The 115,343-nt window shown below is 71.5% G+C and carries 92 protein-coding genes and 6 pseudogenes (1 of these 98 running past the window's edge); 55 read left to right on the top strand and 43 right to left on the bottom strand.

All coding sequences use genetic code 11. The features are described from left to right. Nucleotides 1-722, bottom strand: a 722-nt coding sequence (locus ABZZ04_RS16235; RefSeq protein ID WP_356932855.1) for an amidohydrolase family protein, incomplete at its 3' end; no start/stop codon positions are given. Nucleotides 723-1,003: 281 nt separating this feature from the next. Between ABZZ04_RS16235 and ABZZ04_RS16240 the strand changes: the two genes are divergently transcribed. Continuing rightward, complete coding sequence (locus ABZZ04_RS16240; RefSeq protein WP_356932856.1) at nucleotides 1,004-1,405, top strand: VOC family protein; 402 nt, start codon at nucleotides 1,004-1,006, stop codon at nucleotides 1,403-1,405. Nucleotides 1,406-1,585: 180 nt separating this feature from the next. Here the strand turns inward: ABZZ04_RS16240 and ABZZ04_RS16245 are convergent, their stop codons facing one another. Continuing rightward, nucleotides 1,586-2,542, bottom strand: a complete 957-nt coding sequence (locus ABZZ04_RS16245; protein WP_356932857.1) for an AraC family transcriptional regulator — start codon at nucleotides 2,540-2,542, stop codon at nucleotides 1,586-1,588. Between the two features lie 181 nt (nucleotides 2,543-2,723). Here ABZZ04_RS16245 and ABZZ04_RS16250 point away from each other — a divergent pair, with 181 nt between their 5' ends. Both ABZZ04_RS16250 and ABZZ04_RS16255 read left to right on the top strand, forming a co-directional pair. Further along, nucleotides 2,724-3,320 carry a UbiX family flavin prenyltransferase gene (locus ABZZ04_RS16250; protein ID WP_356932858.1) on the top strand — a complete coding sequence of 199 codons (597 nt, stop codon included), beginning with the start codon at nucleotides 2,724-2,726 and terminating at the stop codon, nucleotides 3,318-3,320. A gap of 155 nt (nucleotides 3,321-3,475) precedes the next feature. Further along, nucleotides 3,476-4,963 carry a UbiD family decarboxylase gene (locus tag ABZZ04_RS16255; protein ID WP_356932859.1) on the top strand — a complete coding sequence of 496 codons (1,488 nt, stop codon included), beginning with the start codon at nucleotides 3,476-3,478 and terminating at the stop codon, nucleotides 4,961-4,963. 53 nt (nucleotides 4,964-5,016) lie between these two features. Here ABZZ04_RS16255 and ABZZ04_RS16260 read toward each other — a convergent pair whose 3' ends face one another. Next, entirely contained in the window at nucleotides 5,017-5,412 is a 396-nt protein-coding gene (locus ABZZ04_RS16260; RefSeq protein ID WP_356932860.1) for a cupin domain-containing protein, read from the bottom strand. A 52-nt stretch (nucleotides 5,413-5,464) separates the two neighbouring features. On the opposite strand from ABZZ04_RS16260, the gene ABZZ04_RS16265 reads away from it, so the two are divergent. Further along, nucleotides 5,465-6,457: a helix-turn-helix domain-containing protein gene (locus ABZZ04_RS16265; RefSeq protein WP_356932861.1), complete on the top strand. Its 993-nt coding sequence runs from the start codon at nucleotides 5,465-5,467 to the stop codon at nucleotides 6,455-6,457. Nucleotides 6,458-6,658: 201 nt separating this feature from the next. Here the strand turns inward: ABZZ04_RS16265 and ABZZ04_RS16270 are convergent, their stop codons facing one another. The 3 genes from ABZZ04_RS16270 to ABZZ04_RS16280 all read right to left on the bottom strand — a co-directional run bounded on the left by ABZZ04_RS16270 (nucleotide 6,659) and on the right by ABZZ04_RS16280 (nucleotide 8,294). Beyond that, entirely contained in the window at nucleotides 6,659-6,880 is a 222-nt protein-coding gene (locus ABZZ04_RS16270) for a hypothetical protein (protein ID WP_356932862.1), read from the bottom strand. Continuing rightward, complete coding sequence (locus ABZZ04_RS16275; protein WP_356932863.1) at nucleotides 6,877-7,575, bottom strand: PepSY domain-containing protein; 699 nt, start codon at nucleotides 7,573-7,575, stop codon at nucleotides 6,877-6,879. Before ABZZ04_RS16275 ends, ABZZ04_RS16270 begins: the two co-directional genes overlap by 4 nt. 248 nt (nucleotides 7,576-7,823) lie before the next feature. Continuing rightward, nucleotides 7,824-8,294 carry a MarR family transcriptional regulator gene (locus ABZZ04_RS16280; RefSeq protein ID WP_356932864.1) on the bottom strand — a complete coding sequence of 157 codons (471 nt, stop codon included), beginning with the start codon at nucleotides 8,292-8,294 and terminating at the stop codon, nucleotides 7,824-7,826. Nucleotides 8,295-8,500: 206 nt separating this feature from the next. On the opposite strand from ABZZ04_RS16280, the gene ABZZ04_RS16285 reads away from it, so the two are divergent. From ABZZ04_RS16285 to ABZZ04_RS16300, 4 genes are all read left to right on the top strand, one after another. Further along, nucleotides 8,501-10,798, top strand: coding sequence for an excinuclease ABC subunit UvrA (locus tag ABZZ04_RS16285; protein WP_356932865.1), 2,298 nt, complete (start codon nucleotides 8,501-8,503; stop codon nucleotides 10,796-10,798). A 208-nt stretch (nucleotides 10,799-11,006) separates the two neighbouring features. Beyond that, on the top strand, nucleotides 11,007-12,071 hold the full coding sequence (locus ABZZ04_RS16290) for a right-handed parallel beta-helix repeat-containing protein (RefSeq protein ID WP_356932866.1): 1,065 nt from the start codon (nucleotides 11,007-11,009) through the stop codon (nucleotides 12,069-12,071). Nucleotides 12,072-12,264: 193 nt separating this feature from the next. Then, the gene (locus tag ABZZ04_RS16295; protein ID WP_356932867.1) at nucleotides 12,265-12,717 is read left to right on the top strand and encodes a hypothetical protein; all 453 of its coding nucleotides are present in this window, start codon (nucleotides 12,265-12,267) and stop codon (nucleotides 12,715-12,717) included. A 222-nt stretch (nucleotides 12,718-12,939) separates the two neighbouring features. Continuing rightward, nucleotides 12,940-13,422, top strand: a complete 483-nt coding sequence (locus ABZZ04_RS16300) for a DUF6083 domain-containing protein (protein ID WP_356932868.1) — start codon at nucleotides 12,940-12,942, stop codon at nucleotides 13,420-13,422. A gap of 73 nt (nucleotides 13,423-13,495) precedes the next feature. On the opposite strand, the gene ABZZ04_RS16305 is transcribed toward ABZZ04_RS16300, so the two are convergent. Together ABZZ04_RS16305 and ABZZ04_RS16310 are read right to left on the bottom strand one after the other, a co-directional pair. Continuing rightward, entirely contained in the window at nucleotides 13,496-14,515 is a 1,020-nt protein-coding gene (locus ABZZ04_RS16305; protein WP_356932869.1) for an alpha/beta hydrolase, read from the bottom strand. A gap of 122 nt (nucleotides 14,516-14,637) precedes the next feature. After that, nucleotides 14,638-15,210 (bottom strand): class I SAM-dependent methyltransferase, encoded by a 573-nt coding sequence (locus tag ABZZ04_RS16310; RefSeq protein ID WP_356932870.1) that lies wholly within the window; start codon nucleotides 15,208-15,210, stop codon nucleotides 14,638-14,640. A gap of 133 nt (nucleotides 15,211-15,343) precedes the next feature. On the opposite strand from ABZZ04_RS16310, the gene ABZZ04_RS16315 reads away from it, so the two are divergent. Then, complete coding sequence (locus ABZZ04_RS16315) at nucleotides 15,344-17,806, top strand: hypothetical protein (RefSeq protein ID WP_356932871.1); 2,463 nt, start codon at nucleotides 15,344-15,346, stop codon at nucleotides 17,804-17,806. 305 nt (nucleotides 17,807-18,111) lie between these two features. Here ABZZ04_RS16315 and ABZZ04_RS16320 read toward each other — a convergent pair whose 3' ends face one another. The 4 genes from ABZZ04_RS16320 to ABZZ04_RS16335 form a co-directional block, all read right to left on the bottom strand. Further along, complete coding sequence (locus tag ABZZ04_RS16320; RefSeq protein ID WP_356932872.1) at nucleotides 18,112-19,341, bottom strand: hypothetical protein; 1,230 nt, start codon at nucleotides 19,339-19,341, stop codon at nucleotides 18,112-18,114. Continuing rightward, on the bottom strand, nucleotides 19,338-20,435 hold the full coding sequence (locus ABZZ04_RS16325; protein WP_356932873.1) for a ThiF family adenylyltransferase: 1,098 nt from the start codon (nucleotides 20,433-20,435) through the stop codon (nucleotides 19,338-19,340). Before ABZZ04_RS16325 ends, ABZZ04_RS16320 begins: the two co-directional genes overlap by 4 nt. A 187-nt stretch (nucleotides 20,436-20,622) precedes the next feature. Continuing rightward, nucleotides 20,623-23,445 (bottom strand): BTAD domain-containing putative transcriptional regulator, encoded by a 2,823-nt coding sequence (locus ABZZ04_RS16330; RefSeq protein ID WP_356932874.1) that lies wholly within the window; start codon nucleotides 23,443-23,445, stop codon nucleotides 20,623-20,625. A 166-nt stretch (nucleotides 23,446-23,611) separates the two neighbouring features. Then, complete coding sequence (locus tag ABZZ04_RS16335; protein ID WP_356932875.1) at nucleotides 23,612-24,400, bottom strand: SDR family oxidoreductase; 789 nt, start codon at nucleotides 24,398-24,400, stop codon at nucleotides 23,612-23,614. Nucleotides 24,401-24,521: 121 nt separating this feature from the next. Here ABZZ04_RS16335 and ABZZ04_RS16340 point away from each other — a divergent pair, with 121 nt between their 5' ends. The 6 genes from ABZZ04_RS16340 (at nucleotide 24,522) to ABZZ04_RS16365 (ending at nucleotide 30,619) form a co-directional block, all read left to right on the top strand. Next, a complete protein-coding gene (locus ABZZ04_RS16340; protein ID WP_356932876.1) occupies nucleotides 24,522-25,103 on the top strand; it encodes a helix-turn-helix domain-containing protein in 582 nt (193 codons plus the stop codon). Nucleotides 25,104-25,633: 530 nt separating this feature from the next. Next, nucleotides 25,634-26,674, top strand: a complete 1,041-nt coding sequence (locus tag ABZZ04_RS16345; RefSeq protein ID WP_356932877.1) for a helix-turn-helix domain-containing protein — start codon at nucleotides 25,634-25,636, stop codon at nucleotides 26,672-26,674. Nucleotides 26,675-26,731: 57 nt separating this feature from the next. Next, nucleotides 26,732-27,421, top strand: coding sequence for a hypothetical protein (locus tag ABZZ04_RS16350; protein ID WP_356932878.1), 690 nt, complete (start codon nucleotides 26,732-26,734; stop codon nucleotides 27,419-27,421). Nucleotides 27,422-27,425: 4 nt separating this feature from the next. Next, nucleotides 27,426-27,821, top strand: a complete 396-nt coding sequence (locus ABZZ04_RS16355) for an SMI1/KNR4 family protein (RefSeq protein ID WP_356932879.1) — start codon at nucleotides 27,426-27,428, stop codon at nucleotides 27,819-27,821. A 206-nt stretch (nucleotides 27,822-28,027) separates the two neighbouring features. Then, a complete protein-coding gene (locus ABZZ04_RS16360) occupies nucleotides 28,028-29,542 on the top strand; it encodes a carotenoid oxygenase family protein (RefSeq protein ID WP_356932880.1) in 1,515 nt (504 codons plus the stop codon). A gap of 237 nt (nucleotides 29,543-29,779) precedes the next feature. Beyond that, nucleotides 29,780-30,619, top strand: a complete 840-nt coding sequence (locus ABZZ04_RS16365) for a serine protease (protein WP_356932881.1) — start codon at nucleotides 29,780-29,782, stop codon at nucleotides 30,617-30,619. Between the two features lie 325 nt (nucleotides 30,620-30,944). On the opposite strand, the gene ABZZ04_RS16370 is transcribed toward ABZZ04_RS16365, so the two are convergent. Further along, complete coding sequence (locus ABZZ04_RS16370) at nucleotides 30,945-31,517, bottom strand: TetR/AcrR family transcriptional regulator (RefSeq protein WP_356932882.1); 573 nt, start codon at nucleotides 31,515-31,517, stop codon at nucleotides 30,945-30,947. A gap of 226 nt (nucleotides 31,518-31,743) precedes the next feature. Here ABZZ04_RS16370 and ABZZ04_RS16375 point away from each other — a divergent pair, with 226 nt between their 5' ends. From ABZZ04_RS16375 to ABZZ04_RS16395, 5 genes and pseudogenes are all read left to right on the top strand, one after another. Then, nucleotides 31,744-32,286, top strand: coding sequence for a hypothetical protein (locus tag ABZZ04_RS16375; RefSeq protein WP_356932883.1), 543 nt, complete (start codon nucleotides 31,744-31,746; stop codon nucleotides 32,284-32,286). Then, nucleotides 32,283-32,858, top strand: coding sequence for a DUF2867 domain-containing protein (locus ABZZ04_RS16380; protein WP_356932884.1), 576 nt, complete (start codon nucleotides 32,283-32,285; stop codon nucleotides 32,856-32,858). Before ABZZ04_RS16375 ends, ABZZ04_RS16380 begins: the two co-directional genes overlap by 4 nt. A 147-nt stretch (nucleotides 32,859-33,005) precedes the next feature. Then, on the top strand, nucleotides 33,006-33,683 hold the full coding sequence (locus ABZZ04_RS16385) for a lysophospholipid acyltransferase family protein (protein WP_356932885.1): 678 nt from the start codon (nucleotides 33,006-33,008) through the stop codon (nucleotides 33,681-33,683). Between the two features lie 55 nt (nucleotides 33,684-33,738). Beyond that, nucleotides 33,739-33,849 (top strand): annotated as a pseudogene (locus ABZZ04_RS16390) (cupin); the annotation flags it as partial. 187 nt (nucleotides 33,850-34,036) lie between these two features. Beyond that, the gene (locus tag ABZZ04_RS16395; RefSeq protein ID WP_356932886.1) at nucleotides 34,037-34,603 is read left to right on the top strand and encodes a GNAT family protein; all 567 of its coding nucleotides are present in this window, start codon (nucleotides 34,037-34,039) and stop codon (nucleotides 34,601-34,603) included. Between the two features lie 18 nt (nucleotides 34,604-34,621). Here ABZZ04_RS16395 and ABZZ04_RS16400 read toward each other — a convergent pair whose 3' ends face one another. The 3 genes from ABZZ04_RS16400 to ABZZ04_RS16410 form a co-directional block, all read right to left on the bottom strand. Further along, nucleotides 34,622-35,278, bottom strand: coding sequence for a response regulator transcription factor (locus tag ABZZ04_RS16400; protein ID WP_356932887.1), 657 nt, complete (start codon nucleotides 35,276-35,278; stop codon nucleotides 34,622-34,624). Next, complete coding sequence (locus ABZZ04_RS16405; RefSeq protein ID WP_356932888.1) at nucleotides 35,257-36,324, bottom strand: hypothetical protein; 1,068 nt, start codon at nucleotides 36,322-36,324, stop codon at nucleotides 35,257-35,259. The genes ABZZ04_RS16400 and ABZZ04_RS16405 overlap by 22 nt, the downstream gene beginning before the upstream one ends. A 94-nt stretch (nucleotides 36,325-36,418) precedes the next feature. Continuing rightward, a complete protein-coding gene (locus tag ABZZ04_RS16410) occupies nucleotides 36,419-37,534 on the bottom strand; it encodes an ATP-binding protein (RefSeq protein WP_356932889.1) in 1,116 nt (371 codons plus the stop codon). 315 nt (nucleotides 37,535-37,849) lie between these two features. Here ABZZ04_RS16410 and ABZZ04_RS16415 point away from each other — a divergent pair, with 315 nt between their 5' ends. Beyond that, nucleotides 37,850-38,743 (top strand): peptidoglycan-binding protein, encoded by an 894-nt coding sequence (locus tag ABZZ04_RS16415; protein WP_356932977.1) that lies wholly within the window; start codon nucleotides 37,850-37,852, stop codon nucleotides 38,741-38,743. Nucleotides 38,744-38,972: 229 nt separating this feature from the next. Here ABZZ04_RS16415 and ABZZ04_RS16420 read toward each other — a convergent pair whose 3' ends face one another. Beyond that, a complete protein-coding gene (locus ABZZ04_RS16420) occupies nucleotides 38,973-40,862 on the bottom strand; it encodes an acyl-CoA dehydrogenase (protein WP_356932890.1) in 1,890 nt (629 codons plus the stop codon). A 445-nt stretch (nucleotides 40,863-41,307) separates the two neighbouring features. Here ABZZ04_RS16420 and ABZZ04_RS16425 point away from each other — a divergent pair, with 445 nt between their 5' ends. Together ABZZ04_RS16425 and ABZZ04_RS16430 are read left to right on the top strand one after the other, a co-directional pair. Further along, nucleotides 41,308-42,075: a D-Ala-D-Ala carboxypeptidase family metallohydrolase gene (locus tag ABZZ04_RS16425; protein WP_356932891.1), complete on the top strand. Its 768-nt coding sequence runs from the start codon at nucleotides 41,308-41,310 to the stop codon at nucleotides 42,073-42,075. Between the two features lie 187 nt (nucleotides 42,076-42,262). After that, nucleotides 42,263-43,369 (top strand): M23 family metallopeptidase, encoded by a 1,107-nt coding sequence (locus tag ABZZ04_RS16430; RefSeq protein ID WP_356932892.1) that lies wholly within the window; start codon nucleotides 42,263-42,265, stop codon nucleotides 43,367-43,369. A gap of 81 nt (nucleotides 43,370-43,450) precedes the next feature. Here ABZZ04_RS16430 and ABZZ04_RS16435 read toward each other — a convergent pair whose 3' ends face one another. From ABZZ04_RS16435 to ABZZ04_RS16450, 4 genes and pseudogenes are all read right to left on the bottom strand, one after another. Next, nucleotides 43,451-43,843, bottom strand: coding sequence for an anti-sigma factor antagonist (locus tag ABZZ04_RS16435; protein ID WP_356932978.1), 393 nt, complete (start codon nucleotides 43,841-43,843; stop codon nucleotides 43,451-43,453). Between the two features lie 105 nt (nucleotides 43,844-43,948). Beyond that, entirely contained in the window at nucleotides 43,949-44,389 is a 441-nt protein-coding gene (locus ABZZ04_RS16440) for a pyridoxamine 5'-phosphate oxidase family protein (RefSeq protein ID WP_356932893.1), read from the bottom strand. Then, on the bottom strand, nucleotides 44,386-46,122 hold the full coding sequence (locus tag ABZZ04_RS16445; RefSeq protein ID WP_356932894.1) for a SulP family inorganic anion transporter: 1,737 nt from the start codon (nucleotides 46,120-46,122) through the stop codon (nucleotides 44,386-44,388). Before ABZZ04_RS16445 ends, ABZZ04_RS16440 begins: the two co-directional genes overlap by 4 nt. Before the next feature lie 128 nt (nucleotides 46,123-46,250). Next, a pseudogene (locus ABZZ04_RS16450) lies at nucleotides 46,251-46,589 on the bottom strand (metalloregulator ArsR/SmtB family transcription factor); the annotation flags it as partial. A gap of 162 nt (nucleotides 46,590-46,751) precedes the next feature. Here ABZZ04_RS16450 and ABZZ04_RS16455 point away from each other — a divergent pair. Next, nucleotides 46,752-47,111, top strand: a complete 360-nt coding sequence (locus ABZZ04_RS16455) for a zinc ribbon domain-containing protein YjdM (protein ID WP_356932895.1) — start codon at nucleotides 46,752-46,754, stop codon at nucleotides 47,109-47,111. Nucleotides 47,112-47,307: 196 nt separating this feature from the next. Here the strand turns inward: ABZZ04_RS16455 and ABZZ04_RS16460 are convergent, their stop codons facing one another. Both ABZZ04_RS16460 and ABZZ04_RS16465 read right to left on the bottom strand, forming a co-directional pair. Continuing rightward, a complete protein-coding gene (locus ABZZ04_RS16460) occupies nucleotides 47,308-48,804 on the bottom strand; it encodes a PAS domain-containing protein (RefSeq protein WP_356932896.1) in 1,497 nt (498 codons plus the stop codon). Between the two features lie 244 nt (nucleotides 48,805-49,048). After that, complete coding sequence (locus ABZZ04_RS16465; RefSeq protein WP_356932897.1) at nucleotides 49,049-49,678, bottom strand: TetR/AcrR family transcriptional regulator; 630 nt, start codon at nucleotides 49,676-49,678, stop codon at nucleotides 49,049-49,051. A gap of 141 nt (nucleotides 49,679-49,819) precedes the next feature. On the opposite strand from ABZZ04_RS16465, the gene ABZZ04_RS16470 reads away from it, so the two are divergent. Then, nucleotides 49,820-51,262: a cytosine permease gene (locus ABZZ04_RS16470; RefSeq protein WP_356932898.1), complete on the top strand. Its 1,443-nt coding sequence runs from the start codon at nucleotides 49,820-49,822 to the stop codon at nucleotides 51,260-51,262. Nucleotides 51,263-51,393: 131 nt separating this feature from the next. Here the strand turns inward: ABZZ04_RS16470 and ABZZ04_RS16475 are convergent, their stop codons facing one another. Both ABZZ04_RS16475 and ABZZ04_RS16480 read right to left on the bottom strand, forming a co-directional pair. Beyond that, on the bottom strand, nucleotides 51,394-52,236 hold the full coding sequence (locus ABZZ04_RS16475; RefSeq protein ID WP_356932899.1) for an alkaline phosphatase family protein: 843 nt from the start codon (nucleotides 52,234-52,236) through the stop codon (nucleotides 51,394-51,396). Between the two features lie 90 nt (nucleotides 52,237-52,326). Further along, nucleotides 52,327-54,444, bottom strand: a complete 2,118-nt coding sequence (locus ABZZ04_RS16480) for an alpha-galactosidase (RefSeq protein ID WP_356932900.1) — start codon at nucleotides 54,442-54,444, stop codon at nucleotides 52,327-52,329. A gap of 178 nt (nucleotides 54,445-54,622) precedes the next feature. Between ABZZ04_RS16480 and ABZZ04_RS16485 the strand changes: the two genes are divergently transcribed. The 8 genes from ABZZ04_RS16485 (at nucleotide 54,623) to ABZZ04_RS16520 (ending at nucleotide 66,722) form a co-directional block, all read left to right on the top strand. Beyond that, nucleotides 54,623-55,813, top strand: a complete 1,191-nt coding sequence (locus ABZZ04_RS16485; RefSeq protein ID WP_356932901.1) for an ROK family transcriptional regulator — start codon at nucleotides 54,623-54,625, stop codon at nucleotides 55,811-55,813. A 142-nt stretch (nucleotides 55,814-55,955) separates the two neighbouring features. Beyond that, the gene (locus ABZZ04_RS16490; RefSeq protein WP_356932902.1) at nucleotides 55,956-57,239 is read left to right on the top strand and encodes a sugar ABC transporter substrate-binding protein; all 1,284 of its coding nucleotides are present in this window, start codon (nucleotides 55,956-55,958) and stop codon (nucleotides 57,237-57,239) included. Continuing rightward, the gene (locus tag ABZZ04_RS16495; RefSeq protein ID WP_356932903.1) at nucleotides 57,236-58,228 is read left to right on the top strand and encodes a sugar ABC transporter permease; all 993 of its coding nucleotides are present in this window, start codon (nucleotides 57,236-57,238) and stop codon (nucleotides 58,226-58,228) included. The genes ABZZ04_RS16490 and ABZZ04_RS16495 overlap by 4 nt, the downstream gene beginning before the upstream one ends. A gap of 7 nt (nucleotides 58,229-58,235) precedes the next feature. Next, entirely contained in the window at nucleotides 58,236-59,084 is an 849-nt protein-coding gene (locus ABZZ04_RS16500) for a carbohydrate ABC transporter permease (protein ID WP_148832834.1), read from the top strand. A 65-nt stretch (nucleotides 59,085-59,149) separates the two neighbouring features. After that, nucleotides 59,150-61,090 carry a cellulase family glycosylhydrolase gene (locus ABZZ04_RS16505; RefSeq protein ID WP_356932904.1) on the top strand — a complete coding sequence of 647 codons (1,941 nt, stop codon included), beginning with the start codon at nucleotides 59,150-59,152 and terminating at the stop codon, nucleotides 61,088-61,090. A gap of 34 nt (nucleotides 61,091-61,124) precedes the next feature. Next, complete coding sequence (locus tag ABZZ04_RS16510; protein ID WP_356932905.1) at nucleotides 61,125-62,870, top strand: beta-galactosidase; 1,746 nt, start codon at nucleotides 61,125-61,127, stop codon at nucleotides 62,868-62,870. Nucleotides 62,871-62,979: 109 nt separating this feature from the next. Beyond that, on the top strand, nucleotides 62,980-66,024 hold the full coding sequence (locus tag ABZZ04_RS16515) for a glycoside hydrolase family 38 C-terminal domain-containing protein (protein WP_356932906.1): 3,045 nt from the start codon (nucleotides 62,980-62,982) through the stop codon (nucleotides 66,022-66,024). A 38-nt stretch (nucleotides 66,025-66,062) separates the two neighbouring features. After that, the gene (locus tag ABZZ04_RS16520; protein ID WP_356932907.1) at nucleotides 66,063-66,722 is read left to right on the top strand and encodes an HAD family phosphatase; all 660 of its coding nucleotides are present in this window, start codon (nucleotides 66,063-66,065) and stop codon (nucleotides 66,720-66,722) included. A 194-nt stretch (nucleotides 66,723-66,916) separates the two neighbouring features. Here ABZZ04_RS16520 and ABZZ04_RS16525 read toward each other — a convergent pair whose 3' ends face one another. From ABZZ04_RS16525 to ABZZ04_RS16535, 3 genes and pseudogenes are all read right to left on the bottom strand, one after another. Next, on the bottom strand, nucleotides 66,917-67,978 hold the full coding sequence (locus ABZZ04_RS16525) for a hypothetical protein (protein ID WP_356932908.1): 1,062 nt from the start codon (nucleotides 67,976-67,978) through the stop codon (nucleotides 66,917-66,919). A 2-nt stretch (nucleotides 67,979-67,980) separates the two neighbouring features. Next, a complete protein-coding gene (locus ABZZ04_RS16530) occupies nucleotides 67,981-68,112 on the bottom strand; it encodes a hypothetical protein (RefSeq protein WP_356932909.1) in 132 nt (43 codons plus the stop codon). 34 nt (nucleotides 68,113-68,146) lie between these two features. Then, nucleotides 68,147-68,419: pseudogene (locus ABZZ04_RS16535) on the bottom strand (transposase); the annotation flags it as partial. Nucleotides 68,420-68,823: 404 nt separating this feature from the next. Between ABZZ04_RS16535 and ABZZ04_RS16540 the strand changes: the two are divergent. Then, complete coding sequence (locus ABZZ04_RS16540; RefSeq protein WP_356932983.1) at nucleotides 68,824-68,985, top strand: hypothetical protein; 162 nt, start codon at nucleotides 68,824-68,826, stop codon at nucleotides 68,983-68,985. 110 nt (nucleotides 68,986-69,095) lie between these two features. Here the strand turns inward: ABZZ04_RS16540 and ABZZ04_RS16545 are convergent. The 5 genes and pseudogenes from ABZZ04_RS16545 to ABZZ04_RS16565 form a co-directional block, all read right to left on the bottom strand. Beyond that, a pseudogene (locus tag ABZZ04_RS16545) lies at nucleotides 69,096-69,518 on the bottom strand (transposase); the annotation flags it as partial. Nucleotides 69,519-69,732: 214 nt separating this feature from the next. Beyond that, entirely contained in the window at nucleotides 69,733-71,790 is a 2,058-nt protein-coding gene (locus ABZZ04_RS16550) for a phosphocholine-specific phospholipase C (protein WP_356932910.1), read from the bottom strand. Nucleotides 71,791-72,050: 260 nt separating this feature from the next. Next, nucleotides 72,051-73,466, bottom strand: coding sequence for an LAETG motif-containing sortase-dependent surface protein (locus ABZZ04_RS16555; RefSeq protein WP_356932911.1), 1,416 nt, complete (start codon nucleotides 73,464-73,466; stop codon nucleotides 72,051-72,053). Between the two features lie 667 nt (nucleotides 73,467-74,133). Continuing rightward, nucleotides 74,134-75,003: pseudogene (locus ABZZ04_RS16560) on the bottom strand (class E sortase); the annotation flags it as partial. 710 nt (nucleotides 75,004-75,713) lie between these two features. After that, a complete protein-coding gene (locus tag ABZZ04_RS16565; protein WP_356932912.1) occupies nucleotides 75,714-77,048 on the bottom strand; it encodes a GH1 family beta-glucosidase in 1,335 nt (444 codons plus the stop codon). Nucleotides 77,049-77,109: 61 nt separating this feature from the next. Between ABZZ04_RS16565 and ABZZ04_RS16570 the strand changes: the two genes are divergently transcribed. Both ABZZ04_RS16570 and ABZZ04_RS16575 read left to right on the top strand, forming a co-directional pair. Continuing rightward, nucleotides 77,110-77,745 carry a TetR/AcrR family transcriptional regulator gene (locus ABZZ04_RS16570; RefSeq protein ID WP_356932913.1) on the top strand — a complete coding sequence of 212 codons (636 nt, stop codon included), beginning with the start codon at nucleotides 77,110-77,112 and terminating at the stop codon, nucleotides 77,743-77,745. Nucleotides 77,746-77,849: 104 nt separating this feature from the next. Beyond that, nucleotides 77,850-78,515 carry a nitroreductase gene (locus ABZZ04_RS16575; protein ID WP_356932914.1) on the top strand — a complete coding sequence of 222 codons (666 nt, stop codon included), beginning with the start codon at nucleotides 77,850-77,852 and terminating at the stop codon, nucleotides 78,513-78,515. 56 nt (nucleotides 78,516-78,571) lie between these two features. Here the strand turns inward: ABZZ04_RS16575 and ABZZ04_RS16580 are convergent, their stop codons facing one another. The 6 genes from ABZZ04_RS16580 to ABZZ04_RS16605 all read right to left on the bottom strand — a co-directional run bounded on the left by ABZZ04_RS16580 (nucleotide 78,572) and on the right by ABZZ04_RS16605 (nucleotide 87,407). Then, entirely contained in the window at nucleotides 78,572-79,834 is a 1,263-nt protein-coding gene (locus ABZZ04_RS16580) for an MFS transporter (RefSeq protein ID WP_356932915.1), read from the bottom strand. Further along, a complete protein-coding gene (locus ABZZ04_RS16585; RefSeq protein ID WP_356932916.1) occupies nucleotides 79,831-81,891 on the bottom strand; it encodes an alpha-galactosidase in 2,061 nt (686 codons plus the stop codon). The genes ABZZ04_RS16580 and ABZZ04_RS16585 overlap by 4 nt, the downstream gene beginning before the upstream one ends. 252 nt (nucleotides 81,892-82,143) lie before the next feature. Continuing rightward, nucleotides 82,144-84,210 carry a discoidin domain-containing protein gene (locus ABZZ04_RS16590; protein ID WP_356932917.1) on the bottom strand — a complete coding sequence of 689 codons (2,067 nt, stop codon included), beginning with the start codon at nucleotides 84,208-84,210 and terminating at the stop codon, nucleotides 82,144-82,146. A 459-nt stretch (nucleotides 84,211-84,669) separates the two neighbouring features. Beyond that, nucleotides 84,670-85,341, bottom strand: a complete 672-nt coding sequence (locus ABZZ04_RS16595) for a hypothetical protein (protein WP_356932918.1) — start codon at nucleotides 85,339-85,341, stop codon at nucleotides 84,670-84,672. Nucleotides 85,342-86,140: 799 nt separating this feature from the next. Beyond that, on the bottom strand, nucleotides 86,141-86,674 hold the full coding sequence (locus tag ABZZ04_RS16600) for a hypothetical protein (protein ID WP_356932979.1): 534 nt from the start codon (nucleotides 86,672-86,674) through the stop codon (nucleotides 86,141-86,143). Between the two features lie 106 nt (nucleotides 86,675-86,780). Beyond that, a complete protein-coding gene (locus tag ABZZ04_RS16605) occupies nucleotides 86,781-87,407 on the bottom strand; it encodes a methyltransferase domain-containing protein (protein ID WP_356932919.1) in 627 nt (208 codons plus the stop codon). Between the two features lie 291 nt (nucleotides 87,408-87,698). Between ABZZ04_RS16605 and ABZZ04_RS16610 the strand changes: the two genes are divergently transcribed. After that, on the top strand, nucleotides 87,699-88,490 hold the full coding sequence (locus ABZZ04_RS16610) for a pentapeptide repeat-containing protein (protein ID WP_356932920.1): 792 nt from the start codon (nucleotides 87,699-87,701) through the stop codon (nucleotides 88,488-88,490). Between the two features lie 302 nt (nucleotides 88,491-88,792). Here the strand turns inward: ABZZ04_RS16610 and ABZZ04_RS16615 are convergent, their stop codons facing one another. Further along, nucleotides 88,793-89,530 carry a VOC family protein gene (locus ABZZ04_RS16615; RefSeq protein ID WP_356932921.1) on the bottom strand — a complete coding sequence of 246 codons (738 nt, stop codon included), beginning with the start codon at nucleotides 89,528-89,530 and terminating at the stop codon, nucleotides 88,793-88,795. Nucleotides 89,531-90,018: 488 nt separating this feature from the next. On the opposite strand from ABZZ04_RS16615, the gene ABZZ04_RS16620 reads away from it, so the two are divergent. From ABZZ04_RS16620 to trpD, 8 genes and pseudogenes are all read left to right on the top strand, one after another. After that, a complete protein-coding gene (locus ABZZ04_RS16620) occupies nucleotides 90,019-90,300 on the top strand; it encodes a hypothetical protein (protein WP_356932984.1) in 282 nt (93 codons plus the stop codon). Further along, nucleotides 90,189-91,745 (top strand): acyl-CoA carboxylase subunit beta, encoded by a 1,557-nt coding sequence (locus ABZZ04_RS16625; RefSeq protein ID WP_356932980.1) that lies wholly within the window; start codon nucleotides 90,189-90,191, stop codon nucleotides 91,743-91,745. Before ABZZ04_RS16620 ends, ABZZ04_RS16625 begins: the two co-directional genes overlap by 112 nt. A gap of 535 nt (nucleotides 91,746-92,280) precedes the next feature. After that, nucleotides 92,281-95,289 (top strand): BTAD domain-containing putative transcriptional regulator, encoded by a 3,009-nt coding sequence (locus ABZZ04_RS16630; protein WP_356932922.1) that lies wholly within the window; start codon nucleotides 92,281-92,283, stop codon nucleotides 95,287-95,289. A 622-nt stretch (nucleotides 95,290-95,911) separates the two neighbouring features. Beyond that, complete coding sequence (gene sbnB / locus ABZZ04_RS16635) at nucleotides 95,912-96,946, top strand: 2,3-diaminopropionate biosynthesis protein SbnB (protein WP_356932923.1); 1,035 nt, start codon at nucleotides 95,912-95,914, stop codon at nucleotides 96,944-96,946. 14 nt (nucleotides 96,947-96,960) lie between these two features. After that, the gene (locus ABZZ04_RS16640) at nucleotides 96,961-98,613 is read left to right on the top strand and encodes an anthranilate synthase component I family protein (protein ID WP_356932924.1); all 1,653 of its coding nucleotides are present in this window, start codon (nucleotides 96,961-96,963) and stop codon (nucleotides 98,611-98,613) included. Beyond that, nucleotides 98,610-99,173, top strand: a pseudogene (locus ABZZ04_RS16645) (aminodeoxychorismate/anthranilate synthase component II); the annotation flags it as partial. The gene ABZZ04_RS16640 and the pseudogene ABZZ04_RS16645, both read left to right, overlap by 4 nt. Nucleotides 99,174-99,708: 535 nt before the next feature. Further along, nucleotides 99,709-100,047, top strand: a complete 339-nt coding sequence (locus ABZZ04_RS16650) for a hypothetical protein (RefSeq protein WP_356932925.1) — start codon at nucleotides 99,709-99,711, stop codon at nucleotides 100,045-100,047. Between the two features lie 47 nt (nucleotides 100,048-100,094). Beyond that, entirely contained in the window at nucleotides 100,095-101,222 is a 1,128-nt protein-coding gene (trpD, locus tag ABZZ04_RS16655; RefSeq protein WP_356932926.1) for an anthranilate phosphoribosyltransferase, read from the top strand. Nucleotides 101,223-101,563: 341 nt separating this feature from the next. Here trpD and ABZZ04_RS16660 read toward each other — a convergent pair whose 3' ends face one another. From ABZZ04_RS16660 to ABZZ04_RS16670, 3 genes are all read right to left on the bottom strand, one after another. Continuing rightward, nucleotides 101,564-103,084 (bottom strand): cation:proton antiporter, encoded by a 1,521-nt coding sequence (locus tag ABZZ04_RS16660; protein WP_356932927.1) that lies wholly within the window; start codon nucleotides 103,082-103,084, stop codon nucleotides 101,564-101,566. After that, nucleotides 103,071-103,607 (bottom strand): flavin reductase family protein, encoded by a 537-nt coding sequence (locus ABZZ04_RS16665; RefSeq protein ID WP_356932928.1) that lies wholly within the window; start codon nucleotides 103,605-103,607, stop codon nucleotides 103,071-103,073. Before ABZZ04_RS16665 ends, ABZZ04_RS16660 begins: the two co-directional genes overlap by 14 nt. 88 nt (nucleotides 103,608-103,695) lie before the next feature. Then, entirely contained in the window at nucleotides 103,696-105,309 is a 1,614-nt protein-coding gene (locus ABZZ04_RS16670; RefSeq protein ID WP_356932929.1) for a tryptophan halogenase family protein, read from the bottom strand. Nucleotides 105,310-105,522: 213 nt separating this feature from the next. Between ABZZ04_RS16670 and sbnA the strand changes: the two genes are divergently transcribed. From sbnA to ABZZ04_RS16720, 10 genes are all read left to right on the top strand, one after another. Continuing rightward, nucleotides 105,523-106,572, top strand: coding sequence for a 2,3-diaminopropionate biosynthesis protein SbnA (gene sbnA / locus ABZZ04_RS16675; RefSeq protein ID WP_356932930.1), 1,050 nt, complete (start codon nucleotides 105,523-105,525; stop codon nucleotides 106,570-106,572). A 319-nt stretch (nucleotides 106,573-106,891) separates the two neighbouring features. Then, entirely contained in the window at nucleotides 106,892-107,155 is a 264-nt protein-coding gene (locus ABZZ04_RS16680; protein WP_356932931.1) for an acyl carrier protein, read from the top strand. Beyond that, complete coding sequence (locus ABZZ04_RS16685; protein WP_356932932.1) at nucleotides 107,152-108,444, top strand: beta-ketoacyl-[acyl-carrier-protein] synthase family protein; 1,293 nt, start codon at nucleotides 107,152-107,154, stop codon at nucleotides 108,442-108,444. Before ABZZ04_RS16680 ends, ABZZ04_RS16685 begins: the two co-directional genes overlap by 4 nt. Before the next feature lie 38 nt (nucleotides 108,445-108,482). Next, the gene (locus tag ABZZ04_RS16690; RefSeq protein ID WP_356932933.1) at nucleotides 108,483-109,580 is read left to right on the top strand and encodes a beta-ketoacyl synthase N-terminal-like domain-containing protein; all 1,098 of its coding nucleotides are present in this window, start codon (nucleotides 108,483-108,485) and stop codon (nucleotides 109,578-109,580) included. A gap of 268 nt (nucleotides 109,581-109,848) precedes the next feature. Next, a complete protein-coding gene (fabG, locus tag ABZZ04_RS16695) occupies nucleotides 109,849-110,592 on the top strand; it encodes a 3-oxoacyl-ACP reductase FabG (RefSeq protein WP_356932934.1) in 744 nt (247 codons plus the stop codon). 68 nt (nucleotides 110,593-110,660) lie between these two features. Next, nucleotides 110,661-111,395 carry a DsbA family protein gene (locus ABZZ04_RS16700; protein WP_356932935.1) on the top strand — a complete coding sequence of 245 codons (735 nt, stop codon included), beginning with the start codon at nucleotides 110,661-110,663 and terminating at the stop codon, nucleotides 111,393-111,395. Then, the gene (locus tag ABZZ04_RS16705) at nucleotides 111,392-112,915 is read left to right on the top strand and encodes a condensation domain-containing protein (protein WP_356932936.1); all 1,524 of its coding nucleotides are present in this window, start codon (nucleotides 111,392-111,394) and stop codon (nucleotides 112,913-112,915) included. The genes ABZZ04_RS16700 and ABZZ04_RS16705 overlap by 4 nt, the downstream gene beginning before the upstream one ends. Further along, nucleotides 112,912-114,090 (top strand): FAD-dependent monooxygenase, encoded by a 1,179-nt coding sequence (locus ABZZ04_RS16710; protein ID WP_356932937.1) that lies wholly within the window; start codon nucleotides 112,912-112,914, stop codon nucleotides 114,088-114,090. The genes ABZZ04_RS16705 and ABZZ04_RS16710 overlap by 4 nt, the downstream gene beginning before the upstream one ends. Nucleotides 114,091-114,352: 262 nt before the next feature. Beyond that, nucleotides 114,353-114,574 carry an MbtH family NRPS accessory protein gene (locus tag ABZZ04_RS16715; RefSeq protein WP_356932938.1) on the top strand — a complete coding sequence of 74 codons (222 nt, stop codon included), beginning with the start codon at nucleotides 114,353-114,355 and terminating at the stop codon, nucleotides 114,572-114,574. A gap of 81 nt (nucleotides 114,575-114,655) precedes the next feature. Then, nucleotides 114,656-115,343 carry the 5' end (the start) of an amino acid adenylation domain-containing protein gene (locus ABZZ04_RS16720; protein WP_356932939.1) on the top strand. Its footprint extends 4,481 nt past the window's final position, so only the first 688 of its 5,169 coding nucleotides appear in the window; it begins with the start codon at nucleotides 114,656-114,658; its stop codon lies beyond the right edge, outside the window.

Raw genomic sequence — 115,343 nt, forward strand, 5'->3', positions numbered from 1 at the left:
ATGTAGGCGTCCGACGGGTCGGGCCTGCCGCCGAACTCGCCGAGCAGCGCGTCCTGCCAGCCGGTGATGCCCAGGGAATGCAACAGCCCCTGGGCGCGCAGGAGTCCGGCGAGCCGGTCCGCGGCGGTGGCTGCCGGGACCAGCCGGGCGACGAGCACGGTGGCGCCCTCCTGGAGCATGCCGCTGGGAGTGCCGTCCGGCTCGCGCTCGATCCGGCCGTCGGCGGGGTCGGGGGTGTCGGCGGTGACCCCGGCCAGTTCGAGGGCCCGGGTGTTCGCCCAGGCGCCGTGGTGGTCCCGGTTCGACAGGAGCACCGGGCGGTCCGGAACGACGGAGTCGAGCAGTTGCCGGGTGGGCAGCCCGCCGTCGAAGCTCTCCATCGACCAGCCACTGCCGGTGATCCACTCGTGGTCCGGGTGGGCATCGGCGTACGAACGGATCCGGGCCAGGTAATCGGCGGTGCCGACGGTGCCGGTCAGATCGCACTCGGCCAGCTCCGAGCCGCCGTAGACGGCGTGGACGTGGGCGTCTTGGAAGCCGGGCACCAGCAGTTTTCCGGCCAGGTCCACGACCTCGGTGCGTGGGCCGATCAGCTCGCGCACCTCGTCGTGACCGACGGCCGCGATCCGCTCGCCGACCACGGCGAGCGAGGACGCCCGGGTGCGGGCCGGGTCCGCGGTGAAGACGGGGCCACGGGTGAAGACCAGATCGGCTGCGGTCATGGAACGCTCCGGGACGGGTGGTGACGGACGGTGGGCGCCATGGAAACCGGGCGGCCGTTCATGTGTCAATGATGTTGACATAAGGCCCCGGCGAGGTCCGGCCGGACGGCACGACGGCCCGGTGTGTCGTGGACCGCGGTGGCCGGAAATCGTCCGAGTTCATGAAGTTCCCTCGACAACACGAGGGGCAGTGTTCGATCATGTGTACGGCATCGCGTGCCGGTCACCGACTGGGTGAGGCATGGAGGTGCAGCGAGATGCCTTGCGGAGGCATTCCAAGCATGTCAGTCGAGTTGAACCACACCATCATCCACGCCCGGGACAACCGGGAGTCCGCCGAGTTCCTGGCCCGAATCCTGGGGCTGGAGGTCGGGGCGGAGTGGGGCCCGTTCGTTCCGGTCGCCACCGACAACGGGGTCACCCTGGACTTCGCCACCATTCCGGCGGAGTCGATCGTCGCGCAGCACTACGCGTTCCTGATCTCGGACGAGGAGTTCGACGCGGCCTTCACGCGGATCGAGGAGGCCGGCATCACGTACTACGCCGATCCGCACATGAAGCGGCCGGGCGAGATCAACCATCACCACAGCGGGCGCGGCCTGTACTTCCTGGATCCGGCCGGTCACGGCATGGAGATCATCACCCGCCCGTACGGCTACGACCCGGAGTCGACGGAGTCGTAGGGCGCGGGAGGACCGACCGCACCGGCCGGGGCCGGGGATCCGCCGCCCCGGCCGACGCGCGGGGCCACGTGCCCCGTATCTCCGTATGTCCCGTGTGCGTACCCCGGTATGTCCAGTGTGCGTACCCCGGTCGGGTGCACCGATCCGCGTGCGTTCCGGTCGTGTGCGGGTCCTCGGTCGTCAGTCGGTTCCGGTCGGCTCCGCGCGTGCCCGTCGTCGGAAGCCGGTGGGGGTCTCGGCCGTGCGGTGCCGGAAGAAGCGGGTGAAGACCGTGGTACCGGGGAAGCCGAGCCGGTCGGCGATCGCGTACGCGGGCAACCGGGTGTGCACGAGCAGCCGTTTGGCCTCCAGGACCAGGCGGTCGTCGATCAGGGCCTTCGCACTGCGTCCGACCGCCGCGTTGCTGGCCCGGGTCAGCGAACGAACGCTGTAACCGAGCATGACGGCGTAGTCCTGGACCTGGTGGCTGTGCGCGAAGTTGCTCTCGACCGCGGCCCGGAAGCGGCGGAAGGTCTCGTCGCCGGCGGCCTGTTTCCGATGCCCGCCCGGGAGGTGGGACAGCCGCAGCACGAGGACCGAGAGCAGATGGCGCACGACCTCGACATGGACTTCCAACGGCAGGTCGCGCGGCCGGTGGTACTGGCCCTCCAGCAGTTCCAGGGTCCGTTCCACCGGCTCCGCCGCACCGGGCGCGGGTGACAGGGGGAGCCGCCAGGCCCTGCGGTCCAGCCGGGCCCCGTCGACGGTGACCTCGTTCAGGAAACTCGCCTGGAACAGGACCACCGTCGCGTTCGTGGCTGCGGGCGCAGGGGACGGGCCCCCGCCGCTGTTCCGGGGGCCGGCCCGGTCCGCCGTCGGCCGGAGCCGGAGGAGCTGACCCGGCCGGACCCACAGCCACGATCCGCTCTCGACGACGCAGTCGGTGGTGTCCACCGAGCAGGGCAGCCGGCCCGAGCGCACGGTCACCAGCAGATGGAACGCCAGGCGCACGGGCACGGGCGCGTCCGGCTCGACACCGAGCCGTCGGATCCGGGCCGTGAGGCCGGGCAGATCGGTGACCTCCACCCCGGGAGGGCCGCCGGGAGTGGCCGGGAACGGAAAATCCGGGAGCTCGTCAAGCTGTCCGTTTCTGCTCATCTCGCGTCCGAGTCTATCCCGCCACCTCTCTCCCATCCTCTTAGCGTGAGCAGGGAAGAAGCGGTGAATCCGCTGCGAATCCGCCATGGGCCCACCCTGCCCGGCAGGGCTGCCCCCGTGGATTCGTACGACTGATATTGCGCATGTCCGTACGGGCCGTGCGGAGGAGAGGGCAGGACGCATGCGACTGATCGTGGGCATGACCGGGGCGACCGGCGCGGTGATCGGGCTCGGGCTGCTGGAGCGCCTTGCCGCGGACCCGCGGATCGAGACGCATCTGGTGCTCAGCCGCTGGGCGCGGGCCACGGTCGAGCTGGAGACGGGCCGGTCGGTCCGTGAACTGTCCGGACTCGCCGACGCCACGTACGGCCCGGACGACCAGGGGGCCGTCATCTCCTCCGGGTCGTTCCGCACCGACGGCATGGTGATCGCGCCGTGCAGCATGAAGACGCTGGCCGGGATCCGCGCCGGTTACGCGGACGGCCTCGTGGGCCGGGCGGCGGACGTCGTGCTCAAGGAGGGCGGGCCGCTGGTCCTGGTGCCCCGGGAGACCCCGCTGAACGAGATCCACCTGGAGAACATGCTGGGGCTCGCGCGGATGGGGGCGCGCATCGTTCCGCCGATGCCGGCCTTCTACAACCACCCCCGCACCATCGACGACCTCGTCGACCACATGGTGGTCCGCATACTCGACCAGCTCGGCGTCCCCGCACCCGACGAGCACCGGTGGAACGGCATGCGTGCCGCGCGCGCCGACCGCGCGCCCCGACCCCACTGACCCGCACCGAGGCATCTCGACTCGCCCCCGGAGGCCTCGCCCCCGTCCCCGTCCCCCGTATCCCCGTCCTCGTTCTCATCCCTGTCCCTGTCCCTGCCCCTGTCCCCGTCCCCGTTCCCGGGGGCTCCGTCCGCATCCTCGGAGAAGGAACAACCATGTCCCAGAACACCCCGGCCCTCGACTTCCGGGCCTTCGTCGAACGGCTCATCGCCGACGGCGACGCGGTGGCGATCGAGCAGCCCGTCGATCCCCACCTCGAAGTCGGCGCGGTGACCCGCCGCGCGTACGAGACGGGAGCGCCCGCGCCCCTGTTCACCGCGCTGACCGGCGGCGCCCCCGGTCACCGGATCCTGGGCGCCCCCGCCGGGCTCGGCGACCCCCGGCAGGGCACCGAGCACAGCAGGCTCGCCGCCCACTTCGGACTCCCGCGCACCGCCACCCCGCGCCGGATCGTGGAACACCTGGTCCGTGCCATGCACGCCGACCCGGTCGCACCCGTCGAGGTCCCCACCGGCCCCTGCAAGCAGAACGTGTACACCGGTGACGCGGTGGACCTGGAACGCTTCCCGGTGCCGCTGCTGCACCAGGAGGACGGCGGACGGTACTTCGGCACCTACGGCTTCCACGTGGTGAGGTCCCCGGACGGCGGGTGGACCAGCTGGTCGGTGGCCCGCACGATGCTGCGCGACCGCAACACCCTGGTCGGCCCCGCCATGCCGCAACAACACATCGGGATGATCCACCGGATGTGGCGCGAGCGGGGCGAGCACACCCCGTGGGCCATGGTCCTCGGCGCGCCGCCGGCCGCTCTCGCCGCCGCCGGGATGCCACTGCCGGAGCGTGTGGACGAGGACGGCTATGTCGGCGCGCTCACCGGCAGCCCGGTCGAAGTGGTCCGCACCGAGACCAACGGGCTGTACGTGCCCGCGAACTCCGAGATCGTGCTGGAGGGCCACCTCAGCAGCGACGGGACGGCCGACGAGGGCCCGATGGGCGAGTACCACGGATACGCGTTCCCGGACGGCAAACAACAGCCCGTCTTCCACGTGGAGGCGGTCACCTGCCGCGACGAACCCATCCTGCCCGTCTGCGCCGCCGGCCTGCCCCCGGAGGAGAACCACACTATTTGGGGCACCATGATCTCCGCCGTCGCACTCGACGTGCTCCGCCGCGCGGGTCTCCCCGTCGATCTGGCCTGGTGCTCGTACGAGGCGGCCACCTGCTGGCTCGTCGTTTCCCTCGACCGCGCCCGCCGCGCCGAACTCGGCCTGAGTGAGCGCGAGTCGGTCGAATCGGTGGCCGACGTGCTGTTCGCCTCGCACGCGGGCTGGCTCGTCCCCAAGGTGATCCTCGTCGACGACGACATCGACATCACCGACATCCGTCAGGTCGTGTGGGCGATGGCGACCCGGAGCCACCCGGACACCGGCCACCACACCTTCCCGCAGGCCCCGGGCATCCCGATGGTCCCCTACCTCACCCCCGGGGAGGCCGCCGCCGCCCGGGGCGGGAAGTCGGTCACCAGCTGCCTCCTGCCGGAAGGGTTCCGCGGCACCACGGCCTCCTTCCGCACCTCCTACCCCGAGCGGATCCAGCAGCGGGTCGTGGAGAACTGGACCCGCTACGGCTACCCGGCCGCCTGAGCCGCGTCCGCACCGTCCCGCTCCACGAGCACCTCCCCGGGAGCTTGCCCGGCTCAGCCGCCGAGGGCGTGCCCGGTCGTCGCGTCCACGTGGTCCGGGATCTCGTCGTGGCGATCGCCCACGGACAGCGTTCCCGTGGGCTCGAACATGAGGATCGCGGCGCCGGACGGGGCGTACGGCCTGTGTTCCGTGCCCCGGGGGACGGTGAAGACCGACCCCCGCGGGAGCAGGACCGTGCGCTCCCCGCCGGGCCCGCGCAGGGAGATGTGCAGTTCCCCGTCCAGTACCAGGAAGAACTCGTCGGTGTCGTCGTGGACGTGCCAGACGTGCTCGCCCCCGACCTTGGCGATGCGGACGTCGTAGTCGTTGACGCGGGTGACGACGCGGGGGCTCCACAGGGCGTCGAAGGAGGCCAGGGCCTCGTCGAGAGAAATGGGTCCGTTGCTCATGGGCCCATCCTGGGCCGTTCCGCACGACCGCCGTGAGTGCTAGGAATCGCATATGGCGAAAGAATCCTTGCACGCGGTACGCCCGCCGGGCACGCACCGGGTCGTCGTGATCGTGGACGAGAACTCGAACCCCTTCGAGCTCGGCTGCGCGACCGAGGTCTTCGGCCTGCGCAGACCGGAGATCGGCCGTGAGCTCTACGACTTCGGGCTCTGCTCCCCCGAACCCCGCACCCTGATGCGGGACGGTTTCTTCACGCTCGCGGGAGTCGCCGGCCTGGAGGCGGCCGATACGGCGGACACCTTGATCGTCCCCAACCGGCCCGACGTCGAGGTGCCCCGTCGGCCCGCCGTGCTCGACGCCGTCCGGCGGGCGCACGCGCGCGGTGCGCGCCTGATCGGCTTCTGCAGCGGCGCCTTCACCCTGGCCGAGGCCGGGGTCCTCGACGGGCGCCGGGCCACCGCGCACTGGCAGTGGGCGGACGCCTTCCGGGCCCGCTTCCCGTTCGTCCGCCTCGAACCGGACGTGTTGTTCGTGGACGACGGCGACATCCTCACCGCTGCGGGGAGCGCGGCCGCGCTCGACCTCGGGCTGCACGTGGTGCGCCGGGACCACGGTGCGGAGATCGCCAACTCCGTGAGCCGCCGGCTGGTCTTCGCGGCGCACCGGGACGGCGGGCAGCGGCAGTTCGTGGAGCGCCCCATGCCCGATCTGCCCGACGAGTCCCTGGCACCCGTCCTGGCCTGGGCCCAGGAACGGCTGGACGCGCCGCTCACGGTCCCCGACCTCGCGGCGCGCGCGGCGGTCAGCCCCGCGACGCTGCACCGCCGTTTCCGGGCACAACTGGGAACGACGCCGCTGGCGTGGCTCACGGGGGAGCGGCTCGCCCTGGCGTGCCGCCTGATCGAAGGAGGCGAGTCCCGTTTCGAGGTGGTCGCACGGCGCAGTGGCCTCGGCACCGCCGCCCACCTGCGCACACTGATGCGCCGCGGCACGGGCATCACCCCGTCGGCGTACCGGCGCCGGTTCGGACCGGAGGCGAACTGAGTCCGAGGTCCGGCCCCGTGACCTCCGCCGAGACCGAGACCGCCGTCGAAGAGGCCACCGCCGAGGAGACCACCGCCGAGAAGGCCACCGTCGAGGGGGCCGGCACCGTTTCCGAGCCGGACTCCCCATCTCCATCCCTGCCCCCACCGTCGCCGGCTTCGTCCGGTCGGCCCGCTCGTCCGGGGAAGCCGCCCGGCAGCGTCAATTCCACGGCTCCTGGTAGGGGTCCTCGCCCAGAACCTTCGCGGCGGCCACGCAGAGGTCTTCGCCGTGGAGCTGGTTGCCGCCCCACCCGGAGCCCCACAGTTCCGACGCGGCCCGGGCCACGGCGCGCCAGGTGAAGTCCTGGTCGACCCGCCACGTGCGGATCCGGGCAGCCATCTCAGGTGTGATCGCCGTCGGGTCCATGGTGTTGTGCGTCATCCCACCGCCCCTGCCGAGAGGCCCTGACCGTTCTGGCCGCGGTCGCTGTCCTCGTCGATTCCGGTGGCGGTCACCTTGCCGGTGGTCGCGTCGACCGTGACCTCGTGGTTCCCGTTCTTGTCCTTGGGGTTCGTGACGTCGATGTGCCAGGCGGGGGTGGTGCCGTGGTCGTTCTCGAGGTCGGCGGAGGTCGCGGTGCCGTCGACCTCGGCCAGGGCCGCGTCGACGGCCTTGGCCAGGTCGGTCCTGGCGGACTTCGCCAGGGCGGCGTCGGCGCTGCGGTCGTCGGGGCTCCGGTCCTTGTCCGTACGGGTGGCGGTGACCTTGCCGTCGGTCGCGTCGACGGTGACCTCGTGCTCGGTGCCGTGGGAGTCCGTCACGTCGATCTTCCAGACCGGTTTGTCCTTGCTGCCGTCCAGGTCGGCCGCGGTGACCGTGCCCGCGACGGACTTCTCGGCGGTCCCGGCGGCCTGCTTGATGTCCACCTCGGCGTTCTTGATCAGCGCGGCGTCGTCGTCGTTGTCGTCGTGGTCGGTGCCGGGCAGCGCGGCGATGACACCTGTCCGGATACCGTGGCCGGCGTCCGAGGGGGAAGCGGCGGCCGTGGCCGCGGCGCCGCCGAGGGCCGCGGTGGCGGCGAGTACGGCGGCAACCATGCGGCGGCTGCCGACCGGAGCGCGCTCGAGGGATTTCATGGGGATGTTCCCTTCGCTCGGGGGACATGTGCTCCTGAGGCCGTCCGCCGCTGTTCCTGCGACCATCCGCCACGGGCGAGCGACGCCGAGGGATTCGACCGGACCGGACGGATCCCCGACAAGAGCCATTTTCCGTCCGCTCGAGCGCCGTCGCACTGTCGCGCCGCCGAGACCCTCGGGGGCGGGTGCTGCCAGGGGGGCGTCCCGTGGTGCCCCTGTGTCCGTGGAAGGGCACGGAAAGGCGGTCCTCAGTGCAGCAGGGTGTCGATCGAGCCGGCGACCTTCCGGCACATCTCCGTGAACATGGCCTGCTCGCCGGGCGAGAGCGCCTCCACGGCGGCCCGGGCGTTCTCCCGCCGGCTGCGCGCGGCACCGGCCAGGAAGGCGTGCCCCTTCGGGGTCAGCGACGTCGTGTGTTCCCGCCTGTCCTCGCCGAGTGCCGCCTGCTGGACCAGCTCCAGGTCCTTCAGGACGCGCAGCGCCTTGGACGCGGTCTGCCGCGACACGCCCAGGGACTCGCTGAGCCGCGAGGGGTTCGTGGCGCCGCGGATGCGGAGCATCTCCAGGATGTCGTACTGCTGCCAGTTGACGCCCTCGGGGTTGGTCGCGGTGCGCCGGGCGACCAGGACGCACTGCAGATGGGACAGCGCGTCCTCCAGCTCGGAGGGCTGGTCGAGGGGCTGGCCGAGCCGTGCGTGGACGGCGTCTGCGTCCGTCATCGATGGGCTCCTTCCGGGGCGGACACGGTGGACCGGGACCGTCATGATGTCCGATGAGGTCCTGTTTGGTTTCCAGACATAAATGATGTGAGTGTAGCCGTCCTTTCCGTGAGGTCGATTCCGTCGGAAGATGGTTTCCTTTAGGAAATCGATTGACGTAGTGTGAGTGGAGGCGGACGCGGCGCGACGGGTGGAGGCTGTGAACCATGACGGGCGGGACGAACGCACGATTCGGCGGCGACATCGTTCTCGGTGGCGTCCGGGAGAACAACCTCAAGAACGTCTCACTGGCCATCCCGAAGGGGAAGCTCACCGTCTTCACCGGTGTGTCCGGCTCGGGGAAGTCCTCGGTCGTCTTCTCGACGATCGCGGTCGAGTCGCGGCGTCAGCTCAACGAGACGTTCCCCTGGTACGTGCGCAACCGGCTCACCCGGTACGAGCGGCCGCGCGCCGAGGTGATGGAGAACCTGTCCACCGCGATCGTGGTCGACCAGAAGCCCATCGGCGGGAATTCGCGCTCGACCGTCGGCACCATGACCGAGGTGCACCCCATCCTGCGGGTGTTGTTCTCGCGGTGCGGAAAGCCCTCCGCGGGTCCGTCGAACCTCTACTCCTTCAACGACCCGCACGGCATGTGCGAGAACTGCGAAGGGCTGGGCCGGGTCACGACGGTGGACCCGGACCGGCTGCTCGACGGGAGCAGAACACTCAACGAGGGCGCCATCGCCTTTCCCCCGTTCGCGGTCGGCACCGCCCAGTGGCAGCTGTACGCGGAATCGGGCCTCTTCGACCCCGACAGGCCACTGGACCGCTTCACCGAGCAGGAGCGTGAACTCCTGCTGTACGGCAGTGGGTTCCGCGTCGACCGGCGCAGTCGGCACGGCGTCCACAGGAACGAGTACGAGGGAGTGGTCACCCGCTTCACCCGCCGCTACCTCAGACGCGACGTGCACGCCCTGAGCGACCGGGAACGGGAGGCCGTGGCCCGGTTCGTCACCGAGGGCCCCTGCCCGGAGTGCGGGGGAGCCCGGCTCAACGCCGCGGCCCGGGGCTCCCGGATCGGCCCGCACAACATCGCCGACTACGCGGCCATGGAGATCGGCGAACTCGTCGAGGTGCTCGCCGCCCTCGACGACCCCGTCGCCGAGCCCGTGGCGGCCGCGGCCCTCGCCGTACTGCGCCGCATCGAGGCGGTGGGCCTCGGCTACCTCGCCCTGGACCGCGAGACGTCCACCGTGTCGGGCGGGGAGGGGAGGCGGCTGAAGATCGTGCGCCACCTCGGCAGCAGCCTCACCGACGTGACGTACATCCTCGACGAACCCAGCGCCGGACTGCACCCCCGCGACGTGCACCGGCTCAACGAACTGCTCCTGGAACTGCGGGACAAGGGCAACACCGTCCTGGTCGTCGAGCACGACCGGCAGGTCATCGCCATCGCCGACCACGTCGTCGACATGGGGCCGGGTGCCGGGGCCCGCGGTGGGGAGGTCGTCTTCGAGGGCACCGCCGAGGAACTGCGCTCCTCGGACTCCCTCACCGGGCGGCGCCTGGGCGCGGTGTCCGGGCTCCACCGGACACCGCGCACCCCCACCGGCGCCTTCACCGTCGCCGGGGCCGCCCTGCACAACCTCCAGGACGTCACCGTCGACATCCCGACCGGTGTCCTCACCGTGGTCACCGGTGTCGCCGGTTCGGGCAAGAGCACCCTGGTCACCGGCGTCCTCGCCGCCCGCCACCCCGACGCGATCGTCGTCGACCAGTCGGCGATCGGCATCTCGCCGCGCTCGACACCGGCCACCCACGTGAACGTCATGGACACCATCCGCAGGCTGTTCGCCCGCGCCAACGGGGTCGACGCGGGAATGTTCAGCTTCAACTCCACCGGCGGCTGCCCCGAGTGCAAGGGCCGCGGCGTCATCGAGAACGACCTCGCCTTCCTGGACCCCGTCACCACGACCTGCGAGGTCTGCCGGGGCCGGCGCTACCGGGACGAGGTCCTCGACCACCGTCTGCACGGCCGCGACATCGTCGAGACCCTGGAGCTCACCGTCGAGGAGGCGCTCGACCACTTCACCGAACGCACCGTGCTGAGCAGGCTGGCGCCGCTCCGCGAGGTCGGGCTTCCCTACCTCACCCTCGGACAGCCGCTGTCCACCCTGTCCGGCGGCGAACGGCAACGCCTCAAGCTCGCCGGCAGGTTGCACGATCCGGGCGGCCTCCACATCTTCGACGAGCCGACGACCGGTCTGCACATGGCCGACGTCGACACCCTGCTCGCCCTCCTCGACCGGCTCGTCGACGGCGGCAACACCGTCGTCGTGATCGAGCACGACCTGGACGTGATCAAGCACGCCGACTGGATCATCGACCTCGGTCCCGGAGCCGGCCGGCACGGTGGACGCGTCGTCTTCGAAGGAACACCGGAACAACTGTCCACCGTCCGGGGCTCGTTCACCGCCGAGTACCTCGGAAAGGACCTCGCGCGGGCCGCCGCCCGGAACTGATCCGCCCGACACCGGCCCGCCCGGCGTGCGGTCGTCCGGCGCAGGGCAGTCCGGCCAGGTGTCCGGGACCGTCCGGGACAGCCCCGGACAGCGCGGAACGCTTGTGGCGCGGACACGGGCCCGGCAGCGTTCCTGTCGTACGGCCGAGGAAGGGGCGGACCTCCCGCCCCGCCGTGCCTCGTACGACCTTGGACCAGGGGGTACATCCATGCGCAAACACCTGAACATCGGCCTGCTGTGCCTGGCGACGACCGGGGTGATGCTGGTTCCCGGCGGGGCCGGGGCACTGGCCGCCCCGGCCGGGGGCGAGGACGTCACCGTCTACGTCGGATCCGGCGGGACCTCGTTCGCCGGGCTCTCGGGGAAGACGCTCCGGCAGGCGGCGTACGGGGCCGGCCGCACGGCACGGAACCCGGTCGGTTCACTGCGCGACGCGCAGGCCGTGCTCGCGGCCGGGCACACCAGGAACGCGACGATCCTGCTCCGCGGCGGCACCTACGACGACGCCGGGGTGGAGTGGGCGCCGGGCATCGCCGACGGCACGGTCACCGTCCGGGCCCAGCCGGGGACGGGCCCCGTCACGTTCGACGGCCGGGCGGCCGGGGCCGGGTACTGGACGAAGGTCGGCCCGAAGTCGCCCAAGCTGAACTTCCAGGGTCCGTACACCGTGCAGCGCTACGGCGACGGCGGGATCAAGGCCACGGGGACCAGGAAGGACGGCCCGGTCAGGGGACTCGTGGTCAACAGGATCACCTTCAAACAGATCGGCAACGCCTGGGTCGAGGGCGGCAAGGGCTTCGCCGGGGTGCACCTGAACTACGTGTCGAAGGCGAAGATCACCAAGAACCGGTTCCTCAATCTCGAGAACAAGAAGGAACCGGGAAACACCCATGGCGTCTATCTCGCCTTCAACCAGACGCAGCGGACCCCGGGGAGCAACGGGAACATCGTGGAGGGGAACACCTTCAAGGTCATCTCCGGTGATCCGGTCCGTGCCAGCGACGGCAGCAGCGGCAACAAGGTCCGGAACAACACCTTCGCGAAGGGCCGCGACCACCGGGGCAGGATCCGGGGCAACGGCAACTACGGGATGTTCACCTACTGGGTGTTCCCGCGGGCCGACACGTGTGGAAAGGGCGGCAACACGTTCTCCGGCAACACCTACACCGTGAACTACTACAACAAGAAGAAGCCGGCCGTCCGCTCGGGCCCCGACGCCCGCAGCCACTGCAAGTCCGTCAAGGCCACGGGACGCAACACCTACAAGCGGTAGGACCGTGGTGGAAGTGCCGGTCGCGGGTGCCCGTCCGGGACCGCGACCGGCACGGCCGCCCCGTGACGGCCCCGGGCGTTTTTGCGGCGAACCGGGCCCGGCCCGCCCGTCGGGGCGGAGGTGCGCGGCCTGCTCGCGAGGGCCGGTGCACGGCTCCTCGTCACCGCGCTGTCGATACAAGGAGGCCATGCCCGTGAAGACGGGGGAAGGCGTGCTGGAGGAGAACGTCGCGGCCCGGATCTCCCGCACGGACGGGACGATCTCCTACCTGCCGCCGGGGGAGATGGAGGCGGAGGACCTGGCCCCCGTCCGGCTGGACACCGGCGGGGCGCAGCCCGTGCTCCCCGACGCCGACTCCCTCGTCGAGGGCGCCGCGAAGGCGCGCCGACTGCACGCCGGGGGGACCGACCTCACCATGGAGATCGACCACGCGACCCGTGCCCAGGACGCGTACCCGATCTTCCGGTTCGGGTACGCCGTCCTGTGCGCCCCCGGCAAGAATCCCGTCAGAACCCCGGACGCCCGCCCCTTCTTCGTCCACGCGGTCGATGACGACGGCCGACGGACAGCCGCACAACTCGGTTACGGCGCTCTCCCGAAGAAGCTGGCCCAGGAGGTCGAGAACGTCCTGGAACAAGGGAACTGACCCCCTCCCCGCCACGCCGTCGCCGCTGCCCGGACACACACGACGGTTGGCCGGGCGCGCGCCGGACAGGGCGCACACCGGTTCGGTACGACGCGGCGGTACCCCTGTGCCGCCGTACGCCTCCCGGGGCGTCCCCCGGCACACGGGTACCGCTGCTCCCTCACCCGGCACGGCCGAATCGCGACCTACCGGCCCAGGGAACCCGTCCGGATCCTGAAGGACATGGGGGACACCGAAAACACATCAGGTCCGGACAACACCGACGACATGTTCCGCGCCCTCCTGGAGGGCGCCATCGCCCCGCGCCCGCCCGACCCGCCCGACTGCCCCTTCTGCGACCTCCGTCAGGACCGCTACCCCACCCTCTACGCGGGTCATTGGATCCTCCTCGAACCCCGCGTCCTCGTCCCCGCCCACACCGTGCCCCCACGACGGCGCTGGATCATCACCATGGACGGGGCCGCCATGAACCTGTGGGACGCGGAACCCCTTCCCGGTACCCGGTGCCGCATCGCGCACCACACGGTCTGCCCCCGCCTCCGGCCCGAGGACCCCTGGCCCTGGACCGCCGAGCTCCGGCAGGAGAACGACCGCAGGACGCAGCGCCTGTTCGATCTTCCCGACGACCGGGGGCCGCGCAACGGCTGGGACCACCGCGACGACTGGGACCTTCCTGACGACTGGGGTCTGCCCGACACGGGCTGACGCCCACGGACCGCAGCCGTAGCCGTAGCCGTGGGCGTAGGCGCGGACGTTCGTGACCGCCCCTCGTGGGGTCTCAGGGACGCAGGACGCGCCGGAGCCAGCGGGTACGGGTGTCGAGGGCGTCCCGGCTGAGGGCCGCCTGCGGAGCGAGGGTGTCGAAACCGTGGAACGCCCCGGGCCATACGTGAAGTTCGGCCCGACCCCCGGCCCGCCAGATCGCATCGGCGTAGGCCACGCCCTCGTCCCTGAAGGTCTCGGCCGAACCGACCTCGACGTAGGCCGGGGGCAGCCCGGACAGATCCGTCGCACGGGCGGGAGCCGCGTGGGGCGGCAGGTCCGCGGTGCCATAGCGGTCGCCCAACAGTGCCTGCCAAGCGGTCGCGTTGGAGGTCCGGTCCCAGGTGTCGACGCCGGCCATCTGATGGCTGGAGAAGGTGTTCCCGCGGTCGTCGAGCATCGGGCACAGGAGCAACTGCCCGGCCGGCACGGGCCCGCCCCGGTCGCGGGCGAGCAGGGCGAGCGCCGCGGCGAGTCCGCCACCGGCGCTCTTCCCCCCGACGACGACGCGGTCCGCGTCGATGCCGAGTTCGTCCGCGTGCGCGACCACCCAAGCGAAACCGGCGTAACAGTCCTCCAGCGGATCGGGGTACCGCACCCGCGGTGCCAGCCGGTACTCGACGGAGACCACGGCCAGCCCCAGCGGGAGAGCCCATTCGCGCAGCAGCCGAGGGAGCACGGACCACGCGTTGCCCATGATCATCCCGCCGCCGTGCATGTAGTACAGCAGGGGCAGCGGCCCGGTGGCCCCGGCGGGCCGCGCGCTCACGAGCGTCACGTCCTGCCCGCCCGGCGCCCCCGGCACCCGCAGTTCGTCCACCTCGAAGCGGCCGTCGGCCCGGAGCTCCCGGACCGTCGGCCGGGGCCGGGCCGCGGCGTCCCGCTCCTGCCGGGCCGCGAGGTTCTCCGGGGTGAACGGTTCCCTTGCCGCGCTCCCCGAACCCGCCAGCGCCGCGCCCAGCTCGGGGTCGAAAGGAGGAACGTTCCGGGCCGCCGGGACGGGGCCGGTCTTCGGTGCTGTGCCGTCGACGCTCATGCCGGGAAAGTACCGGGAACGCACTCGGGAACGCACTGGGGGACACACGCGGGAACGTACTGGGGGACGCACCGGGAAAGTACCTGCCCCTGTCGATCCGGTCACCGGGCGGGGAGCACCGGTCAGGGGTGGCGCGTGGCCACGATCACCGAACTTGTCGGTGTCGTGAGCAACTCGGTGGCCTCCAGGGCCGGATGCGTGAGGTAGAACAGCCGGAGCCCGTCCACTTCGCCCTCGAAGCGGGGCGGCCAGTGGGACGAGGGGGTGAAGTCGTCCAGGACGAGCAGGCCACCGGGGGCGAGGCGCTCGACGACCCCTTGGGCGTCGTCGCGCTTGCCCCCGCCGTCGCAGAAGAAGACGTCGAACGGGGCGTGCTGGTCGAGCAGCCGCCAGTCCCCGGTGAGGACGCTGACGCGCTCGTCGTCCGCGAAGATCCCGGCCGCCCGGCGGGCCAGCTCCTCGTCGCGCTCCACGGTGACCAGGCGCGCTCCGGGGCCGAGACCGCTGTGCAGCCAGGCGGTGCCCACTCCGGAGCCGGTACCGCTCTCCGCGACCACCCCGTGGGGCTTCGAGGCGGCGGCCAGCCCGAGCAGCCTGCCCACTTCGGGGATGCAGCTCTTCTTGAACCCCATCTCGGAGGCGACCCGCTCCGCGGCCGCCACACGGGACGGAACCGCACGTTCTGCCATGACCATGATTCTCCTTGCCGCGTTCTCTCCGTACTGTGATCGCGCGATCACGCGATGACATGATCATGAGGCTACTGATGGACGGCGACGCCCGTACGGGGTTTCGCCCGGCAGGGGACGGAAGGCGGCGGGCGGCGGCATGAGTTCAAAGAGCGCGGGCGCGGAACGGATGGCGCGGTTCGCCGCGGAGGTCGACTGGTCGAAGGTGACCAGCCCCTACCACGCCCAGCGGTACGGGCCCGAGGTGCTGGAGCAGCTGTGGGCGCCGGACCGCGCCACGGCCGAGGACGCCCTGGTGGATCTGCACCACGCGTCCTGCGGCGACGGCAGTTTGGTGCTGGCGGCGGCGGCCGAGGTGCTGCCGTTCCTCGTCGAGGCGGCCCGGGACCAGGCCGTGACGGTGCGCGCGGAGATCATGGAGACGGTCACCGTTGTCGCCCGCGCGGGCAACGCCGCTCCCACCGAGGGGGTCGACCCGATCCTGAAGGGCAGGTGGTGGCGCACTGTCGCCCCCGCGTGGCCGGCTGCCTGGGAGCGGGCGACGGACCCGCTGCTGCCGTTGCTCGACGACGACGATCGCGACGTCCGGGCCGCGGCGGCCACCGTACTCGCGCAGGCCGCCCACCGGGCGGACGAGCTCACCGCCCGCTTCCGGGACCGCTTCGAGAGCGAGCAGGACCCGTGGGTGGCCGAAACGCTCGTCCTGGCCGTCGGGGAACTCGCCCGCCACACCGTGGAGCGACGCGAGGAGGCACTCGCCTGGCTGCGGCAGCGGATGACCGTCGAGGAGGAGGGGGAGGAACCCGACGTCGAGGAGGACGTCGACGCCTGGCTGGAGTGGTTCGAGAAGCCCCGGCACGACGTCCGGCTGCAGGCGGTCGCGGCCCTGCGCCGAGCCCTGCCCGAACACGTCGACCCCTCTTACGCCCGCACCACGGCCGAAACGCTGCTCACCTCCCCGCCCCTGGTCGCGGGGTCCTCCGAGGTGTACCGCTCCTGGCCGGTCGGCGTCATCGTCGACGCCGACCGGCAGCTCGGCGACGACCTGCCGGGCAGGCTCGCCCTCGCTCTCGGACTGCTGCGCCACGACGGCGCCGGACAGCGCGAGGGAGGTCTGCGGGTCGCGGCCTCCCTGATGTCCCGGTGGCGCTCCGCCGTACCCGAACTGCTCCCGGCCGTAGCGGAGTCCACCGACGACCCGAACCCGGGCAACCGCGCCTCCGCGCTGCGGGTCCTCGCCATGTGCGGGGCCGCCGCACGCCCCTGGGCCGACCGCGCCGCGGCGCATCTCACCGAGGACGAAGAACCCCACGAGCCCGCGAGGAGGTACGCGGTCTGGGCACTGAGCCGGATGGGCGACGAACGCTGCGTGGTACCGCTGGCCCGGCTGCTCACCGTCCGCGGCAGCGGGTTCGCCGATTGGCCTCCCGTCCTGTCCGGCCGGAGCTGGGAGAAGGACGACCGCAACTTCTCCGAGGCCCTCGCCCCCTTCACCGCGCACACGGACACCCTCCTCGGTCCGCTGCTGGCCCGTACCAGGACGGCTTCGACGACCGAGCGCGGCGCGTACCACGGGATCATCGGCCGATGGCATCACGACGGCGCGCCCGTCGTCCCGCGACTGCTCGAACTGCTCGAATCGCCCGACCCGGACGAGGCATTGACGGCCGCCCATGCCCTGAGCCGGACGGGCCCCCGCGCCGTCGCCGCCGACCGTCGCACACGGCTGCGGGAACTGCTCGGACCGCCGGAGTTCTGGGCCGACTCGGCCCGTGTCGACCCCTTCCGCTTCCGTTTCCTCACCGGCGACGACGAACCCGTACTGGCCCTGCTGTGCTCCCCCGAGGAGAGCGGATACCCGGAGTTGAGCGCCGGGGCCGACGACGGCGCCCGGATCCGGGCCTGCATCGCGCTGGGCCCGCTCGCCGCCCCGGCGGCGGATCTGCCGCGCGGCCTGTTCCGGGAGGCGCTGCGCGGGAGGCCGGATCGCCGGTCCGACGCGCCGAAGGACGTCGTACGGCGGGCCCGTGCCCTGTGGCGGGTCACCGGCGATGCGGAGGAAGTCCTGCCGGGCCTCCTGGAACTGACCGGGTGCAGTGCGTCGGAGGGCTACCGGACCCCGGGAGGCGTCGAGCCCCTGTGCCTGCTCGCCGAGGTGGCCGCCACCCACCCGCCCGTCGTGGAGCAGGTCGCCCGACGGCTGCGCGCCACCGCCGGGGAACGGCTCGGGCACGGCAACCGCTTCGACGCGATGGAGATCGTCCAGGGGCTGTGGGAACTCACCGGGGACCCGCGGCAGGTCGTCCCGGCCCTGACCGATCTGGTACGGATCTGCCCGCCGCCCGGCAGTGCGCACCCCACCGTCCTCGAACCGCTGGAGCTCCTCGCCGAGGTCGCCGCCGCCGACCCGGCGTCCGTCGCCCCGGTGACTCCCGCGCTGCGGGCCCTTCTCGACGCCGACGAACGTCCCGTCGCACACGACCACTGGCGCGCGGTCCTGGAGGACGACGCGTTGTGCGCGGCGGTCCGGGCGGTACTGGATGCCGCGGCGACGGGGGCGGGGGAGGACGCGGGAGAGGACGCGAGGGAAGGGACCGTGTAGGCGGGCGCCGTCACGGGGCGGTCGCGGTACGTGTCCGGGGCCGGGCGCCGACGCCCTCGGGGGAGGGGGAGGACCCGAAGTCCCTCCCCCTCCCCGGCGGGTGTTCCGAACCCGGTCCGCGATCAGGCGGATCGGGAACGTGCGGCGGTCGGACCGCCGCGGACCGTTCAGACCTGGAGCCCCGTGGCCTTCACGTCCTCGACCTTGCGGACCTTGATCTCCATGCGATTCACCTCCTCGTGACTGGATGACGTCCCCCGCGCCGGCGGTGCGCCGGGCCGGGGCGGACCGGTACCCGCGGGGTCTCAGGTCCTCGTCGTGAGCCGCCGTGCGCGCTCACGGACCGAGAGGACCGCGGGAAGAACGAAGGGGGTCAGACAGACCGCGGTGCACAGCAGCGCCCACCAGAACTGCCCGGTGGCCGGGCCCGCGCCGAGCCGGTCGGCGGCCCAGCGCAGCACCTCCCATGCGAAGGGCGCCAGGAAGAGCCCCGCCCAGACCAGGGTCAGCGCGGCCCCGAAGAACCGCACCCAGCGGAACCAGCGCCCGGCCCGTACATCGGCCGGATGCGCGTCGGCCAGCTCGGCCGCCCCCGCGGCGTCCGGTCGGCCGACGGCGCGCCGGAGCATCAGGGTCGAGACCCGCCACAGGTTGCGACAGCCCAGCGCGTTGACCAGCACCGCGTACAGGTCCGTGCGCAGGAAGACCATGCACTGCCAGAGCATCGCGGTGAGCTTCACGTAGATCCAGGTGGCGAGGACCGCGTCGAGCGGATCGGGCGCCGCCCACGTGCCGGTGTCGATCAGCAGCCGCGCCGCCAGCGGCACGGCGAGCAGCACCGCGTCGAGGGCGAGGCCGGCCAGCAGCGGCCCGTACCGCTTGCGTCTCGGCACGGTCCACAGCTGGGTCAGGTCGGTCTCGAAGACCAGCAGGAACCCCATCCGCCGGTCCATGCCGAACCTGGCCCCCAGACCGAGGGCGCGGGCCGCGAACCAGTGCCCCAGCTCGTGGATCGCCGTGGCGGCCGTGGCGATCGGGACGAGGATCAGGCTGCCGAGGCCGATGTCGTCCACGACGAACGCGTCGGTGGCCGGATCGGGGAAGAGGCCGGGCCGGAACACGAACACGGCGAGCGCGAACACCGCGCACGCGGCGTAGCAGCTCCAGGCCACCCGTCCGAAGAAGGGCCGCGCGACCTCCTGGCGGACGCCGTCCAGCCACCGCCCGCCCTGTACGGGTGCCGAACGGACCGGTGCGCCCTGCTGCCCCTCGTCGAGGAAACCGAGCTCGCGCAGCGTCTCGACGAAGGACGGTACGTCGACGGGCTGCCCGGCGAACTCCTCGGCCTCGGCGGCGGCCTCGGCGATCGTCGCCCCGCGCAGCAGCGCCTCGACGACCACACCGCCGACCTTCGGAACGGCGACGAACTGCCCCGTTCCCGGGTCGCCCACCAGGACCTCGTCCTCCCCCTCGGGCACCAGGCTCAGCGGTCGCAGCCGCACGGTCGTCCGCGAGGACCCGTCCACCCCGGTCATGCCGCGGCCACCCGTACCGGAGCCAGCGCGCACACCGGGCAGTCCGGCACGTCGGGGAACGGCACCCGGCTGCCCGCCAGGCCCTCGCGCAGGTCGAGCCGGATCCGGGCGCCCGCGGCCACCGGCTCCTGGAACCCGGTCAGATAACGCAGGCCCTCCAGCGCGATCAGCGAACCGACCTGCATGGCCACCGGACCGATGAGCGGGTTGGTCGTCCGCATGCCGTGCACGAGGTCCTCCGCGGCCGCCGCACCGGTGCCCTCCTCCGGGCGCTGCGAGAACTCGCACGCCAGGCAGGCGCTCGTCCCCGGATCGACGGACATGTACGAGAGCAGCGTGCGGGTCGCGCCGCCGACGACCAGCGGCACACCGGCCCGGACGGCGGCCTCGTTCACCCACAGGCCGGCGTCGGGATGGCCGTCCAGGCCGCCCACCATCAGGTCGATCCCGTCGGTGAGATCGGCGAGGTCCTCGGGGCCCGCGACCCAGCGGTCGACGGTGCGCACCTCGATGTCCGGGTCGTACGCCCGCACCCAGGCCGCGGCGCGCTCGACCTTCGAGCGGCCGACGTCCTCGTGCCGGTAGAGGAACTGCCGGGCGAAGTTGCGGGTCTCGACGCGGTCGTGGTCCAGCAGCGTCAACCGGCCGACGCCGAGACCCGCCAGGCACTGCACCAGCGAGGAACCGCCGCCGCCCACACCGAGCACCAGGACGTGCGCGTCGCGCACCCGCCGCAGGAAATCGGTGCGGTGCCGGTCGAGGTCCGCGAAGGTGCCGAAGAACGCCAGGTTGGAGAAGTGCCGCTGGTCCACCGCCGGATCACCGGTGAACCTGCCCTCGTCGCGCTCGACCAGCCCCAGCCCCGCCAGCCCCGCCAGACCCCCGTCGAGCTCCTCCCCGGTCACCTCGACGCCCCGGGCGGCGAGCGCGGCACGCAGCCCCGGAACGCTCCGGGGCCCCTCCCGGAGCACGGAGAGAAGCGCCTCGACCTTCCCTTCGGGGTCCTCCAGAGTGATCGACTCACGGGGGTCGAAGACGACGATCAGGTCTTCCCCCACCGTTTGCCAGGAGCACTCCTTGAGCGCGACACGCATCAACCCACTCGCTTTCGGCCTCAGCGGACCCCGGACCTCCCGGGGCATGGCCGCAACTCTGCGGCCCGGGGCTGAACTTCCGCTTTGACGGCGCTTTGGGCCCGTGCCGCGGGGCAGGCCCGTACGGCCGCGTCCGCGTCGTGGCAGCGTTGACACGGCGCACGGCGCCCCGGGCGGTCCCGGTGGCTCAGTCCGTCGCCCGCAGCAGCTCGCGCACGGCGTCCGCGTCCGGGTGTTCGAGTTCGTCGAAGAGGGCGAGGGAGGCCCGCCACGCCTCGCGTGCGCCCGCCGGGTCGCCGACGGTGCTCAGGACCTCGCCGAGGCCGCGCAGCGCGACCGCCTCGCCGTACCCGTTGCCCAGCCGGTGGAACCCCTCCTGGCACCGGCGGTAGCAGTCGAGGGCCTCGGTGTGCTGACCCATGGCACGGCGGATGGAGCCGAGGGTCTCCCAGGTGTACGCCTCACCGAGCGGGCTGCCCTCCGCCCGGTGCAGTTGCAGCGCCTCGTTGCAGCAGGCGAGCGCCTTCTCGTGGTCGCCCAGATGGGTGTGGCACCAGCCGATGTTGTTCAGCGCGCCGCCCCAGCCGGCCCGGTTGCCGGCCGCGCGCTCCAGTTCGAGCACCTGCTCGGCGCAGCGGAGCGTGGCGCGGTAGTCGCCCTGCTGCTCGTACGACCAGCCGAGCGTCCGCAGGGTGTGGGCCTGCGCCGCCAGGTCGTTCAGCTCGCGCTGCAGCTCCAGCGCCCGCGACAACTCGTCCCGGGCCTCCTCGTACCGTCCCAGCCGGATCGCGGCCCGGCCCGACTCGCAGTGGCACAGTGCCGTCCCGGCCCGGTCCTCCCGCCGCCGGGCCGCGGCGATGGCCGTGCGCTGGGTGGCCACCCAGTCGTGCCAACGGCCGCTGAGGTGGAGGAAGTCCCCCATGGCGAGCGGGAGTTGCCAGGCGTGGTCGTCGAATCCGGCCAGGCCGGCCGCGTCCGTGACCGCGAGCAGGACGGCGTGCTCCGCCTCGAACCACGCCATCGCCTCCTCGTACCCCTCCGGGTGGTGGGGCGCGGAGCCGGACACCGGCGGCGACAGCGGCAGTTCGCGGCGGACCGGGGCGAGCCGCCGGCCCGCGGCGTGCGCGGTGTGCAGGAAGTGGTCGAACAGGCGGTGCCGCGCCTCGGTGCGTTCCGCCGCGGACTCCTCGGCCGCCACCAGCCCCGCGGCGTACGCGCGCAGCAGATCGTGGAAGGAGTACCGGCCGGGGCGGTGCTCGTCGATCAGATGGACGTGGGCCAGCTCGGTCAGCGCCGCCGCGGCCTCCTGGACGGACAGCCGGGCCAGCGCCGCCACCGCGGGCGCTGCGGCCTCCCGGCCGGGGTACAGCCCGAGCAGCCGGAACACCCGGGCCGTACCGGCGTCCAGCCGGAGGTACGACCACGAGAAGACCGTCCGGACGCTGCTCACCGCCTCACCGGTGTCCAGCGCGTCCAGCCGCCCCCGGGTGTCGCGCAGCTCCGCCGCGACCGCGCTCAGCGCGAACCCGGGCCGGCCGACGGCACGGGCGGCGGTCACGGCGAGTGCCAGCGGCAGCCGGGCGCACAGGCCGATCAGCTCGGCCACCGCCTCCGGTTCCGCGGCGACCCGGTCCGTGCCGAGCCGGGCGACGAGCAGTTCGTGGGCCTCCTCGCGCGGCAGCACGTCGAGCCGGACCAGCCGGGCGCCGTCGGTGACGGCGAGACCGGCCAGCCGGCCGCGGCCGGTGACGACCACGGCACACCCGGCACCGCCCGGCAGCAGCGGACGCACCTGGGCGGCGTCGGTGGCGTTGTCGAGGACGAACAGCAGGCGGCGGCCGGCGGTCTCGGTGCGCAGCAGCGCCGCCCGCGCCTCCAACGGGTCCGGGATCCGCTCCGGCGGCACCGACAGGGCCTCCAGGAAACCGCGGACCGCCTCGCCGGGCGGCACCGGCCCGGCGGCGGAGTCGAAGCCGCGCAGATTCACGTACAGCTGACCGTCCGGGAAGTCCGGCGCCGCGCGGTGTGCCCAGTGCAGGGCCAGCGCGGTCTTCCCCGCGCCCGCCGTGCCGGTGATCACGCGTACGGTCGGGCCCGTACCGGCGTCCGCGCCACCGGGCGGCCCGTCCAGCATCCGTAGTTCGGCCCGGCGTCCCGCGAACCCGGCGACCCTGGAGGGGAGTTGGCGCGGCGGAACCGGTCCCCGTCCGGAACGGGCGGCCCCCTCCGGCGGCCGGGGGACGGGCCCGGGGGCGGGGGCGGCGAGCCCCGGATCGCCGCGCAGCATGCGCAGTTGCAGCTCGCGAAGCGGGGCGGACGGTGCGACGCTCAGCTCGGCGGCCAGCAGCCGGTGCACCTCCCGGTAGGCGTCGAGGGCCTCCGCCTGCCGCCCCGACCGGTACAGCGCCAGCATCAACTGCTCCCACAGCCCCTCCCGGAGCGGATGCTCGCGCACCGACTGCCGCAGCTCCGGCACCAGCGCGGTGTGCCGCCCGCAGGCCAGATCCGCCTCGACACGGGCCTGGAGGACGTCGAGCCGCTGCTCGTCCAGCCGCGCGGCCTCCGCCTCCACCACCGGCCCGGCCGGTACGTCGGCGAGCGCGGGGCCGCGCCACAGCGCGAGCGCCTCCGCGAGCAGACCCGCCGCGCGTTCCGCCTCGCCGGCCGCCAGCGCGGCACGGCCGGAGGCGCCGAGCCGGGCGAAGACGGCGGCGTCGAGATCGTCCTCGCCGTCGGGCACCATCTGGTAGCCCGGTGGCCGGGTGACGAGCAACCGGCCCTCCCGGTCGCCGAGTTCACGGCGCAGCCGGAGCACGTACTGCTGGATGAGATTGGCGGCCGCCCTGGGTTCGCGCTCGCCCCACAGCTCCGTCCCAAGCCGGTCCGTCGGTACGGGGGTGTCGCGCCGCACCAGCAGGGCGGCGAGCAGCGCGCGCGGCTTGGCGGCGGAGATCCCCCGCCAGTGGGTGCCGTCGAATATTTCGAGGGCACCGAGGATACGGAAACGCATCCGGCCTCCCCCGCCGTCCGTACCGTGTGCGTGTGATCTTGCCACCGGCCGACGCGATCCGCCACGCCGTTGCCGCCGTCATCGCCCCCCCGGCCGGGCAAGGCAGTCGAGACCGCCGGTGCGCTGAGCTTCCGCACCCGGGGCCGGGCCGCGTCCTGACGTCATGTCAGGCGGTCTTGACGGATCCGCCGTCGATCAGCAGGTCCGTGCCGGACATGCTGGCCGCCAGCGGCGAGGCGAGGTAGGCGACGGCCGTGGCGACCTCGGACGGTTCCAGCATGCGGCCGGTGGTCATGCCCATCGCGGCCGGGATCCGGGCCAGCAACTGCTCCTGGGTGACCCCCATGGAGCGGGCCAGCTCCGCGCCATAGCCGTCCGGGCTCTCCCACATCGCGGTACGCACCGGGCCCGGCGAGATGGTGTTGATGCGCACGCCCTGCGGTCCGAACTCCTCCGCCAGCGCCTTGCCGAAGGCGGTCAGCGCGGCCTTTGCGGTGGTGTAGGGGACGGGCCCGGCATGCGGCGTCCGGGCGCCGTTGGAGGAGATGTTGATCAGCGCCCCGCGGCGGCGCAGCAGGCTGGGCAGCGCCGCCCGGCTGGTCCGCACGGCGGCCAGGAAGTTCAGGTCGAGGGACTGCTGCCACTGCTGGTCGGTGAAGGAGAGGAAGCCGCCGGTCTGGCCCTCTCCGCTGTCGCCTCCGCCGACATTGTTGACGAGCAGGTCGAGGTCGCCGAGTTCGGCGATGGCGCGGTCGATCAGCCGGGCGGGGGCGTCGAGGGCAAGCAGGTCCACCGGTACGGCCAGGGCGCCGGTTTCCTCCAGCTCCGGGGTGATGGTGCGGGCGGCGGCCACCACGCGAACGCCTTCGGCGGTGAGCGCTCGGACGGTGGCCAGCCCGATGCCGCGGCTCGCGCCGGTGACCACGGCGGTGGTGTTCGTCAGCTGCAGATCCATGGATGCACTCCTGTCGTGGCAATGAATCAGTTGCGACTTCAGCGATGCCGCAAACCTAATAGATGCAACATCGATGACGCAACTAGTTCATGACTGGCGTCCCCGATGTACTGTCTGGTTCATGGAGACAAAGGGGCGCGCGCTGCGTGCCGATGCGGAGCGGACGGTGCGGACGATCCTGGAGGCGGCCGAACGCGTGCTGGCCGCCGACCCGGCGGCGACCATGGAGCAGATCGCAGCGGCGGCCGGAGTGGCCCGCACCACCGTGCACCGGCGCTTCGCCACTCGCGAGGCATTGGTCGAGGCGCTGGCGGCCTGGGCGGCCGAGCGGTTCCACCAGGCCGTGGAGGCCGCCCGCCCGCTCACCTCTCCGCCGCTGGTCGCCCTGCACCAGGTGACCGCCAACGTCCTTCAGGTGAAGATCGGCTGGAGCTTCGCGATGAGCCGGAGCGCTCCCTCCGACCCCGAGACGGCGCGAGTGCACGCCGATGTCCTGGCCCAGTGCGAGCAGCTCTTCCGCCGCGCGCAGGAGGCCGGCCTGCTGTCTGCGGACGTCGACCTGGAGTGGGCCCGCCGGGTCTACTACGCACTGATCCACGAGGCGGCCGAAGAAGGGCGGGAGATCGCCGATGTCGGCGCCGTCGACCAGCTGGCCGCACGCGTGGTGGACACCCTGCTGCACGGAGTCGGGGCACCGGCGTAGACCTTGCCACGAGGGCCGGTCGGGGGGCATGGGCGACGGCGTGCACCTGCGGGCTGTGGTCGGCGGTCGAGCCGACGGTGCGTCCGGTGCCGGCGATCGAGCGGAACGGAACGAACGCGATGCGTTGTTCACCGCAGACGCCCGGAAACTCCTTCTGCTCGGGTGACGCGTTGATGCCGTACATGTTCCGGATGCGGACATTCCCCACCGGGCGCGCCCAGCCGCCGGGCACGGCGTCGGCCGCTTCCTCAACGACCTGCACACATCTGTGAGTCGGTACGACAACGCACTACGGACAGCCCGCCGAAAACAACCGCTGCCCCGCACGACAGCAGGAACGGGACTGCTGCTGATCCCCTCGGTCTTCACCGGCCGCATTCGGCCGGGACCCGCACGGCCGTGGCGGGCTGCCCGGCCGCCCGGTGGTGCGCGGTCCGGTCCGGTCGCTCCCGGAAGCCCCCGGGAACGCGGAACTGCGTGGTCCGTCGGCTCGTCCCACGTCGCAGGAGCTGCTCGGGAGGGGATTTCTGTTGCTGCGGTTTCACTTCACGTCCGAGGACCTGACCCAGGTGCGCCTGGCCCCTCGGCCCCATCCGCTCTGGGAGACCTACTTCAGCCTCCTGCTGCTGCAGAGCCGCGAGGGGGCCGTGCACTTCGACCCGTGGCGCCGGTCGGTCCGCGCGGCCCTCGCCCGGGCGAACCTGACGGGTGCCGTCCGGACACTGACCGAGCTGTACCCCGTCGACGGCTACACACCGGACTTCCTCGTCGCAGGGGACGAAGCCGTCGAACTGGAGGACGGACTGGACCTGTTGATGTCGACCCCGCGCAGGTCCCTGCGGGAACAGATGGAGCTGGTGGCCCACGTCGGCGGGCGCACTCCCGACTGGTTCCGGCACATCGCCGACGGGGACGCGGTCATGATGAAACGGCTGGGGAACCTGCTGCGCCGCTACCACGACATCGCCGTCGCCCCCTACACCGAACCCGTGCGACGGGCGTTCGCGGTGGAACACGCGCAGCGGGCCGGCACACTCCTGGGCGGGGGCGTGGAGGGGCTGGTCGGCAGCTACCCCGCCCGGCTGATGGAGTGGCGCGACGACGGCACACTGCACGTGCCGTGCTCCCTGGAGGAGCCCTTCGAGTTCGATGTCGGCGGCCGCGCGATGACGCTCCTGCCGTCCTTCTTCAGCATCCACCCGACCGCCGGTGCGGCGGAGGACCGGCCGTTGACGATCAGCTATCCGGTCCACCGCCCGCTGGACTGGCACGTCCCGCCCCGGCAGGACGCCGGGACGCCCGGGACGCACGGCCGCGGAGCCGTGACGCGCCTGATCGGTACGGCGCGGGCCGCCGTGCTCGACGCGCTCGACCGGACCATGAGCACCTCCCAACTGGCCGAGACGCTGCGGCTCTCGCTGCCGACCGCCAGCCGGCACACGACCGCGCTGCGCGAGGCCGGGCTCGTCACCAGCCGGCGCCACGGCCGATCCGTGCTCCACACCCGTACGCCCCTGGGGACCGCCCTGCTGGAGGGCCTTCCCCCCGAGGTCGGTGCGCCACGGGGTTAGGGTGCGGCATGAACCGCCACGACCCCGCATGCCCCCTCGCCCCACAGGTGACCGCCCATGCCTGAACCCCACCCGCTCCTGGCCCACTTCACCGATGCCTCCGACGGCCGGTTCCCGTCGTGCGACGGCGGGGTGACCGTGCTGCCGCCGCTGCCCGGCGGACTGGAATGCTCCGTCGCCTTCACCGGGCACGCGGTCGTCGCCACCGCCCTGCCCGCCGCCGAGGTGCACGCCGGACGACCCGACGGCTTCGGCGCTTCCCTGGCGCCCGACTTCCTCCGCCGCCTCGCAGGACCCGACGGCTGGATCGACACCATCGACGTCACCCTCACCGCACGCGGCACCGGCGGCCCGCCGCGCCTCGCCGAACGGACGGAGGGAACGGACACCCACCCACGTGTCCTCCGCGCCCGCGAACTGCGGAACGACGTCACGGTCCACGGCGACGAACGGGGCATCGTCACCCTGGCCGACGGCCTCGCCGGACGCCGCGAGCTGAGCATCGAGCTCCACGCCCCGGACGACGCCGCCCGGGGACACGGACGCGGCCTCCTCGCCGACGCGCTCTCCCTCGTACCGGACGGCGAACCGGTCTTCGCCGCCGTCGCCCCGGGCAACGCCCGCTCGCTGCGTGCCTTTCTGGCCTGCGGCTTCGTTCCGATCGGCAGTGAAGTGCTCCTGCGACCGGGGCGTCACGGCACCGGGGCGTCCGGGTGCCCGGACGCCGGTCGGGCCTTGACAGAATGAGCCCATGAGTTCGAACGAGGACCGGATCGCGCAGGTCGAGCACCACTTCGGAGTCCGCTTCCCCGAGGACTACCGGCACTTCCTGTCCACGGAGGGAAGCATGAGCCGGTTCGTGCCCCCGGCAAACGACTTCCTGATGATCAATGCCGTCGCGGAGCTCATCGGGATCGACGAAGCCGGCGAGTTCCAGGAACGCTTTCCGGGCAGCCTCGTCATCGGTGGGGACGGAAGCCGCGAAATGCTCACCTACGACTTCCGGCAGGACCCTCCGCCGCTGGTCCTCCTCGACGTCTCCGCCCAGGACTGGTCGTCCGCCGTCCCCCAGGCACCCTCGCTGTCCGACCTGCTCGAACGATTCCCCGAAACCGGCTGGAACTGGGACGACTCCGACCCCGTGTGACGTCATCGGGGGCACCCGCCGCCCGACGTGCCCGCAGGAGGACGGGGTGGTGCCGGCACCACCCCCGCAGAGGGGGGCCAGGCCACCTGACCCGCCGCCGGGCGCGCAGCAGACTCTTCCCGAGCACCGGCACCGGCCCCGGCGCGGGCATCGGTACCGGCCCGGACGCGGAACCGCCGGGCACCGACCACGGACGGGGAAGAGCGATGACCAGTCACACACGCAGGAGGGTTCTCCGGGGCGCGGCACTCGCGGCGGCCGTCGGCGCCGCCGGGGGACACGGCCCGGGCCACTGTGCCACCGGGGCACGGGCCGCCACCCGCGGCACGGCGGGCGGGGGCGCGGGCGGGGAGTCCCTCCCGTTCCTGGAGGGCGCCTTCGCCCCGGTCACCGAGGAACTCACCGAGTTCGGCCTGGAGGTGACCGGCCGGGTACCGCGCGATCTCGACGGCCGCTGTCTGCGCACCGGCCCCAACGCGCTGGGCATCGAGGACCCGCGGGCCCACCACTGGATGCTCGGCGAGGGCATGGTGCACGGGGTGCGGCTGCGCGGCGGACGCGCCGAGTGGTACCGCAACCGGTGGGTGCGCTCCTCGCAGGTGGCACGGAAACTGGGCGAGCCGTACCCGGGCGAGGTCCCGCCGGACGACTTCGCCTGCAACACCCACGTCATCCCGTACAAGGGGCGCATCCTGGCCCTCCAGGAGAGCGGACCGCTGCCGTACGAACTGGACGGCGAGCTGAACACGGTGCGGCCCCACGACTTCCGCTCCACGCTGGAGGGCGCGTTCACCGCGCACACCAAGTACGACGTGGCGGCGGACGAACTGCACGCGGTGACGTACTACCCGACCTGGGACCACGTGCGGCACCTCGTGATCGACCGGACCGGCCGGGTGGCGCGGACCACCGGGATCCCGGTGGCGGGCGCGCCGATGATGCACGACTTCGCCCTCACCGGGAAGCACGTGGTGATCGTCGACCTGCCGATCACCTTCGACATGGCGGCCGCCGGGGCGGGAGCGGCCGTGCCGTACGTCTGGAACCCGGACCACCCGATGCGGGTGGGGGTGATGCCGCGGACCGGCGGTGCCGTCCGCTGGTTCGGGATCGACCCGGTGTACTACTCGCACACGCTCAACGCCTACGACCACGGTGACACCGTCGTCATGGAACTCACCACCATGCCCGCGCCGTTCCACGCCGCGGGCCGGGGCAACGGCGGGCCCTCCGCGACCGGCACACCCGTGCTGGAGCGCTGGAGCATCGACCTGCGGGCGGGCCGGGTCCGCCGCACCTGCCTCGACGACCTGCCGCAGGAGTTCCCCCGCATCGACGATTCCCTGGTGTCGCGGCGGCACCGCTACGCGTACGCGGCCGGAGCGGCGGAGATGTGGCGGGCCTACGGGACCGTCGACGGGGTGCCGCCGGACGGCGGCTTCACCAACTGCCTGGTGAAGCACGACATGGTGTGCGACCGCCGGCAGGTGCACCGTTTCCCGACCGGCGCGGCGGTGGGGGAGCCGGTGTTCGTACCGCGTCGCGGGGCGCGGGACGAGGACGACGGCTACCTCCTGTCCTACGTGCACGACCCCGACCGCGGCGCGAGCGACCTGGTGATCCTGTCCGCGCAGGACTTCACCGGCCGCCCCCTGGCACGCGTCCATCTCCCGGGACGGGTACCGCTCGGCTTCCACGGGAGCTGGGTGCCGGACGCGTGAGGGGTGCGTGAGAGGTGGGTGGGGCGGGGCGGTGAGGGACGCGCGCGGGGGGCGCGTCCCTCACCCGGGACGGCCCCGACGCGCTTCGCGCCGCCCGCCGGAGCATCGGGTCCCGTTTCCCCCGCACAGCAGGTGGGGCTGGCCACAGGGCCGACCGGCCTGCTGCCCGGATGGTCCGTCCGACTCGGCACGACGAGGCTGAACGCACAGGATCCACCGAGCAGAAGGAACCCATCCGTGTTCAGTTCCAAGTCCCCGGGCCGCCGTGCCGTCCGCACCGCCGCCGTCGGCGCCCTCGCCGTCGCGGTCTGCACCACCGTGATGGCCGGCAGCGCCACGGCCATCGTCAACGGGTCGGACTCCAGCGAGCCCTACCCCTTCATGGCGGTCATCCCGGAGTCGGCGCCGTCGCAGGGGCTGATCGACGGGAACTGCGGGGCGTCGTTGATCGACCGGCAGTGGGTGCTGACGGCGGCCCACTGCCTCGCTGTCGAGGGCATCGAACTCGACGGCATCGTGCGCATCGGCTCCGACCACCGCAAGTCCGGCGGCACCGTCCGCAAGATCGACCGGTCCTTCGTCCACCCCGACTACGTCAACGGTGACAACAAGGCCGCCAACAAGAACGACATCGCGCTGATACGCCTGGACCGCCCGGTCGCCCAGAAGCCCATCAGGATCGCCGACGAGCCCGGGCGGCCCGGCACACCCACCCGGCTCCTGGGCTTCGGCACCACCATCGACACCGAGTACGCCTTCCCCGACCGGCTGCAGGAGCTGAACACCCGCAGGGGTGCCGAGTCCGAATGCGCGCCCGGCTACGCGGACCGCACGCGGCTGTGCACGATCACCACCAGGCCGAAGTCCATGGCCTGTTTCGGTGACTCCGGCGGCCCGCAGATCAGGAAGGGCCGGGGCGGCCGCTGGGAGCTGATCGGTGTCACCTCCGGGCCCGGTGCCCCGCAGGTGCCGTGCTCCGAGGGCCCCGGTCTCTACACCAGCGCACCCGCCTACGCGGACTGGATCACCAGGACGATGAAGGCCAACACCCCCGCGTCCGCGCGGCCGGCGCCCTGATCGTCGCCGGTGGCGGCACCGCCGCCGTCATGCACCGCCGCGGGGCCCGCGACGCGGCCTGGCGCGCCGGTGGCGCACTGAGCCGGTGCCGTCCCTGCGCATGATCTGCTGCGGCTCCGGCCCCTCCCGGCCGGCCGGTCCGTGCGCACGGACCGGTTCAGCCACCGCGCCTTCAGCGGCCGGATCGGACGTCACCGCGCATCCGGCCGCCTCGGCCCCCACGCGTCGGACGTTCCGCGTTCCCGGGCGTAGGGCTACTTCTCGCGCAGGCCCTGCACCCGCTCGTTTCATTGGGGCGGCCGCCCCGGCACACCCGGGGCAGACCTTATGAACCGGTGTCTTTCCGGGGGCGGTCGAGCACCAGGTCGGCGGCGTGGGCGAGCACTTGGGCCCGGGTGCGTTCGCCGTGGTCGGCGGCGAGGAAGTGGCCGCCGATCGCCGCGCAGAAGGCGAGCAGGCTGCGGGCCTCGACCTCGTCGGGGTCGGGACAGAAGGTGCCGATCATCTCGCGCAGCAGGGCCATGCGCTGGTTGTCGACGTGTCGCAGGCGCTCGGCGACCGACTCGTCGTGCCGGGCCCAGGCGCGGATCGCCAGGTCGATGGGGAGCAGGCGGTCGTCGGAGAAGGTCAGCATGCCCGCGCGGTGGATCCTGGTCCTCGGGTCGCCGCCCTCGCGCTCGACACGGGCGATCACCTCGTCGGTGCTCTCCCGCTCCCAGGCGTCCAGCATCGCCTCCAGCAGTGCGTCGCGGTCGGCGAAGTGCCCGTAGAAGCCGCCCTTGGTGACACCGAGCCGCTTCGCCAGCACTTCGACGCGCACCGCGTCCGGCCCGGCGGCGGCCAGTACGGCCAGGCCCTCCTCGACCCACCTGTCACGTGGCGTACGCGTCGCGCCCACGATGTGCCTCACCTCACCTCGTCGCCAGGTATACGGCACCGTATATCCAGGCTACCGTTCATATATACGCTACCGTATATGAGAGCGGAGACGTGATGTGTCAGCAGGCTTCGGCGAGCGTGAACACAGGCCCGGCCGCGGAATTCGGGCCGTTCGCCCCGTGCGCGGGCTCCGCCCGGCGGCTCTCGTGAAACCCGACGGCCCGACGGGGCGGGCACACGGGACCGTGGTCGACGCGACCGTCGGGGTGCAGGCCCTTCCCGAGTCCTTCCGCGCCCTCGGTTCGTTGCCGGCCATCGACTACGCCGATCGCTTCACCCTTGCGACGGACGCATCGGCGACACCGGAGCAGTGGGCCAGGGCCATGTTCGGCGACGTCCCCGGATTCGCCCAACAGGTGATCTGGCGGGGCCTGTTGGGGCTTCGGCTCAGCCGCGGTCGCTCGCCGGACACCGTGGCGGGCTGGCGCGTCACCGGACGGGGCGAGGACTGGATCCGGCTGGAGGCCGCATCCTGGTTCCTGTCCGGCAACCTCGTCGTGCGGACGGACGGCGGGATGGTGTCGTTGGGGACCTTCCTGCACTACGACAGGCGCCTGGGCCGCCGGGTGTGGCCCCCGTTGTCCGCCGTCCACCGCCGATTGGTCCCCGGTGTGATCCGCGACGCGGTGACGACGGTCGAGGGGTACACCCGACCCGACGGTGACCGCGGCCGGCCCGGCGGGAGCCGCGCCCGCGCTCCGGAACCCGGGAAGGGGGAAGCCCGGTGAACAGCCGACGAGCCGTTCCCCGCAGCCGCCACGTCGAGCCCGACCCGGCGGACACGGTCGGCACGCTCGGCGGTTGCGACCACATCGACGCCGTGGCCGTCGACGTCCCGCAGGGCACGAGTGCGCGCGACTTCGTCCAGGCGATGCTGGGCACGCCTCCCGCGTCGACGACCCGTCTGCTGAGGCTGCGGGACGCGCTGGTGAAGCCCTTCGGGCTCAAGGGCACCGACCGGAGCGAGGAGACCCGGATCGAGGAGGGCGGCAGGGCGGGGCCGCTCCACCTGTACCGGGTCGGGGAGGACGAGGTCGTCGCGGGCAAGGACGACAAGCACCTCAGCTATCGGTCGACCTTCAAGGTCCGTCCCGGTCCGCACGGTTGGGAGGGCGTCGCCACCACGGTCGTGCGCTACCACAGGTATGCCGGACGGGCCTACTTCGCCGTGATCAAGCCCTTCCACGTCCTCATCCTGTACAGCCTCGCCCGGCACGGCGCGGCGGTGCTGGCCGGTGCGAAAACCACTTCGCGGGAGCCGGAAGCCAAGAGCCGGGAGCCAGGAGCCGGCAGCCGATAGCCGGGGCGGGACGGGTCCTCGGACCGAGGGCCTCACCAAGGATTCGAGCAAGTAGCCCCATATGGAAAATAGGTACGACTACTCACGCTCCGGGCGGCCCCCGCCCCGACGATGAAGATCGACACCGTCGAGACGGGGAGACCGTTCATGCTCAGCCGCATCGCCGACATCCTGGTGCCCGCCGTCGGCCGCCTGTCGGTGACCACCGACCCCGGCGTCGCACTCGCGCCCGGCAGCATCGTCGCCGCGAACCACACGTCCCTGGCCGACCCCGCGGTCGTGGTCGCCGCCCTGCGCCGCCTCGGCGCCGAGCCGGTCATCATGGCGGCCGCGGGGCTGTGGCGCGTACCGGTGCTCGGACGCGCGCTCGCCCGTGAAGGACACATCCCCGTCTTCCGCGGCGACCGGCGCGCCGCGGCGGCGCTGGACACCGCGGCAGAGGCCCTGGAACGGGGGCGTCTGGTCCTCATCTACGCCGAAGGGGGCCTGCCCCGTCGCAAGGACGTCGCGGAAGAGGCGCCCGGCACCTTCCGCAGCGGCCTGGCCCGGCTGGCCGAGCGCACCGGCGCCCCCGTCATACCCGTGGGTCAGGCCGGAGCCCGCCGGATCACCTCGGGCAACCCCGTCAAGCAACTCGCCGGCCTGGCCACGGCGCCCCTGCGCCGACCGGACCTCCATGTGCACGTGGGCACGCCGCTGGAACTCACCGGCACCCGCGCCGCCCGGACGGCGCGGGCCCGTACCGCGGTGACCACCGCGTGGCGAACGGCGGCCGCCCACCTGCGCGAGCCCGCCGCACTCCTGCACACGACACCGGCCGCCTGAGACGGACCCGAATCCCACCCCGCAACGATCGGATTCCCACGCAGGGGAAGCGGGCATCCCGCACCGGGAGGAGAACCCCGCCCCGGACGGGCCCGCGGTCGTCGTGATCGCCCGGACCACCCAGGAACCCATCAAGGCGTCCGTGCCCGAGCCGTACCGGCTCGACGAACCGGGCGTGCAGTCGGGCGCCCGGCGTCCGGCAGCCGATGTCCGGTGCCCGACGCCCGGCAGCCGATGTCCGACGTCCGGTGCCCGACGCCCGGCGCGCCACGCCCGATCGTGTGCCGGGGATATCATCCGGCATTCGTGTGCACGGCGGACAGCGCCTGCAACCGACGGAAGCGGTGGGCGTCGTGGATGACATGTGGACCGGGGAGAAGGTACGCCTGCGGGGTGTCGAGCCGGAGGACTGGGAAGGCTTCCGAGACCTTGCCCGGTACACCGCCGATGTCCGCGGCGCCGACCTGATCGAGCCTCCCCGCTCCGAGGAGGGCTTCCGCGCCTGGACCGCCGAGCGCGCCGGGCGTCCACCGGGCGGGGAAGCGTTCCGGCTGGTCGTCGAGGGGCTGGCCGACCGCGCCTTCGCGGGGTCCGTGACGGTCGGCGAGTTCGACGGCCGGGCGGGAAGATTCAGGACGGGCATCGTGATCACCCGCGAGAACCGTCGCAAGGGTTACGCGTCCGAGGCCACCGAGCTGCTCCTCACCTACATGTTCGCCGAACAACGCTGCAACAAGTGCGAAGTGGAGATCCACGCCTTCAACGACGCTTCCCTCGCCCTTTACCGGGCTCTGGGCTTCGTCGAGGAAGGACGGCTCCGCCAGCACGAGTTCTTCGCAGGCGGCTACCACGACGTGGTGCTGATGGGCATCACCGCCTCCGAGTACTGGACCACCCGCCGTCCCCCCTCGGTGCGGTGACCGCGCCGAGCACCCGCGTCACAGGTCGTCGACCCGGACCAGCCCGTCCTGGATCGCCCGTGCCAGGAGCGCGGCCTTGGTGGGGGCCGCCCTGCCGCTCATCGCGTACTTGACCCGGATGTGTTCGAGGTGGGTGTTGACCGTTCGCGGCGAGATGCCCAGGCGCCGGCCCACGAAGTCCTTGGACTCGGACTGGAACCACTCGATCAGCACCTCGGTCTCGCGCGCCGAGAGCGTCGGCCGGCCGGTGGAGCGGTCACCGGCCAGCGCGCCCGCCAGCGACGGCGGAGTGTACGCACGACCCGAAGCCGCGGCGACGGCGGCTTCGAGGAGGTGCTCGGCCCCCTCGGCCTTCGTCAGATAGCTCAGGGCCCCCAACTCCAGGCAGTGCAGGGCGATTTCGTCGTCCGCCCGCATCGAGTAGACGACGACCTGCCGCCCCGCCTCGGCCAGTCTGCGCAGCTCGCCCATGGCCGGTGTCGGGCCGCCCAGATGCAGGTCGAGGATCACCACGTCGGCGGTGGCACCCTCCCCGGTCCACGCGAACCGGACGTCGTCACCCGACGCCACGACCCGGATCGGAGGGGTGCCGGTGGCCAGCCAGTGGGCGACCCCGGCACGTACGGCGGGGTGGTCGTCGACGATGACCGCGCTCAGCCCTGTCGCTCGTGCCATCTGGCCTCCAGCCGCAGGTACTCACCGTAGACACCGTACTCGACCCCGACCCGGCCGGTGGAGGTGATGACCACGTCGGCACAGGCGTCGGCCACCACCGCGATGCGCACCTCCTCGTCGGTGCGCAGCACGCTCACCCTGGCCCGGCTCCGCGCCGCGGACAACGCCGCGACCACCGGCCCGGCCAGCTCGCGGCGCACCTGCGGGGGTACCGGCACGGCGGCGCCACTGATCGCGAACGACACGTCCACGCCCCGCTGTTCCGCCGCGTCGACGCACGCGGTGACCTCGTGCACCAACGGGTCCGGCACGTCGTCGTTCTCGGCGAACAGCCGCCGCAACTGCGTCGAGGCCAGCGCACACCGCCGCCGGGTCTCCTCGTCGCGCGGATCCAGCTCGCCGTCGGCCAGCCCCGCGAGCAGGGGCAGCGTCGCCCCCAACTGACCGGCGAACACGCTCCGTCGGCCCCGTTCCCACTGCTGCGCCGCCATCATCCGCGCCACCAGTCGGTCCTGTTCCTCGGCGACCGCCGCCGCCTCGCGGCTCTGCCGGTGCAGCACCCGCGTGATCACCACGACCGCCAGCTGGACGTCGACCGCGCCGAACACGGCGGCACCGGCCGCACCCAGCGCGGCGCGGTCCGGCACGCCCGCCGCCAGGAACAGCCCCGTGCTCGTCACCAGATGCGCGGCCAGGACCGTGACCAGTACCCGGGGCCGGTCCAGCAACAGCAGCAACAGGTGCCACCCCACCAGTCCGAACGACCAGTCGGACGCCTGGAAACGCCGCTCCGAACCGATCGCGGCCGCGGCGCAGAACGACGCCGCGAGCACCACCGCCGTTCCGGCCACCACGAGGGCGACGGGCAACGGCCTGCGGCGCAGCACCCATCCGCAGCAGACCGCGGTGACACAGGCCAGGGCGACGAAGGCGGCCACGGCGAGCCAGTGGTGCCGGTACTCCTGCGCGAGCAGGGGGCGCAGGCTCAGGCCGAACTGCAGAACGCCGGTGGCGCAGACCAGGATGATCCGCATCGTCGCGTGCACATGGTCACCTGCCGCGTCTCTCCCGCCCGCCGCGCCCTGCCCACCCACCGCGTGTTTCTCACCCACCGCGTGTTTCCCGTTCACAGTGTGCTTCTCATCCACCGGGCCACACCAACCTCACGGTGGCCCCCGCACCGGGGCACGAGGTGACCGTGGCGCTGCCGCCGACGGCGGCCATGCGCTCGACCACCGAGCTCCGGATCCCGCGACGGGAGCCCGCCACCTCGTCCGGACGGAACCCCACCCCGCGATCGGCCACCACGACGACGACCCCCTCGCCCTCGCCGCGCGCGCTCAGCGAGGCGGTGTCCACCCAGGCATGCCGTTCGACGTTCACCAACGCCTCGCGCACCGCACGCACGAAGGCGAGCGCCACCGAGGCCGGAACCAGCGGGATGCTCTCCGCGCGGACGTCGACGGCCAGTCGGCCGCGGCCGACGACGGCGCGCAGCGAGGCCGCCAGGTCCACGGCCCCGTCCTGGGCGGTCGCTCCCCCCGAGGCGCCGGTGAGCACCGCGAGGTCGTGCCGGGCGTACTCGGCGACCCGTTCCGGGTCCGTCTCCTCGGCCTGCGTCGTCACCAGGAGGAAGGTCGACGCCGCCGTGTCGTGCAGCAGCGCGAGGTACTCGCGTTCCTGCCGGCGCCGCGCCAGTGCGGCCGCCTCCGCGCGCACCAGCGCCGACCGGCGCTCCCGCAACTCGTCCACCCGCCTGCCCGATCGGCGGAGCAGCACGAAACCCAGCCGTGCCAGCAGGCACTCGAACACCAGGCGCGGCAGCAGAGTGCCGACGGCACCGGTCCCCGCCGCGGCCAGGTCGACGGCGAACAGCCCGGCCGTGACGGGCACGGTGACCGTCGGGGACCACTCCCACTGGAGTGTGATCGCCGTTGTGGTCAGCACGTTCAGCGCCCACGGGTTCAGCGGTCCGCCGGTCCACTCCTGGGTCGCGCAGACCGCCACCACCCGCAGTACGGCGAACACCAGCGACAACGCCGCACCCCGCCCCGTGAACCCCGCCCAGCAGTCCACCCCGGCGCCCGCGAGCACCAGCCCGAGCAGGGCGAATCCCAACGGCAGGGACTCGTCGGGCACCGCGAGAAGACCGAAGACACTGATGACGGCCACCGCGACCCCGCGCACGGGAGGGGCCAACTGGTGGGCGGACGACAGGAACCGTGTCTCGACACCGCGGGATGACGGTCCGGTCATCGGATCACCGTCCTCCCGGGTCGAGCCGGTCACCTCGCCCGCCGGGCACGGATCCCGGCGACGCGGGACTATACCGAAGCCGTACGACGACTCCTCACGCCGGATGCACGAAGCGCCGGACACGTGGAACGTCGGGCGCACGAAACGGTGGACACGCGAAACGGCGGACATGTCGCATCCCGTACGTCGGTCGAACGTCCGATGCCGAACGGGCCGCCCGTTGCTATCTTTCGGCGCGCAATGCTCCTCGGCGCGGGAGCCGGGTCGACAGCGGGAGTCGGGTTGATATCAGCAACGGGAATCAGTCGTGCATGGATCGCGGTCGTCACGGTATGCGCGGCCCTGGTGGTCTCGCTCGGCCTCGTGAGTCCGGTCGCCGCCGCTCCGGCCTGGCCCGTCCTCGCCAACGGCACGACCGGGGCCAACGTGGCCACCGCCCAGTACCTGCTGCGCGGTCACGGCTACGACATCTCGGTCGACAGCGACTTCGGCCCGGCGACCGAGAACACGGTGGTCGCCTTCCAGGAGTCCAAGGGATACGCCGCGGACGGTGTCATCGGCGCGGAGACCTGGCCGGGCCTGGTCGTCACGGTCCGCGAGGGCCAGAGCGGCGACGCGGTCGCGGCGGCGCAGACCGCCTTGAACAAGTACGGCTACGGACTGGCCGTGGACGGGCGGTTCGGCCCGGCCACCGCATCCGCGGTCACCTCCTTCCAGAGCGGCAAGGGGCTGTCCGTGGACGGCGTCGTCGGCCCCGAGACCTGGCGGACCCTCGTCGGCCTGGGCGGCGGCGGTGGCGACGGCGGCTGCACGGTGCCGGACGAACCCGACCCCGAGGTGCTCCGGATCGTCTACCGGACCGGCGTCGAACTCGGCGTCAGCGACAGGGTGATGCTCGCCGGGTTCGAGGCGGGCGTGGTCGAGTCGAACATGAACAACCTGGACTGCGGCGACCGGGACTCGCTCGGGGTGTTCCAGCAGCGCCCGTCGCAGGGCTGGGGCACACCGGAACAGATCATGGACGTGTCGTACGCGTCGAACGCGTTCTTCACCCCCGCCATCCGGGTGGCGGCGAACAATCCGGACCTGTCCGCGGGCGAGGTGGCGCAGGCCGTGCAGGTCTCGGCCTACCCGGACCGCTACGACGCCGTGGAAGGCACCGCCCGCGCGCTCATCGAACGTGCCAAGGAACTCTTCGGCCGGTCGTAGGCGGCACGGGGCGGTACCGGAACGGCGGTCGTGGGCGGTAGGGGACGGCCCCGGAACAGCACGAGGACGACACCGGAACGGTACGCGACGGCCCCGGAACGGCACGGGGACGGCACCGGAACGACATGGGAGCTGCGACATGACAGGATTCCGGTACCGATCCCCGGGCGTCACGACCGGGGGCGGCCACGCGGCGCGCCCCCACGGCCCGGGGCCGGGTGGTGAACGGTCAGGCAGGCGTCGCCACGGCGACGGCCGGCCGCGGTACGGACCCGGTGCCGTCCCAGGACGGCACCGACCGCCCGTCGAACCCCTCGGGCCGGGTGATGGGATGGTCGAGGAGGACATCCTCGACGACGGCGAACGCGGCCACGAGCGTCTCGGCGTGCGGCACGAGGGTCTCGACGACGCCCTCGGAAGCGTCCTGCAACTCCCTCACCTGCGCGCCGGTCAGGTGCCCGTCGGCGAGCAGATCGCCACTGTGCGCCGTGACCTGGCGCAACGCGAACAGCCGGTACAACAGCGCCAGTTGCTGTCGAGCCTCGTCGTCGGTGGCTTCCGCCGCCGCGTCCAGGAGGGCCTGGCCCGCCTGGCGCACCGCATGGGCGTCGACCAGCTTCAGGGCCGAGTTGACGGTGTTGTTCCAGCGGTTGAGCGGATCTCCCGGCGGGCTGCTGCGCAGGCGCCTGCGCGCCCGCTGGTGCCAGATGCGTTCGACGTCGCCCAGCAGGTCCTGCAGGAACGCGGTGTCGGCGAGGTCCCGGGTCGCGGGGTCCCGGTCACAGGGCTGCTTCGGGGTGAAGTGCCCCAGGAGCATCTCGCCGGCCGCCTTCACCCAGATCACCAGGTTGTCGCCCTCCGCGGTGATCGTCCCCTCGTTGGCGGCGAGTTGACCGGCGATGCCGTTGGCGAGGAAGAGCCCCTGGGCGCCGCAGCGTTCCCGGCACTCGGTCATGACCCCTCGCGCCTGCCAGGTGATCCAGCCCTTCGCTATCGCCGTGAACCGCTCGCTGTCCTCCCGCTCCGAATCCTGTCCGTGTTCCGCCGCCTCGACCCAGCGCCGGACCGCGGCCCGGTGCAGCAGTGTCGCCGCGTAGGTGGTGGCGACGGATTCGAGGAGCGGGGTGTGATGGCTCCGGTGGGCGAACAGCGGAACACTGCCGCCGGACGTCACCCCGGCCGTCCGCCGGTTGAAGGCGTGCCGGACCGCCACGGCGACCGCGTGCCGGGTGACCCCGAGGCTGTAGCCGCTCATGCACAGCTTGCCGACCGTCACGCGGCCGATGGACTTCAGGAAGCGCCTGCGGGGGCTGCCGATCGAGCTGGCGAAGGCGCCCTCCGGAGTGAGGTGCCCGTACTCCGACTCCAGGAGCGCCTCGCGCGGCAGCCGCACGTGGTCGAACGACGTGATGCAGTGGTCGACCGGCGCCGTGGCCGTCTGCGGCAGTCTGCGTATCTCCACGCCGGGCAGCGCGATCCCGTTCTCGTCGCTGAGCGGGGTCAGGAACAGGAAGACGCCCCGGTCCCTGCCGTCGACGATCAGCCGGGCGGCGACCACGGCGGACTTGGCACCGCCCGTGGAGCTGGTGTTGGGCATGAACTTGCGTGCGTCCGCGTGGGGAGTGTGCAGTACGAACTCACCGGCGGCGTGGTCGTACGTGGCGGTGGTCTCCAGCTGTGAGGCGCTGTTGCCGTGTCCGGCCTCCGTGCACAGGAACGTTCCCGTCCGCCGCAGTTCGGCGAACTCCCGCAGGTCGTGGTCCGGTTGACCGGAGGAGTGGTCGAAGAAGCTTCCGAGGAACAGGTTGTAGTGGATGCTCGCCACTGTCCCCAGCCCCGGATCCACGGGGCCCACCCACTCATGAAGCGCCGTCAGCCGCTGCACGTCACCGGCGAAGTCGACGGGATCGTCGAGGGCGGCATTGACTAACCCCAGCCGCTCGTACGACAGAGCGGAACGCTCCTCGGGCGACAGCCCTTCCCGGAAGCGGAACGGCTCCGTGCCGAACAGTTTGCGCCACGGCTCGTGATGCCGATCCAGTTGTTCGCCGAACAGCGCCCGGGTGAGTGCTGCCGTCGTCGTGATGGCCCGGCCGGAAGGAGGGCAGGAGATGATCATGGTTGGGAACGGTAGTCCATGGGATTGGCCGGTCCGGAGTGATGATCAACACGATTGAGAGTGCTCCGATCACGGTACGTGCTCACTTCTGCGCGCCCGTAACCCTGCTTCGGACGATCTTTTTTGGATCAGGTGTCACCGGCCGGGTGCCACCCCGTGCGGCAGGAAGCGGAGGAGGGAGACCCGTACCGGTCGACCGGTCTTTCGGAATCCGGGAACGGCCCGGACCGGACGGACGGCGAACGGTGAACGACTGTCGGAAAGGCCCCGTCCCGCGGTCGTCGCGGTGGCGGGACCGTGCGTACGGAGCCTGCGCGACCACGGCCCCGGCGCGGCCTGACAGCTTCCGGCCACACCATTTCTTGACTGGACATTGACAGCGATTTGGTCGACTCGCGAGGCTGCGTCCCTGACCATGCCGCCCGTTCGAATAGAGGCCCCCCACATGACATCGCGTTCATCCCTGTTGCTCGCGTCGGCCCTGGCCGGCGTCAGCTTGCTGTTCACCGTTCCCGCGTCCGCGTCCGCGAGCCCCGTGCCCGCCTCGGTCTCCGCCGGTGTCGCAACCGCCAACTCCTGCTTCAGCTGGGGCAGGTCCCTCAGCGAGGGGACGTCCGGCGAGGACGTACGACAGCTCCAGATCCGGGTCGCCGGTTACCCCGGATTCGGCGGAGAACTGGCCATCGACGGCGAGTTCGGCCCGGCCACGAGAGCCGCGGTGCAGCGCTTCCAGGCGGCGTACGGCCTGGAGGCCGACGGCATCGCGGGCCCGCTCACCTTCGGCAAGATCTACGAACTCCAGAAGGGCGACTGCTCCCCGGCCAACTTCGACTGGTCGGAACTCAACCAGTGCGGCACCGACTGGTCGGGCGGCCAGGTCGACGCCGCCACCGTCCAGGCCAACGTCCTGGTCACCATGTGGAAGCTCCAGGCCCTGCGGCACGCGATGGGCGACCGGCCCATCGGCATCAACGACGGCTTCCGGGACCACGCCTGCAACGACGCCGTCGGCGGCGCCTCCGACAGCCTCCACATGTACGGCCTCGCCGCCGACATGAGCGCCGGCTCCCAGGGCTTCTGCGCCCTGGCCTTCGAGGCCCGCGAACACGGCTTCACCCAGATCCTGGGCCCCGGCTACCCGGGCCACGACGACCACGTCCACGTCGCGGGCGGCACCGGCCGGTACTGGTCCGCACCCAGCTGCGGCCTCTGACCCCACACCCCCACACCCCATCCCACGTCACGCGGATACCGAAAACCCCACCGCGCGACGGAAACACAACGGGCGGGCCTGGCCGGGCCGTACGCCGGGAAAGCCACCGCGGCACCCCGGCACCCCGGCCGCATCCCCTCCCGCGCCCGCCACGGCAGGCCCGCCCGCACAGAAAGGGACACCACCCATGCTTTCCAGAACATCCGTGAGGACCGCCCTCGCAGCCCTCGCCGTCACCGGGCTGCTCGTCGCCGCCCCCTCGGCGACGGCGACCACCCGGGATTCGGCCACGACGCCGACCGCGACCCGGGCGAGCACCGCCCAGTCGCCGTCCGCCGGGGTCACCGTGAAGATGCCGTCCGCGGTCGCCGACCGCCTCGGCACCGACCGCCGGGCACTGGTGGACACCATCTCCGCCGACGTCCTCTCCCGGGCCCACGACGCCAAGGGCCTCACCCCGAAGGCCGCCGTCGACAAGCTCGCCGACGAGGGCCGCAAGGTGGTCGTCGACGTCCGCACCGTCTCGCGCGACTGGGCCCGGGGCGTCGCCTACGTCGAGGCGCCGCGCACACAGCACGGCGAGCCGGAGGGCTGGCTCTACATCGCCCACCGCGTGAACGGACAGTGGGTCTCCGGCCTCGAGGGCGACCGCGAATTCGCCGACCACGTGGCGAAGTCCCCCCTGGTCGGCAAGGCGGAACGGCAGACCATGACGGCGTACGCGCAGCGCAAGGCGACGCCGCAGGAGCAGACGTCGCCGTCGGTGGGGGCCCTGGCCAACACCAACGGGCTGCTGCTGCCCTGGATGCCCGACTACTACATGACCCTGACCGGTGGCGCCCACTCCCACACCGGCTCGACCGGTTACTGGAGCAGCCTCGACTTCGCCGGTGGCAACGCCAGCGGCCGGGTCCGTTCGTCCCGGGAGGGAACGGCGACCTCGATGTGCGGCGCCGGCGGCGGCTGGACCAGGGTGATCCACCCGGGCGGCTTCTCGACGGACTACTACCACATGTGGAACACGACCTACTACAACGGGACGTCGATCGCCCGCAGCGCCCTGCTCGGCAACATCGGCACCGACACCTGCGCCGGCGGTTCCGCGACCGGAGCCCACGTGCACTGGAGCCTGCGCACGTACGACGCCAACTACAACGGCCAGTACACCTGGCTGAACGGCCGCACCATCGGCGGCTGGGCCTGGTGGAACGGCTCCAGCCAGTACACCGGCTGCGCCACCCGCCTCGGCGTCACCGCCTGCCCCGGCACGGCGATCTACAACCGCACCAGCTGATCCCGCCCCGCGCCTTCGTACCCGGTCCTCCCCCCACCGGGTGCGAAGGCGCACGGTCACCGCACCGACGGGCCCGTACGGTCAGGCGGGCCAGCCCCCGGTGCGCCACTCCTGGCGCCCCTCGGCCTCGCCGCCCCGCGAGGCGCGGGCGGCGAGTGCGGCGGCCAGGTCGCAGTGCACGGGAACGGCCGGGTCGTCGTCGCCCGGCACGAGCGAGCCGTCCGCCGGGATCGCGGCCAGCTCCATGGGACGCCCGGCGGCGGCGAGCCGGCGAGCGGCCTCGGCGACGGCGAGCCGGCCCTCCGTGGACCAGCCGCGCAACTCGGTCAGGTCGACGACGACCGGCCCGGTGCCACGAGCCAGGACCCAGCCGACGGCGCCGATGAAGCGGTGGGCGGCGTCGGGGCCGAGGTGACCCGCGACGGAGAGGATGCCGAGATCCTGCTCGATGCGGTAACGCCACTCAATGGTCACGGTCGTCAACTGCCTTTCATATGCGGTCGTCCCCGCAGGTACGGATGCGAGCACGGATGCGGATGCGGATGCGGGCGCGGGTGCGGGTCACAGGGGGAGCGACGGTCACGGTTCCCCTCTTTCCGCCCGCACCGCCCGGAAGCCGCTCACCGACTGCGGACTGATCCACAACAGCGTGTCGTGCGGGCCGTGCGCCCAGCCGGGCAGCGTGCGCCGGTAGTGGGCCGCCTCGTCCGGATCGGTGACCGGTTCGGCGGGACCGGTCGCGGTGACGCTCCAGCCGGGACCGGCCGGGACGCGGATCCCGTCCACGTGGTAAGCCACCGTCGCCCGGCCGCGCAACACGGCCTCCTGCACGGGACTCCGCACGATCAGCCGGCCGTGGGCGAAGACGTGAGCGGCCGGGCGGACGACGGGGACGCCCCTGGACACGTGGACGAGCCGGCCGGTGCTGCTGCCCTCCAGCAGGTACAGGGCCTCGGCGCCGGAGACCTCGACCAGGTGGTGCGGGACGGAACCTCCGGTGTTGTCCGTGCGGCCGGTCATCGAGCGGGTTCCTCGTGTGCGGCGGTCCCGGTGGGGTCCGGCTTCCGGGAGGAGCCCGGGGGCAGGACACCCGCGCGCTCCAGATGGCTCCGGGCGCCGGCGATGGCCTCGGGGGTGGTGGCGTACTCGCGGCCCTCGTGACGCAGCAGGGCGAGCGCGCCGACGGAGTCGAGCACCTGGCGCTGGCCCGGCCGTATCCCGGAGGACATGACGGCGATCCCGCGCCGGTTCAGCTTCTCGATCGCGTCCTTGAGGACGAGCGCACCGGTCGCGTCCATCGTCATCACCCGGGACATGCGCAGGATGACGACGCGGACGTCGGCGACCTCGGTCAGTTCGAGCAGGAAGCGGTGGGCGCCCGCGAAGAACAGCGGCCCGTCCATGCGGTAGGCGACGATGTGCTCGGCCAGCAGCGCGTGCTCCTCCGCGCTGTGCTCGCCCTGGTCGAGCGGCACCTGGCCCGTGCGGGACTGCTTGGCGATGGCGCGCAGGGCGAGGGCACCGGCCACGACGAGCCCGATGACGACCGCGTAGACGAGGTCGAGGCAGACCGTCGCCACCGCGGTGAGGATCAGGATCAGGGCGTCGGAGCGGGTGGCCTTCACCATGGCGCGCAGCGAGCCGACCTCGACCATCCGGATCGCGGTCGCGATCAGTACGCCGGCCAGCGCCGCGAGCGGGATCCTCGACACCAGCGGGGCGGCGGCGAACACGATGACCGCGAGGACCACGGCGTGGGTGAGGGAGGCCAGGCGCGAGGAGGCGCCGGTGCGTACGTTGACGGCGGTGCGGGCGATGGCGCCGGTCGCGGGTACGCCGCCGAACAGCGGGGCGGCGATGTTGGCCAGGCCCTGTCCGAACAGCTCCCGGTCCGGATCGTGCTTCTGCCCCACCGTCATGCCGTCGGCGACGGACGCGGACAACAACGACTCCAGCGCGGCCAGCGCCGCCACCGCGACGGCGGGTCCGAGCAGCGAACCGAGCGTCCCGACGTCGAGGAAGGCCAGCGAGGGCGCGGGCAGCCCCGCGGGCAGGTTCCCGATGGGCTCGGCCGCGTCCAGGTGGAAGACCTGTGCCACGACGGTGGCGGCGATCACCGCGACGATCGAGACGGGGACCGTCGGGCGCAGCCGCGCGCCGACGAGCATCACCGCGGCGACCGAGAGGGAGAAGGCGACCGCCGTCCAGTTCGGCGCCTTCACGAACTCCTCCACGGCCCGCCAGGTGACCACGAGGACCTTGTCGCCCTCCGGCTTGGCCACCCCGAACGCGTTCGGGACCTGCTGCAGCCCGATCACGCAGGCGATGCCGAGCGTGAAGCCCTCGACCACCGGCGCGGGCACGTACTGCATGTACTTGCCCGCGCGCAGCACCGCGAGCGCCACCAGCATGAAACCGGCCATGAGGCCGACGGTCAGGACGCCACCGGGGCCGTACTGGGCGACGATCGGCACCAGGACGACGGTCATCGCGCCGGTCGGCCCGGACACCTGCAGGTTCGATCCGCCGAAGACGGCGGCCAGGGCTCCCGCCACGACCGCTGTCGCCAGGCCCGCCTCCGCGCCGAGCCCGGAGGTGACACCGAAGCCGAGCGCGAGTGGCAGCGCGACGATCGCCACCGTCAGACCGGCGAGCAGGTTATGACGCGGATCACGGCCCATCTGTGCCAGATCGGCACGGGTGGGCAGGAGGGAACGTACGGAATTCAGGGCCCGGCCCATCACGGAACTCATGAGGCCGCGACCTCCGCGGCCCGGTTCCCCGCAGCCGGATCCCGCTCGGCCCGGTCCTCCGAGGTCCGCCGGTCCTGCTCGGCCCGGCCCCGCTCGGCCCGGCCCCACTGGGTCCGGTCCTCCGCGGTCCGTCGGCCCTGTTCGGCCTCGCGCAGTTCGGCGAGGAGCTCGTTCTGCCCGGCGAGCATCTCGGTCAGGATCCGCCGGGCGGCCCGCATCAGGTCGGCCACATCGCCCCCGGCCAGGGCGTACACCACGGTGGAACCCTCGCGCCGCGAGGCCACGATCCCGGAGCGGCGCAACACCGCGAGCTGCTGGGACAGTGCGGACGGTTCCACCTCGATCCGGGCCAGCAGGTCCCGTACCGGGGTCGGCCCCTCCTGGAGCAGTTCGAGCACTCGTATGCGTACGGGATGGCCGAGCATCCGGAAGAATTCGGCCTTGGCCTGATACAGCGGAACCGACACGGAATCCTCTCCTGGACCAGCGCCCGCGAGGGCGCGCGCACGACGGGCGGCCGCGTCTTCGTGCGAGCGACACCGGGTGGGGAAGCAGGGGCGCGGCCTTCTTCAGCTTCTAACGACTTGCGAAATTTCGCAATTCAGCTAGTCGATTCATAGACTACGGCCGTGAGCGAAAATCTTCCCCCCTGCCCCGAGTGCACGAGCGTCTACACCTACGAGATGGGTGCCCTCCTGGTCTGCCCCGAGTGCGGGCACGAATGGTCCCCGGCGTCCGCCGGGTCCGCGCCCGCCGACACCGGCGCGCACGTCATCAAGGACGCGGTCGGCAATGTCCTCGCCGACGGCGACACCGTGACCGTCATCAAGGCCCTCAAGGTCAAGGGGCACCCCACCGGCATCAAGGCCGGCACCAAGGTCCGGGGCATCCGCCTCATCGAGGACGGCGTCGCCGGCCACGACATCGACTGCAAGATCGACGGCTTCGGCGCGATGCAGCTCAAGTCCAGCGTGGTCAAGAAGGCCTGATCGCGGGCCGGACGGTTCCGCGGAACGACGAGGCTCCCGGTGGTGGCACGGCGCACGGCAGGAGCCGTGCGCGCTCACCGGGAGCTTCGTGCGTCGCCCGTCCGCCGGCGCACTGCTCGGGCCGGCCGATCCCGGCTCCGGCGGCAGCGCCTTCGGCCCCACCCCGGACCGGGCCCGGGAGGTGGTGGCGAGCCGTTCAGCTGGGGCGGTTCCGGATGTTCGTGAGCAGCACGGAAAGGCGCTTGCGGCCCGCGCCGTCCTCCTCGTCCCGGTGGGCGCCGCGAGGGGTGAGGGCGGGATCCGCGGGAACACCCTGCGGAACCCGCGGAACTCGTGGAATCCGCGGAACCGCCTCGTCGGCCGGGACGGCCCGCAGGAAGGCGTTCCCGGGAGGCGGTCCGGGGAGCGCGGCACGTGACTGCTGCTCCGAGGCCCTCTGCTCGCGCCGGGCGCGCACCGCAGCCCCGATGATCCACGAGCCCGCCACCGGGGAGATCCGGGACGAGACGTCCTCCCGTGCGGGAACGGGCGCGGGCACGGGCGAGGGACGGCGGGCGAGTGCCGCGACGACCGCGCCGGGAACCGCGGCGTTCCGGGCCGGAGCCATGCCGCCAACGCCCTCCGCCGGAGCCATGCCGCCAACGCCCTCCGCCGGAGCCATGCCGCCAACGCTCCCCACCGGGACCTCGGCACCAACGCTCTTCACCGGGGCCGCGGCACCGGTGCCCCCGGCCCGTTCCCGGCGCAGCTGCTCCCGGAGCGCCGCGAACGCGGACTCCAGCCGCTGGTGCCGCTCGTCGAGGGCGTCGTACTTCTCGTTCTGCCGTGCCATCTCGGCGGCGTGCTCGCCGATCAGCTTCTCGACCGGGCCGCGGTCGGTGAACGCCATGATGGTGCCCACGAGCCGATCGCCGTCCCACACCGGGATGGTGGTCACGTCGGCGGACACCCGGCCACCGTCCTTCGTCCACAACACCTGGTCGTGGGCCCGGCACTTGAGCCCGGAGACGAGCGTGGCGGCCAGGGGGGTCTCCACGTACGGGTTCGGCTCACCGTTCGCCCTCGAATGCAGCACCAGCGGATGCAGCTCCCTGCCGTCGAGGTCGCTCGCGCGAAAGCCGAGGATGCGCGCGGCCGCCGGATTGACGAGGACCACCCGTCCCTCGGTGTCGGTGCCGATCAGTCCCTCGGTCGCCGCCCGGAGGATCACCTCGGTCCGTCGCTGGGAACGGACGAGAGCGGCTTCCGCGTCGTGCGCGTCGGTGAGGTCGCGGACCACGAGCAGCAGCATCGACTCGTCGTCGGAGCGGCCCCGCCCGGGACCGTGCGGCTCGGATCCGCCCCCGAGGAACGGCTCGGATCCGTCTCCGAGAACCGTGGTTGTCACCTCGGAGGGGAACTCGCCGCCGTCCAGCCGACGGGCCGTCATCCGGAGCGGGGCGCCGCGTCTCCGCCGGACGGTGCGGTCGTCGGTGTCGCGCGGCGCTCCCGCGGCCGTGCGCGATCCGTGGTCCGGCAGCAGCCCGCGCAGCCCGTGTCCGACGAGCGGGGTTCCGGGCACCCCGAACATGTCGTGGGCGGCGTCGTTCGCGCCGACGACGATTCCGTTCCGGTCGATGAGCACGATGCCGTCGGGAAGGGCGTCGAGCACGGCGGCGAGGGGGGCGCCGCCCTGGAATGACCTGTTGTTCACGACAGATACTCCTCCCCGGGTCCGTGTGCCCGGCACCCGTTGTGGACACGCCTTCGTGCGCCGGTGGACACGGGTGCGGAAAACACAACGGTGACGTGACCGGCAGGCTCTGACAGCAACAACCTAACCCCGTCGCACACCCCGGAAAGGCGGCCCGGACGCCGCCCGGAGCATTCTTACGGCTGCCTTAACCATCGGATCAGGTTGGGCTAACGACGCAGGTGGACCCGTCCTCCCGCCGTCGTCAGCCGTCGCGCAGACTCCCGGCGGGAAGGCCGAGTTCACGCTCGGCCGTCGCGGCCACGAGGGTGTCGAGGACGGGATGGGCGAACGATCCGTCCTCGTTCGCGTACGAATCGAGCCCGTCGACCGCCACCAGGATGACCACGCACGCCCCCAGTGGATCGTCGGTGGTGAAGTCGCCGGTACGGACGCCTTCCTCGATCACCGAGGTCAGCACGTCGCGCATGACCGCCTCCTGCTCGCCGACGACACGCCGGAGGTTCGGGCGGTACCGCGAGAGGTGACGGGCGTTCAGCCAGAGCCTGCCGAGGTCGGCGAAGTCCTCGTCGCCGATGCGGCGCAGGAACCGGCTCATCCGCTGCCCCGGAGGCAACCCGGCCTCGCTGTCCGGCAGGAGCGCTTCGCGCTCGCGGGTGGCCGCGCGGGCGAACGCCTCGCACAGGAGGAGATCGGCCGAGGCGAAGTAATGGCTGATCAGCCCCGGTCGCACGCCGAGTTCCTCGGCCACGAGCTGCATGGTCACCCGCTCCAGCCCCCGTTCCAGGGCGAGGCGGGCGGCGGTCCGGAGGATCTCCGCCCGCCGTTCCGCGGGGGCCTTGCGCGCTCGGGGACTCCGAGGGGTTGACGTCATGGGGATCACGCTATTGGATACGGCACCAACAGGATATTGGTGTCGACACCAATAAGCCTGGTCGCTCCGGCTGCGTGTCGTCGGTCACCGCAGCGTCGAGGATCTCTCGCCCTTTCGCCCTGCTCGAAGGAACCAACACCCATGAAGCGTCCTCCCGCAGTCGTCGTCGTGACTGTCCAGGCTGCTGAACCCGATCGCACCGGTGGCATCGAGACCCGGGGCATCGACTGCGTGCCCGACGACGAACGGCACGGGTCACCGCGTGAGCTCTTCGCGATCTGGGCCGCGCCGAACGTGAGTTACCTCAGTTTCGTGGTCGGGGGCACCCTCGTCCTGCTGGGACTGTCGCTGGCCGAGGCGATCGGCGTCATCGTCGCGGGCAACCTGCTCTGGCTCCTGACCGGTTTCATGGCCGTCAGCGGCCCCGCCGCCGGCACGTCGAGCTCGGTGATCTCCCGGGCCATGTACGGCGTGATCGGCAACAGGGTGATCGTCGCGGTCACGGGATGGCTGCTCTCCGCGCTCTACCTGGCGCTCAACTGGTCGGCGGCCTCCGTGGCCGCCCTCGGCATGGCGGGCCAGCTCGGCCTGCCCGACACACCCGTTCTCGACGCCGTGGTCATCTGCCTGATCGCCGGTCTCACCGTCCTCATCGCGATCTACGGCCACGGCACCATCGTGCGCCTGTACATGACCCTGACGATCCTGCTCACCCTCGTGTTCCTCGCGGTCTCGGCGTGGACGCTCGGCCACGTGGACTGGTCCTACGCGCCCGCGGAGCCGCTGACCGGGTACGAGCACCTCGTCGTGCTGGTCTCGGGCTTCACCATCGTCGCCTCGGCCCCGCTGTCGTACGGCAACAGCCCGGACCTGACGCGCTACCTCCCGAAGAACACCAACGGGCGGGCCATCGCGCTGTGGACGGCGTCCGGGGCCTTCCTGCCGAGCGTCGTGTTCACGACGGTCGGGGCGCTCGCGGCCACGACGCTCGACATGAGCGACCCGCAGGCGGCGCTGGAGAGCATCATGCCCGTCTGGTTCGTACCCACCTTCGTCGCCGCGGTCGTCGTGAACACCATCGCGAACAACGGCATGACGGCCTACAGCGCCGGCCTGTCGATGCAGTCGATCGGAGTGCGCCTCCCGCGGGTGCCCGCCGTGCTCGTCGTCGGCGTGGTGGGTACCGTCATGACGCTGTTCGCGATCCTGGTGTTCGACTTCCTCTCCTCGGTCAGGGCCATGATGGAACTGGTCGTGGTCGTCACCGGACCCGTCGTGGCCGTCTACACCACCGATGTCGCCCTGCGCCGGAACCGCTACGACGGGAAGGCCCTGCACGACCAGAGCCGCACCGGCCCGTTCTGGTACCGCGGAGGGGTCAACTGGGCCGGTGTGCTCGCCGTGTGCCTCGGCGCCGGCGCGGCCGCCGCGTGCGCGAGCTCCAGCTTCTGGGCCGGGCCGGTCTCCGACGCCATGGGCGGCCTCAACCTCGCCGTTCCCGTCGGTGTCCTCGGCTCGGCGGCCCTGTACTGGGCACTGTCCAGGGCCCTGCGCACCCTCCCCGCCGCCACGGCCCGCCGCTGAGGCGACACCGCGCGATCACACCTGTGCGCCGTGCCGAAGCACCCGGACCGGCCCGCCGGACCGGCCCCTCCCGTGTCCACGCCCCCGTCACGCGAAGGGACGTCGGCATGTGCCGAAGCCCTTCGACCGGATCATCCGGTGAAGGCGAACGGGTTGCCGTCCAGCGTCCAGTGGGGGTCGGGTGTGATGCCGAGGGCGGTGTAGACATGGGCGGCGACATCGGCGTGGTGGAGGGCCGACGGGGTCCTGCCCGGGGACAGGCCGGGGCCGCACGCGGCGATCCAGGCCGTGCGCTCCAGTGGGCTGCGTCCGCCGTGACCGCCTTCGTCACGATGGCCGTGGTCCGTCACCACGATGATCGTCCACTGTTCGTGCCGCGGGCGCTGCCGTACGGCGGCGACGAGCCGGCCGAGGCGCCGGTCCGCCGCCTCGATCGAGCGGCGGTACTCCTCCCCGCATCCGAGGAAGTGGGCGGTCTCGTCGACTGCGCCCAGATAGACGAAGCCGGCGTGGAGTTCCTCGTCCAGGCCCAGGATGTGTTCCGCCTCGACACCCACCCGGTCGTCCACCTCCTCCCACGCCTCGGGCGTGTCCGCGCGCGGAGCGACGTGGCCGAGCCGGGTGGGGGCGACGAAGAGCGGGCCGCCCTCCCGGGCGAGGAAGAGCGGCGCCCAGCCACCGACGGCGAAGGTCCGCCGTCCGCAGTCGGCCGCGAGGCGGGTCGTGAAGTCGGGGAAGACGTCGAGGCGGTTGCCGTCCAGGCGATTGGCCCACACCCCGTGCTTGGCGACCCCGACACCGGTGACGATGGTGGTCCAGCACGGACCGGACATCGTCGGGGTGTCGGCGTCCACCTCGACGGGAGCGAGGAAGCCCGCGCGGGCGATCCCGTCGAGGTGGGGGGTGTCGAGCTCGGGGAGCAGATCGAGGCGTACGCCGTCGATGCCGATCACCAGTACGCAGGAGGTGTCCATGGAGGGTCCAGAGGTGTCGTGGGCGGGAGGGGGGAACGCAGGCCCGGCCCGGAGGCCGGGCCGGGGACGCAGAAGCCGTTCGGCGGGCACTCAGGGCCCGACACGGCGCAGGCGTATCAGACTGCTGGCGTGGTCGCCGTCCGGGAGGCGCGGGTCGATGCCCCGGGCGACCAGGACGGCCCCGCTGTACTCCTGCTCCAGGTCCGGGTCCAGATACCGCGCCCCGGGGTCGAGCGCGGGCAGCCGGACCGGGGCGGGGCGGTGACCGAAGCGGGTGGTGGGGCGCCAGACGAGGAGCACGTGCTCGCTGTCGTCGGGGGCCGCGTAGTGGACGGCGGCCATCGGCCCGGGCACGACGACGCGGTGCTGGACACCCCGCTGCACGAGCGGGCGGACCCGCTTGTAGTGGGCGACGAGTTCGGCGGCCTCCGCGAGTTCCTCCTCGGACCAGGACGTCAGGTCTCCGCCGATCCCCAGTGCCCCGGCCATGGCGACGTGGAAGCGGAAACGCAGCGGGGTGCGCCGGCCGGTGGTGGTGTTGGGGCTGTCGGTGACCCACGCGGCCATGGTCTGGGCGGGGAAGAGCTGGGAGAAGCCGTGCTGGATGCCGATCCGGTCGACCGGATCGGTGTTGTCCGAGACCCACGCCTGGTCGGTACGGGCGAGCATGCCGAGGTCGACGCGGCCGCCGCCGCCCGCGCACGCCTCGATGCGCAGTCCGGGATGGTCGGCGCGGAGCCGGTCCATGATCCGGTGGACGGCGCGGGTGTGACCGATCCACAGGCGGTCCGGGTCGGGGTGACCGTCCCAACCGGCCTCGGTGAAGGGCCGGTTGGCATCCCACTTGAGCCAGTCGACGTCGTTTTCACGGACCAGGCGGCCGAGGGTCTCGTGGGCCCATGCCTCGACCTCGGGCCGGGCGAAGTTCAGCACCAGCTGGTTGCGGAGCTCGGTGGCGTCGAGGTGGGGGGAATGGACGACCCAGTCCGGGTGGGCGCGGTACAACTCGCTGTCCCGGTTCACCATTTCCGGTTCCACCCAGAGTCCGAACCCCATGCCGAGGCGGTGCACCTCGTCGGCGAGCGGACGCAGTCCGCGGGGGAACGCCCCGGGCCGGGGCGTCCAGTCGCCGAGCCCGGACCGGTCGTCGCGGCGGGTGCCGAACCAGCCGTCGTCCAGGACGAAGAGCTCCGCGCCGAGCCCGGCGGCCAGGTGTGCGAGGCGGATCTGGCCGGGCTCGTCGACGTCGAAGCCGGTGGCCTCCCACGAGTTGTAGAGGACCGGCCGGTCCCGCTCCGGCTCCGGCAGCACGTGCCGGCGCACATGGGCCTGCCAGGCGCGACTGGCCCCGCCGAACCCGTGCGGAGTGTAGAGGCCCGCGTACACCGGTGTACGAAGGCTCTCGCCGGGTCGCAGGGTCCAGCCGATCCCCTCGTGCCCGAAGCCGCCGGTCCAGGTGGTGCGTCCGACCGGATCACGGTGGACCGTGACGCGCCAGCTCCCGCTCCAGGCGAGCGCGGCGCTCCACACCTCGCCCCGCTCCTCGCCCGCGGTGCCGTCGTCGACGGCCAGCCAGGGGTTCGCGTGGTGACCGGTCAGCCCCCGACGGCTCGTCAACACGGTCTCGGCCACGGGCAGCCGGTCGCGCTGGAGCTGGAACTCGCTGTTCCAGCCGCCCACCAGATGACTGAGCCGGTAGTCGGCCAGCGGGGGAGCGGTCCAGGAGGCGGAGTCGAGCCGGTCGACAGCGATCGGACCGTCCCCGGCCTCCAGGTGGGTCAGTTCCGTCCAGCGCTCGATGACATCGGTGCCGGGCCGGACGCGGTAGCACAGTTCCGCCCGCAGGGGGCGACGGCGGTCCTCCAGGCACAGCCGCAGTTCGCCGCTGTCGACGGTGTGGCCGACGAAGCGCCACTGGACACCGCGGGTGCCGTCGGCGAAGCGGATCTGAAGGCCGGCCGGCCCGAAGCGGGCCCCGGTCTGCGGCGCGAGTTCGTCGGCGGCGGCATCGGCCTCGAAGCTGCTCGCGGCGGGGGAGGCGGCCTCCGGCAGTCCGGCCAGGACGTCGGTGCCGAGTGGTCGGCCCCAGTACACGTGCCGGGGACTGCCGTCGGGGGCGACGCGGAGCGCGTACACGCTGTTCGGTGTGCGCAGGACCGCGAGGCCGAGATCGGGAACGAAGGTGACGGGTGGAAGCGTGGTGAGCACGGACGGATCCCCATGACGTGCGGAGAGGAACAGGGCTGCATCCAAGGAGATGTGGCCGAGGAACGGCCACGTCGCGATCCTTTGCCGGAGACGGGCGAGGAAGCGGCCCGAGCGTAGGGCAGCCCCAACTCCCAAATCAATACTGGAAGAAGTTATTTATTTGCTCTACATTGCCTCCGTGTTTCGACATCACTCCCAGCCTCTGGTCAGTGCCCCCGCCGAGACCGCGGTCCTCGCGCTGCTCCTTGCGGAAGGGCCGCTCAGCAGAGTGGAACTGGCCCGGCGAACGGGGCTCTCATCGACAGCCGTCACCAAGGCGGCCCGACCTCTCATCGACGACGGCTATCTGTACGAACTGCCGCCGGAGCGCACCGCACCCGGTGCGGGCCGGCCGGTCTACCCGCTCTCGGTCGCTCCCGACCGGGAGTACTTCGTCGGACTGAAGATCAGTTCCGACGAGCTCTTCGGCGCCGTCTGCGACCTGCGGGCCGGCATCCGGGCCACGGCGGTCCGGCCCCTCGGCACCTGCGCGCCGGAGGACGTCGCCGTCCTGGTCGCGGAGCTCGTCGACGAACTCCTCGACGTCGAACCCGCGTTCCGGGACCGTACGCGCCACCTCGGTGTCGCGGTGAACGGCGACGTGGACCGCGACAGCGGGCGGCTTCGCCACTCCGGTCTTCTCGGCTGGAAGGACGTGCCGCTGGCCGAACTGCTCGCCGCCGCCACCGGTCTGAGCGTCACCGTCGAGAACGACGTCAGGGCCCTGACCGTCGCGGAGCACTGGTTCGGCGAAGGCATCGGAACCGGCTACTTCGCCCTGGTCACCATCGGATCGGGCATCGGCTCCGCCCTCGTCGTCAACGGGCATCTGCTGCGCGGGGCCCACGGCGTCGCGGGCGAGGTCGGACACATCTGTGTCGACCCGGCCGGACCGCGCTGCCGCTGCGGTGCGCGCGGCTGCGTCGAGGCGATCGGCTCGACCGACGCCGTCCTCGCCGTGGTCCGCCGGGCCGCCGCGAATCCGCACCTCACGTTCCACGAAGTCGTCGAGATGGCCCGCGAGGGCCACCCCGAAGCACGGGACGCCTTCGCCAGGGCCGGACGGGCCATCGGCATCGGCATCGCCGCACTGGTCAACCTCGTGGGCCCGGAACGGGTCGTCGTCAGCGGCGAAGGAGTCGACGCATACGACCTGTTCAGCCGTCACATCCAGGAGGCTTACACCACACACGCCTTCGGAGCGGCGTCCCGGTGCCCGCTGTCGCTGCGCCCGCTGCCCTGGGAGGAGTGGGCCCGCGGGGGAGCCGCCGTGGCCATCCAGGCACTCTTCCCCCAGCCCGCGGCCACCTCCGCAATCGGCGCCGGCTGACCGACGGGGCGGCTCGCCGCCCCCGCGCAGCCGCCGCACACAACTCCCCGACCGCCGCCCTCCTCCGCCTGCAAGCAATGACGAGGGCGTCGGCCAGGGAACACATCTGCCCCGCACACACCCTCGCAGAAGGACACGCGACATGAGCATACGCACATCCGAGCTTAGCCGACGGGGATTCCTCACCGGGTCGCTGCTCGTCGCCGCAGGAACGGTCCTCACGACCGCCTGCAGCACCGACCCCACCAGCGGCTCCTCCTCCGGCGCCGGTACCACCCTCAACGTCTGGTACCACGCCTACGGCGAGGCCGGAACCCAACAGGCGGTGCTCCGCTACGCCAAGGCGTTCACCAGGGCAAACCCCGATATCGCCGTGAAGGTGACCTGGGTCCCCGGCGACTACGCGGGCAAGCTCAACGCCACCCTCCTGACCGACGCGGCCCCCGACGTCTTCGAGACGGGCGACTTCAGCGAGCGGTTCGCCCGCGGCGGCCAGATCGCCGCCCTCGACGACGTCTACGGCAGCGCCAGGAGCGACTTCAACACCAACGCCCTCGACTCGGTCACCGTCGAGGGCAAGCCCTACGGCGTCAAGATGATCGACGACGTCATCATGCTCTACTACCGCAAGAGCGCCCTGTCCAGGGCCGGGATCACCCCGCCCACCACCTTCGACGCACTCGCCGCCGCCGCGAAGGAACTGACCACGAAGAAGAACAAGGGCCTCTTCATGGGCAACGACGGCATCGGCGACTCCCCGAGCAACGCCGTCTGGTCCAACGGCGGCGACCTCGTGACCCCCGACGGCAAGGTGGCGTTCGGATCGGACCGGGCACTGGAGGCGATCACCGCCCTGAAGCGCCTGCACGACGACAAGTCGTTGCTGCTCGGCTTCACCACCGACTGGTGGGACCCCTCCGCCTTCGCCCAGGGCGTCGTGCCGATGCAGTGGTGCGGCCTGTGGGCGATGCCTGCCATCCAGTCCGCGCTCGGCGACGACTTCGGCGTCCTGCCGTGGCCCGCCTTCAAGCCCGGCGGCACCCCCGTCGTGCGGGTCGGCGGCTGGACCGGTTGCGTCAACGCCAAGGGCCGGAACGTGGCCGCGGCGAAGAAGTTCGTCCAGTGGCTGTGGATCCAGCAGTCCGACCTCCAGAAGGACTTCGCCGAGAGCTACGGACTCCACGTCCCGCCCCGCAAGTCCGCCGCGGCGACCGCGAAGAAGCTGTCCACCGGCCCCGCCAAGGAGACCGTGGAACTGGCCGCGAAGTACGGGAAGAGCAACCCGGGCACCTGGGACACGGCGGTCAGCAGCGTGTTCAGCGCGGCCGCGGCGAAGATCGTCAGTGGCCAGGGAGACCCGGCCGCCCTGCTCGCCGGCGCGGTGAAGAAGGCCCAGGGCGAGATCGACAAGCAGCTCGGCCGATGAATCCGGCGACCGACACCCCACCCGCGCCCGGGCACGCCGGGCGCCCCGCCGAAACCCCACGGCGGGGCGCCGCCCGCGTCGGCCGGCCCCGCGTCGGCCGGTCCGGCTGGATCGCGTTCATACTGCTCACCGCGCCGACACTGATCGGACTCGGCGTCTTCAAGTACGTCGCGATCGGCTGGAGCTTCCTGCTCAGCCTCAGCGACGCGCGCGGCACCATCTCCCTCGGCAACTGGGTCGGGCTCGACAACTACCGAACACTCCTGGCCGACCAGGCCTTCCGCGACTCACTGCTCCAGATCCTGCTGTTCACCGCCTTCATCGTGCCCGTCACCTTCGCCGTGTCCTTCGGACTCGCCCTGCTGGTGCACCGCGTCCGGCGCGGCCGGGCCCTGTTCCGCACCACCTTCCTCATACCGGCGGCCGTCTCGTACGTCGCAGCCTCACTGTTGTGGAAGATGTGCCTGTTCAACGGCCTGCCGACCGGCATCGCCAACATGATCGGCGGCTGGTTCGGCGCGGAGCCGGCTGCCTGGCTCCAGTCCACCTCACCACCGCTGTACTGGATCGTCCTCGTCACACTGCGCCTGTGGCTCCAGGTCGGCTTCTACATGGTGCTCTTCCTCGCCGGACTCCAGGCCATCCCCAAGGAGCTCTACGAGGCCGCCGCACTCGACGGCGCCGCGGGCCGGCGACTGCTGACCGGGATCACCCTGCCCATGCTGCGCAACACCGCCGTCGCCGTACTGCTGCTGCTGTTCATCGCCGCCTTCCAGGCCTTCGACGAGTTCTACAACCTGTTCAACAGCGGGCTCTCCGGCACCGGCGCCGCCCCCGTACAGACCCCGCTGGTCCACCTCTACAACACCGCCATGGGGAGCCAGAACTACGGCCTCGGCTCCGCCGGAGCCTTCCTGCTGACCGCCCTCATCGTCGGGGTGACCCTGCTCCAGGGGCGGCTCACCGGATTCGGCAGGAGCGGGGAGTGAGAAACGCATGACCACCACCTTGCCCGGACTGTTCCGAGCCGCGCGCACCCTCGCCCGCGGCCTTCTCGTCGGCCTCCTCACCGCGGCCTTCCTGGCCCCCTTCTACCTGATGCTCCGCAACTCCCTCATGGACTCCCAGGGCCTGACGGCGCCGGAGTGGACATGGTGGCCCTCGACGATGCACTTCGAGAACTTCACCGCCCTGTTCGACGACCCGGCCGTCTCCATGGGCCCGGCCCTCGGGAACTCCCTGCTGATCGCCGCCGTCACCGCACCGGTCTCCACGCTCCTCGCCTCGGCCGCCGGTTACGCCCTCGCGAGGATCCCGGTCCCCGGACGCGGTGTGCTGCTCGCCCTGATCGTGGCCACGCTGATGATCCCCGGCTCGGTCACCTTCGTACCGACGTTCGTCGTCGTCGGCTCCATGGGGGGCGTCAACACGCTGTGGGGCATCATCGTGCCCGGCCTGTTCAACCCGTTCGCGATCCTGCTGTTCCGCAACTTCTACCTGCAGTTCCCGAGCGAGACCGAGGACGCCGGACGGCTCGACGGACTCGGCTGGCTCGGCCTGTACCGCCGGATCGCGCTGCCGAGTTCCGGAGCGATGCTGGCCTCGCTCGGGGCGCTGTCCTTCATCGACAGCTGGAACGCCTTCCTGTGGCCACTGGTCATCGGCCAGGACCCGTCCGCCTGGACCGCGCAGATCGCGCTGTCCACCTTCCTCACCTCCCAGACCATCAACCTCCCCGGTCTGTTCGCCGGCGCCGTCGTCACCATCACACCCCTGGTGGTCATGTTCCTCGTCGCCCAGCGGTACATCGTCGAAGGCATCGCCACCAGCGGCCTCAAGGGCTGACCCACCGCACCGTCCCGCACCACGCACAAGGCAGGCACACGTCACCTTCCCGCAAGGAGCTCTCCGTGACCCCTCGCATCACCCTGCTCCGACGCGCGACCGCGGCCCTCGCCACGTCGTCCGCGCTCCTCCTCTGCACCCTCGTCCCCACCGCCACCGCGGCGGACACGGGGACGGCACCGCCGCCCCCGGCCCTCACCGGTGCGCAGCTCGCCGCCTCGTGGACCGCCCCGCTGTCCACCCGGGACCGGTACGTCGTCGACGCCGACGGCGACCGGTTCAAGCTCAAGTCCGGGAACTGGGCCGGCGCCCAGGGCACCTGGCAGGGCAGCGGCGACGTCGGCGACGTCGCCAACCACCAGGCGAGGCAGATGTCGAACAACATCCCGCTCGGCCTGGACCGGAAGCCGATGTCCCAGATCCTGGCCGACTTCCACGCCCTGGGCCTGAACAGCATCCGGCTGCCGTTCGCCAACGCGCTCATCCACGACACGAGCACCGTCCCGGACCAGGCCGTCGCCGCCAACCCGCAACTCAGGGGCAGGACCCCGCTGCAGGTGCTCGACGCCGTCGTCGCAGCCCTGACCGCGGACGGCTTCGCCGTCATCCTCAACAACCACACCACCAGCTACCGCTTCTGCTGCGGCCTGGACGGCAACGAGCGCTGGAACAGCGGCCAGTCGACCCAGCAGTGGATCGACGACTGGGTGTTCCTGACGAAGCGCTACCGGGCCGACAAACGGGTCGTCGGGGCCGACCTGCGCAACGAGGTCCGCCGTGACACCTGGAACGACGCCAACTGGGGCTGGGGCGACGACCACGACCTCAACAAGGCCCTGGAAGAAGCGGGCAACAAGATCCTGCAGGCCAACCCGGACATGCTCGTCATCATGGAGGGCATCAACTGGCAGGGCATACCGACCGACCTGACCCCCCACGGCCGCCCGACACTCACCCCGGTCGCCACCCTTTCCAACACCCTGATCCGCTCCGACAAACTCGTCTACGCGGCCCACTTCTACGGCTACACCGGCCCGAACCACACCGGTGCCACCGGCACGGGCGAGACGCACGACCCGCGCTACGAGGAACTCACCCCCGCACAGCTCGCCCAGGTCATCGACGACCAGGCCCTGTTCGTCACCCGGTCCGGCCAGCACTTCACCGCACCCGTGTGGATCAGTGAGTTCGGCGCCGGCGGCCGGGGCGACACCGACGCCGCGGAACGCGCCTGGTTCGCCAACTTCACCGACATCCTGGTGAAGAACGACACCGACTTCGCCATCTGGCCCCTGGTCGGCTGGACCGACACGAACGGCACACCGCAGGACAACTGGGCCATGGTCAACTACAGCGCGGACGGCACCCGGCTCGGTGTCATGGACGCTGGCGACTGGCGCGTCACCGACTGGAACAAGCTCGTCAACGCCCCCGGCAGGACCGGCCGGATCGCCCCGGCCCCGCGCTGGAACATGCTCAACCTGGACTACGCCGACTACAACGTCTCCACCACCATGCTGGCGAAGCCGGAATGGTCGCCCGGCAACCGCAAGGGCAACTGCCCCGACACCCAGCGCCTGGTCGGCCTCGGCCGCAGCGACAGCCGCGGCCTGTGCACCGACGCCGGCCAGCCGGCGAAGGGAAGCGGGGACTGGACCGTCGTCACCGACGAACGGTACGTCACCGGGGGAGACTGGGCGAGCGGCTACAACAAGCTCCAGTGCCCCGACCGCACCTTCGCCGTCGGCTACAGCGTGCGGAGCAACGCGATGGCCGCCCTTCTCTGCGCCCCCGCGGCAGCCTCCCTGCCCACCTCCGGCCGCGTGCTCTGGTTCGACCGCGGCGACAACCGGCCCGCCACCGGCGGCTCGAACGCCAGCGACTGGGCACCCGGCCACTACAAGGGCCAGTGCGCCGACGACGAGTACTTCGCCGGCGTCGCCTTCACCTGGAAGTGGAACCACGGCGGAGTTCCCGACGCCCTGCTCTGCCGCCCGCTCGTCTGATCACTTCCCCCATCCACACCTAGGAGCACCTGGCATGCCCCGACTGGAGATCGCCGAGGACGGGTTCCGCCTCGACGACCGGCCGTTCCGCATCATCTCGGGCGGACTGCACTACTTCCGTGTCCACCCGGAACAATGGGCCGACCGGCTCCGGAAGGCACGCCTGCTGGGACTCAACACGGTCGAGACCTACGTCCCCTGGAACCTCCACGCCCCCCGGCCCGGTGAATTCCGGCTGGACGGAGGTCTCGACCTGCCCCGCTTCCTCGACCTCGCCGCCGCGGAGGACCTGCACGTCCTCCTCCGCCCTGGCCCCTACATCTGCGCCGAATGGGAGGGCGGTGGCCTGCCCCCGTGGCTGCTCGCCCAGGACGGCATCGAACTGCGCAGCCGCGACCCGCGCTTCCTGGAAGCGGTCGACGGCTATCTCGCCGCGCTCCTGCCACCACTGAAGCCTTACCTGTCCGGCGCCGACGGCCCGATCATCGCGGTACAACTGGAGAACGAGTACGGGGCCTACGGCAACGACACCGGCTACCTCGCGGACCTCGCCGGCCTGCTGCGCACCCACGGCGTCGACGTCCCGCTCTTCACCTGCGACCAGCCGGCCGACCTCGCCCGCGGCGGCCTGGACGGCGTACTGCGCACCGTGAACTTCGGCAGCCGCGCCGAGGAGGGCCTCGACCGGCTGAGCCGGCTCCAGCCGGCCGGACCACGGATGTGCTCCGAATTCTGGATCGGCTGGTTCGACCGCTGGGGCGGAATCCACACCACCCGCGACGCCGCGGACGCGGCGGCCGACCTGGACCGTCTGCTCGCCACCGGCGCCTCCGTCAACATCTACATGTTCCACGGCGGCACCAACTTCGGCTTCACCAACGGGGCCAACGACAAGGGAACCTACCGCCCCACCGTCACCTCCTACGACTACGACGCACTCCTCGACGAGGCCGGCGACCCGACCCCCAAGTACGAGGCGTTCCGCGAGACCATCGCCCGGTACGCACCCGTCCCGGACGAGCCGATCCCGGCACCCGGACCGAAGCTTGCCCCGACCGTCGTCGAACTCGACACGTCCGCAGCCCTGTTCGACCAGGTCGAGCTGTTCGGGCGGCCGGTCCTCACCGACCGGCCACTGACCATGGAAGAACTCGGGCAGTCCGTCGGCTTCGTGCTGTACGGGACGGAGCTGCCGGCCGCCGGGCCGGCCGTGCTGCGGGTGGACGAGGTCCGCGACCGGGCCCAGGTCTTCGTCGACGGGCAGCCCGTCGGCGTACTGGAACGGGAGAACCACGAGCACGCCCTCGCGTTCGTCGTGCCCAGGAGCGGCGCCCGGCTCGCGATCCTGGTGGAGAACCAGGGCCGGGTCAACTACGGACCCGGCATCCATGACCGCAAGGGCCTGCTCGGCCGGGTCACCGTCAACGACGAGGAACCCGCCGGCTGGAGCAGCAGCCCGCTTCCGCTCGACCGCATCGACGACCTCGCCGTCGCCCCCGCCGGACCCCTTGTCGGCCCGGCCTTCCACCGCGGTTCCTTCGAGCTCGACCGGCCCGCCGACGGCTACCTCGCACTGGACGGCTGGACCAAGGGCCACGCCTGGATCAACGGCTTCCCGCTCGGCCGGTACTGGTCCCGGGGCCCCCAGACCACCCTGTACGTACCCGCGCCGGTCCTGCGCCCCGGCCGCAACGAGATCACCGTCCTCGAACTCCACGCCACCACCACCCGCACCGTCGAACTGCGGGACCGGCCCGGCCTGGGACCCGACCAGGACTGACATCCGCCCAGGACCGACACCCGCCCGGGAAGCCCGGCACTCCCGGGCGGCCGGCACCACCCCGTACCGACACGACCACCCCGTACCGACACCCGCCCCGGAGCGCCCCGTGCACAGCAGACAACGCCTCGTCGAGCAACGCCTGAAGCGGGTGCTCAAGGAACGCATCAGGCCCGCCGTGCACGCCCGGACGGTCTCGCTCCGGGTGGAGACATGGGACGCCCCCGGCGAACCGGTGCCGGTCGCCGCCGGCCTGGCGGCGCCGTACCGGCCGGTACGGGTCGGGCACCGCTGGGGACCGGCCTGGTCGACGAGCTGGTTCAGGATCAGCGGCCGGATTCCCGAGGAGTGGGCCGGACAACGTGTCGAAGCCGTCCTCGACCTCGGCTTCGACGTCACCGGCGCCGGCTTCTCCACCGAGGGACTGGTGTACCGGCCCGACGGCACCGTGCTGAAGGCGCTCAACCCCCGTAACAACTGGATCCCGGTCGCCGACCCGGCCCGGGGCGGCGAGGGGTTCACCCACTGCGTCGAGGCCGCCGCCAACCCGGCCCTCTGCGACAGCCATGAACCGACCCCGCTCGGGAACCTGCCCGCCTGGATCACCGGAGGCGGCCACGCCGGTGACCCCCTGTACCGACTGCTCCGTGCGGACCTCGCCGTTTTCGACACCCAGGTCTGGGAACTCGCCCAGGACCTGGACGTCCTCGGCGAGCTGATGCACGCGCTCCCCGAAGCCGACCCCCGCCGCTGGCAGCTCCTGCGGACGATCGAGCGGGCCCTGGACGCCATCGACCTCCAGGACATCTCCGGCTGCGCGCCCGCCGCCCGCGAGATACTGCGCCCCGCCCTGGCGGTCCCGGCCGCACCCAGCGCCCACCGCGTCTCCGCCGTCGGACACGCCCACATCGACACCGCTTGGCTGTGGCCGCTGCGCGAGACCGTCCGCAAGGTCGCCCGGACACTCTCCAACGTCACCCAACTCATGGACGACCACCCGGACTTCCGCTTCGCCATGTCCCAGGCCCAGCAACTGGCCTGGCTCAAGGACCAGCGCCCCGAGGTCTACGCCCGGGTCCAGGAGAAGGCGAGGACCGGTCAGTTCCTCCCGGTCGGCAGCCTCTGGGTGGAGCCCGACACCAACATCACCGGAGGCGAGGCGTTCGCCCGCCAGTTGATCCACGGCAAGCGCTTCTACCTCGACGAGTTCGGCGTCGAGACCGAGGAGATGTGGCTGCCCGACACCTTCGGCTACAACGCGGCCATGCCGCAGCTGATGAAACTTGCGGGCGTGCGCTGGTTCCTCACCCAGAAGATCTCCTGGAACACCACCAACAAGTTCCCCCACCACACCTTCCGCTGGGAGGGGATCGACGGCACCCGGATCTTCAGCCACTTCCCGCCCGTCGACACCTACAACGCCGAGCTCACCGGAGCCGAACTCGCCCACGCGGTGAGCAACTTCCAGGACAAGGGAGCAGCCAACAGCTCACTCCTGCCCTTCGGGTACGGCGACGGCGGCGGAGGCCCCACCCGCGAGATGCTGGCCCGTGCGGCGCGTCTGGGCGACCTGGACGGCTCGCCCCGGGTGGTCGTCGAGCGGCCCGCGGACTTCTTCGCGCGCGCCGAGGCCGAGTACCCCGACGCCCCCGTGTGGCTCGGCGAGCTCTACCTGGAGTTCCATCGCGGCACGCTCACCAGCCAGCTGCGGACCAAACAGGGCAACCGGCGCAACGAGCACCTGCTGCGCGAGGCCGAACTCTGGTCGGCCACGGCGGCCGTCCGTACGGACTTCCGCTATCCGTACGAGGAGCTCGACCGGCTCTGGAAGACCGTACTGCTGCACCAGTTCCACGACATCCTTCCCGGCTCCTCCATCGCCTGGGTGCACCGCGAGGCCGAGCGGACCTACACCGAGGTCCTTGCCGAACTGCGTGAGATCGTCGCCTCGGCGCAGCGCGCGCTGGCGGGCGACGGCGATCTGACCGTCGTGTTCAACGCCGCCCCGCACACCCGCGGCGACATCCCCGCCCTCGGCGCGGCCGTCCGCACCACGGCCACCGACCCGACCGTCGGGCCGGTGCCGTCCGGTGACGGCTTCGTCCTCGACAACGGCCTCGTACGGATCGGGATCGACGCCCGGGGCCTGGTCGTCTCCGCAGTCGACCTGGCGGACGGCCGTGAGGCCGTCGCTCCCGGCGAGGCGGCCAACCTGCTCCAGCTCCACCAGGACTTCCCCAACGAGTACGACGCCTGGGACATCGACGCGTTCTACCGCAACACGGTGCGTGACCTGGACGACGCCGACTCCGTGACCGCTCTGGCCGAGGGCGTCGAGGTCGTGCGCACCTTCGGCTCGTCACGGGTCCGGCAGCTGTTGTCCCTGCGGGAGGGCGCGCGGCGCCTGGACATCGACACCGACATCGACTGGCACGAGCGGGAGCACCTCCTGAAGGCGGCCTTCCCCCTGGACGTCCGGGCCGACCACTCGACCGCCGAGATCCCCTTCGGCCACGTCCGGCGTCCGACCCACACCAACACCAGTTGGGACGCGGCGAGGTTCGAGATCTGCGCCCACCGCTTCCTCCACGTCGGCGAGCGGGACCGGGGCGCGGCGCTGGTCAACGACTCCACCTACGGACACGACGTCACCCGTGACGTACGGCCGGACGGCGGCACGACCACGACCGTACGCCTCTCCCTGCTGCGCGCCCCCCGCTTCCCCGACCCGGACGCCGACCGGGGAACACACCGCCTGCGCTACGGCCTGGTCCTCGGCGCGGACATCGCCGACGCGGTGCGCGAGGGCTACGCCTTCAACCTGCCGGAGCGCTCGGTCACCGGCAGCGAGCCGGAGGTGCCGCCCCTGGTCGCCACCGGCGACGACGGTGTCGTCATCGAGGCCGTCAAGCTCGCCGACGACCGGTCCGGCGACATCGTCGTGCGCCTCTACGAGGCCCATGGCGTACGGGCCCGCACCACGCTGACGCTCTCCGCCCCGTGGCGTACCGCGACCGTCACGGACCTCCTCGAACGCCCCCTGGCCGGGACGGACCCCATCCGGCCGGGAGCGGAGGAGGACAGGTCGCTCCACCTCGCGCTCCGGCCCTTCGAGATCCGCACCCTGCGGATCGGCCTCCGGGGGGACCGATGACGCACACGACACCGCCACCACCCACCAGGGGGGACCTCGTGCCCGCAGAACTCCAGGCCGTCCTCTTCGACATGGACGGCACACTCGTCGACACCGAGCGCCTCTGGAGACGGGCGGTCGAGGAGGAGTGCCTGGACCTCGGCCTCACCCTCACGGAGGCGGACCTCCCGCACGTCATCGGCCGCGCGACCGAGGACACCGCCGCCCACCTCGCCTCCCGCACGGCCGGCCGGGCCGAGCCGCTCCGGCTGGCCGAGTCCCTGGAACGCCGCTTCACCCACCTCGTACGAGGTGACGTGGTCCCCCTGCCGGGAGCCATGGACCTCCTGGCGGCGCTGGCCGCGACAGGCGTACCCACGGCCCTTGTCTCGGCCTCGCCCCGCCCCGTCGTGGACACCGTCCTCGCCGCCCTGGGACGCCACCGCTTCACCACGACCGTCGCCGCCGGCGAAACCCCCCGCACCAAGCCCTTCCCCGACCCCTACCGGGCGGCCCTGACCACCCTGGGCGCCTCGCCGACCGCCTGCGTGGCCGTCGAGGACAGCCCGACGGGCATCGCCTCCGCGGAGGCCGCCCGGTGCACGGTCCTCGCCGTCCCCTCCCTCGCTCCCGTCCGGCCGGCCCCGCACCGGACCGTGGTCCACAGCCTGCTGGACGTGGACGTCGCCCTGATCCGGCGCCTGGCCGCGAGGCGCTGAGAAGGCGTTCCCCCACGAGGAGAGGGTGCCGATCCGGCCGCCGTTCGCGCGGCGCCGCAGCACGGTGTGCAGCATGTCGTCGGTGATGACCGGCGGCCGACCGTCGTGCTTGCCCTTGCGAGAGGCGGTGTCGAGCCCTTCCAGTGCGGACCCGCGGATGTTCCCCCGCTCGGCACCCTGCGGGAAACGGCAGCTCAGCCGACGCGCGCAGTCCACTCCGGCGGCGTCCACAACCGGGCGTTGGCGCTGCCGACCTGGATCAGCGTTCCGGTATGCCGATCCTGACGTGCCGGGCGGAACCCGTCGATCGCGAACACCTGCTGTCCGCTGGTGATGTCGACGCCCTGCAAACCGGCCTCGTCGGCGATCAGCAGATGCTCTCCGTCGGTGAAAAAGCCGAAATCGCCGACCGGCCAGGGGAACGTCGCGACCGCCTTGATCCATCGGACGCCCGGCGAGCGCAGTTCGACCGAGGTGGGGTCGAGGACGTGGACGGTGCCGCTGCCGGCACCGTCCCGGTCATACACCGCGATCCGCCCGTCGTCGATCCACACCACCGGCCAGTTCCACTCCGAGACCTCGGGATACACCGCATGGCTGGGCCCGCCCTCGGACTCATACGGGTTGTCGTGCAGCCAGGCGGTCAGGCTCCACACCGCCGGCATCCCCCACGGCTGCCACACCCAACCGCCGTCGTAGACACGAGTCCCGTCAGGACTCAGCGACAGCGTGCCGTGGAAGTAATCGAGGTCGTACTCCGCGTCTTCCTCATCTCCATCCGGGCTGTCCCGTGCCGTAAGCACCTCGCCGGACGCGAGATCGGTGACATCCAACCGGTTCCAGTCAGTGCGATGGACGACAACCGGCCGGCCACCGTGTTCGGCGAACGCCAACGCGAACGGGACGGTTCCACAGCAGTAATCCCCGCCGTCCAACTTCAACGCCGGCGAACCGGTGGTGAGATCGACGACGGTGCCGTACCGACCGCGGTCCTGAACCACCGCCGCCCAACGGCCACATCGAGAGACATGAAGCCGCAGTCGAACGCCGCCACCGTATTCGGACGCCGGCCTCTCCTCCCGATACCGGCCCACGTCCTGCACCTCGCCGGTCGTCGGCGTCCACCGCGCCAGCCGTCCGTCCTCGGACAGCACCAGCCACGCCGGCCCCGCGTCACCGAGGGCCGGCAACGCTGCCACATCCACGACCGGCCGCAGCACGTCGGGAACCGCCACGTCCACCGTGATCGTCGCCATATTTATCCCCTCGGTGCGCCCGTGCGACCCCCCGCGGCAACGTGAACAGCCAGGTGATACGGCACCGTATCGGCAAAGTCGGTGAGCGCCGCGATGCCGGTCACGGCGGTGAGGTCAGCACGGATCTGGTCCATGTCGGGCTCATTCTCGCGCAGGTCCGCCTCGGTTGGACATGAGCGTGATCGCGGCCCAGGTGATGAGTGATTCCGAGTGCTGGATGAGGCGTTCGTAGTCGCGCGTGTCGGCGGGCGTGCATGACCCGGGCGGGTGAGCGTTCGACGACCCAGCGCCGGGGCAGAACGACGAATCCGGAAGCGTCTTCGGGCGGCCGACGGTCTTGATCGTCAGGTTCAGGCAGGTCTTCGCCCAGGTCACGAGCTGTTCGGCATGGGCGGAGTCGGCCCAGACGATGGTGATCTCGGGGTGCGCCGGCCGCAGCCGTTCACCGCAGCCCTCGCACACCCGTTCCCCGGCCTCCCCGGCGCCCTTGGACACCCCGCCGACCCAGGGCCCGAAGCCACTCGAAACCGGGGATCGGAAACAGGTACTCACCTTGTCGTTCAACCTCGTCTCCGTTGGGGGTGGGGATGGAGCAGGCGGTTTTTGAATCCGTCAGGTACTCCGCGGAGTGCCAGGACTGCGGTGCGGAGCTGGAGTGCTGGGGAGTTCAGGCCCTGGTGGACGGCCGGTTGCGATGGGACGTTGAATCAACCTGTTCCGCCTGTGGATCTGCGGCAGCCGCGTGCGGTGGCGACGTGCCGGCCGAACGGCGGGATCAGATGCTCTGCGAGCATGGACCCGCGAGGCTGCAGGTGAGCAGTCCGCCGACGAAAAGCGTCGCCGTCATGCGCGTGCTGCGGGCAGAGCTCGGCATTGACCTGAAGAGCGCCAAGACTGTGCTGCGCCGCGTGCTGGACGGTGATTACTCAGGAACGCTTCCCGAGATGGAACACCTGGCCCGCACGCTTCGGGAGGCCGGCATCGCCGCTGCCGCTACTCGCCCTTGAGGCATCCGATTTGGTGGCGCCATGATTGTTCGCCCGGGTTTGGCGCCCTTCTTGTGGTGAGCCGGGCGGCTGTATGCCTGGCCGGTGGCGAGGACTCGGCCCACGTCGTGAACCGAGTACGGCCGGCCCGGCACCATTTGGTGCTTGCCCTCGCCACGGCCGAACGTGTGGCAAAAGGCCCGGTCAGCACAGGTGTTGGCATCCGGCCGCAGCCACGGCGAGACGTCCACCGCCAGCACCAGCCCGCCGTCCGCAGCCCGTGGCAGCGGCACCCCGGCCAAGGCCCGGCGAAGCCGGGCGATGTCGATCTGCCCCTGGTTGAGTCCTCCGTACAGGGCTCCGTGACCACGGCGGTGTTCAGGCGCGAGGGCCAGGTCGACCAGCGTCCGCACCGGCCCGTCCGTACACAACAGCGCGTCGTACAACTCGAACAACGCGTCGCCCCGAGCGGTCAGACACGCGTACGGCTCCGACCGGAAGCGTGACACTTCCGTGAACGCGTCCCGCAGGACGCTCCGATGCGCCGAACTCATGACCACGGCCTTCGGCTGATCCTCTGCCTCTGTGACGGAGCAGAGGATCAGCCGAAGGCCGCTTCCACGTCCGGTGAGCTGCGAAAACCCTCACCAAGTTCGAGCCGCGTTCGACGGCGGACCATAAACGACAAGCTCACGGGCCCGAGCCGGGGAGCCGGGTCGGGCCCGTGCCACGCGGCGGATCGGACCGCGGCTCCCCGGGGCGCGGGCCTCACACGGTCGCGATGCCCGGATCGCTCGTGCCGGCCTGCCCGTTCTCGACGTGCCCGGCCAGCCGCCGCAGGTATCCGGCGTTGCCCTCGACGACGACCGTCAGGTCGTACCAGCGTTTGGTGGCGCGCAGGTCGACGCTCTGCTCGACGGTGGCACCGGCGCGGACCGTGCAGGTCAGGGGAGTGCCACCGTAGGCGTTGGTCACGGTGAGGTGCGCGTCGGCGGCCGACGGGTTGGTCAGGACGAGCCGCAGACCGCCGGTGGCGCCGTCATGACGTGCCGTCACCTCCGGCTCGGCGGCCTTGTTGTTGCCCCGGAAGGCGCGCAGGAAGCCGTTCGGGCCGTGCACCGTGAGGTCGTAACCACCGCCGGAGTAGACCGAGTTCCAGCTGTCGGAGACCGGCTTTCCGGCCGCGGCGGTGTACGTCCACGGGCCGTCGGTGCGCTTCTGCGAGCGCACCTGGAAGGCGGCCCCCGCCCGGTCGCCCGCGCCGAACGTCAGCCGGTACTTGCCGGTCGAGAGGTCCGCGGCCCCGTCGACGTAGGGCTCGTACGCGAGCGGGCGGCTCGGCCGCGCCCCGGCCTCCTGCCGGGGCAGGACACCCTGGGCGGGGGGCTTGGGGACGTAGCTGTTGTGGCGGTCGCGGTCCGGCGGGGCGTAGCCCGCGGTGTCCGGCAGGTCCGCCGGGTCCGTGTCCCGGAGGGAGAAGTCGAAGGCGGACGTCAGGTCGCCGCAGATGGCGCGCCGCCACGGCGAGATGTTGGTCTCCGTCACCCCGAACCGCTTCTCCATGAAGCGCAGGATCGAGGTGTGGTCGAAGGTCTCCGAGCAGACGTACCCGCCGGTGGACCACGGCGAGACCACGATCATCGGGACGCGCTGCCCGAGCCCGTAGGGACCGGCGGCGTACCAGATGCTGCCCTTGTAGTGGTCGAGCGCGGTGTCGACGGTGGACAGGCCCTGGTTCGCGGAGGCCGGCGGGTAGGGCGGCACGACGTGGTCGAAGTAGCCGTCGTTCTCGTCATAGGTGATGAACAGGGCGGTCCTGCTCCACACGTCGGGGTTCGAGGTGAGCGCGTCGAGCACGTGCGAGATGTACCAGGCCCCGTAGTTCGCAGGCCAGTTGGGGTGCTCGGAGAACGCCTCGGGAGCGGCGATCCAGGAGATCTGCGGCAGCTTCCCCGCCTTGACGTCGGCTTTGAGAATGTCGAAGTACCCCTCTCCCGCCTTGGCGTTCGTGCCGGTGCGGGCCTTCTCGTACAAGGGGTCGCCGGGCTTGGCGTTGCGGTAGTTGTTGAAGTACAGCAGGGAGTTGTCGCCGTAGTTGCCTCGGTACGCGTCGTCGGTCCAGCCCCAGCTGCCGGCCGCGTCGAGACCGTCGCCGATGTCCTGGTACACCTTCCAGGAGACGCCCGCCTTCTCCAGCCGTTCGGCGTACGTCGTCCAGCCGTAGCCCGCCTCCTGGTTGCCGAGGACCGGGCCGCCGCCGGTGCCGTCGTTGCCGACATGGCCGGAGAGCATGTAATAGCGGTTCGGATCGGTCGCGCCGATGAACGAGCAGTGGTAGTCGTCGCAGACGGTGAACCGGTCGGCGAGGGCGTAGTGGAACGGGATGTCCTCGCGCGTCAGGTACGCCATGGTGCCGGTGCCCTTGGCCGGTATCCAGTTGTCGTACTTGCCGTTGTTGAACGCGCTGTGGCCGCCGGCCCAGTCGTGGTCCAGGCCTGCGATGAACTGCATGCCCAGGTTCTCGGCGTCCGGGTGGTACGGCAGGGTCTCCTTGCCGAAGCTCGTCTGGTGCCAGACCGGTTTGCCGCTGGGGAGCGTCACCGGGCGGGGGTCACCGAAGCCCCGGACGCCCTTCATCGACCCGAAGTAGTGGTCGAAGGAGCGGTTCTCCTGCATGAGGACGACGATGTGCTCGATGTCCTGGACGGTTCCGCTGCGGCGCGCCGCGGGGATGGCGGCGGCACGGTCGATGGAGCCGGAGAGGGCGGCGAACCCCGTGGCGGCTCCGGCGATCTGGAGGAAGCGACGCCGATCGATCCCGGTCATGAGTGGGGGTCCTCCTGTTGCATCGGTGATGTTCGTCCACGAAGAGGGGCAACGGGAGTATTCAAGAGGACTCCGCACGAGGGAAGACGGGCAGAGGTGACGGTCGCGCAAAATGTGGGCGACCGGTGTGCAGGCACTGTGCACAACATGCGTACGGGCATGTGCATGGGCATGCGCACGGCCCCGGGCGAGGTGCTCCGGGGCCGTACGGACGGTGTGTCAGGTCACCGCTGCGGGCGGCCGTCGACCGTGCGGGTGGTTCACCGGCCGGTGGCCTTCTTCCGGCGGAGGAAGAACACGGCGCCACCGCCGAGCACGACGAGTACGGCGGCGATGCCGGCGATCACCGGGGTGGCACTGGAACCGCCGGTCTCGGCGAGGTCGCCCTCGTCGGTGGGAGAGGCGGCGGAGACGTCGGTGTCCTCGTCATCGGGCGCCGCGTGGGTGGGCATGGCGGAGGGGGCCTGCGACGGCTTGGTGCCGGGGGCGGCCGTCTTGCAGTCGAGGACGCCCCGGAAGGACTTCTCGAAGCCGTTCGGACCGGTGACGGTGAAGTCGTACGCCGCGTCCTCGGCGACCGGGACGGTCACGGTCATGGTCCCACCGGGGGCGACGGTGTGCTGAGCGCCCTTGAGGTCGAAGGTCCACGCCTCGTCGCCCTCGTTGGTGGCGGTGACGTCGACGCCGCCCTTCACACAGTTGCCGGCGGCGGTGACGGCGGGGACGGCGCCCTTCTTGGCCCAGGACGCGGACGCCCCGGCGGTGACGGCGGCATCGCTGGACCCGGCCAGGATGAGCGTCTGGCTGGGGCCGTCGGTGCTGACGAAGGCGCGGCCGAGCGGAACCCCGGTGGTGGCCCGGGCGGTCAGCTCCGCCGAACCGTCGGGGGTGCCGGCGGGGACGTCCAGGAAGACCCGGTCGCCGTTCTTCGCCGCCTTGACGGGCGTGCCGTTCGTGTCGACGATCCGGATGCCGGCCGGGGCACCGGGGGCGAGCGCGAGGGTGACGGTCGACGCGCTCGTGGCGACGGTGACCGGACCGACGCGGTCACCGGACTTGCCCGCGACGGACGAGGGGGAGAGGGAGAGGGACTCCTTCGGCTCCTGGAGGCTCTGCGCCTTGTCGAGCAGGTAGTCGGTCAGCAGCTTGGCATCGGCGTCGGCCGGGGTGGCCGTCACCTTGTCCGAGAAGTGCCAGATCGCTGCCTGCGTCGCCGCGGCGGCGTCATTCCGGTCGAGGTCCTTGGCCCCGACCTTCTCGGCCAGGTCCTTCACCGCGACCTCGGGGTAGGAGTTCTTCAGGACCCACAGGATCTTCCCGGCGTCGCCGTTGTCGTGCAGGGAGGACTGGTCCCAGCCGACCTCCTTGTAACGGAAGTCCTGCCGCGCCCCGGTGCGCAGGTCGATGCAGTAGGTGGAAAGCGTGCCGCCCTGCTCGGTCCGCATCTCGAACAGGCCCGCGCGTCCGACGGACCACCGGCTCCCGTTCGCCTCCTTGATGTCGACCGGACCGAAGTCGGTCATGCCGCCGAGCTTCGCGGTGGCGCCACCCGCGCCCCGGTCGCCCTGGTCGGCCGCGGCGGGACCGGCGAGGGCCATCGCCCCCGTCGCGACCAGACCCGCGGCCAGCGAAACGGCGGCCAGACGGGCGGTGCCGCGTCTGAAGACAGAAAACATTGGATTCCCCTCGAAGGCAGGCTGCTCCGCGTCGTCGGTTGTTGCGCACGGGAAAAGGAGCCTGCGGCAGACGTGCCGAATCGAGTGGAGCTGACGCGCCACCCGAATACACGGGAATCCTAGGTGCGTGATTCATGCAGATTGCCGGTCATAGGGATGGGATAAGGGTAGCGAGTCGCAATCGTTACCGGTCGTGCCCGACAACGGCGAGAACGCTGGCGAAAGCCGGGAAGGAGCGTTGCACGGCCTGCCGTCGGCGCGATCCGTGCAGGTCTGACCGGGGCTTGGATGAGCGCAGTCCGAGGTGTTCCTTAAGACATCCATAAGAACGTTCCTCCGGCTTTCCGGAAAGGCGGTCGGTGCGGCTCCCGGGGATAGGTTGCTGATCGCCGGGCCGCGGGGAAAGCATGCCGAAAGGCCACCTCGTCGACCCGTCCCCCGGACGTCAACGTTGGTGAGGAGCTCTTCCCACGACCATTCGTCGGCCCGAACGGCCCGGTGCCGCACGGTCGTTGTGCCGTGGCCGTGGCCGTGGCCGTGGCCGTGGCCGTGGCCGTGGCCGTAGGTGTCGGCATTGGCATTGGTTTCGGCGCGGGCAAGGACGAGGGAGCGGTGAGGCACCGTGCCTCACCGCTCCCTCGTCCTTGCCTCCTACGCCTCCTACCTCCTACGCCTCCTGCTCCTTGAGCACCGCCGGTTCGCCCTCGGCGCGCGGCCGTTCCTCGGCCATCTCACCCCAGACGATCATCCGGTACGTACTCGTGAACTCCGGTGTGCAGGTCGTCAGAGTGATGTAGCGGCCCGGTCCGGTGAATCCCGAGTCGGCGGGCACCGGGTCGAGGACGGCGATGTTCTTCGGCGTGGTCTGCGGCAGGATGCTCGCCATCTTGTACACGTAGTACGTGTCCTGCGTCTCGACGACGATCGGGTCGCCCGGCTGGAGGCGGTTGATGTACCGGAACGGCTCGCCGTGGGTGTTGCGGTGTCCGGCGATCCCGAAGTTACCCGTCCTCGCCCCGGGCATCGCGGTGGGGATGCTGGCCTTGTCGTAGTGGCCGACCATGCCCCGGTCCAGGACCTCGGTCTTGCCGATGCCCTCCGCGATCGGCACGACCACGTCCAGCTTGGGTATGTGCAGGATCGCGAAGCCCTGCCCCGGCTCGAACGTGTCCGGGCCGCTCGTGCCGTCCGCCCACTCGCGCTCCAGCTCGTGACGGGCGCTGCCCGTGATGCTGTGGGCGCGCACGTTCGACCACCACAGCTGATACGTGGTGAAGAGCAGCATCAACACGCCTGTGGTGATGAGGACTTCGCCGCCCAGCCGACCCGCCACCGTGGCGGCGCCGGGCTTTTGCGCCCGTGCGGCGCGCCGGGCCTCGACGCGTGTCATGGGAGGCGGGGGAGCCGAGGGGGCCGGGGGCGCGAGCGGGGCGCGGGACCTGCGCGAGGCGTGGCGCTTCGTGGCGCGCCCCGGGGACGGCGCGGTGTGCCTGCCGCCCCGTTTCGCGGCCTTGCGACGGGCGGCCCGTCCGCCCTCGGGCAGCGGCCCCGTCATGCCGCGGCCCTCGGCACGGCCGGACGGCCGGACGGGGCACTGACGGTGCCATGGACGACCCCGGGCGCCGGCACACCCGAAAACAGCGTCGGGCACCATGGATTTCCTGGCAGAAGACGCCCTGTCCAGTCGTGCATGACTTTCCTTGTTCCTGATCCTGTTCACTTGCCGGGACGCGGCCCACCGATTCCCGGGAAGATTTTTCTGTCGCAGGTCGGAAGGTGTACGGGGCTCGCGGACGGCACAATCGGCGATTCCTGGCGGCTCATCGGCCGTCGGCTGCAGACGATATCCGATTCCGGCGCCCGGAGTTCACCCCGTTCCAGATTCTTCCAGGACGGTACAGGTCGACAGGCCATGATGTGCGGGGCGATTCTTATGAGACCCGGAAGGGAGGTTCAAGAGAACCTTAAGAATGCCTCTGGAAGGCGCCGGACGCGTTTTGTGAAATCCGATCCGCCGGATTCGATTCCACGGGAATTCGGGACCGGGAGCGGGGTCGGGACCGGGGCCGGGGCGGCCGAGGACCGACACACCGCTCGGACGGCCGAGTCGTTCGCCCGCGCGGGGCCGAGGGCCGTCGCGCGGGCCGTCGGCGTCCGAGCGGTTGTGGAGGAGGAGCCGGTGCCGCGGGTTGTGCGGAGCGGTGTGACCGGCGTGCAACGAGTGGTGGGCGGTGGTCGGCGAACGGCTCAGCCGCGCTGGGCGCGGATGAGGTCGCGGTACCAGGCGAAGGACGCCTTCGGGGTGCGGACCTGGGTTTCGTGGTCGACGTGGACGAGCCCGAAGCGCTGGTGGAAGCCCTCGGCCCATTCGAAGTTGTCGATCAGGGTCCAGGTGAAGTAGCCGCGTACGTCCACGCCCTGGGCCACGGCGGCGTCGACGGCCCGGATGTGGCTGTCCAGGTAGTCGATGCGGTCGAGGTCGGGAACGGTGCCGTCCTCGGTGACGACGTCCTCGACCGAGCAGCCGTTCTCGGTGATGTGGACCGGCGGGAGCGCCGGGTAGCGCTCCTTGAGGCCGACGAGCAGTTCCCGCAGCCCGTCGGGCACGACGGGCCAGTCGAAGGCGGTGCGGCGGAAGCCCTCGATGGGGGCCTCGTCGAACGGCAGCCCCTCGGACGTCGGCGCCTGGATCCGGGTCGGGTTGTAGTAGTTGATGCCGAGCGCGTCCAGGGGGGCCGAGATCAGTTCGAGATCGCCGTCCCGGACGGAGCCGCCGAGGGTGGCGTCCGCGCCGAAGGCCGACAGGTCGGGGTAGGCGCCCATGAGGATCGGGTCGTTGAACAGACGGTTGTGCAGGTTGTCGTAGGCCTGCGCGGCGGCCAGATCCGCGGGGGAGTCCGAGGCGGGCCAGACCGGGGTGCAGTTGTTGGCGATCATCACCTGGAGGCCGCGTGCCCGCAGTTCTCCCGACGCCAGGCCGTGGCCGAGCAGTTGGTGGTGGGCGACCGGCAGGCAGTCCAGGAACAGGGCGCGGCCCGGCGCGTGGGTGCCGAGGCCGTAACCCCAGACCATGTGGATGAACGGCTCGTTGAGCGTGATCCACTTCCGGACGCGGTCGCCCAGCCGGTCGGCCATGACGGCGGCGTACTCGGCGAAGCGGTGCGCGGTGTCGCGGTTCAGCCAGCCGCCGTCGTCCTCGAGCCCCTGCGGGAGGTCCCAGTGGAACAGGGTCGGGACGGGCTCGATGCCGCGCGCGAGCAGGCCGTCGACCAACCGGTCGTAGAAGTCCAGGCCCTGAGGGTTGACCTCGCCCCTGCCGGTCGGCCGGATCCGGGGCCAGGCGATGGAGAAGCGGTAGCCGGTGAGGCCCGCCTCGGCCATCAGAGCGAGATCCTCCTCGTACCGGTGGTAGTGGTCGCAGGCCACGTCACCGGTGTGCCCGTCGCGGATCGTGCCGGAGCGGGCGGTGAAGGTGTCCCATACCGACGGTCCGCGGCCGTCCTCCTCGGTGGCGCCCTCGATCTGGTACGACGCCGTCGAGGCGCCCCAGATGAAGTCCGCGGGCAGATGGTCCAGTGTCACACCCAACCTCCTGAAACATGAGTAGGGCTCACGTTAACCCGTCCGGTGGGATGATGGAAGCGTGAATCAAGATCGCACCGCAGGGACGCTGCGCCGGCTGCCGGTCCAGAAACGCAGTGTCGAGCGCTTCGAACGACTGCTGGACGCCTGTGCCGAACTCCTGGACGAGGTCGGCTATGCCGCGCTGACGACCAAGGAGGTGGCCCGCAGGGCCGGGGTGCCCATCGGCACCCTCTACCAGTTCTTCTCCGACAAGGAGGGACTGATCGGCGCGCTGGCCGCCCGCAATCTGGAGACCTTCCTGGAGCGGGTCGCGGCCCGGCTGGAGCACGAGAGGCCCGAGGACGTCTCGGGCCTCGTGGACGTGACCGTCGACGAGTTCGTCACCATGCGCCGGACCATCACCGGTTTCGGCGTGGTCGACTTCGGGGCGGTGGGACAGGACCACACCCTGGAACCGGTCCTGGACAACAACACCGCGGTCGCCGAACGGCTGCGCGCGCTGACCGCCACCCTGACCGGCGTCCGGGGCGACGCCGAACTCGAGATCACCGTGCGGGTGGCCCTGGAGTGCGCGGACAGCGTGCTGCAACTGGCCTTCCGCACCGATCCGCAGGGCGACTCCCAGCTGATCGCCGAGTGCAAACGGGTCCTCAACGGCTATCTGAATGGCCGGATCCGGCCCTCCGGCAACTGACCGGGACCATCCTGGTGTTCACGGGCGGGGCCGGGGCGGACGAGGGCCGTGACGGCCGGTCCGTCGTCGAGTGAGGGAACGAGAGAGCGGGAGGGCGAGAAACCGTGGACGTGTACGAAGCCGTGGACAGCCGCCGGGCGGTACGGGCGTTCAGTGACGAGCCCGTGCCCAGGGAGACTCTCGAACGAGTGCTGGCCGCGGCCACGCGGGCTCCGTCCAGCGGGAACCTCCAGCCGTGGCACGTGTACGTCGTGACCGGCGAACCCCTGGCCGGGCTGAAGGAGCGTGCGACGGCGAGGGCGCTGGCCGGGGACCCGGGCGACGAACGGGAGTACCCGATGTACCCGGCCGATCTGGCCCCGCCGTACCTGGACCGCTTCTCCGCCGCGGCCGCCCAGCGCTACGCGGCACTGGGAATCGAGCGCGACGACCCCGAGCGGCCCAGGAGGATCGCCGCCCTGAACGCGGAGGCGTTCGGGGCGCCGGTCGTCCTGTTCTGCTACCTCGACCGCGCGATGGGCCCCGGGCAGTGGGGAGACGCGGGGATGTACCTGCAGACGGTCATGCTGCTGCTGCGGGCGGAAGGGCTGCACAGCTGCCCCCAGGTGATGTGGACGATGTATCGCAGGACCGTCTCCGAGACGGTCGGAGCCGATGACGGACTCGCGCTGTTCTGCGGCGTCGCGGTCGGATTCGAGAAGGAGGGCGTTCCCCGGCTGCGTACCGGCCGGGTGGACATGACGGAGACGGTGAGCTTCATCGGGGCCTGACCGCCGGGCTGCCGGGGGCACAGGTCCGCCGGCAGCCCGGGGGTGCGGGGCGGGTGCTACCGGACGTCCTCGACCTTCCAGACCAGTGCCGCGCCCAGTGCGGACATGGCCGCGGAGCAGAGGAAGAGCGAGCGGTAGCCCCCCAGGCTGCCGAGCACGGCCGCGGCGATCGGGGGAACGAGGACGTAGGGCAGGGAGGTCATCAGGTTGGCCAGGGCCATGTCCTTGCCGCGGTCCGCCGAGGCCGGGAGCACCTCGGTGACCAGGGCCGTGTCGACGGCCAGGTACACGCCGTAGCCCAGGCCCATGACGGCGGCCGCGACCAGCGTCATGGTCCAGGTGGGCGACAGCGCGAGCGGGATCGCGGCGGCGGCCATCGTGAGGCCGCCGAGGAAGACCAGCATGCGGCGCTTGCCCAGCCGGTCGGACAGCCAGCCGCTGAGAACCACCGTCGAGATCGTGGCCAGGCAGTTGACGCCGATCACGATGAGCAGGCCGTCCTCGGTGGATCGACCGGGGAACAGCTGCTCGTAGTGCAGGACGTCGTCCAGGAAGTACGGCATGTAGAGCGTGCCCAGGCCGTAGCCGAGCCCCATGATGAACCGGGAACTCATCGCCCAGACGAAGCCGGGGTGTTCGCGCGGGCTGATCCGGTAGCCGTCCAGGAAGGCGCGCAGCGAGAACGGTTCGCGGTGCCGACGGGGGAGCGGCGGGTCCTTCATGGTGGCCGCGAACAGCAGTATCAGCAGCGGCAGAGCGGCCATCAGCAGGTACTGCGAGGGGAAGCCCGTGACCAGTCCGATCAGCAGCCCGCCCGCGATCATGCTGCCGGCCTGCGGGACCATGGCCCAGCCCAGCACCACACCGCGCTGCCCGACCGGGACCCGGTCGGGCACCACCGGGGAGAGCCCGGCGCCGATGACCATGAAGGAGGCGGACAGCACGAGGGAGCCGAGCGCGACCCCGACGACCGTCGTCTGGACGCCGAGGCATACCAGCGCCGCCATGCAGATCAGCGAGCCCGCGATCAGCCACGGCCGGCGGCGGCCGAACCGGCTGGTGGTGCGGTCGCTGAGCGCGCCGGCCAGCGGCGCGATGACGATGCCCGAGATCGCGCCCATCATGCTGACCCAGGCGTAGCTGCCGACCTTCCCCGCCGGATCGATCCGGGCGATCTGCTCGGGCATCAGGAACGTGGTCGGCGCCTGCATCGGGATGAACATCCCGACGTTGGCCAGGACGTACAGGGCGACCCAGCCGGAGCCGACCTTGCGGGTCGGCTCGGCGAGGGCCTCGGGCCGTTCGGAGGCGAGGGTCATCGGGGCACTCTCCTGAGGTGGACGAGATCGCTCGTCCAGTCGAAGGACAGCAGTGGCGGGAGACCGTGGCAGAGCAGGACGGCGCCCTCGTGCACGGTGCCGGTGGCCTCGTCCCGGTAGCGGGCGTCGGGGTCGAGGCCCTTCAGGCGGGTACGGGCGGTCGTGCGGGTCAGCGCGGACGGCTGGAACCGGAATACGACGACCTCGTCCTCGGCGATGTACTGCACGGCGTGGTGCTCCAGGCGGTACTGGACGCCGCCGTGCACCACGGGCCGGATCCGTTTGTACTGCTCGACCAGCATCCGGGACCACGCGAGATCCTCCTCGCTCCACTTGCGCAGGTCGCCGCCGATGCCCATCGCCCCGGCCATCGAGACGTGGAAGCGGTACCGGATCGAGGTCGGGCGGGCGCTGAAGCCGTTCGGGCTGTCGGTGACCCAGGCGCCCATGGTCCGGGCCGGCAGCAGCTGGCCGTGCCCGTGCTGGATCGCGACCCGGTCGGCGGCGTCGGTGTTGTCGGACGTCCAGACCTGGTCCGCGCGGGCCAGTACGCCCAGGTCGGCCCGGCCGCCGCCGCCCGCGCACGACTCCAGGTACAGGCCGGGACACGCGGCGCGCAGCCGGTCCATCACCTCGTAGACGCCTCGGGTGTGCCCGATCCAGACCCGGTCGGGATCGGCGTCCCCGGGCCGCCCCGCCTCGCTGAAGGGCCGGTTCATGTCCCACTTGAGGAAGACGACGTCCAGCTCGGTGACGGTCCTGACCAGCCATTCGACCGCCCATTCGCGGACCTCGCGGCGGGAGAAGTCGAGCACGTGCTGGTGGCGGCGCTGTGTGCGGGTACGGCCGTCCTGGCAGAGGATCCAGTCGGGGTGCGCGCGGAACAGGTCGCTGTCGGGGTTGACCGCCTCGGGCTCGACCCACAGGCCGAAGCCCATGCCCAGCGCGCGGACGCGGTCGGCGAGCGGGCCCAGGCCGTTCGGGAAGCGGTCGGGGTTGGGCCACCAGTCGCCGAGCCCGGCCGTGTCACCGGTGCGGGCGCCGAACCAGGCGTCGTCCACGACGAAGACCTCGACGCCGAGGCCCGCGGCCAGCTCGGCCAGTTCGGTCTGCTGCTGCTCGGTGACGTCGAACCCGGTCGCCTCCCACGAGTTGAAGATCAGCGGGCGCTCGGCCGGCCGGTCGGGCAGCACCTGGTCCTCGACATAGGCGTGCCAGCGGCGGCTGGTGCCGCCGAAGCCGTCGGGGGCGTACAGCCCGGTGAGGACGGGGGTCTCCAGGCACTCGCCGGGGAGCAGCTTCCAGACCAGGCCCTCGTGGCCGAACCCGCCCGTCCAGGAGACGCGGCCGTAGGGGTCGCGGCGCAGGGTGATCCGGCGGCTGCCGCTCCAGGCCAGGGACGTGCTCCAGACCTCGCCGTGCTCCTCGGCGGCGTCATGCGCGTCGAGCATCAGCCAGGGTCCGGCGTGCGGTCCCGTGATGCCGAGGCGGCTGGTGAACACGGTCTCCCCGACGGGCACCCGGTCGCGCCGGAGCTGGAACTCCCGGCCCCATTCCCCCACCACGTGGCTGACCCGGTAGTCGTCGCGGGCGGGCAGCGTCCAGGCGGCGGAGTCGAACCGCAGGACGTCCACCGGCTCCCGTGCGGTGAGGACGGCCCGGCGCTCGATCTGGTCGTGGCCGTCCCGGATCCGGTAGTGCAGGTCGAGGCCGAGGGCGCGGACGCGGTCGGTGAAGGAGAGCGTGAGCCGGCCGCCCTCGACCGTGTGCGAGACGAACCGCCACTCGAAGCCGCGGACACCGTCGTCGAACCGGACGGTCAGCGACGGCGCCCCGAAGCGCAGGCCGCCCTCGACCGTGTACTCCTCGCCGCCGGGATCGTCACCGCCGGGGTCCTCGGCGGGCAGGTCGGCCGCGATCGCGACGGCCTGCTCCAGGGACAGCGGCCGGCCCCAGTGCACGTGCCGGGGCACGTCGTCGGCGTCCAGCCGGAAGGCGTAGGAGGTGCCGGGGGTGCTCAGGAGCCAGAGGCGGGCTTCGGAGTGATGAGTGATCACACGGATCCTTAAATGTGAGCCGGGCTCATGTTCTGCCCATACGTTAGGCAAGCGAGCCCGCGACGCCAACCCCTCTGACAGGGGCTGCTGAATCCGCTTTGCGCGCCGGGGGAAGGGGCGGGGGGAAGCCGACGGGGTCGGAAAGCCGACCGGGGGCGGCCGGATCGGGAGAACCGATCCGGCCGACCCCGGCCCCGGACACCGTCGCACCGGTGCCGTCATTCGCCCGCGGGCACCGTCGTGCCGGCGTCGTCAGCCGCCGTAGACGCCGACCTCCCGGAGCGAGTAGCCCCACTTGGTGCCGCGCTCCAGCCCCTGGACCCGCACGTAACGCGCGCGGGTCGCGTCGAACCGTGCCGTGTCCAGGCCGCCGTCACCGGCGGTCGTGGACCACACCGTTCTCCAGTTCGTGCCGTCTTCCGACAGCTCGACGCGGTACGACTTCGCGTACGCCTCCTCCCAGTCGAGGGTGACGCGATCGACCGGGGCCGTGGACCCGAGATCGATCCGCAGCCACTGGTCGTTGTTCCACTCGCTGGCCCAGCGGGTGCCCGTGTCGCCGTCCACGGCCCGGCCGGGCGAGTAGTCGACGAACGGGTTCCACCACTGCGACGAGGACGCCGAGACCGACGCGCCCGAGGCCAGGCTCTTGCCGGACCTGTGCTTCTCGGAACTCCCCCAGGTGCGGAGGTAGGACTCGGCGCCCGCGAAGAGGTCGTCCACGACCTCCTGGCCGCCGACGATCCGGATGTCCTCGATCCAGTCCGGGACCATGCCGTAGTGCGCGGCGCCCGTGGTGTTGAAGTCCCACGTGCGCTCGCCGGTGGTCTGCTTGTCGATCACCGAGCCGCCGTCCGTGCTGCGGAAGGGGTACTTCACCGGGTTCGGGGTGTCCCCGCCCCGCGGGGCGGGCCAGCCGCCGACACCGTTCATGTCGGTGCCGTAGCCGTAGCCGACCCCGTACTTCTCGCGCAGCGCGTCCGTACGTTCGGCCTCCTTGCTGAACGCCTCGGAGCCGCTCATGTACTGACCGGCGAACCCGCCGAGCTTGTAGAGCCGCTCGGTCCAGCCCGTGTCCATCCAGCTGTGCGAGGAGATGACACCCGGGTACGACTCGGATTCCAGGATGTCCAGGGCCCGGCCCACGGCCTTGACGCTCATGTGGTCGAGCTCCAGCATCATGCCGCGCTTCATCATGCCGCGCACCGCGTGCTCACCCAGGTCGGTCAGCCCGCGGGTGTTGCACTGCGCGTCCGAGGAGTACGCGGGGACGGACACGCCCTCCGGGAGCCGCTTCTCCGCCTCCGGCGCCGCCGCGTTGCCGATGGGGTTGTCGTGCTGCGGGCCGCGGCAGGTCTCCGTCTTCCAGAAGGTGCCGGTCGACAGGAACTGGCCCACGTTGATGGCCGTACCGAGGGCGCCGGAGTCGTAGCGCACCCCGCACAGGGCGTTGTCGAACTTGTGGCACAGGAACATGCTGCGCACACCCAGTTCGTACAGCTCGTCCAGGCCGCGGTCTATGTCCTCCTTGCCGCACTGCGCGACGTCCAGGATCTGCTTGCAGCCGAACGGCTCGGAGGTCTCGACCCCCAGGACGACGGCCAGCTTGCCCTGCTCGATGACCTCGCGGGCCTGCTTGCTGTCGGTGACGATCCGGAACCAGCCCTTGCCCGGACCGCCGTACATCTTGTCGACGAAGGCCTGCATGTCGTACGACTTCTGCGCCTCGAGACGGATGGCGGCCATCTCGTCGCAGCCCCGGTCCTTGAAGAAGTAGACCGAGCAGATCACGCCGTTGGTGACCAGGTCGTTGACCAGTACCCGCTGGCCACCGCGCCACGCCCGCTCGATCCAGGCGTAGTAGTTCTGCTGGTGGGTCAGCGAGTCGTGGGCGGGCCAGTCCTTGAACGTGGGCCACCCGTCGGGGTCGTGCTTGCCGTCGCCGCCCTTGGTGATCATGTCGAAGATGGCGAGCGAGCCGTCGGGGTAGTGCTCGGGGCAGTCCTTGAGGGCATCGGTGACACCCTGCTCCGAGAACGGCTTGCCGCAGATCAGCCGGCCCCCGAAGCCCTCGTTGGACATGATGTGGTCGTGGACGTCGGCGAAGCCCCTGACCCTCCCCTGGGCATCGGTGCCCTTGAAGGGCTCGCCCGTGACGCCGACCTGGGAGTCGGGCGCGGGCCGCGCGACCGGGTCCCACCAGTCGGGCTCCGCCGCGGAGCTGGGTACCGGACCGAGCACCAGGGCCATCACGGTGAGGAGCAGCGACACCATCGCGAGGGATCTGAGTCTGTGGCGCAGAGGTTGAACCGGGGTCATCACATGAATCCTTAAATGTGAGTTGGGCTCATGTTCCGCTCATACGTTAGGCATGCGAGCCCGCAGCGCCAACCCCTCGGACAAGGGCTGTCACCGGGAAATGGGGGCGAAAACGGGGATGAACACGCCGCAGGGGACAGGGTGTTGACCCTCCGGGAGCAGAAGCGCCGATGTTCCGGCAGCCCTGGAGCCCCCGGACCGCGAGGCCGTACTGCGCCGAGGAGCGAAGACGCACGGGCCGGCGTGAGCCGACGGCCATGAGTCCTCCACGGCCGGTCCGTGGCGACGTCGACCGCGCGGGTGACGCTCGCGATCACGGTGACCGGGATGCGGAAGCTCGCTGCGAACGACTGTTGGAACCGGCGCTCCGATCCCGACGGCACGCCGTCGCATCGTGGATGGATGGCAGGCACGCAGACAGGCAAATAGACAGGTGTGGCCGTCACCGAATCCGAAATGTCACAGTGCAGGGTCTGCGCGGAGGAATCGGCCGACGGGCTCTGAGCGGTAGTGCTCGGCGACTGATCTGCCGAGTTGCTTCTCGGCGCGGCCCGGATCCGCTCCGTGTGCGAGGAGGAGGTCGAAGATCCGGGTGAGATCCTCGACGAGTTCCGGGTTCAGCGGCTTCGGGTCCACCCATTCGGGGGCGCTGTAGCGGTGCATGGGCAGGATCTGCCGGGCGTCCATCGCGGCGCGGTGCAGTGCCGAGTTTCCGTGGGAGTCGAGGGCGTGGACGTCCGCCCCGGATTCGAGCACGCGCCGGAGCACGGTGAACGCGGCGTCGGAGCTCTCGACGGTGTTCCGGAGCGCCCACTGCTCGTCGTCGGTGAACCTGGTGGGCCGCAACCAGCGGGATCTCATCACGGCGGCCTTGATCGCGTCGTGGAGGACCGGCATCGAGTGCGGGTGGGGGCCGTCGCTGTCGATGAAATTCACGTCCGCCCCGTGGTCCAGGAGCAGCATCGCGATCCCGAACCGCCCGGTTTTGAGCGCGATCATCAACGGTGACTGTCCTGCGTGCTTCTTCGGTGGGGGTGTCGCGACGAGGGCCACCGATCCGGGGTCTCTCGCCAGCCTTTTCCTGACCGCGTCGATGTCACCGCTTGTGATCTCCTTGAACAGGATCTGCATGCTGCTCTCATTCCTTCCCGGGGGTGCGCTCCGGTACCGACTGCGACTGACCCGCCCCGCGCCGCTCAAGTCACCGGCTCACGGACCGTCCAGCACCCACTGCGTGCCCGCGATGCGCCCGGGAACGCCCGTCCGAGGACCGGCACCGGCAGCGACCATGGCGACCGGCAGGGGCGTGATCGCGGTGACCGGGATGCGAAAGCACGCCGGAACGACTGCTGAAGCCAGTTCCTGTGTGCGTACGCCCCGGGCCCGGTGGCCGTGGCGGCAGCGGCCTCATATCGTGCGGCCCTTGTGCCGGAACTCGGGGCAGTCGCATGAACCACCGTAGCTTCGCTGGCTGTTGCCGTAGCTGTCGTTGTTCCAGCTGCTGTGCCCGTAATCGTGGAGACATCGGGCCGGCTCGCCCCGGGAGTGCTCGGGCCGCGGGTGACCGCACGTGGCACACAGCGGGTGCACGACCATCGGGGGCAGGATGGACCCGCTCCGCAGAATCATCACGATGGCCACTGCGCCCGCGATGATCACGATCATTCCGACGAGACCTACGACATGCTCCGCGCTCATGTTCCGCCCCCCGTTGCCGGTGCCGGTCGGCCATGCGATCAGCCTGCCGACCGGTGGCTTCCACGCTACGCGACCGGACTGACAGTCACTCTCGGGCGCCGGGACCACACAGGACACCGCACACGGCACCGCACGGCACCCCAACCGTGGATCACGGTCCTGCTTTGTCAGCCGCTACGGCTACGGCTGCCGTGGGCGTGGGCGTGGGTGTGCCGCGTGCGGTGCGCAACGCTCACGGTTCATAGGCGAGATCCGTGCCGCCGCAGGCCTCGATCAGCCAGAACAGCGAACCGCTGCCGAACGGCCAGCCAGTGGTGGCCACCTGGATCCAGCCGCTTCCCGCTTCGTCGGTTCCCGCGTGCCACCACCACCAGCCACGATCGTCGCCGGCTCCTTCCTCGGTCGGATCGAAGCAGTGCAGCCAATCCGACAGCGACCACGGCCCCTGGCAGGCGGCCCTCTTCTGCTCGGGCGTCATCGTCCGCCACTGCCGCAACCATGCCTCGGTGTCGAAGGACCCATCGGGCCCCGGCTCCGCGGGTTCGGGTGCGCACCGCTGGACGAACCGTTCCGGCAACAGCTGCGGCCACCGTTCGAGTGCGGGCCAGTCGCCCGCCCGCTCGACCACGCACGTCAGCGCCGCACGTGCATCGGCAATGACCTGGCCGGGATCCTCGGCGGTGAACCGGACCCGTACGAGAAACGGCCGCTGCCGGCCGTCCTCGATCCCGGGCCCGGACCGAAGACGCCGTAGCTCGCCCTTCATGATCTCCACAGCGAAGAAGTGTGCACCATCACCGGCCCCGCCACACCTCGATGACGCCGGACTGCGAGGGACGGTGTCACCACCCACCTCCTTCGGCCGGTCGCTGTCATTCCGGAGGGCGTCGGGCCCAGAACAGGACGTGGCCGTTGTCGCCCTCGGGCACGAACTCCTCGTGGACCACGTCGAGACCGGCCCGCACGAGCCATGCGCGGTTCGTCTCGGCGTCGGCGTGGCTCCACCACATCGCGGCCCCACCGCCGAGCCAGTTCTCATCGGTCCCGGTCCAGGCACGATGCCCGGTGGTGCACAGGAACCAGCCCCCGGGCCGCAGCCAGGAAGCGATCCGCTCCAGCAGAGGCGGTTGTTCCTCCACCGGTACGTGGATCAGGGCATACATGCAGACGACCGCATCGAAGTTCCCCCGGGTGAACTCCAATGCCGTGGCATCGGCCCGGACGAAGTCGGCGCCCGGCACGAGCTCCCGGGCCCTGCGGATCTGGACCTCGCTGATGTCGACGCCCGTCACGCGGTGCCCGGCCGCCACCAGGGACCGGGCCACGGGAACACCGTTGCCGCACCCGAGGTCCAGGACCGTGCCTGCTTCGGGAAGCCGACCGAGCAACTCCTCGATCCACGGCCCGTACTTCGTCCCGCTGCCGAACGCCCGCTCATAGTGCTCCGAGAGCGCGTCGTACCCGCGCCGGACCGTTTCCTTCGGATCTTCAGCGTCCACGCGCGCACGCTATGGCGTGCCTGCCAGGACCGCGACCGTTTTTCGCCCGGGCTCACGACCGGCTCTCTCCCCCGACGGAGGCCGTTCCATCTCTGCGTCGGCTTCTTGCAGGGCTGGACGGTGTACAGGTTTCCCCGGCAGGGCCCCTACTATCGTCCCTTCGACCCGACCCGACCCGACCCGACCCGACCCGACCCGACCCGACCCGACCCGACCCGACCCGACCCGACCCGACCCGACCCGACCCGACCCGACCTCACTCACCTCATCGATTCGGATCCGGAAGGCCTCATGACGCATCCACGCCCCAACCCGTCCCCGGTCGCGCCGTCGTGGCCGCACTGCGGCCACGGTTCCAGCGAGCAGGATCCGGTCGGCTGCCGGGGCATACATGTCCCCGGTCACACGGCCTGCCTCACCCATCTGACCTCCACCGACCGTCGCGCCCATCTGGACGGCCTGCGTCCCGGCGCGAACCTCGACCTGCGCGGCACCACCTTCGAAGACCGTCTCTGGGAGTCCCTGCTCGATGTCCTGCGGGACAGTTCCGCCGGCGGGGAGCCCGTCATCGGTGGTGCACGGTTCGCGTCGGCGGTCTTCGAGTGCAACGCCTGGTTCGACGCGGTGACCTTCGGCGGCAATGCCGTGTTCGACGCGGCGACCTTCCAGGACGACGGCTGGTTCGAGGGAGCGACCTTCGAGTCACCGGCCTCCTTCGAGGGGGCGGTCTTCAAGACCTACGGGGGTTTCCAGGACGCGACGTTCGAGAGCAGGGTCTCGTTCAAGGGCGCGGTCTTCACCGGCATGGCCGCCTTCGACCGGGCGACCTTCGAGGGTCCGGTTTCGTTCGAGGGCGTGACCTTCAAGGAGTTCACCCGGTTCGACGAGGTGCCCTTCCGGTCCACCGCCGACTTCACGTCGACGACCTTCGGGGCAACCGCGACGTTCGAGGAAGCGGTTTTCGACGGCCCCGTGACCTTCGACTCGGCAACCTTCGAGGGCTACGCCCGGTTCACGGAGGAAACCTTCAACGTCCTCGAGGGCCTGCACTCGGCCACGTTCAGGCACGATCCGACGACCTGAGGAAGCGGCCTCCGCCCTCGACGCTCGGCTTTCGGCCCTCGCCCCTCGGTTCCGGTACGGCTTTCCTCTTCGGCGTTCGGCGTCCCTCGGCAGGTCGACCGAGAGCGTGGTGGAGGGGACTGCAGTCGATCGGCATCGGCGGCACCGATGCCGTCCCCGGCCCGGATGCGGGCAAGGACGAACACCGTGTCACCGCAGTCCCCTGCCGGTCCCCGACAGCATGCGCTGACGTCACGTGGTCTTCGTCGCTGCCCCGGAACCGGCTGCAACCGGCCACAGCCGGCTGGATTCGCTGACCGAGTTCAGCTGGGAGCGAGGAGGCAGAATTCGTTGCCCTCCGGGTCGGTCAGAATCGTCCAGGAGATCGCGGACTGGTCGATACCGGGGTCGGCGGCGCCCAAGGCGCGCAGTCGGGCTTCCTCTGCTTCCGGGTCGTCACCGGGGTAGGGGCGGACGTCGAGGTGAACACGGTTCCAAACGCTCTTGGTGTCGGGCGTGCGGAGGAACTCCAGGTGGGGGCCGACGTCTTTGGCGGACCGCATGGTCGCGCGGTCGTCGGTGACCTCGTGCAGCGTCCAGTCCATCGCCTGGCTCCAGAACCGGGCCATCCGCCGCGGGTCGGTGCAGTCGACCACCACTGCGGCGATCGGCCCGGTGCCCTGGTAGATCGGGCGGGGTTCCAGGACGCAGAACTCGTTGCCCTCCGGGTCGGCCATGACGGCCCAGGGGACGTCGCCCTGACCCACGTCGGCGAGCGTCGCGCCGAGATCCTTCAAGCGTGCGACCAGCTCCGCCTGATGGGCGGTCGAGGTGGTGGCCAGATCAAGATGCACCCGGTTCTTCACCGTTTTGGGTTCCGGGCGGGCGATGATGTCGATGCAGACGGCCGTGGGGTCGGGGTAGGAGAAACCCATGGGCTCGAGGTTGGTGACGCCGGGTGCCTCACTGTCGACACCCCAGCCGAGTGCCTCCGCCCAGAACCTGCCGAGCGCGGAGTCGTCCTGGGCCTTCATATTGATCTGCACGAGTCTTGTTGCCATGTCGTAGATCCTAGAAGCTGCCGCTCCTGACTGCTGCGATCTGGTACGTGCTCGTCCTGGTTGAGATGGCGCGAGTCTTTGCGGGTGAAGGCGGGGCCCGACCGTGTTGGTTGGGTGGGTGTAGGGGTGTGCAAGGTGGGGGTTGTTGTCTGGGTGGGTTCCTGTCCGTGGTTGTGCGGGCTTCGTGTGGTGTGTGGAGGAGGGTGTGATGGGTGGTTCTGGTGGGTTTGGTGGTGTGTGGTGTGTTGAGCGGGGGTGGGTGACGGATGAGGAGTTGGCTGCGTTGGCTGTGGTGTTGTGGGTGTGGGGTGTGGGGTGTGGTGGGTGGTCGGGTTCGGGGGTTGTGGGGGGTTCGGGGGTTGTGGGTGTGGGGCGGGCGGGGTCGGGTTGGTGGCGGTATGCGGGGCGTTATCGTGCTCCGTCGGGCTGGCAGTGAGGGGTGGGGGTTGTGGTGAGGGTGATGGCTGGTCGGGTTGAGGGTGTGGTGGGTGTGGAGGCTGGTGTGTCTGTGGGTGGTGTGGCTGAGGTTGCTGGGGTTGTGGGTTCTGGGGGTGGTGTGGGTTCTGTGGGGGTTGAGGTTCGGGCTGGGGTTGCTGGTGCTGGTGGTGTGGGTGCCGGTGGTGGTGTGGGTGCCGGTGCCGGTGGTGCTGGTGGTGGTGTGGGTGGTGGTGTGGGTGGTGGTGTGGGTGGGCTGCTGGCGCTGCGTGAGCAGGTCCGTCGTGGGCCGGGTGAGGGGGCGACTGTGGCGCAGCGTGCCAGGGGGAAGTTGACGGTGCGTGAGCGGATTGGTCTGCTGCTGGATGAGGGTTCGTTTTGTGAGGTGGAGCAGTTGCGGCGGCATCGGGCGACGGGTTTCGGTCTGGAGGAGAAGAAGCCCTACACGGATGGTGTGGTGACCGGGTGGGGGACGGTCGAGGGGCGCACGGTTTTTGTGTATGCGCATGATTTCCGGATTTTCGGGGGTGCGCTGGGTGAGGCGCATGCCGAGAAGATCCACAAGATTATGGATATGGCGGTCGCGGCGGGTGCGCCGTTGGTGTCGTTGAACGATGGTGCGGGTGCCCGTATCCAGGAGGGTGTTTCGGCGCTTGCCGGGTACGGGGGGATCTTCCGGCGCAATACGAGGGCGTCGGGGGTGATCCCGCAGATCAGTGTGATGCTCGGCCCGTGTGCCGGCGGCGCCGCCTATTCCCCGGCGTTGACGGACTTCGTGTTCATGGTCCGTGAGACGTCGCAGATGTTCATCACCGGCCCGGACGTCGTGAAGGCGGTCACGGGTGAGGAGATCACCCAGAACGGTCTGGGCGGTGCCGACGTCCATGCCGAGACCTCCGGCGTGGCGCACTTCGCGTACGACGACGAGGAGACGTGTATCGCCGAGGTCCGCTACCTGCTGGGCATGCTTCCCTCCAACAACCGCGAGAACCCGCCCGTCGTCCCCGGCGGTGATCCCGCCGGCCGCCGCGGCGACACCCTCCTGGACCTCGTCCCCGCCGACGGCAACCGCCCCTATGACATGCGCAGGGTCATCGAGGAACTCGTCGACGACGGCGACTGCCTCGAGATCCACGAACGCTGGGCCACCAACATCGTCTGCGCCCTGGCCCGGATGGACGGCCACGTCGTCGGCATCGTCGCCAGCCAGCCGATGTCCTTCGCCGGAGTGCTCGACATCCACTCCTCGGAGAAGGGCGCACGCTTCGTCCAGTTCTGCGACGCCTTCAACATCCCCCTGGTCACCCTCGTCGACGTACCCGGCTTCCTGCCCGGCGTCGACCAGGAGCACGGCGGGATCATCCGGCACGGGGCGAAGCTGCTGTACGCGTACTGCAATGCGACGGTGCCGAGGATTTCGCTGGTTCTGCGCAAGGCGTACGGGGGTGCGTACATTGTGATGGACAGTCAGTCCATCGGTGCGGACCTGACGTTCGCGTGGCCGTCGAACGAGATTGCGGTGATGGGGGCGGAGGGTGCGGCGAATGTGATCTTCCGCCGGCAGATCGCGGCGTCGGATGATCCGGAGGCGACGCGGAGCCGGCTGGTCGAGGAGTACAGGGCCGGGCTGATGCATCCGTATTACGCGGCCGAGCGCGGGCTGGTCGACGACGTCATCGACCCCGCCGAGACCCGGCAGGTGCTGATCGCCTCGCTCGCCATGCTCCGCAACAAGCATGCGGATCTGCCGTCGCGCAAGCACGGCAACGGTCCGCAGTAGGCGCGGGTCCTGCGGGCTTGCTGTCCGCAGTGGGTGCGGGTTCTGCGGGCTTGCTGTCCGCAGTGGGTGCGGGTTCTGCGGGTTTGCTGTCCGCAGTGGGTGCGGGTTCTGCGGGTTTGCTGTCCGCAGTGGGTGCGGGTTCTGCGGGTTTGGTGTCCGTGGGTGCGGGTCTTGCGGGCTTGGTGTCCGTGCAGGCCGTCGGGGCGGGGGCGGGAAGTTCCTGTCCCGGCTGCTGTCCGCAGGGGCTGCGGCTCTTCTGCTCTGTTGTTGTTCTTGATGCCGTGGTGGGGGGGGGTGGGGTTTCGGGAGGGGTAGTGTGGGGTGTTCTGTGGGGGTTGGGGGTGGGCATATGACGGGGGGTTGGGCCGTGGGGGTGTGCCTGTGCCTGTGTCCGGGGGCGGGTTACCGGGAGTTCGTTGTCGTTCGCCCGTATCGAACTGCTGGACGGGTAATGTGATCCCGGAATGCCTCAGGGGTGGGGGGAAACGGAGGCCCGGTGGGGGAACGGTTCGCATTCAAGATCCTTGGCCCACTCATGGTGACGTCGGGTGATCGGAAGGTCGTCATCGGCGGGGCACGCCAGCGCACGACGCTCGCTCTGCTGCTCCTGAATCCCGGCCGGACGGTGCCGGTGGACACGCTGGTGCACGAGGTGTGGAACGGGAATCCGCCCGCTACCGCCCGGACCCAGATCGCGATCGTGATCGCTGCGCTCCGTAAGACGTTCAAGGCGCAAGGGGCCGGGGACGACACCATCGTGACGACGCATCCGGGGTATCTCCTGGACGCGGAGAGCCATGACATCGACGCGGTCGAGTTCGCGGTGCTGGTCGCCCGGGCCGAGCAGGCGGTCCGTGAGCAGCGTCCGCGGGACGCGGCGGTCTGTTACCGCCAGGCCCTGGATCTGTGGCGGGGGCCGGCCCTGGCGGGGGTGTCGGGGATGCTGGTGGAGGAGGAAGCGGCCCGGCTGGCGGAACACCGGCTGAACGCGTATGACGACGCGACCGCGCTGCAGCTGGCGCTGGGGCGGCATTACGAGCTGCTGCCCGAGCTGGGCGGGGTCGTGCAGGACAATCCGCTGCGTGAACGGACCCGTTACCACCAGATGCTGGCCCAGTACCGGGCCGGCCGGCGGGCGGAGGCGATGGAGTCCTACCGCCGGGCCCGTGAGCAGTTCATCGAGGAGCTGGGCCTGGAACCGGGGCCGGACCTGCAGGAACTGCATGACCTGATCCTGCGGGACGATCCGTCGCTGGCTCCGGCCGAGGGCCCGCTGCCCGCCGCTGCGGAAGCCGCCGCCGCGGCGGGCGAGGTGGTGGTGGTTCCCTCGGAGCTGCCGCCCGACATTCCCGGTTTCACCGGCCGTGCGAGGGAACTGGCGGCCCTGGACACGCTGATGACGCGTTCCCCGGCCGCGCTGCAGACTCCCACCATCGGTCTGGTCACCGGTGTCGCCGGGGTCGGCAAGTCCGGTCTGGTCCTGCACTGGGCCCACCGGGCGGCCGACGACTACCCCGACGGCCGGCTCTTCGCGGACCTGCGCGGCTACGACGAGCAGCACGAACCGGCCCCTGCCGCCGATGTGCTGGGCCGCTTCCTGCGTTCGCTGGGCGTGCCGGGACAGCAGATCCCCGAGGCGCTCGAGGAACGCGTCGCGCTCTACCGCAGCCTGCTCACCGAACGCCGTGCGCTGATCGTCCTGGACAACGTGCGCACCCATGCGCAGGTTGCCCCGCTCCTGCCGGGCAGCGGCGCCAGCTGCGTGGTCGTCACCAGCCGCGACCAGCTCGAGCAGCTGGTGACCTGGCCGCCGCAGGCCCGGATCCATCTGGGTGTCCTGCCGCCGGGCGAGGCCGTCGATCTCGTCGCGAGGATCGCCGGCGAGGAACGCATCGCCACCGCCCGCCCGGACGCCGCCCGCCTGGTCGAGCTGTGCGACCGCCTCCCGCTGGCCCTGCGGATCGCGGCCGCCCGCCTGGCCTCCAAACCCCACTGGTCCCTGCGCCACATGGTCACCCGCCTGAGCGACGAACGCCGCAGACTCGACGAACTGAGCCAGGGCGCCTCCCGGGTACGGGCCGGCTTCGAACTCAGCTACCGCTACCTGTCCCCCGACGCCGCCCGCCTCTACCGCCGCCTGGGCCTGGCCGGTGTACCCGACTTCACCTCCTGGGTGGCCGCCTCCCTGCTCGACGCGGACGTCATCGACGCGGAACTCCTCCTGGAAGACCTCGTCGACACCCAGTTCCTCGAAGTCGTCGGCGTCGACGCGACCGGCCGGCTGCGCTACCGCTTCCAGAACCTGCTGCGCCTGTACGCCGGGGAACGCGCCCGGGAGGAAGAACCCGGCCAGGACTGGCACGACGCCCTGCGCCGCGTCTTCAGCACCGCCCTGGCCATCGCCCGCGAGGCCCACCGCCGCGAGAGCGGCGGCGAGTTCGGCATCGTGCACGCCACCACCCGCCCCCACCCCGTCGACACCGACCTGCTCGAAGAACTCCTCACCGACCCACTGGCCTGGTTCGAAGCCGAACGCCTGTGCCTGGTGGGCATGGTCGAACAGGCCGCCGCGATGGGCATGGCCGACCTGGCCTGGGACCTGACCGGCTGCGCATCGGTCCTGTTCGAGACCCGCAGCTACGTCGAGAACTGGCACAGCTGCGCCCTGCACGCCCTGCACGCCGCCAGGACCGCGAAGGACCGCCTGGGCCAGGCGGTCATGCTCCACCACCTCGGAGCCGCCGCACTGATGCGCCAGCACATGGACGAGGCCAGAGCCCGCTCGCAGGAAGCACTCGACCTGTACGGGGCCATGGACGAACCACTGGGCCGCGCCCTGGTCCTGCGCAACCTCGCGGTCGTCCACCGCCTGCAGGGCGACCCCGACGCGGCGGCCGGCCGGCTGCGCGCGGCCCTGCCCGTCTTCCGCGAGGCCGGCGACCTGTCCTCGCAGTCCTCCGTCCTGCAGAACATGGCCCAGCTCGAACTCGACCGGGGCAACTACGAAGCCAGCCTCGGTCACGCCCGCGAAGCCGTCCGCGTCGCGGAGTCCATGCGGTCGGGCTCCTCGCGCAGCCTCGCCCAGTGCCTGTACCGGCTGGGCAGCGCCCAGCTGCTGTCCGGCCGGGCCCGGGAGGCCGAGGAGTCCTACCTGCGCGTGGAGGAACTCTCCCGGGCCAAGGCCGACACCCACGGCCTGGCCCACGCCCTGTACGGGCTGGGACAGGCCCGTGTGGCACTCGGCGCGCTGGAGTCGGCCGAGTCCGCCTACGTCCAGGGACGCAAGGTCGCCCGCGGGCTGGGCAACCCCGTGGTCGAGGGATCGATCCGGCTGAAACTCGGCGTGCTCCTGCGGGAACTGGGCCGCCACGAGGAAGCCCGTACCGAACTCACCGGTGCCAGGGAACTGTTCACCCTCAGAGGCGCCACCCACTGGCAGGAGGAAGCCACCCGGGAACTCGACGGCTTCCCACCCCCCGGCGGACAGGAAAACCCACCGGGCCCGCCACAGAACCCACCGCAGAACCCGTCGGGGAACCTGTAGCGGAGCCCGCCGGGGAACCTGCCACAGAACCCACCGCAAAACCTGCCACAGAACCCACCGCAGAACCCGTCGCAGAACCCGTCGGGGAACCTGTAGCAGAACCTGTCGGGGAACCTGTGGCGGAGCCCGTCGGGGAACCTGCTGAACCCGCACGGAACACCCCGCCCCGTCCCGTCCCGCCCCCGTCCCCGTCCCGCCCCCATCCCCGTCCCGCCCCGCCCCGGCCCCCGCCGAACCGGTACGGACACCGGGCACACGGCACGCGGCGCGGGGCACCGGGTGCGGGATACGGGGCGTGGGGTGTGGTGCCGCCTTCCTCTGGCGTACCGGGCCGGGCGCGGCCCCGAGGTGCCGGGGCGGTGCGGTGCGGGGGACGGTTCTGCCGGGCCGGTGCGGTGCGGTGGACGGTTCCGCCGGTGTGGTGTGGTGCGGGTGGTGGGGCCGGGTGGTGGTGGGGCCGGGTGGTGGTGGGGGTGTGGTGTTGTTCGTGGGGTGCCGGTGTACCGGTGTGGCAGGGGCCGGGCGGGGTGCGGGGTTGCTTAATCCGGCGATATCACGCCGATAAGGCATGTGCCTAGCGTCGTCACGGAGTTCCTTTTTCCCGAGAGCTGTGGAGTGTGTGATGCCGCCTGCCCCCCGGGTGCCTTCGTTCGCCGTGATTCCCGGCGCGGACGTGCACCGAGTTCTTGACGGCCGGCACGGGGAAGTGGTCCGGCTGGTCGAGTCGGCCTACCGTGTGCACGGTGACGGTGACACGGTCAACCCGCCGTCCTGTTTCCTGCGTTTCCCCGACCGTCCCGACTCGCGCATCATCGCTCTGCCCGCCTCGCTCGGCGGGCCGGCGCCCCTGGACGGCATCAAGTGGATCTCCAGTTTCCCCCGTAACGTGGCGGCCGGCCTGCCCCGGGCCTCCGCGGTCCTGGTCCTGAACGACCCGGTGACCGGCTATCCGCTGGCCTGCATGGAGAGTTCCATCATCAGCGCGGCCCGTACCGCCGCCTCGGCGGCGCTGGCCGCGGACCGGCTGACCCGAGGGCGCGGGCGGCCGTGCCGGATCGGTTTCTTCGGCACCGGCCTGATCGCCCGGTTCATCCACCAGTACCTCGTCAGCACCGGCTGGAGCTTCACCGGGACCGGCGTGTACGACCTGTCGGCCGAACACGCCCGGGGTTTCGCCGAACACCTCGCACGCGAGGGCGACAACGGCACCCTCACCCTGCACAGCGACCCCGAGGAACTGATCCGTTCCAGCGACCTCGTCGTCTTCGCCACCGTCGCCCCCGCCCCGCACGTCACCGATCCCGGATGGTTCACCCACAACCCCCTGGTCCTGCACGTGTCCTTGCGCGACCTGTCACCCGAGGTGGTCCTCACGGCCGCGAACATCGTCGACGACACCGACCACTGCCTCAGGGCCGGCACCTCCCTGCACCTGGCCGAACAGGCCACCGGAAACCGGGACTTCGTCACCGGCACCCTGTACGACGTGCTCACCGGCACCCTGGACGTCCCGCACGGCCGGCCCGTCGTCTTCTCGCCCTTCGGGCTCGGCGTCCTGGACCTCGCGGTCGGCAAACACGTCTACGACACCCTGCACGCCCGCGGCGAACTCGCCGTCGTGGACGGCTTCTTCCACGAGACGCGCCGCTACGGCTGACAGGAGACACGACCGTGACCACCGTCCTCGACAGCCCGCCCCGCCCGCCGCGCCCCGCACCGGGCACCATCACCGTACGGGTGGAGGAGACCCGCCCCGCCCCGCACCGGCCGCTCGACCTGTACGCCGTACTGCACCGGCACTCGCCCCACGAGGTGTTCCTGCTGGAGAACGGCCACCACCCCGAACAGGACTCCGAGGCCACGGTCGTGGGCCACGGACTGCTCGCCGAGATCCGCCTGCACACCGACCGGATCACCGTCCACGGCACCGACCCCCTGGTCACCGCGGTCCTCCAAGCCGCCGACGCCCTGGGCCTGGCCCCCCGTCCCGGCAACGAACGCGGCCTGGTGCACCGCGAGCAGACCTGGCAGCTCCTGCGCGCCGTCCAGGACCTGTTCACCGTGGACACCGCCCGCCCCCGCGACAGCTACGCCTTCGGGTTCCTGGCCACCTTCGGCTACGGCTCCGCCTGGCACATGGAGAGCCTGCCCGACCGGGACGACACGGCCACCGCCGGACCCGACATCGTGCTCGGCCTGTTCCGCGAGACCCTCTGGTACAGCCCCGGCCCCGGACCCGGCACGGTGCGCAGACTCACCGCACACAGCGACGCCTTCCCCGACCCCGACCCCACCCCCACCGGCATCACCAACCCCACCAACCCCACCACCGGCCCCACCACCGGCATCATCGCCGGCCCGGCCGGTCCTGCCGCCGGCAGCGGTCCTGCCGGTACGGGTGCGGTCACCGCGGCCATCGCCACCGCCGCCGCCATGGCCGTAGCGGGCGAGGAGCCCGGGGCCCTGCCCGAAGCGCCCCGCCCGCACACGGTGAGCGACACCTGCGACGAGGAGACGTTCCTGGCCCGGGCCCGGCGCTGCCTGGAACACATCGGCGTCGGCGACATCTACCAGATCCAGATCGGCCACCGCATCGACGTCACGACCTCCCTGGCCCCCCTGGACGTCTACCGCCGCCTGCGCGGCCGCAACCCCTCCCCGTACATGTACCTCCTGCCGCGCGCCGGGCACACCGTCATCGGGGCCAGCCCCGAAGTGCTCTTCCACACCCACGGCGACACGGTCGTCATGCGGCCCATCGCCGGGACCGCACCGCGCAGCGGCGAGACGGCCACCGACCGGGCCCGTGTCGCCCGCCTGGTGGCCGACGAGAAGGAACAGGCCGAGCACATCATGCTCGTCGACCTGTGCCGCAACGACATCGGCCGGGTCTGCACGCCCGGCACGCTGCAGACACCGGACCTGATGAGCGTCGAGACGTACTCGCACGTCTTCCATCTCGTCTCCACCGTCCAGGGCACCCTGGAACCGGGACACGACACCTGGAGCGTGCTGCGCGCCTCCTTCCCCGCGGGCACCGTCACCGGCGCACCCAAGATCCGCGCCATGGAGATCATCCAGGAACTGGAGAGCGAACCGCGCGGCATGTACGCCGGCGCCGTCGGCCTCATCGACCTGCGCGGCTGGAGCCGGCTGGCCCTGTGCATCCGCACGGTCGTGCACGACCCGGACACCGGCACCTACTCCACCCAGAGCTGCGCGGGCATCGTCGCCGACTCCCGCCCCCGCGCCGAGTGGCACGAGACCCTCCACAAGATGGGCGCGGCCTACTGGGCCCTGACCGGACAGGAGCTGACACCGTGAAAGTCCTGCTCGTCGACGCCTACGACAGCTTCACCCACATCATCGACCAGTACCTGCGCACCCTGGGCGCCGCCACCGACGTCGTGCGCTCGCACACCCGCACCCCGCAGCAGCTCGCCGCCCTGCGGCCCGACGCGGTCGTCCTGGGTCCCGGACCCGGCCACGCGGCCGACTCCGGGCACGTGGAACTGGTCCACGCCTTCGCCGGGAAGGTACCGCTGCTGGGCATCTGCCTGGGCCACCAGGCGATCTGCCTGGCCTACGGGGGCCGGATCACCGTCGCCGAACGCCTCAGGCACGGCAAGACCAGCCCGGTGCACCACGACGGCACCGGGGTGTTCACGGACCTGGAACCGGTACTGACCGCCACGCGCTACCACTCGCTGATCGCCGCCGAACCGCTGCCGCCCCCGCTGGCCGTCACCGCCCGCTCCCAGGACGACGGCTACGTGATGGGGCTGCGCCACCGCACCCTGGCGGTGGAGGGGGTGCAGTTCCATCCCGAGTCCGTCACCACCGCCGGCGGCCTGCGGCTCCTGGACAACTTCCTGACCACCGCCCGCCACACCACCCCCGCCCCCGCGCCCACCCCCACCCCCGCGCCCGCCCCTGTGCCCGCTCCTGTGCCCGCTCCTGTCCCTGTGCCCGCACCCGTATCCGTATCCGCCTCCGCCTCCGTCCCTGCGTCCGCTCCTGTCCCCGTTTCCGCTTCCGTCTCCGTTTCCCCGGGTGTTCCGGTGCGGGCCGGTGTGCCGAATGCGCGGGCCAGGCCGAAGGACAGATGAAATTCCGGGGTGTGTCCGGGGCGGGGGAGACAAGCACGGGCTCTCCTGCCGGGAACACGGCTGCCGCGCCGGGTGACCGGAATGCGGACCATCCTCTCCGCAGGGGGTGTGATCCTCTTCCCCGGCCCCCTTCCCTGCCCCTTCCCAAGTCCGGGGAATTTCTGCCCGCATGGGGTCTGAGCAGTGGTTATATCAATTTTATTGCCGGGTCTGATAGGCAGAAGTCCCGGCGATAATGATTCGAAACCGGTCCTTCCTAATGTTCTGGATGTCGGAACGAGCCGCAACAGTTCATGTGGGGGGAAACATCATGGAGCTCAATGCGATCACCGGGAAGATCCGCAAGACCGTCGTCGTGGCACTTGCCGGTGCGGCGTTATTCGCCGCCGGGCAGGGAGTCGCGCAGGCGGCCGGGCAGAGCGGACCGGAAACCTGCGGCAGTTCCTGCACGGCCACCGTTGCCGCCGGCCTGATGGACGACCCGTGGCACCCCTCCCCGGCCCCGGCCCCGGCGGGCGTGCCGGAGGACGACCCGTGGCACCCGGCCCCGGTGACCGCTTCCGGGCAGGCGGACGACCCGTGGCACCCGGGCCTGGCGACCGCTTCCGGGCCGGAGGACGACCCGTGGCACCCGGTATCGGGTGCCTGAGCCCGATCGCGCAACCAATTGGACGAGAAGATGAGGAGACAGGACCAGTGAGCGTCACGACACCATCACCGGACCGCTCCTGGCCCCTGCTGCTGGGGCAGGTGCTCGGCGGCCGGGACCTGGATGCCGTCGACACCGCCTGGGCGATGGACCAGGTGATGCGGGGCCGGGCCACCGAAGCGCAGATCGCCGGTTTCCTGGTGGCCCTGCGGGCCAAGGGGGAGACCGTGGACGAGCTCGAAGGACTCGTGCACGGCATGCTGGCCCACGCCGTTCACATCGACGTGCCGGGCAGGACCGTCGACGTGGTGGGCACCGGGGGCGACGGGGCACGCACGGTCAACATCTCCACGATGTCCGCGATCGTCGCGGCGGGAGCGGGGGCACGGGTCGTCAAGCACGGCAACCGTGCGGCGAGTTCGGCCTCCGGGTCCGCCGACGTCCTGGAAGCGCTGGGCATCACCCTGCGACTGCCGCCCGAACGGGTCGCCGCCGTGGCCGACGAGGCCGGCATCACCTTCTGCTTCGCCCCCGACTTCCACCCCGCGATGCGTCATGCCGCCGGCCCGCGCAGACAGCTGGGCATCCCGACCGTCTTCAACGCACTGGGACCGCTGACCAACCCGGCGGCCCCCACCGCCCAGGCGATCGGCGTCGCCGAGGCCCGCATGCTCCCGCTGATCGCCGGGGCACTGGCCCGGGCCGGCGGCAGGGGACTGGTCTTCCGCGGCGACGACGGGCTCGACGAGCTCACCGTCACCACCACCTCCACCGTCCTGGCCGTGCAGGACGGCACCATCGCGCAGGAACGCTTCGACCCGCGCGACGTGGGCATCGCACTGGCCCCGCTCCAGGCACTGCAGGGACAGGACGCCGTCCACAATGCGGCCGTCGCCCGGCGCGTCCTGGACGGCGAACGCGGCCCGGTACGGGACGCGGTGCTGCTGTCCGCGGGCGCGGCACTCGTGGCGGGCGAACCGGCCCGGGGCCGCACCGTCACCGAACGCCTGGGCTGGGCGGTGGAGGCGGCGGGCCGGGCGATCGACTCCGGCGCCGCGGCCGCCACCCTCGACCGGTGGGTACAAGCCACCTCGGCCCCCCACCCCCCGGCCACCCGGCCACCCGCCCCCGCCAGGCCCTCCGCCGACGGGGCCCGGGTCGCGGCAGCGGCATGAACACCCCGCCCCGGCACAGCAACCCGCCCCCGCCCCGCCCCAGCCCCGCCCCGCCCCAGCCCCCGCCCCGCCCTCGCCCCGGCCCCGTCCTCGCCCCGGCCCCGGGCTCGTGCCCGGCGGCCGGGGCGGGGGACAGGCGGGGCGGGGCGGGATGCGGCCGGCACCGGCACCGGGTACCGGCGTACCGTCCGGCCAGTCGGCCAGTCGGCCAGTCGGCCAGTCGGCCAGTCGGCCAGTCGGCCAGTCGGCCAGTCGGCCAGTCGGCCAGCCGGACGATCGGCCTGCTGCCGGCCAGCCGGACGGCCAGCCGGTCGGCGGGCGGGTGCGGGTCTTTCGTGGGGTCACCGGGCAGGAGCGGGTTCCAGTACCTGTTCCCGCCCTCCGCCCCGCTCCGGATCCGGTTCCCGTCCCGCAGCCGGTGCGGGCTCCGGGTGCGGGACCGCCGGACCGGCCACGGGCGCAGCGGCACCGTTCCCGCCAGGAGCACCGCTCCCGCCAGGGGCACCGTTCCCGCCAGGGGCACCGCTCCCGGCAGGGGCACCGTTCCCGGCAGGGGCACCGAGGGTGCTGTTCCCGGTGGGGGCGCCGTTCCCGGTGGGGGCGGCGGGGGTGCTGGTTCCGGCCGGTGGGGGAGCGGGGGTCTTCCCGCGCCGGATCCAGGACAGGGCCGGTGAGGTGAGGCCGGTGGTCACCAGTGCCATCAGTACCAGCATGGTGAACAGGTCGGGTCCGATCACTCCGAGTTCCAGTCCCAGGTTCAGCACCACCAGTTCCGTCAGGCCCCGGCAGTTCATCAGGGCCCCGAGCGAGAGGGAGTCACGCCAGGACTGTCCCGCGAGCCGGGCACCGCCCGTGCTCCCGCCCCACTTGCCGAGCATCGCGACTCCCAGCACGGCCAGTGCCCACAGCCACTGGACCGGGTCGCCGGCCAGCAGCGACACATCGGTGTGCAGCCCGGTGGAGACGAAGAACAGCGGCAGCAGCACCGGGACGCAGAACGCGCGCAGCCGCGCCGTGCACTGTTCGACCACCCGTGATCCCCGGGGAGTGACCAGACCGAAGACGAAGGCGCCGAACAGGGCGTGCACCCCGATCTTGTCGGTGGCCAGTGCGGACAGGCACAGGCCGCTGAACAGGACGACCAGGACCATCCCGTCCGCCGCCCTGCCCGCCCGCCGCGCCCACCGGGCCAGCAGCGGACGCAGCACGCCCGCCATGACGGCGAGGAAAACAGCGGCCAGCACCGCCGTGGTCAGCGCCTCGGTGGGCGAGCCGCTCGTGGAGACCGCGGCCACCGCTGCCAGCAGGCACCAGGCACTCACGTCGTCGACCGCCGCGCACGCCATGGCCAGCGAACCGATCCGGGTCCCGCTCAGGCCCCGGTCGGTCAGGACCCGGGCCAGGACGGGGAAAGCGGTGACGCTCATCGACACGGCGATGAACAGCACGAACGGCACCCGGCCCACGCCCGGCGGCGCGAACACCGGGAACATCGCAAGGGCCAGGAGCGACCCCAGCACCAGGGGCAGGACGATACTGGCCTGACTGACCGCCACCGCCACCCTGCGGTGCCCGCGCAGCGTGCCCAGGTCCAGTTCCAGCCCGACCAGGAACATGAAGGCCAGCAGCCCGATGTTGCCGAACGCCCCCAGGAACGCGGGCACCGGCTCGGGAAACAGCCAGGACTGCGCCGCGGGCGAGACCCAGCCCAGCAGCGAGGGCCCCAGCACGATGCCCAGCGTGATCTCCCCGACGACCGGCGGCTGGCCCAGCCTGCGAAACAGCAGGGCACCGGCCTGGCACGCCAGGATCACCACCGGGATGGCGACCAGGAGATCGGGCAGCGGATCACGCCCCGACATGGCCGGCTCCTTCCCGCACATCCGTCACGGCGTGCGACCAGCGCGCATAACGCCGCCGCCCGTACAGCAGCGGAGCGGCCGCGTCGTCGGCGGTGAACCGCCGCACCCGCACGAACACCGCCGTGTGGTCCCCGACCTCCCTGGTGCCGGTCACCTCGCAGTCGGCGATGGCGTGCGCGGCCCCCGTCAGATGCGGGCCGCCCGCCCCCAGCGGCAGATGCCAGGGGGTCAGCGCGAACCTGTCGGGATCACCCGACCCGAACAGGTCCGAGGTGGCACGCGCTTCCTCGTGCAGCAGGTTCAGGGCCAGCTGCCCGCCCAGGAGCACACTTCGGGTGGTGGGACTCGCCGTGCGCAGGCAGATCACGAGCGTCGGCGGGCACAGCGCCACGCTCGCCAGCGACGTGCAGGTCATCCCGCGGGGCGTGCCGTCGGCGTCGAGCGCCGTCACCACGGACACACCGGAAGGAAAACCGCCCATCAGCGGGCGTATGTCGGCTTGCGGAACGGGCCGGTCGGTCATGGAAATCCTCCTGTCGAAGACGTGTGCCGCGCCCCCGGCAGCCGGCCGGACAGGAGGCCGGACCGCCGGGGCACGCGGCGCGGCACGACTACTTGCCGTGCAGCCGGCCGAGCGCCTCGTGGGTGCTGGGCAGGGAGTTGAGCAGCTCCTGCTGCTCCTTCTTGACCCGGTCGAACATGGCCTGCGCACCGGCCACGGACTCCGGCTTGTGGTAAAGGATCGGCAGCGGCGCGTCCGGCTCCAGACCGAGACCGGCGAAAATGCAGTAATAGCGCTCGTTGGTCCAGAAGTTGCGGAACTCCGCATCGAAGTTCCCGTAGTACGTCGCGTCGTCCGTCGCCGCCTGGTTGACCGGAAGACCCGCCTTGTACGCGTCGATCTTCTCCCGGATGCTCTGCGGGAGCTTCAGCTCCTTGTTGGCCCGCCAGAACGGCGAGTCGGTGCGCGGCGCGAAGTAGAAGTGCGTCTGGATGAAGTCACGGGTGTCGTCGAACATCACCTCGATCTCCCGGTTGAAGTTGTCGACCAGGGACCGGTTGAACGTCTTGTCCGGGAAATGCCTGGCCAACTGGTAGACCGCGGCGGTGATGAAGTAGATGCCGGTGGACTCCAGCGGCTCCAGGAAGGCCCCCGAAAGACCGATGCCGACGACGTTCTTCACCCAGGCACGGCGGTTGCGCCCGACCCGGAACTTCACGTGGTTGAACTCGGTCTTCTCCGGGTCCAGCCCCCACAGCTCGCAGAACTCGGCGGTGGCCTCCTCCTGCGTGGTGAAACGGCTGGAATAGACGTAACCGGTCCCGAAACGGCCCGGCATCGGTATCTTCCACGCCCAGCCCGAGGACATCGCGATCGCCGAGGTGTACGGCTCCACCCCGTCGGCGTCGTCGTCGTGCGGCACCGCCGTGGCCACCGCCCGGTCGCACAGCAGCTGGTCGCTCATGTCGACGAAGGGCTCCTCCATCGCCTGGTTCATCAGCAGGCTGCGGAACCCCGAGCAGTCCACGAACAGGTCCGCCTCCAGGACCCGCCCCTGCCTGGTGTGCAGGGCCCTGACGAAACCCCGCTCGTCCTTCTCGACACGCGTCATCTCGTCCTGCACGTGACGCACCCCCTGCTTCCCGGTCGCGAACCGGCGCAGGAAGTCGGCCACGAGCGCCGCGTCGAAGTGCCACGCGTACCGGGTGGGGGAGGAGCCGTCCAGGTGCCGCGGCGACTTCTTCGCGTCCATCAAGGGCGCCTCACGGAAACAGGCGTAGTCGTACGGCTCGCTGGTTCTTCCCTCGTACTTGTTCTTGAACCAGTAGTGCGACATCGGAATGCCGTCGTGCTCCGGACTGATCCCGAACGGGTGGTAGAAGTGGTCCGGACCGCCGCCCTCCAGCTCACGCGGACCGCTCTGGCCCCGGCCCGGAGTACGCCAGTTGATGAAACGGACCGCCATCTTGTAACTGGCGTTGCACTCACGCATCCACTCCTCCTCCTCGATCCCGAGGAAGTCGAAGAGAACCCGGTGCAGATTGGGCACGGTGGCCTCGCCCACACCGATACGCGGAATGCTCGGCGCCTCCAGGACCGTGACCTCGACCGTGCTGCGCAGCGCCTTGCCGAGATAGGCGGCGGTCATCCAGCCGGCCGTGCCGCCGCCGAGGATCACGACCTTCTTGATGGAGTTGTCTGTTGCGGTGGAGGTGCCCGTCATATCAGATTTCCCTCTTCCGGACGGAGTTACGGTGCCGTAACTGTGGAGATGGCCAGAATCGGCACCATGTCTACGGCACTTCTATAACCCGGCGGAAAAGACCGAATGGGATCGGCGGACGCCCGTACTTATGGAGGGCGTATAGCGCACGGGCACAGCCTGGGGCCTGTTGATTCCGTACTCGTATCCCCCAGCAGAGGATGGCCGCATCACATGCCGCGCACAGAACGGGAGCCGAAGACGGGGCCGAAAGGAATCCTTTCCACCGTGGGAGGAACCCCGCTCGTAGAGCTCGAACGGTTGATGCCGGGGTTCGCTTCGCGTGTGTTCGCCAAGATGGAGCGCTTCAACCCCGGCGGCAGTGTCAAGGACCGCTCCGCGCTGAACATGGTGGCCGCGAGAATCCGGTCGGGCGAACTCGTCCCGGGCCGCTCCACGGTCATCGAGTCAAGCTCGGGAAACCTCGCGATCGGACTGGCGCAGATCTGCGGCTACTACGGCCTGCGGCTCGTGTGCGTGGTCGACTCCCGCACCACCCGGCAGAACATCGCGATCCTGCGGGCCTACGGCGCCGAGGTCGAGATCATCACCGAACCCGACCCGGCCACCGGGCAACTGCTGCCCGCCCGGCTGCACCGGGTCGCCGAACTCGTCGCGTCCACCCCCCACGCCTACTGGCCCGACCAGTACGCCAACCCGCTCAACCGGCAGGCCCACCACACCACCATGCAGGAGATCGACCTCGCCCTGGACGGCAAGGTCGACCAGCTCGTCGTGGCCGCCGGCACCAGCGGCACCCTCGGCGGCTGCGCCGACTACATCCGCCGCCACCGCCTGGGCACGACCCTCAACGCGGTCGACGCCCTGGGCAGCGCCCTGTTCGGCCCGCCCGCCGCCTGCACCCGCCTGGTGCCCGGCCACGGCGCGTCCATCGCCCCCAGGCTGCTGCGCCCGGGCGACGCCGACCGCGTCGTGCACGTCGGCGACCTGGACTGCGTGGTGGGCTGCCGCACCCTGGTACGCCGCGAGGCGATCCTGGCCGGCGGCTCCTCGGGCGCCGTCGTCGCGGCCCTGGCCCGCCTCGCCCCCGGCATACCCCCCGGCTCCAACGTCGTGATCGTGCTGCCCGACGGCGGGGACCGCTACCTCGACACGATCTACGACGACACCTGGGTGCGCCGGCACTTCGGGGACGTCACCCACCTGTGGGACCGGACACCCGCCCCCGCCCCCGCGGGACAACTGGCCGATATAGCCCAGTAATAGCGTCCCGCCGCAGGATTTCTCCCACCGGGAACCCGGAAACCCGCACCAGGAACCCGGCACCGGGAATCCCCGGAACCGGCCCCGGAACCGGCCCCGGAACCGAGAACTCCCCGTACCGGGAACCACCGGAACCAAAAACCCCGGAACCAAAAACCCCGGCACCGAAAGACCCCGGCCGGAAGAAGAAGGACCCGGAAGAAGGACCCGGAAGAAGGACCCGGAAGAAGGACCCGGAAGAAGGGTCCGGAAGAAGAAGGGTCCGGAAAAAAAGGGGCCCGGCCCCAGAAGAACCCGAACCGATACCCGGAGGCACTCCATGACCACCCAGATCGCCGACCTCGGCACCGAGCGCAAGGCCGAGATCAAGGAAATCGTCTGCGACATCCTGGACCTGGACCTCGACGAGGTCACCGACACCAGCCTCTTCAAGGAGGAGCACGACGCGGACTCCCTGCGCACCATCGAGATCCTCTCCGCGATGGAGCGCACCTTCGACATCGCCCTGGAGCAGGCCGAGCTCAGCCGCATGACCAACCTGGCGGGCGTGTACGCCGTGGTCGCGGAGGCCGAGGGAAAGTGAGCGCGGCCACGCACGGCACCACCCCGCGCACGGCACCCCGCCACCGGGTGGTGATCACCGGGCTCGGCGTGGTGACCAGCATCGGCACCGGGGTGGACGCCTTCGCCGAGGGGCTGCGGGCCGGGCGCAGCGGCGCCAAGCCGATCAGCGCCTTCGACACCACGGGGTTCGCGCACTCCAACGCCTGCGAGATCACCGATTTCGACCCCGGGCAGTGGCTGCGCGACACCCCGGCCGACGAGCTCGGCCGGGCCGCGCAGTTCGCGGTGGCCGGCAGCCGGATGGCGGTCGCGGACGCGGGACTGACCGAGGACGACGTACGGGCCAGGCGCACCCTGGTCTCGGTCGGCACCACCGACGGCGAGTCCCGCGACCTGGACCACCTGACAGCCCTTCAGGTGGCCCAGGGCCCGGACCGGCTGGACGCCACCGTCGCCCGCCGGGTGTGGCCCGGCCGGCTGTCGGCCGGCATCGTGCGCGAACTGGGCCTGGAGGACGTGGAGACGGTCACCGTCCCCACCGCCTGCGCCGCGGGGAACTACGCCGTCGGCTCCGGCTACGACGCGATCAGCTCCGGCGACGTGGAGATGGCCCTGTGCGGCGGGGCCGACGCCCTGTGCCGCAAGACGTTCACCGGCTTCTACCGCCTGGGCACCATCGCCCCCGACGTGTGCCGCCCCTTCGACGCCGACCGGCAGGGCATCCTGACCGGCGAGGGAGCGGGCATCCTGCTGATGGAGTCCCTGCAGTCCGCACTGGCCCGCGGCGCCCGCATCTACGCCGAGGTCCTGGGCTACGGACTGTCCTGCGACGCCAGCCACCCCGTGGCCCCCGACCGGGACTCCATCGCCCGCTGCATCACCGCCGCCCACCGCAACGCCGGCATCGGGGCGGACGAGGTGGACTTCATCTCGGCGCACGGCACCGGCACCCGCGCCAACGACGTCACCGAGGTCGGCGCGATCCGGCAGGTCTTCGGCGACCGGATGCCGCGCACCGTGTCGATCAAGTCGATGATCGGCCACACCATGGGCGCCGCGAGCGCACTGGCCGCCGCGGCCTGCTCCCTGGCCCTGCAGGAGGGCTTCATCCCGCCCACCATCAACCACCGCACCACCGACCCCGAGTGCGCGGTGGACTGCGTGCCCAACCAGGCGGTCGAGGCCGAGCTGCGCGTCGTGCAGAACAACGGCCTCGCCTTCGGCGGGAACAACGCGGTCCTGATGCTCGGCCGCTGGGACCAGGACACGGCACACCCCCTGCCCGCCGACTCCCCGACGGCGGCGTGAACCGGCCCCGCGCGGCCACAGAGAGGAGCTGAAACGGCATGTCAGCCGACGCGGTCACCACCGCGCAGGACCTGGTCGTCTCGGGCTGGGCCGTCTCCAGCCCGTACGGGCTGGGCCGGGACGGGTTCACGACCGGACTGCACGAGGGCCGCACCGCCCTCACCGACCTGGACGGCGAGCAGTGGCCGGTGCCCTACGAACGGGCCGGACTCATCCCCGGCTTCGACATCAGGGCCGTCCTCGGCCGCAAGGGCACCCGCTCCATGGACCGGGTCACCGCCATCGCCGCCACCACCGTGGGCATGCTCCTGGAGGAGTACGGAACGGGCCTGGCCGCCGACGCCGAGAACACCGGCCTGGTCCTCGGCACCTCCGGCAGCGTCCAGTCGATCATGGACTTCACCTGCGACGCCCTCACCGGCAAGGCGCCCTACCTGGTCGACCCCGCCAGATTCCCCAACACCGTGATGAACTGCCCCACCGGGCACAGCGCCATCCGGCACACGCTCAAGGGCCCCAACGTCACCGTCTCCGGCGGCGCCGCCACCGGACTGCTCGCCCTCAACTACGCCTCCCGGCTGCTGCGCGGCGGCCACGCCGGCGCACTCCTGGCGGGCGCGGCCGAGGAGTTCTCGGTACAGCGAGCCCGGCTGGAACAGGTCGCCGACCACGGCGGCGGCGAGGCCGGGCCGCTGGGCGAGGGCGCGGCACTGTTCCTCCTGGAGAGCGCCGGGGCCGCCCACCGCGCCCACCGCACCGCCCTGGCCACGGTGCTCGGCTGCCGCTTCCGCGCCTTTTGCAGCACCGACCGCGCCTCCGCCGTCCTGAAGAGCTGCATCGACGACGTCCTGGCCGCAGCCGGGCACACCCCCGACGACATCGCGCTCATCGCCCCCGGCACCCCGCCCGGGATCCTGGGCAAGCAGGAACGCACGGCCCTGGACCACCTCACGGCCCCGCGCACCGAGGTCCGCCCCCTGATCGGCGACACCACCGCGGCCGGCGCCGCCTTCCAGCTCGCCGCCGTCCTGGCCGCCCCCGCCGCCCGCCCGGACCTGGCCGGCCGCCTCGCCCTGGTCACCGCCGTCGACCGGGACGGCACCGTCGGCGCGGCCCTGCTGCGCCTCGCCCCCTGAGACCCCGCCCCTTTTCACCGGGGCGGCGGGCACCACCCGCGGGACACGGCCCCCACCCCCCCCGCGGGGCCGTGTCCCGCACACCACCACCCCGCACCACCCCGCACCAGCCCCCGGCCCGCACCAGCCCCCGGCCCACCCAGCCCCCCAAACCCCTCGGACCCCCAAACCCCTCGGCCCCGGCCCACCCGGCCCTCGAACCCCCGGCCCCGGCCCCGGTCCTCCGGGCTTCCCGCGCAGCACTCGCAGAGCAGAAAGGGCACGCACCATGTCCGACACTCCCAGGCCGGTGGCCCTGGTCACCGGCGGATCGCGCGGCATCGGACGGTCCGTCGTGGAGGCACTGGCCCGCGACGGGTACGACGTGGCCCTGTGCTACCGCTCCCGGACCCAGGAGGCCCTGCTCGCCGCGAAGGCGGCCCACGAACACGGCGCCCGGACCCTGACCGGCCGCGTCGAGGTCACCGACCGCGAACAGGTACGCGCCTTCGTCGCCGAGACCGAGGACACCCTCGGCCCCGTGGAAACCCTGGTCACCGCCGCCGGAATCGTCCGGGACAGCAACCTGGCCACCCTCACCGACGCCGACTGGGACGCCGTGGTGGGCACCAACCTCGACGGCACGTACAACTTCGCCCGGGCCGTGGTCTTCCCGATGATGAAACGCCGCCGGGGCACCGTGATCACCCTCTCCTCGATCGCCGCCCGCGGACAGGCCGGCCAGACCAACTACTCCGCCTCCAAGGCCGGGATCATCGGCTTCACCAAGGCCCTGGCCAAGGAATGCGGCCGGGCCGGACTGCGCGCCAACACCGTGGCCCCCGGCTTCATCCGCACCGACATGACCGGCCAGCTCCCCGAGAAATACGCCACGAACATGACCAGGAACATCCCCCTCGGCCGGTTCGGGGAGCCGGAGGAAGTCGCCGAACTGGTGGCCTTCCTCGCCTCCGGCCGCGCCTCCTACATCACCGGACAGGTCTTCTCCATCGACGGCGGCCTGGTCGTCTGACCCCCTGCCCCTCACCGCCCCCGCACCCTCCGCACCCCCTGCGACCCCGTGATCCCGAGGAGTCCGCCATGACCGCCCGCACCACCAGGCCGCCCCGGTTCTACTTCAGCCTGCGCAGCCCCTACAACTTCTTCGCCCTCGCCGACCTGGAACGCGACCACCCCCGACTCCTGGACCGCGTCCAGTGGCGCCCGTTCTGGGAACCGGACCCCACCAGCGAGAAACTCCTGGCCCAGGCCGCACCCGGCGCCGAGTTCCCCTTCCACCCCATGTCCCGCGCCAAGCAGTTCTACATCCTGCGCGACGTACGCCGCCTGGCCGCCGCCCGCAACCTGGAACTGACCTGGCCGGTGGACCGCAAACCCTGGTGGGAACCGGCCCACCTGACCTGGTTCCTCGCCGAGCGCGAGGGACTGGGCCGCGCCTGGGTCGCCCGCGCCGGCCGGGCCCGCTGGCTGGAGGGACGCGACATCTGCGACCCGGACGTGGTGCGCGAACTGGCCGAGGAGATCGGCCTGGACGGGGAAGAGGTCGCCCAGGCCCCCCACCACCCCCTCGTACGCGAACAGGGCGTGCAGGCCCTCCTGGACGTGCACCGCGACGGTGTCTTCGGCGTCCCGTACTTCATCAACGGCCGCGAACCGTACTGGGGCCTGGACCGCGTCACCGACTTCGCCGCCTCCCTCACCACCCCCACCACCCCCACCACCGCAACCGCAACCGGGACCGGTGCCGGGGAGGAGCCCCCCGCCACCGCCGCGGGCCGGACCACCGACATGAGCCACGCGGGAGGCTGCGGATGAACACCCCCGCCACCACCGCCCCCACCACACAGACCACCCCCGCCACCACCACACAGACCACCACCGCCGGGGCCGCTTCCGGGACCCTGCCGCTGACCGCCGTGCAGGAAGCGATGTGGACCGCCTACCGCGTCGCCCCCCACAGCGCCTCCTACAACATCGTGATGCCGCTGCTGCTGCGCGGACACCTCGACCCGGCCGCCATGGCCGAGGCGGTCACCGCCGTCGGCGACCGGCAGGAACTGCTGCGCTCCGTCTTCACCGAACAGGACGGCACACCGGTCCGCACCGCCGCCGAACGGGCCCTGGTCCGCATGGAGTTCGAGGACCTCGACGGCATCGACGAACAGGGCCTGCGACAGGCCGCGGAACAGACGGGCGCCCGCCCCTTCCACCTGGAGTCCGGCGCCTTCCGCGTCGTGCTGCTGCGCCGCTCCGACACCGAGTGGGCCCTGGTGACCGCCGCCCACCACATCGTCAGCGACTTCACCTCCCGCTGGCTGCTCGTGCGCGACCTGCTCGACGCCTACGCGGGCATCTCCACCGGCACCGCACCGGCCTGGCGCCCCATCCCCGGCTCGTACGCCGACCACACCGCCCAGGAACTGCGCCACATCGCCTCCGAGGCGGGGCGGCGCGGCGCGGACCGGTGGCGCGAGTCGGTCGCCGGGGCACCGGCAGCCCAGCTCCCGCTGGACCGCCCCCGCCCCGCCGTCCGCTCCCTGAAGGGCGCCACCGTGGTACGCGTCCTGGACCCGGCCACCGCCCACGGCCTGGACAAGGCGGCCGACGACGCAGGCGTCACCCCCTTCGCGTATCTGCTCGGCGTCTTCCAGGCACTCACCCACCGCTGGACCGGCCAGGACGAATTCGTCCTCGGGGTGCCCGCGACCAGCCGGACGGGCAAGGCACAGCGGGACGTGATCGGCTGCTTCCTCAACACCATGCCGGTACGGGCCGAGTTCGACGCCACCAGCACCTTCCGGGGCACCGCCGCGCTGGCCGGCGAGCGGGTGATGCGGGGCATGGTCAACGTCCGCTACCCCTGCGCCCTGGCCTTCCCCCAGGCCACCGTCTTCCGCACCGCCCTGTTCCTGGTCCAGATGGACCGGATGGAACCGCCGGTGCCCAACGTTCCGCCGGGGCAGGCCATCGGCCCGTCCATCACCTACAAGGGCCTGGACATCGCCCTCGTCGACGTCCCCCAGCAAGAGGGCCAGCTGGACCTGCTGCTGCGCATCGAGCAGACCTTTGACGGTGTCACCGCCGTCTTCTCGTACGACACCGACCTGCTCGACCACACCACGGTCGAGCGGTTCGCGGACGGCTACGAGCGGATGCTCGCCGCCGCCGTCGCCGACCCGGGCACCCGGATCGCCGACGTGGAACTGGCCGGACAGGACGAGACTGCCGCACTGCTCGCCCTCGGCTCCACCTCCTTCGACGGCTTCGGCGACTTCGGCGACGGGGCCGGCTTCGACGAATTCGACTCCTTCGAGAACTCCTGGGACCACCGATGACCATGCGGATCGCGATCGTGGGCGCGGGACTGGGCGGACTGACGGCCGCCGCCGCACTGCACCACCGGGGCCTGGACGTCCAGGTCCACGAACGGGGGGAGCAGCTGCGCGAACAGGGCGTGGGCATGCACCTGGGCCCCAACGGCACCCGGCTGCTCCAGCGCCTGGGCCTGGGACCGGAACTGCAGCGGTGCGCGGTACGCCCCCGGGCCCTGGAGGTACGGGCCTTCCACGACGGCGCCACCGTGGCCCGCCAGGAGATGGGCGAGGCGTGGCAGCAGCGCTTCGGCGCCCCGTACTACACCGTGCACCGCGGCGACCTGCACCGGATGCTGTCCTCACGCGTCCCCGCCGCCCGGGTCCACACCGGCAGGGAACTGGTCCGCTTCGAGGAGACCGCCCACGGGGTCGTCCTGCACTTCGCCGACCGCACCACCGCGCACGCCGACGTACTGATCGGCGCGGACGGCGTCCACTCGGCGGTCCGCCGCGCGCTCACCGGCCCCGACACCCCGGTCTACTCCGGCAACAGCGCCCTGCGCGGCCTGGTCGACGCCGCCGACCTGCCCGACCTGGACCCCGCACTGATGTACATGTACGCAGGCCCCACCGCACGCGTCCTGCTCTACCCGGTCGCCGGGGGACGGCAGTTCACCTACGTCGTGGTCACCCCGACCGCCGAGGGCGCCGCCGAGTCGTGGACCAGCGCGGGCGACCGAACCGACCTGGAGAGCGTCCTGGAGGGCTGGGACCCGGCCGTGCGCGCCCTGGCCGGCACGGCGGGCGAGGTCCGCCGCTGGGCCCTGTACGACCGCGAACCGCTGCAGCGCTGGAGCACCCGGCGCACCACCCTGCTGGGCGACGCCGCCCACCCGATGCTCCCGCACCACGGACAGGGCGCCAACCAGGCCGTGGAGGACGCCGTCGCACTCGCCGTCTGCCTCCAGGAGGCGGCACCCGGCGCGGACGGCATCGCCGCCGCACTGCACCGCTACGAACAGGCCCGCCGCCCGCACACCACCCGCGTGCAGCTCGGCTCCCGCACCGGGCAGCGGCCCCAGGACACCGCCGCGCAGCGCCGCGTCGACGCCGGGAGCGTCGACTGGATCCTCGCCCACGACGCCGAGACGGCCCTGAACCCGGCCCAGGACACCCCCCACCCCGCAGCGGCCTGACACAACAACACAACACAACACGGCACGGCACAACACGGCACGACGTTGCACCAGCACAACACGGCACGACGCCGCACGGCACGACGCCGCACGGCACGGCACCGTCCCGGGCGCGTGCCGCCCAAAAACCAGGGGCCCCTGGCGCTCTCCCCGCGCCAGGGGCCCCGCCATGCCCCGCCCCCGGTACACGCCCGGCATAGGGACCTGATAGGGCCCCGCCCAACCATGGCCACAACCGATCACACGAAAGGTCACCGAACTGATGAGCGAACGAAACGAGCAGGGCGAGCAGACCCGGTACCGCGTCGTGCTCAACGACGAGGAGCAGTACTCGATCTGGTGGGCCGGCCGCGACCTGCCGGCCGGCTGGCACGCCGAGGGCACCGAGGGCACCCGCCAGGAATGCCTCGACCGCATCGGCGAGATCTGGACCGACCTGCGCCCGCTGAGCCTGCGCCGCCGCATGGACGCCACCGCCGCCTGACCGCCCCGGCCGCACTGGCCGCCGGATCCGAGGCCGGGCCCGTCCCCCACCGCGCCGCCCGATCCCGATGGAGGAGAGACTGTGAACGACCGCACGCTGTCGGGCCCGAACACCGGCGCCACCGCCGCCCGGCCCAGGACCGCCCCCCTGCTGCCCGCGCTGTTCGCCGCCCAGCGCGCCCGCACGCCCCACGCGCCCGCCGTGATCGGTGCCGACGCGAGCGTGACCACCTACGCCGAACTCGGCGCCCGCGCCGACCTGTTCGCCGCCCGGCTGCACGCCCTGGGCGTGCGCCCGGGCGACTTCGTCGGCGTGTGCCTGCACCGCACCCCCGACCTGGTCGCCGGGCTCCTGGGCGTCTGGCTGGCGGGCGCCGCCTACGTACCGCTGGACCCGAACCACCCCCGAAGCCGTATCGCCCTGGTCCTGGAGGACGCACGGGCCGGGGTGGTCCTGGCCCAGAAGTCCACCGCCGACAAGCTGCCCGCGGCCGCCCGGCTGCTGCTGGCCGAGAACGTCACCGGCACACAGCACAAGGAAGCCACCGGCGCACAGCCCGGGGACATCACCGGCGCACAGCCCGAGAACATCACCGGCGAACAGCCCAAGAACGCAACCGGTGAACAGCGCGCAGAGGCACCGCGGGCCGTCCCCGAACCGGGCCGGGCCGCCTACCTCCTGCACACCTCCGGCTCCACCGGCCGCCCCAAGGGCGTCGCCGTCCCGCACGCGGGCATCGCCAACCGGGTGCGCTGGCTGGCCCACCGCC

The organism is Streptomyces sp. NPDC006435 (genome assembly GCF_040612315.1).
Classification (GTDB): domain Bacteria; phylum Actinomycetota; class Actinomycetes; order Streptomycetales; family Streptomycetaceae; genus Streptomyces.

Bases quoted from the DNA above. Each gene is read 5' to 3' on its own strand.
- ABZZ04_RS16240 (WP_356932856.1), top strand. From the start codon at position 1,004: ATGTCAGTCGAGTTGAACCACACCATCATCCACGCCCGGGACAACCGG.
- ABZZ04_RS16245 (WP_356932857.1), bottom strand. From the start codon at position 2,542: ATGAGCAGAAACGGACAGCTTGACGAGCTCCCGGATTTTCCGTTCCCG.
- ABZZ04_RS16250 (WP_356932858.1), top strand. From the start codon at position 2,724: ATGCGACTGATCGTGGGCATGACCGGGGCGACCGGCGCGGTGATCGGG.
- ABZZ04_RS16255 (WP_356932859.1), top strand. From the start codon at position 3,476: ATGTCCCAGAACACCCCGGCCCTCGACTTCCGGGCCTTCGTCGAACGG.
- ABZZ04_RS16260 (WP_356932860.1), bottom strand. From the start codon at position 5,412: ATGAGCAACGGACCCATTTCTCTCGACGAGGCCCTGGCCTCCTTCGAC.
- ABZZ04_RS16265 (WP_356932861.1), top strand. From the start codon at position 5,465: ATGGCGAAAGAATCCTTGCACGCGGTACGCCCGCCGGGCACGCACCGG.
- ABZZ04_RS16270 (WP_356932862.1), bottom strand. From the start codon at position 6,880: ATGACGCACAACACCATGGACCCGACGGCGATCACACCTGAGATGGCT.
- ABZZ04_RS16275 (WP_356932863.1), bottom strand. From the start codon at position 7,575: ATGAAATCCCTCGAGCGCGCTCCGGTCGGCAGCCGCCGCATGGTTGCC.
- ABZZ04_RS16280 (WP_356932864.1), bottom strand. From the start codon at position 8,294: ATGACGGACGCAGACGCCGTCCACGCACGGCTCGGCCAGCCCCTCGAC.
- ABZZ04_RS16285 (WP_356932865.1), top strand. From the start codon at position 8,501: ATGACGGGCGGGACGAACGCACGATTCGGCGGCGACATCGTTCTCGGT.
- ABZZ04_RS16290 (WP_356932866.1), top strand. From the start codon at position 11,007: ATGCGCAAACACCTGAACATCGGCCTGCTGTGCCTGGCGACGACCGGG.
- ABZZ04_RS16300 (WP_356932868.1), top strand. From the start codon at position 12,940: ATGGGGGACACCGAAAACACATCAGGTCCGGACAACACCGACGACATG.
- ABZZ04_RS16305 (WP_356932869.1), bottom strand. From the start codon at position 14,515: ATGAGCGTCGACGGCACAGCACCGAAGACCGGCCCCGTCCCGGCGGCC.
- ABZZ04_RS16310 (WP_356932870.1), bottom strand. From the start codon at position 15,210: ATGGTCATGGCAGAACGTGCGGTTCCGTCCCGTGTGGCGGCCGCGGAG.
- ABZZ04_RS16315 (WP_356932871.1), top strand. From the start codon at position 15,344: ATGAGTTCAAAGAGCGCGGGCGCGGAACGGATGGCGCGGTTCGCCGCG.
- ABZZ04_RS16320 (WP_356932872.1), bottom strand. From the start codon at position 19,341: ATGACCGGGGTGGACGGGTCCTCGCGGACGACCGTGCGGCTGCGACCG.
- ABZZ04_RS16325 (WP_356932873.1), bottom strand. From the start codon at position 20,435: ATGCGTGTCGCGCTCAAGGAGTGCTCCTGGCAAACGGTGGGGGAAGAC.
- ABZZ04_RS16330 (WP_356932874.1), bottom strand. From the start codon at position 23,445: ATGCGTTTCCGTATCCTCGGTGCCCTCGAAATATTCGACGGCACCCAC.
- ABZZ04_RS16335 (WP_356932875.1), bottom strand. From the start codon at position 24,400: ATGGATCTGCAGCTGACGAACACCACCGCCGTGGTCACCGGCGCGAGC.
- ABZZ04_RS16340 (WP_356932876.1), top strand. From the start codon at position 24,522: ATGGAGACAAAGGGGCGCGCGCTGCGTGCCGATGCGGAGCGGACGGTG.
- ABZZ04_RS16350 (WP_356932878.1), top strand. From the start codon at position 26,732: ATGCCTGAACCCCACCCGCTCCTGGCCCACTTCACCGATGCCTCCGAC.
- ABZZ04_RS16355 (WP_356932879.1), top strand. From the start codon at position 27,426: ATGAGTTCGAACGAGGACCGGATCGCGCAGGTCGAGCACCACTTCGGA.
- ABZZ04_RS16360 (WP_356932880.1), top strand. From the start codon at position 28,028: ATGACCAGTCACACACGCAGGAGGGTTCTCCGGGGCGCGGCACTCGCG.
- ABZZ04_RS16385 (WP_356932885.1), top strand. From the start codon at position 33,006: ATGCTCAGCCGCATCGCCGACATCCTGGTGCCCGCCGTCGGCCGCCTG.
- ABZZ04_RS16400 (WP_356932887.1), bottom strand. From the start codon at position 35,278: ATGGCACGAGCGACAGGGCTGAGCGCGGTCATCGTCGACGACCACCCC.
- ABZZ04_RS16410 (WP_356932889.1), bottom strand. From the start codon at position 37,534: ATGACCGGACCGTCATCCCGCGGTGTCGAGACACGGTTCCTGTCGTCC.
- ABZZ04_RS16420 (WP_356932890.1), bottom strand. From the start codon at position 40,862: ATGATCATCTCCTGCCCTCCTTCCGGCCGGGCCATCACGACGACGGCA.
- ABZZ04_RS16425 (WP_356932891.1), top strand. From the start codon at position 41,308: ATGACATCGCGTTCATCCCTGTTGCTCGCGTCGGCCCTGGCCGGCGTC.
- ABZZ04_RS16430 (WP_356932892.1), top strand. From the start codon at position 42,263: ATGCTTTCCAGAACATCCGTGAGGACCGCCCTCGCAGCCCTCGCCGTC.
- ABZZ04_RS16440 (WP_356932893.1), bottom strand. From the start codon at position 44,389: ATGACCGGCCGCACGGACAACACCGGAGGTTCCGTCCCGCACCACCTG.
- ABZZ04_RS16445 (WP_356932894.1), bottom strand. From the start codon at position 46,122: ATGAGTTCCGTGATGGGCCGGGCCCTGAATTCCGTACGTTCCCTCCTG.
- ABZZ04_RS16465 (WP_356932897.1), bottom strand. From the start codon at position 49,678: ATGACGTCAACCCCTCGGAGTCCCCGAGCGCGCAAGGCCCCCGCGGAA.
- ABZZ04_RS16470 (WP_356932898.1), top strand. From the start codon at position 49,820: ATGAAGCGTCCTCCCGCAGTCGTCGTCGTGACTGTCCAGGCTGCTGAA.
- ABZZ04_RS16475 (WP_356932899.1), bottom strand. From the start codon at position 52,236: ATGGACACCTCCTGCGTACTGGTGATCGGCATCGACGGCGTACGCCTC.
- ABZZ04_RS16490 (WP_356932902.1), top strand. From the start codon at position 55,956: ATGAGCATACGCACATCCGAGCTTAGCCGACGGGGATTCCTCACCGGG.
- ABZZ04_RS16495 (WP_356932903.1), top strand. From the start codon at position 57,236: ATGAATCCGGCGACCGACACCCCACCCGCGCCCGGGCACGCCGGGCGC.
- ABZZ04_RS16500 (WP_148832834.1), top strand. From the start codon at position 58,236: ATGACCACCACCTTGCCCGGACTGTTCCGAGCCGCGCGCACCCTCGCC.
- ABZZ04_RS16510 (WP_356932905.1), top strand. From the start codon at position 61,125: ATGCCCCGACTGGAGATCGCCGAGGACGGGTTCCGCCTCGACGACCGG.
- ABZZ04_RS16525 (WP_356932908.1), bottom strand. From the start codon at position 67,978: ATGGCGACGATCACGGTGGACGTGGCGGTTCCCGACGTGCTGCGGCCG.
- ABZZ04_RS16530 (WP_356932909.1), bottom strand. From the start codon at position 68,112: ATGGACCAGATCCGTGCTGACCTCACCGCCGTGACCGGCATCGCGGCG.
- ABZZ04_RS16540 (WP_356932983.1), top strand. From the start codon at position 68,824: ATGCGCGTGCTGCGGGCAGAGCTCGGCATTGACCTGAAGAGCGCCAAG.
- ABZZ04_RS16550 (WP_356932910.1), bottom strand. From the start codon at position 71,790: ATGACCGGGATCGATCGGCGTCGCTTCCTCCAGATCGCCGGAGCCGCC.
- ABZZ04_RS16555 (WP_356932911.1), bottom strand. From the start codon at position 73,466: ATGTTTTCTGTCTTCAGACGCGGCACCGCCCGTCTGGCCGCCGTTTCG.
- ABZZ04_RS16580 (WP_356932915.1), bottom strand. From the start codon at position 79,834: ATGACCCTCGCCTCCGAACGGCCCGAGGCCCTCGCCGAGCCGACCCGC.
- ABZZ04_RS16590 (WP_356932917.1), bottom strand. From the start codon at position 84,210: ATGACCCCGGTTCAACCTCTGCGCCACAGACTCAGATCCCTCGCGATG.
- ABZZ04_RS16595 (WP_356932918.1), bottom strand. From the start codon at position 85,341: ATGCAGATCCTGTTCAAGGAGATCACAAGCGGTGACATCGACGCGGTC.
- ABZZ04_RS16600 (WP_356932979.1), bottom strand. From the start codon at position 86,674: ATGAAGGGCGAGCTACGGCGTCTTCGGTCCGGGCCCGGGATCGAGGAC.
- ABZZ04_RS16610 (WP_356932920.1), top strand. From the start codon at position 87,699: ATGACGCATCCACGCCCCAACCCGTCCCCGGTCGCGCCGTCGTGGCCG.
- ABZZ04_RS16615 (WP_356932921.1), bottom strand. From the start codon at position 89,530: ATGGCAACAAGACTCGTGCAGATCAATATGAAGGCCCAGGACGACTCC.
- ABZZ04_RS16630 (WP_356932922.1), top strand. From the start codon at position 92,281: ATGGTGACGTCGGGTGATCGGAAGGTCGTCATCGGCGGGGCACGCCAG.
- sbnB (WP_356932923.1), top strand. From the start codon at position 95,912: ATGCCGCCTGCCCCCCGGGTGCCTTCGTTCGCCGTGATTCCCGGCGCG.
- ABZZ04_RS16650 (WP_356932925.1), top strand. From the start codon at position 99,709: ATGGAGCTCAATGCGATCACCGGGAAGATCCGCAAGACCGTCGTCGTG.
- ABZZ04_RS16660 (WP_356932927.1), bottom strand. From the start codon at position 103,084: ATGTCGGGGCGTGATCCGCTGCCCGATCTCCTGGTCGCCATCCCGGTG.
- ABZZ04_RS16665 (WP_356932928.1), bottom strand. From the start codon at position 103,607: ATGACCGACCGGCCCGTTCCGCAAGCCGACATACGCCCGCTGATGGGC.
- ABZZ04_RS16670 (WP_356932929.1), bottom strand. From the start codon at position 105,309: ATGACGGGCACCTCCACCGCAACAGACAACTCCATCAAGAAGGTCGTG.
- sbnA (WP_356932930.1), top strand. From the start codon at position 105,523: ATGCCGCGCACAGAACGGGAGCCGAAGACGGGGCCGAAAGGAATCCTT.
- ABZZ04_RS16680 (WP_356932931.1), top strand. From the start codon at position 106,892: ATGACCACCCAGATCGCCGACCTCGGCACCGAGCGCAAGGCCGAGATC.
- ABZZ04_RS16690 (WP_356932933.1), top strand. From the start codon at position 108,483: ATGTCAGCCGACGCGGTCACCACCGCGCAGGACCTGGTCGTCTCGGGC.
- fabG (WP_356932934.1), top strand. From the start codon at position 109,849: ATGTCCGACACTCCCAGGCCGGTGGCCCTGGTCACCGGCGGATCGCGC.
- ABZZ04_RS16700 (WP_356932935.1), top strand. From the start codon at position 110,661: ATGACCGCCCGCACCACCAGGCCGCCCCGGTTCTACTTCAGCCTGCGC.
- ABZZ04_RS16705 (WP_356932936.1), top strand. From the start codon at position 111,392: ATGAACACCCCCGCCACCACCGCCCCCACCACACAGACCACCCCCGCC.
- ABZZ04_RS16710 (WP_356932937.1), top strand. From the start codon at position 112,912: ATGACCATGCGGATCGCGATCGTGGGCGCGGGACTGGGCGGACTGACG.
- ABZZ04_RS16715 (WP_356932938.1), top strand. From the start codon at position 114,353: ATGAGCGAACGAAACGAGCAGGGCGAGCAGACCCGGTACCGCGTCGTG.